The sequence below is a fragment of the Allorhizobium borbori genome, assembly GCF_014196535.1.
GTDB lineage: Bacteria > Pseudomonadota > Alphaproteobacteria > Rhizobiales > Rhizobiaceae > Ectorhizobium > Ectorhizobium borbori.
The window spans coordinates 56,972-171,475 of record NZ_JACIDU010000010.1 but is presented as its reverse complement, the minus strand read 5'-3'; the positions used below and the strand labels follow the sequence as shown (position 1 = coordinate 171,475).

Here is a 114,504-nt window from a genome sequence, read left to right as displayed (position 1 = left end):
ATGCCGGCGAGTTCATCTATGCCGACGATCTCGACCTCGACAACCGCCGCGCCTTCGACCCGATCGGCATTTCCTGCCGTATCTGCGAACGCACGAGTTGCGTGCAGCGCGCCGTGCCGCCGCTGAAACGCAAGCTGGTGGTGCAGCACGACGTTCGCCGCACCGTGCCCTATCGCATCGTCGATTGAAGGTTCAGGCCGAGGGAAGCAGCCTGCCCGCCCGTTCTTACAGCCTGTGTTCCGGAAAGACCGGCGGGTGCCCCTTCGGGAAGAAGGGCGCAAGGTCATCCTCGCTCACGCCGGCCAGTGTCGCCGGGTTCCATTTCGGATTGCGGTCCTTGTCGATCACGGCGGCGCGCACGCCTTCGTAGAAATCCGGATTGGAGAGCATGCCGATACCCGCCGCATATTCCCGCTCGAGGCACTCGGCGAGGCTGCCGCTCGCTTCACCGAGCTGGAGCAGCCGCAAGGACAATTTGAGGCTGCGCGGCGACCGCTTCGCGATAAGGCCGAGTGTTTCGCGGGCGAAATCGTCATCCTCCCGCGTGAGCGCGGCAACGATCTCTTCCACGGTCTGGAGCGCAAAGATGCGGTCGATCTGATCGCGATTGGCAGCCAGCGGCCCGGTGGGAGGCGTCAATGAGAAACGTTCGATAACCGAGCCGACATCCCCGGTGCCCGCCGATGCCGGGATGGCAAAAAGTGCTTCCGTCAGCCGCGGCAGCATGGCGGAAGGCACGCAATAATCCGCAAGGCCGCTGGCCAGCGCATCCGCCGCGCCAATCTCATGGCCCGTCAGGCCCATCCAGTAGCCCACCCGGCCGGAAAGACGCGGCAGGAACCAGCTTGCGCCGACATCCGGGAAATAGCCGATGCCGGTTTCCGGCATGGCGAGACGGGTGCGCTCCGTGACGATGCGATGGCTACCATGCACGGAAATGCCGGCGCCGCCACCCATGACGATACCGTCCATGATCGCCACATAGGGCTTCGGATAGTGGGCTATGAAATGATTCATGCGGAATTCCTCCCGCCAGAAGTCCTTCGCCTCCTGCCCGTCGGCCCTGCCGCTGTCATGCATGGCGCGGATATCGCCACCCGCGCACAGGCCACGCTCCCCCTCGCCGGAGACGATCACGCTGCCGACACTGGCATCCGCCGCGTAATCATCGAGCAGGCCCTGCATCAGCCGCACCATTGGCAGGTTGAGGCTGTTCAGCGCCTTGGGACGATTGAGGCGGATGAGCCCCGCCGAACCTGCCTTTTCCCCCAGAACCGGTTCCGGGGTCGCAATCGCTGCCTGATCCGCCATGCTTTCTCCTCCTGCGCAAAACGTGTGCGGCAAATCTAGGGAAAACAGGCGAGAGTGCAAGGCAGGTTTGCAGCCTATCCGTGACGGGCCTGCGGCAGGATGAACGGGATATGCGCGGGCGGCACACGACCGACAGCGCCGGAAATGCCGTAAACCTCCGAAATCGTGCGGTCGGACAAGGTTTCGACTGACGTACCGCTGGCAACGACCCGGCCCCGATGCAGCACCACAAGCCGGTCGGCGAATTCGGCGGCAAGGTTCAGGTCGTGCAGGATGGCAAGCACCGCGCCGCCGGCGCGGGCGAAATCGCGGGCGATTTCCAGAACGGCGATCTGGTGGCCAATATCGAGGCTCGACGTCGGCTCATCGAGGAAAAGCGCCTTGGCCACCCCGTTTTCCACCGGCTGCGGCGCCTGCGCCAGCACACGGGCAAACTGCACGCGCTGCTGTTCGCCGCCCGACAACGCCTGATAGGATCGGCCTTCGAAGCCGGCGAGGCCGACACGGTGAAGCGCGGCGCGGGCATCGCGCTCCGGCGTCAATGAGCCATGCGCAATCGCCCCCATGCGAACGATTTCGAGCGCCGTAAAGGGGAAGGAAAGCGCCAGCGATTGCGGCAGCACCGCGCGGCGGGCGGCGAGTTCACGGGCCGAGAGCGTGGTGACATCCGCGCCATCCAGCAGAACCGAACCGCCATCGGGCCGGATTTCACCGGTCATGAGCTTGAGCAGTGTCGATTTGCCCGCACCGTTCGGGCCGATGACGACCGTCATGGTCGCGGGCTTCAGGTCCAGATTGACCGCATCGACAAGGCGACGGCCGCCGCGAATGAAGGTGAGTTCGTTTGCCGAAATCATCAAAGCCCCCTCAGGCCGGAACTGCCGTTGCGTCCGAGCAGCAGGAACAGGAAAACCGGCGTGCCGATGAGCGCGGTGACGATGCCGATGGGCAGTTCTGCGGGCGAAGCCACCGTGCGGGCGATGCTATCCGCCAGAATGAGGAGCGCCGCGCCTCCGAGCGCTGACCCCGGCAGCAGGAAGCGATGTGAAGGCCCCATGGCCAGGCGCAGCAGATGCGGCACGATGATGCCGACGAAGCCAATGGAGCCGGCGGCCGCAACCGTCGCGCCACAGGCCGCGGCGACGGCCAGAATGGCAAGCCGTTTCACCCGCTGCACGGGAATGCCCATGTGGAAGGCGGCGGCATCGCCCAGAATCAACGCATCGAGCCCGCGCGCCAGAAACGGAATGAGCGCCAGCACCACCGTGATGAAAGGCAGGACGGAGAGGATTTTGGCATAGGTGGCCCCGCCCAGCGAACCGAGCGACCAGAAGGTGATGTCACGCAGGGCGCGGTCATCGGCGATGAAGATGAGAAGACCCGTGGCCGCCCCCGTCAGCGCGGCGATGGCGATGCCGGCCAGCACCAGCATGGTGGTGGAGGTCTCGCCCTTTTCCGTGGCGATGGCGTAGAGCAGCAGCGTGTTGATGAGGCCGCCGGCAAAAGCGAAGGCGGGCAGGAACCAAGGCCCGAAGAAGGCCGCGACCGGCGCCAGAACCGAACCGCCGAGCACGATGGCGACGACGGCAGCAAGGGCCGCGCCCGAGGTGACGCCGACAATGCCGGGATCGGCCAGCGGGTTGCGAAACAGGCCCTGCATCATGGCACCGGAAACGGCAAGCCCCGCCCCGGCCAGCAACCCGAGCAGGGTGCGCGGCAGACGCACGGATTCAAGGATCACCCGGTCCTGCGCCGCCATGGCGTCCGCCCCGCCCGTGACATAGGCAACGAGGTCGTGGAAACCGACGGCGGTCGGCCCGGTGGTGAGGGACACGAGGATGGCGACAGCAAGCAGCACGGCCAGCGCGGCGATGACGAGGGTGGCGCGACGCGAGCGGTCGCCGGTTTCGCGGAAACCTTCCGCCGCCATGACACCGGTGCTCACGGCTTCACCTTTTCCGGATAAAGGGCAATGGCGAGATCGCGGGCGGCGGCGGGTGTGCGCGGGCCGAAACCGACGAGATAAAGCCCGTCCATGGTGAGCAGCGCCTTGTTGGCGGCGGCGGGCGTGGCGGCCAGGGCGGGAACGGCAAAGACCTGTTCCGCCGTCATCTGGTGCTGCCCCGTGTTCATGACGAGGACAAGATCGGGCTTGCCGGCGATAACCGCCTCATCCGACAGCGGCTTGTAGCCGGCGATTTCACCGGCTGCATTGATGCCGCCGGCCATTTCGATCAGTGCCCCGGCTTCCGTTTCCTTGCCCGCGGCCATGACGCGACCATTGGCAAGTGAGAGAACGAACAGCACGCGCTTCTTCCCGGCCGGTTCGATGGTGGCGATCTCGGCCTTCAGCCTGTCCAGCGCCGCCGTGACATCCTTGGCCAGTGCATCGGCCTTGTCATCGAGACCGACAGCGGCACCGGTGTCACGGATCTTCTGCGCAATGGCATCGCCGGAGGGCGGCGTATCCACCATGACGAAGGGCACCTGGCCGGCTTTGAGAACCGCAATCGCATCCGCCGGGCCGGCGCCGTCTTCGGCAAGGATCAGATCCGGCTTCTGTGCAAAAATACCTTCGGGCGAAAGCGCACGCATGTAGCCCACATCCGGCTTGGCATTGGCCTCGGCCGGGTAATAGCTGGTGCTGTCGCGCGCCACGATGCGATCGCCCGCGCCGAGCGCATAGAGGATTTCCGTGACCGTTCCCCCCACCGAGACGATGCGCTGCGCCTGCGGATAGCGCTCGGCGGCCAACGCCGGCAGGGCGGTGAAAACGAGGACGGCGGCAAGCGGCCGCAGCAGGGAACCGGTGGCGAACATACGCATTTCCTCACGTAAAAGGGCCGGGCGACAGCCCCGGCGGGCGGCCCGATTTAACTTGACTGAAATAGACATCTTTAAGTAGGAAGGCAAGCAGGAAGAGGCGGCGGATACTGCCTGGCCAATGAAGAGGAAGACGCGAATGTACATCGCCATGAACCGTTTCCGGATCGCTCCGGGGTCCGAGGAAGCCTTCGAAAACATCTGGAAAAGCCGCGAACGCCGGCTGAACGAGATGAAGGGCTATGTCGAATTTCACATGCTGAAGGGCCCGAAGGCCGAGGATCACACGCTCTACGCTTCCCACACGGTCTGGGAAAGCTATGAGGACTTCAAGGCCTGGACGCAATCCGAGCAGTTCCGCGCCGCCCATGCCAAGGCCGGCGAAAACCGCGGCAAGGTGGAATATCTCGGCCCGCCCCAGTTCGAAGGCTTCGAAGTGTTCATTCACGACGCACCGGAAGCGAAGAAGGAAGCCGCCGAGTGAGCGCGCCTGCCGCCGAAGACCGCAGAGCCCGTGCCGGGCAGGCACTGGCCGAAAAGCCGGATGGCGTGGTGGAAGCCATCGCTTCCGCCGCTGACGTGACGCCCGCCGAAATCCTCGCCCTTCTGCCGAAGGGAGCCGCAACCGTGGTGCCGGCGGAAGAGTTTGCCGCCATCTGGAGCGAAATGACCGGCTGGGGCGACGTTCTCCTGATCGTTCACACCGCCGATATCGTCGCCGAAGTGACGGGCAGCCTGCCGGAAGGCTCCGAAGGCCATGGCTGGTTCAACATCCACGGCGACAGCCCGATCGGTGGTCACATCAAAAAGGCCAACTGCCAGTCCATCGCCTTTATTGACCGACCCTTCCACGGCCGACGCTCCTGTTCCATCTGGTTCATGAACGCCGAAGGTGCGGCCATGTTCAAGATCTTCGTGCGCCGGGACGCGGCCCGCGAACTGGATACGGAACAACTGGCGAAGTTCGAGGCGCTGAAGGCGCGCTATGCGGGGTGATCCCCCTCACCCCTTCCCTCTCCCCGCCGGGAGAGGGAACCCGCCCGCCACATTGCATTAGGAAAACCGCAGGGGATGGAGTAGAATTATGACCATGAACCCGCTTTTGCGATGGACATATCTCACCTTCGGCTGGCTGATGGTCGCCATCGGCGCGGTGGGGGTGGTGTTGCCCGGTTTGCCGACCACACCGTTCCTGATCGTCGCCGCCTGGTGCTTTGCCCGTTCTTCCGAACGTTTCGAGCGCTATCTTCTGGATCACGCGCATTTCGGTCCGGTGCTGCGGGCCTGGCGGGAAAAGGGCGCCATTCCGAAACGGGCGAAAATCCTCTCCGTTTCCATGATGTCGGTGAGCTTCCCGCTGTTTCTGCTGACCGCCCACCCCTCGTTTATCCTCGCCGCTCTCGTCGCCGGCTTCATGCTGGCAGGCGCGGCCTACGTGCTGTCACGCCCGACCGCGGCCTGAAAAGGCACCGCTTGCGCTGAAATGCCGCGCGGTTTTCCTTGGCAGGCGGTCACAATCCCGCTAATGAGACAGCCGGAAATGGCGGCCCCGATGACCGGGTTTTGCACCGCCGCATGCAAACGGACGTTTTGACCATGGCTCTCCCCAAAGACGTAAAGAAAGTCGTGCTGGCCTATTCCGGCGGCCTCGACACCTCGATCATCCTGAAGTGGCTCCAGACCGAACTCGGCGCCGAAGTCGTGACCTTCACCGCCGATCTCGGCCAGGGTGAAGAACTCGAGCCGGCCCGCAAGAAGGCCGAGATGCTGGGCATCAAGGAAATCTATATCGAGGACGTGCGCGAGGAATTCGTGCGCGATTTCGTCTTCCCGATGTTCCGCGCCAATGCCGTGTATGAAGGCGTCTACCTGCTCGGCACCTCGATTGCCCGGCCGCTGATTTCCAAGCGCCTGATCGAGATCGCCCGCGAAACCGGCGCCGACGCCATTGCCCACGGCGCCACCGGCAAGGGCAACGACCAGGTTCGCTTCGAGCTTTCGGCCTATGCGCTGAACCCGGATATCAAGATCATCGCCCCCTGGCGCGAATGGTCGTTCAAGAGCCGTACCGACCTCATCGACTTCGCCGAAAAGAACCAGATTCCGGTGGCCAAGGACAAGAAGGGCGAGGCTCCCTTCTCCGTCGACGCCAACCTGCTGCACTCCTCTTCCGAGGGCAAGGTGCTGGAAGATCCGGCCCATCCGGCTCCGGAATATGTGCACATGCGCACCATTTCCCCGGAAGCCGCCCCGGACAAGGCCACGATCATCAAGATCGGCTTCGAAAAGGGTGATGCCGTTTCCATCAACGGCGTGCGCATGAGCCCGGCGACGCTTCTGGCCAAGCTCAACGATTACGGCCGCGACAACGGCATCGGCCGTCTCGACCTCGTGGAAAACCGCTTCGTCGGCATGAAGAGCCGCGGCGTCTACGAAACCCCCGGCGGCACCATCCTGCTGACGGCCCATCGCGCCATTGAATCCATCACGCTCGATCGCGGTGCAGCCCACCTCAAGGACGACCTGATGCCGCGCTATGCGGAACTCATCTATTACGGCTTCTGGTTCTCGCCGGAACGCCTGATGCTGCAGGCCGCAATCGACTATTCGCAGAAGGATGTCGAAGGCGAAGTGACGCTGAAGCTCTACAAGGGCAACGTCATCGTCGAGGGCCGTGAATCGCCGAAGTCGCTCTATTCCGACTCGCTCGTCACCTTCGAGGACGATCACGGCGCCTACGACCAGAAGGACGCCGCCGGCTTCATCAAGCTCAACGCGCTGCGCCTTCGCACGCTCGCCAAGCGCGACCAGAAGAGCTGATCGAACCACGTTCGAACGATTGCAAAAGGCCGCTCCGGAACACCGGGGCGGCTTTTTTCGTTAGTTCGCGCGGGCGGAACAGAGCTTGAGATAACCGAGATAGGAGAGGATGGCGGTGGCCTGCATGGCAGGCAGAAGCGTGCCATAGGCCAGAAGCGGCGAGGCAAACAGCGCACCGGCAAGCCCCATGGCAAAGCCCGCCCCCATCTGGATGAAACCCATCATGGCCGAAGCCGAGCCGGCAACGGTGGCGAAGGGCGCAAGCGCCACGGTGATGATGTGCGGCGTGAGCAGCGCGATGCCGAAGGTGGTGAACGAGATCGGCACCATGACGGAGAGCAGTGTCGGTTCGACGAAGCGCGAGAACGTAACCATCAGCGTCGCGCCGATGCCGCAGAAAACGAGCCCTGCAACGACTGCCCTGTGACCGCCAATGCGCGGCGACACGAGCCTGAGCGTGACCGAGCCGAGAAAATAGAAGCCGGTCTGCAAGATCATGGCAAAGCCGTATTGCGACGGTGACAGACCGACCATCTGGATAAGGATGAAGGGCAGCATGGTCGCTTGCGTGTAAAGCGCCCCCACCGCCCCGCCCGTGACCAGCGAGGGCAGCACGAAGCGCGGATCGACGATCAGCCGGCCATAGGTACTGGCAATCATGCCCGGGCGGGCGCGAGTGCGGTCCGGCACAGTGGTTTCCGGCATGGTCACCACGGCGACAATCGCCAGGAATCCAAGCGCGATCATGACGAGGAACACCGCCTGCCAGCCGAACAACTGCAGCACGATGCCGCCGACGATCGGCCCGAGCGCCGGACCGACGCCGAGAATGATGCCCATGATATTCATGATGCGGGCGGCATCCGCGCCGGCGAACTGATCGCGCACCACCGCCCGCGCCACTGTGATCCCGACCGAGGCCCCGATGCCCTGCACCAGCCGCCCGGCCAGCAGCCATTCCACCGACGGCGCGAAACAGGCCATGAGCCCGCCGAGAAGGTAGACGCCGAAAAAGGCAAGGCTTGCCGGACGGCGGCCAAACGCATCGGAGGCCGCCCCCGCCGCAAGCTGGGCCACGGCAAAACCGCCGAAATAGAAGGACAGGCTCGCCTTGATCGCCGCATCGGTGGAGGAAAACACCGTGACCAGTTCCGGCATGGCGGGCGCATAGATCGCCATGGACAGCGGACCGACCGCCGTCAGGAGCGCGCCCAGAAAGGCGGTGCGGCGCGCAGTCATCTTCGGTTCTGTCATGGGAAATCCGGTGGCTTGCCGACAGGAGGATCGGACATCGAAATCGACTTTGGTCCAGACCATAGCGCGCCTCATGGCAAAAACAAGGTTCGGACCGCGGGTAAGGTCGAGAAGCTTCTCTAGTGGAAGTCGCGCGAGCGGACCCGGATCGCCTCCTCCGATGCCGGTGCCGCCGGCCGCGCATATCTGGCAAGACCGCGCGGATCGTCGCGCGGCGGGCCGTTGCGGAATTCGTCGGCCCGGGCGAAAGGCTGGCGGAAGGGCGTATCGCGCTGGCCGACGCTGAGGAGATCGGCGGAGAGATCGAAGAGTTCGCGGGCGACGATGTGGACCACCTCGCCCTCCCGCTGGAGACGGCCAGAAACACCGAGCATGCCCGAACCCAGCACGATGCGGCGGAATTTTTCGAAAATCTTCGGCCAGACCACGAGATTGGCGATGCCTGTTTCATCCTCGATGGTGACGAAGATCACCCCTTTGGCCGAACCCGGACGCTGGCGCACCAGAACGAGGCCCGCCGTCTTGACCCAGCGGCGGTCGGGACTGGAAACGGCATCGGCGCAGGGAACAAACCGCCGCTGGCGCAGGTCTTCACGCAGGAAGGTCAGTGGATGGGCGCGCAATGTCAGCCCGACATGACCGTAATCCTCGACCACCTCACCGCCCGCCGTCATCGGACGCAGCGCAATCTCGGGCTCGTCCTGCTCGGGAAAGGCTGAAGCTTCCCGTTCGGTTGCGGCGGCAAAGAGCGGTAACGGCTCATCCCGCAGCCCCTTCAGCGCCCAGAGCGCCTCCCGCCGCGAAAGGTTGAACGCCGGCTGGAAGGCATCGGCACTGGCCAGTGCCTCCATGGCGCCGGCGGCAAGCCGCACCCGCCGCCAGAGATCGTCGATGGAACGATAGGGGCCGATCACGCGGGCATTGACGAGAGCGGCAGCGGCCTCATTCGAAAGCCCCCGCACCATGCGAAACCCCAACCGCACGGCAAAAAGCCCGCCGCCCTTCGATGACGGTTCCAGCGTGCAATCCCAGCGGCTTTTGTTGATGGAGACCGGGCGCACTTCCACCCCATGCGCTTGCGCATCGCGCACGATCTGGGCCGGGGCGTAGAAACCCATGGGCTGTGCATTGAGAAGGGCGGCGCAGAACACATCCGGGTGATGGCATTTGAGCCAGGAAGAGGCATAGGCGATCTTGGCGAAGGAGGCGGCGTGGCTTTCGGGAAAACCATAGGAACCGAAGCCTTCCAACTGCTTGAAGGTGCGTTCGGCAAAGTCCCGGTCGTAGCCGTTCTTCACCATGCCGCCGACCAGCTTTTCGTGAAAGGCCTGAATGGTGCCGACATTCTTGAACGTGGCCATGGCACGGCGAAGCTGATCGGCTTCGTTGGCGGTGAAACCGGCACAGGCAATCGCCACCTGCATGGCCTGTTCCTGGAAGATCGGCACACCAAGCGTGCGCTCTAGAACCGCTTCGAATTCCGGCCGGGGATAATCCGGTTTTTCCTTGCCGTCGCGCCGGCGCAGATAGGGATGAACCATATCGCCCTGAATGGGACCGGGACGGACGATGGCGACCTGAATGACGAGATCGTAAAATTTCCGGGGCCTGAGGCGCGGCAGCATCGACATCTGAGCCCGGCTCTCGATCTGGAATACGCCGATCGTATCGGCCTTGCGAATCATCGCATAGGTGGGCTGGTCATCCTGTTTTATGGAAGCCAGATCCACGGATATGCCCTTGTGCGCGGCCAGAAGATCGAAGCCGCGCTTCATGCACGAGAGCATGCCGAGCGCCAGCACATCCACCTTCATGAATTTCAGGATGTCGATGTCATCCTTGTCCCATTCGATAACCTGCCGGTCGGCCATGGCGGCGGGTTCGATGGGCACGAGTTCGTCCAGCCGGTCGCGGGTCAGGACGAAACCACCCGGATGCTGTGACAGATGCCGTGGCGCGCCCGCCAACTGGCCGGCAAGCTCCAGCGTCAACGCAATGCGCGGATCGGCAAGGTTGAGGCCGCTTTCCTGCGCTTCCGCCGCACCGAGTTTCGAGGACCAGCCCCACATCTGTGACGACAATTGCCGGATCACGTCTTCCGGAAGGCCGAGCGCCTTGCCGACATCACGCAGCGCGCCCTTGGCCCGGTAGCGGGTAACGGTGGCGCACAGCGCCGCCCGCTCGCGCCCGTAGGTTTCGTAAACCCACTGGATCACTTCTTCCCGGCGCTGATGTTCGAAATCCACATCGATATCGGGCGGCTCTCGTCGGTCTTCCGAAATGAAGCGTTCGAACAGAAGGCTGCTTTCGGCGGGATCGATGGCGGTGATGCCGAGCACGTAGCAGATGGCGGAATTGGCCGCCGAGCCACGCCCCTGACAGAGAATGTCCTTCGACTTCGCATAGCGCACGATGGAATTCACGGTCAGGAAATAGGGCGCGTATTCGAGTTTGCGGACGAGGGCCAGTTCATGGGCAAGGGCGGCCTGGACCTTTGCCGGAGCGCCATTCGGATAACGCCACACGACACCTGCGGCGACGAGCTTTTCCAGCGCTTCCTGCGGGGAAAGATCGGGAAAGAGCTTCTCCTCCGGATACTGATAGGCCAGTTCATCCATCGAGAAGCGGCAGCGCTGCAGGATCTCCACCGAACGGGCGAGCGCTTGCGGGTAGCGGAGAAAGAGCCGCTGCATTTCTTCCGGCGGTTTCAGGTAACGATCGGCATGGCGCTCGCGGCGAAAGCCGGCGGCATCGATGGTGGTGGTGTGGCGAATGCAGGTGACGACATCCTGCAGCATGCGCTGCGCGGGATCGGCATAGAGCACATCATTGGTAACGACCGGCGCGACGCCGGCTTCCGCCGCCATGGCGGCGAGTTCGTGCAGGCGAAGCTGATCGTTCGGGCGACGCCTGAGGGTGAGAGCCATGGAGGCGCGCGGGCCGAAGGTGGCGGCCATGCGGGCGAGATAGAACCTCGTCGTCTCATCCGCCCGGTCCGGCACGAGAATGGCCATGAAACCTTCGCCATAGGCGGCGAGATCCTCGAAATGCAGCAGGCATTTTCCCTTGCCCGCCCGCCCCTTGCCGAGCGACAGCAGCCGGCACAGCCGGGCATAGGCCGGCCGGTCCATGGGATAGACCAGCACCGACATGCCGTCAGCGAGATCGAGACGGCAGCCGACAACAAGGCGCACGCCCGTTTCCTTCGCGGCCTGATGGGCCCGAACGATGCCGGCGAGCGTGTTGCGGTCGGCAATGCCAAGCGCCGGCAGCCCGAGGTCACGCGCCCGCTCGAACAGGGCCTCGCAGGAGGATGCCCCGCGCAGGAAGGAAAAATGCGAGGTGACCTGCAGTTCTGCGTAAGGGGCGTCGCTCATCCGAATATCCCGTGCAGGAACCAGTCGTGACTGCCGGTCTCCGGGTCTTCGCCATTGCCGGAACGGAAGATCCAGAAGCGCTCGCCGGCCTCGTCCTCGATGCGGAAATAATCGCGCACCGCCGCGCGCTCCGCCGCCCGTTTCCACCATTCCCCAAAGATACGCTCCGGCCCGTCGGCCGCGCGGATGCGGCGGCGCACGCCGCGCCAGGAAAACCACACCGGCGGATGATCCGGCAGAAGCGCCATGGTTTCGATGCGTTCGGGACGGGGCAGGAGCCGGGCCGGTCGCGGCCATTCACCTGACCAGGCAGGGGCAGCACCATGAATGCCTCCCTCCACACCCGGCGCAAGCGGCGGCACCCGCATGAAGGCGCGTTCCGGCACATCGCTTTCGACCGGAGCGAAGCGATAAAGCCGTCCGGCACCGAGCCGGTTGGCGAGCACGTCGACAAGGCCGGAAAGATCGGCTTCCACCGCACCCGACAGCGACGAACGCGCCTGCCTTTCCACGAAGGGCTCGGCCAGCGTGGCGGTGAGGATCATTTCCTCGATGCCGAAGCCGGGATCGACGGTTTCGATCTTCTCGCACAGGAGACGTGTCAGGCGCTTCTCATCACGCACAGGAGTGGCCGTGCCGACGCGGATGGCCTGGAAGCCGCTATCCACCCGGCGAAACAACAGATCGAGCCGGCGCGCGCCGAGGCCACGCCTTTCCAGCGCCGGACAGAGGGCGGCAACGAGTCTGGCAATATAGCGGGCGATGGTTTCGGCCGCGCCGATGGGTTCGCCGAAGAGACGGCGTGCCTCGACCGGATCGGGCGGGCGAACGGGATCGAAGGGGTCACCGATGCGCCCGAGCGCCTGATCGAGCCGGCGACCGGGCTCCGGCCCGAAACGGAGCGCAAGCGGCGCGCGCGGCTCATGGAAAATGTCGCAGACCCGCTCGAAGCCGAGCGCCCGCATGTCCCGCACCAGCGCCGGCGCCAGCCTGAGCGCCTTGAGCGGCAAAGGTTTCAGCAGCGCCTCCACCGCGCCCGGCGCAATGACCGCCTTGTCGCTTTCGAGAAAGCGGGCAGCGGCATGGGCAGCCCCCCGGCTTTCCGCCACCGCGGCGCGCGCCGTAACACCGGCCCCGGCAAAACGACCGACGAGAAAGGCAAGCATAGCCGCTTCGCCGCCATGCAGATGGTCGGCGCCGCTGGTTTCGATCAACAGCCCATCCGGCGGATCGAGCGCCACAACGGGCGAAAGGTGACGCAGCGCCCAGAGCGCCAGCCTGTACAGACCTTCAAGGTCGGCAGCGGGATCGGCGGGAAGAAGGGTGAGGCCCGGCACCAGCGCCTGCGCCTTGGCCGCCGCCATGCCCCGCACGAGGCCGAGACGGCGGGCGGCGGGATCGACGGCGTAAAGCACGCGCCGCCCGCCTTCACGATGGACGAGCGCCAGCGGCACCTCAGGAGGCGGCGCGGCGCTCTGCGGGCTGCGCCGCAGCCGGTCCACCGGCCAGAAGGGCAGGAACAGAGAGACGACCCTTTGCATCGCAAGCCTCCACTTCGAAAACGGCACCTTCCCCCGCCCGGCAGCGGGTGAGTTCGACCCGCCAGCGCGCCCGGCCAACGCCCGGCACCGGCAGCGGCGCGGATGGCAGCGCCGACACCCGCCAGCGGGTAACGGCAGCGGTCGGCTGACCGAACGCCGCCGCTTCCGCCACACGCCGGAACCGACGGATGGCGAGCGCGATGACACCGGACGATTCGGCGGCCAGTTGCAGCCGGCGCGACGCCACCATGGAGAGCTTCGCCACCTCGGCGATGACGGCACCGAGACCGCCATGGCGAAGCCCCTCCTCGAAACAGGCGAGCAACTGCTTGTCGTCGCCCGCTTCCACGCAGATCAGCCGGTCAGGTGAAAGCCCCGCCTGCATCAGCGCCGGAGCAAAGAGATCGCGCCGGGTAAGGCACCAGAGCACCGGCCCCGCCGTGCGCGCCGCGATACCGGCGGCAAAAAGCGCTGCGATTGCGCCATCCACCGCACCGTTGCCGCCACCCGTCACTTCATGCAGACTGCCGCGCGCAAGCCCGCCTTCAGGGAGAACCCGGTCGATTTCAGCGACACCGAAGGGCAGGACGCCACGCGCCGCACCCTGCCCGCCTTCGAGGCGGCCAATGCGTTCTCGCAGTTCGGAAATGACGGTACGATGCACAGGTTCCGGCATGGATGAACACATGGGTGAACACTTGAGGCTTGCTGTTGGTTTCCGGGTAGGCGGCCGTTCAATCGGCTGTCTGTTCTTTATTTGTTCTCATTCCGCAAAAGAGTCAACCGGAGTCTTTGCCGGGAAGTGACGAGCGGAAAAACCGCAGGATTTCAGCAATCTTCCGGTGGTATGAGAAGGGAGCGATTCACGTGAAATGAAGGGAGAGAGCCGTGTCCAACGTTGTGGAGTTCAAGCGTCCGCCAAAGCCGAAGGAACCGAAGAAGCCCAATCCCGCCCTGCGCAAGGGGTTGATCTGGCTGGGGGTCATTGCCGCGCTCATCGCAGTCTGGGCCTTCTTCCACCTGACCGGCGGCTGATTCATGAAGAAGCCCGCCTCCGTTCAGACGCTCACCGAACTGGGCCGGGTGCGGCTTTCGAAAAACTTCTTCCTGCGCGAGTTCCTGCATTCGGAAATCGCGGTGATTCACGGCATCGCCAATATTCCGGACGATCCCGACCTTGCGATTGCCGCGGGAACACGGCTTTGCGAAGACCTGCTGGAACCGCTGCAGGATACCTTCGGGCGCATCGCCCTCCGCTCCGCCTACCGCTCGGCCACGGTCAACAATCTCGGCAACGCCCTTATGCGGGCGGGCAAGGGCGCTTATAATTGCGCCCGCGACGATTTTGCCGGCCATATCTGGGACCGGCGCGATGCGGAAGGCTGCATGGGAGCGACGGCCTGCATTGTCGTGCCATCCGTCTGGGACCGGTTTCAGGCGCCGGGCGACTGGCAGAAGATGGCCTGGTGGATCCATGATCACCTGCCCTATTCCCACCTGCAATTCTTTCCGCGCTATTTCGCCTTCAACATCTCCTGGCACGAGCGTCCGAAACGGCGCATCGACAGCTTCATTCCCCCGAAGGGCTGCCTGACAAAGCCCGGCATGGCAAACCATACCGGAAGCCATGCGGACCTCTGGGCCGGCATTCTGTAAACTCGGCGAATGGCGAACACGAAAATGCCCGGTCGAAACCGGGCACCAGGAAGATCATGAGCCGGCTCAGAATTCCGACCAGCTTTCCTGTTTCAGCGCGGCATTGCCTTGTGTTGCGGGGACTGCGGCGCGGCGGACCGGACGAGCCGCAGGCTGGGTCTTTGCCGGCGCCTGTCGCGTGACGGGGCGCTGCGGTGCATCATTGCCGAGCTGGAAATGCTCGATCAGCCGGCGCAACTGCTCGGCCTGCCCGGCCAGCGTGGCGCTTGCAGCACTCGTCTCTTCGACCATGGCGGCATTCTGCTGCGTGACCTGATCCATCTGGTTGACGGCGGCATTGACCTCATCAAGCCCGATGGCCTGCTCCTTGGCAGCGGTGGCAATGGCCTGGATCTGCGTATTGACGACGAGAATGCTGTCTTCGATGCTGCGCAGGGCTTCGCCGGTCTCGCTGACCAGCTTCACGCCGCTTTTCACCTCGCCAGAGGAATGCGCGATCAGTTCCTTGATTTCGCGGGCGGCACTGGCTGCACGCTGCGCAAGTTCGCGCACTTCCTGCGCCACCACGGCAAAGCCCTTGCCGGCTTCACCGGCACGGGCGGCCTCGACGCCGGCATTGAGCGCCAGAAGATTGGTCTGGAAGGAAATCTCGTCGATAACGCCGATGATCGAGGAAATCTTGTTGGAGGAATCCTCAATGCGCGCCATGGCATCGATAGCTTCACCCATCACCATGGCCGAGTGGCTGGCGCTGCTCTTGGCCTGCTCGGCAGCCTTGCGCGCCTCGTCCGAACGGGCGGCGGCATTCTGCACATTGACTGTAATCTCGTCGAGCGCGGCGGCCGTTTCTTCCAGCGAGGCAGCCTGACGTTCGGTGCGCTGGGACAGATCACTGGCGCCGCTGCTGACCTCGCTCGAATGAAGATCGATTTCCACCGAGGCATTGGCGACGGCGCCGAGTGTGTGGGAAAGCGACGTGATCGCCGTGTTGAAGTTCTGACGCAACGGCTCGAAATCCGGCGCAAAGGGTACATCGAGACGGCAGTCCAGTTCGCCGGCGGCCAAACGCGTCAGGCCTTCGCCCAGACGGTGCACCGCGTTGAAGCGCTCGGTCACGTCGGTGGCGAACTTGACGATCCGCACGATACGGCCGCGCTCGTCGGCAATCGGATTGTAGGAGGCATTGAGAAGCACCCGGCGGCCATCGCGGCCGATGCGGGCGAACTCGCCCACCTGCGCTTCACCCCGGTTCAAAGCGGCCCAGAAAGCCGTATAATCGGCGCTGGCGGCATGATCCCGGTCAACCAGCATGGAATGGTGGCGACCGACAAGCTCGTCCAGCCCGTATCCCGTCGCCTTGAGGAAGTTGGCATTGGCAGTCAGGATCGTGCCATCCGGCGAGAATTCGATCATCGCCTGAACCTTGTCGACCGCGCTCAACCGATTGGCGAAATCCAGATTTTTAAGGCGTTCGCTGGCATTCGCCCATTCCACGACATAACCGGTCAGCTTGTCGCGCTCGAACAGCGGCGATACCATCAGATCGAAGACATGATGACCAACACGAATGGTGGCGCTGTAGGGCTCCTTGAGGCTGGCCAGCATCTTGCGCTGATGCGCGGGGTTCTTGTGGAACACATCGATGTTCGAGCCGACCAGCGTCGCCATGCTGAAGCGCGGCAGTTCCGCCCTCAGGTCACTCTCGGCCTCGCTGAGAAGCTCGCGCACCGCCCCGTTAAGATAGGTGATGTTGAGCTTCGCATCCGCAATCATGACCCGCGCCTTGATAGCCTCAAGCGCGTCCAGCCTTGCACGGTTATGACCGGTGAATTTTGAGAACATGGAACTGCTTTCGCTTCAAACGGGGCCAGACAAAAATAACGGAACGCTGAACCGACCCTCCATCAGGACCACACGCACAGCGACTACTGTCCTAAATTGCTCCATTAGTAGTTTATAAAACACTAATAAGCCTCCCCTCAGAAATCATAGTAGGAAATACCAAATCGTTTTGAAAACAGCACTTTGACATGACTATTTCGATCGACTTTAGTCTCACGTAAAAAAAGCACTTGCAGCTATAGTGACTAGAGGTTCTAGAACGGCATCCGTAGACTTTCGGGAGTGACGGATGAACATATCACCGCAAATACGATTCCGGGTGGAGGGCATGGATTGCGCCTCCTGCGCCGCCAAGATCGACACCGCCGTCAGCCGCATGGCCGGTGTGAGCGACGTTGCCGTTTCCGTAACCGCCGGAACCATGACCGTGACCCATGACGGCAACCTCGATGCCGCCGATGTCGGCCGCAAGGTGAAGGCGCTGGGCTACAAGGCAACGCCGCTTTCCGGAGCGACAGACGCCGGCCCGGCAACACGCCACGCAGTCCATGACCACGATCACGACCATGGCGCCTGCTGCGGCGGGCACGATCACGACCATGGTCACAACCATGACGATCACACCCATGCGGGGCACGATCACGACAAGGATACGGGCAAGGCTGCGGTGGAAGGGCTGCATGGCCACGATCACGGTCCCTCGCAAGGCCCGTGGTGGAAGAGCCGGAAGGGCCGGTTGACGATCGTTTCCGGCCTGGCGCTGGCGGCTGCCTATGGAGCCGGCCTCGCCTTTCCCGCCATCGCGCCGTATGCCTTCACCCTTGCCATGGCGGTGGGTCTGGTGCCGATTGCCCGGCGTGCGATCATGGCCGCTCTCAACGGCACGCCCTTTTCCATCGAAATGCTGATGACCATTGCCGCCATCGGAGCGGTCATCATCGATGCTTCGGAGGAAGCCGCCGCTGTGGTCTTCCTCTTTCTCGTCGGTGAACTGCTCGAAGGCGTGGCCGCCGGAAAGGCGCGTGACAGCATCCGCTCCCTTTCCGCGCTCGTGCCGCGCACGGCCTTGCTGGTCGAGGCCGGCGGCCAGACCCGTGAGGTGCCTGCCGGCGAACTGGCGCTGGGCGCCAGCGTTCTCGTGCGCCCCGGCGAACGCATTTCCGCCGATGGCGAGATCATCGCCGGTGAAAGCGCCATCGACGAATCCCCCGTCTCCGGCGAAAGCATTCCGGTGCGCAAGGGCATGGGCGACAGCGTGTTTGCCGGCACGGTGAACGGTGAGGCCGCCCTGACCATCCGCGTGACGGCAACGGCGGAGGACAACACCATTGCCCGCGTGGTGAAGCTGGTGGAGGAAGCGCAGGAAAAGAAGGCCCCGACGGAGCGCTTCATCGACCGTTTCTCGCGCTATTACACGCCGGGTGTCGTGGTGGTGGCTGCGCTCATCGCCATTCTGCCGCCGCTTGTGGCCGGCGGCGACTGGAGCGAATGGGTCTACAAGGGCCTTGCCGTTCTGCTCATCGGTTGCCCCTGCGCGTTGGTGATTTCGACGCCCGCCGCCATTGCCGCCTCGCTTTCCGCCGGTGCCCGGCGCGGCCTGCTGCTGAAAGGCGGCGCCGTTCTGGAAAGTTTCGGCGGATTGACGGCCATTGCTTTCGACAAGACCGGCACGCTGACCGAAGGCAAGCCGAAAGTGACGGATGTGCTGACCTTCGGACGGTCGGAGGCAGAGGTTCTCTCGCTGGCCGCCGCGCTGGAAACGGGCTCCAGCCACCCGCTAGCGCTCGCCATTCTCGACAGGGCCAAAGCCGACGGGATTGCGGTTCCCGAAGCTTTCGACGCCAGGGCTCTGGGCGGCAAGGGCGTGAGCGCCACGGTTGGAGGGACGGAGGTCTTCCTCGGTTCGCCGAAGGCGGCGGCCGAACGCACGATCCTGCCCGACGCCGTGCGCGCCGCCATCGACACGCTGAACGGCGAGGGCAAGACCGTGTCCCTGCTGGTGGAAAACGGTATCCTCGCCGGCGCAATCGCCATGCGAGACGAACCGCGCGACGATGCCGCCGCCGGTTTGAAGCGGCTGCGCGACAAGGGTATCCGCACCGTGATGCTGACTGGCGACAATGCCCGCACCGCACAGGCCATCGGCGATGCGCTCGGCATCGAGGTGCGGGCCGAACTGATGCCGGAAGACAAGCGGCGCATCGTCGGCGAATGGCAGGCCGAGGGCCTCAAGGTCGGCAAGGTGGGCGACGGAATCAACGACGCCCCGGCGCTGGCGGCCGCCAATATCGGCATCGCCATGGGCGGCGGTACGGATGTGGCGCTGGAAACGGCAGACGCTGCCATCCTGCATGGCCGCGTTGGTGACGTGGCCCGCATGGTGGAACTTTCGAAACGCACCATGCGCAACATCGCCGAGAACATCACCATCGCGCTCGGGCTGAAGGCGGTGTTTCTCGTGACGACCGTGCTGGGTGTGACCGGGCTGTGGCCGGCCATTCTGGCCGATACCGGCGCAACGGTTCTGGTGACGGCGAACGCCCTTCGCCTGCTGCGCGGGGAAAAGGCGTAAGCTCGGATCATATCAGGCGGGCGCATACCAGCGCCCGTCCTTGCCCTTTTCGAGCAACGGCGTGGCGAAGGCCCCGCGCACCCGCCCCGGCCATTGCGGCCCGAAGGCCTGGAGCGCCGGACGCCAGCGCTCCGATTGCAGCATGGCCGCCCCGACCACGACCGGCTCCACGCCTAGAAGGTCCATCAGCGACAGACCGGCGACGATGGACGTTCCCGACGAAATCACGTCATCGATGAGCGCGACCCGACGTCCCTCGATGAGCGGCAGCATGCGCGGATCGACATAAAGCCGCTTGGCCTGTTCAGGCGTGGTGATCGAGGACATCGGGATCGACAGCCGGTCCTCGTACCAGAACTTGCGCGAGGTGCCGAGCGGCACATAGCGTTCATGGCCAAGCTTGCGGGCAACCTCCGCCGCCAGCGTCAGGCCAAGCGTCGGCAGACCGACGACCACCTCGGGCGAAAACGGGCGAAGCCGTGCCGCCAGATCCTCAGCCAGCGCATCCACCACGGCGAAGCTCGCCTGATTGACAATCAGCGAGGCGAGCGCGTGGACGCCATCCGACAGCGGGCGGATGGGCAGGAGCAATTGCCGCCCGTCCGACAGCGTGGCCGGAAAAGCTCGCTCGAAGCCGTTTGTAACGGCTATGTCCCCGGCCGGATGAACCTTCTGCCAGAAATCGTGCGGCTGCATGCCTGTCCTCATCCTTCGCACCCATGCGCCGATCAGACGCGGCGCCCCTTTGCGTCTCGTTAACCAAAAGGCGATAAAATTCCGCGAGAACCCGAAAACCGTCGGAGACACCATGAACGATGTTGCGGCACTTCCCGAGCAGTCTTCCGTGAAACCGGCCGGCCGGAAACCGATGCCCGGCGGCGTCATCATGCAGGTCAGGAACGCGCCGAGGGCCGAACCATCCCGCTATGGCGAATGGTTCTACGGTGAAAAGAGTGCAGCCCGCAAGAAGCTCAAGCCAATCACCAACGAGATGAACGACGAGGAAGTGGCGGCCGCGACCAAGGAAAACCTGGCACTGATCGGCACGGAAACCGCCCAGCGGATCATCGCCAAGCTGCCCAAGGGCCACAATCTCTACCAGGCCGTCCGCACCTCGACGCTCAAGGCCGCGCCGCATCTGGGCGCTTGCAAGTTCGGCGAGATCATTACCGACTACGACCACGAGAAATACGACCTGATGCAGGTCTTTCTCGCCAACTTCTCCGGTCATCTCGACACCTCGAAGACCGCCCGCTTCCTGACGCCGATGAACCGCAATTACGACCAGATGTTCTTCGGCCTGCATGTCCAGGTCGATCGCGCCGGCAACCCGCTCGGCTTCAACCAGTCGCTTGGCAGCAACGGCATCGCCTTCCAGACGAAGAACCTGCTCAGCGCCTTCTATCATGTGGCTGTCGCCAGCACCGGCCTGCCCTCCGAAATCGTGAAGGCTGGTCACCGCGCAGGCTGATCCCCGACAAGCTCGCGCTCCACAAGCCGCGTCCAGAAGCGCACGCCGGGACCGATGGCCGCATCATTGAAGTCATAGGCAGTGTTGTGATGCAACGCGCCATCCACCGCCGGGCCATTGCCAAGCCACACATAACAACCCGGCGCTTCCATGCCGAAATAAGCGAAATCATCGCCCGCCGTCGATGGCGGAAAGGCAGTGCGCACCTTCGCTCCGAACACATCGCGCGCTGCGGCAAGCGCCCGCGCCGTCGCATCCGGGTGATTGACGACGGGGGGAATACGCCGCTCGAAGGTGTAATCCACCGCAATGCCGAACATGGTGGCAGTGCCGTCGGCCAGCCGGCCGATCTCCGTTTCGAGCTGGTCGCGGACCGCTGGCGTATAGGCCCGCGCCGTGCCGCCGATCTCCACGAAATCGGGAATGACATTGAGCGCCTGCGGATTACCCGCCTGCACCGAACAGGCGCTGACCACCGCCGGCTGCAAAGGATCGACCACCCGCCCGACAATGGTTTGCAGCGCCGCGAGAAACGTGCCCGCGGCCGTAACGGGATCGCGCCCCAGATGCGGCTTGGCGCCATGGGTGCCGACGCCCCGGAAGGTCACCCGCCAGCTATCGGAAGAGGCGAGTTGCGGCCCCTCGACCACGGCGATCTCGTCGGGATCGAGCCCCGGCATGTTATGCAGGCCATAGACGGCATCGCAGGGAAAGAGCCGGAACAGCCCCTCCTCCACCATGCGCCGTGCTCCGCCCCGGCCCTCTTCCGCCGGCTGGAAGATGAAATGCACCGTGCCGGAGAAATTGCGGCTTTTCGCCAGCGCCCGCGCCGCGCCGAGAAGCAGCGTGGTGTGCCCATCATGGCCGCAGGCGTGCATCTTGCCATCGAACTTGGATTTATAGGGCCGCTCCGCCTTTTCCGGCATGGCGAGCGCATCCATATCGGCGCGCAGGCCGATGGTGCGGGTGCCGTTACCGACCTGAAGCGTGCCGACGACCCCGGTGCCGCCGAGCCCTCGATGCACGGCGAGGCCGGCCTCTTCCAGAAGTTTGGCAACAATGCCCGAGGTGCGCTCCTCCTCGAAACCGAGTTCGGGATGGGCATGCAGATCGCGGCGAAGGTCCGTCAGGAAGGAAAGATCGTCAGCTATGAAATCAGTCATTCCTCTCACTCCAGAATGCCGAGCACGGGTGAGGGAAGCACCCGGCCGGTTTCGACATCGGCGATGCCCCGATCGGTCTGATGCGGTCCGGCATTGCAGGCGAGCGTCGCCCCGAAACAGGCCTTGAAGACCAGATAAGGTGGCTGCCAGACGACAACCCGGTCCATTGCCGCCCTGAGCGTGGCAAAACCGTCGGCAACCTCCGGCAGGCGGGCTTCCGACACGAGGCCGGACACCGGCAGCGGCAGGAGCGCGATGACCTTGCCGTGCTGAGCCACCGCCATGCCACCGCCGGCAGCGATAACGGCATTGGCAGCTGCGGCCATGTCGGCCTCATTGCCACCGAAAACGGTGAGGTTGTGGCTGTCATGGGCAACCGTGGTGGCGAAGGCGCCGTTCCACGCGCCCCATTCACGCAGAAAGCCGACGCGCGGCAAGGTTTCCGCCAGCCCGTGGCGGTGTGTGACGGCGATCAGCGTCGAGCCTTGCGGCGGCACCACGAAGCCATCGACCACACTCGTTTCCGCTTCGCCCCAGCGGGTGAAGCGCGGGCGGTCGATGGTGGCGACCCGCACGCGGGTACCGTTCGAACGCACGCGAAAATCATCCGGCGAAAGCGGTGCGACCTTGACCGAGGCGGTGAAAGAACCGGCGGACGTCTGCTGCGAGGGCTGGCGAAGAACGCCGTCTTCAGCCACGGTTTCACCGTTGACGATGACGAACCGGGCGCGAAAATCCGTCAGGTCTTCGAAGACGACGAGATCGGCGCGGCGTCCGGCGGCCATCAGGCCGAGATCATCCCGGCCGAGCCTGCGGGCGGCATTCAGCGTCGCCGCCTGTAACGCCCATTCCGGCTTCAGCCCGTAGCGCACCAGACGACGCACCACATCGTCCAGACCACCGCCATGAACCAGATCGTCGGGGAAAACATCATCGGTGCAGAGCGTGACGGTCTGCGGCAGATGGTCAAGCGCATTCAGCGCAGCGACGAAGTCCGGCAGGAGATGATCGTGGGAGCCGCGCAGTTCGATGGAAAGCCCGGCGCGAAGCTTCGCCAGAAGGTCGTCTCCGGAGACAAGCTCATGATCGGAAGAGACGCCCGCCGCCATGAAGGCCTGAAGATCAGCTCCGGCCAGACCACGCGCATGGCCGCAGACCGGCTTGCCCGCCGCCAGACCCGCCTGCACGATGCCGCTCATGCGCGGTTCGCCATCTATGACGTTGCGCATGGTCATGACTTCGGCAATGCCGCCGATCTCGGGCCGGGCGAGCAGCCCGGCAACGGTTGCCGCATCGAAATCAGCACCCGCTCCCTCCAGCCCCGGCGCGGAGGGCACGCAGGAGGGGGCCAGGACCACGAAACGCAGAGGCAGGTCACGCGTGGCGGCAATGGCCCAATCGACGCCGGCAACACCGTGGACATTGCCGAATTCATGCGGGTCCCAGACCACGGTGGTGACACCGCGCGGCACGACGGCATCGGCATAGGTGGCGGGCGTGACCATGGAGCTTTCGACATGCATGTGCGTGTCGATGAGACCGGGCACAAGGAAGCCGCCCGCAACGTCGATGGTCTCCCGGGCATCGCTGCGGGTGCCCGGCGCATGCACGGAGGCAATCAGTGCGCCCGTAAGACCGATATCGGCGGTGCGATGTTCGCCCGTGACCATGTCGACCAGAATGCCGCCGGTGATGAGCCGGTCAAAGGGTGCGTCTCCCCGCGCCGCCGCAACGGCCTGAAGCCGGAGTTCCGGGTCTGCAAGATCGAATGGTTCGCGAAGGGGCTGGGTCAAGGCTTGGCGGCCTCCGCTTCCAAAGCGCCGAGCACGATGCGGCGGACGGCAGCCGCATCGCAGCCGGATGCATAGTGTGCGTTGAATGTCGCGTGCGTCGCCCGCGTTTCGACCACGGTACGCCCGCGCGTCAGCGTGCCCGCGCATTCCACCGCGATATGGGCGGGCGTCCAGGTCACGACATCGGGCCGGACGAAAGCGGCGGCAGCGGCGGGATCGTAAAGCGCCATGGCCGGGCGACCGCGCGAAATGGCGATGTCGATGAAGCCGCCGGTCATGTCGGCGAGCAGATCGGCATTGCGCCCGCCCGCCGCCCGGATTGGCTCCGCATCAGCCGGCGTCGCGAGGATCTTGCGGCAGAAATCGAGATCGACCATTTTCAGCGGCAGGCCGTGGGCGAGAACGATCGCGAGCGCTTCGGGATCGGCCAGCGCATTGAACTCGGCGGAGGCCGTGTGATTGCCGGAGGTCAGCCCGCCGCCCATCCACACGAGTTCATCGACCTTTGCAGCGAGATCAGGCCGGGCAAGCGTCAGCGCGGCGATATTGGTGAGCGGACCGAGCGCCAGAAGGCGCTTTTCGCCGTCATCCTTCGCAAGCCAGTCGCTGAGCGCGAGAAAGGCATTGCCTTGCGGCATCACGTCCGTTGCAGGCAGGCTACGCCCAAGCGTGGGAATGCCGGTATCGCCGAGAATGGCAGTGGCGGTTTCAAGCGCGCCAAACACCGGCTTTTCGCGGCCCGTATGGAACGGGACGGTCCAGCCGAAGGCACGCGCCGCGCCGGCGGCATTGCGGCGCACCTGCGCAAGATCCGTATTGCCGAAAGCGAGCGAGATGCCGTCCACGGCAAGGCCCTGATGCATCACCACCAGAATGGCGGCGAGATCGTCAAAGCCCATGTCGGTATCGATCCACACACCCACGGTTCAGTCTCTTTCCAGAGGCGCGGCATGCGCGAGCGGCAGATCGAAGGCGATGGCTTCACCGAGGCTCCAGGCGGGAAGCGCTGCATCGGCCTCGGCCTTCACCATGCCGAACGCGGCTTCCAGCACATATTCGCGCGTGCCGCCGGCAAAGGACACACCGCGCACGATGCCCGACAGCGGCCCCGCACCGAGTTCCACATGGCGCGGACGAAAGGCAAGACCGGCAACCGGCGGCAGGGTTCCGGTGAAGGGCACCCTGCCCTTTTCGGCATGCAGCGCGCCGTCGCGCACGGCATAGACATTCTCGAAACCGACGAAATCGGCCACGAAGCGCGAAACCGGGCGGTTATAGATATCCTCCGGCGTGCCGATCTGTTCGATGCGCCCATCCCGCATGACGACGATGCGGTCGGCCAGCGCCAGTGCTTCCGCCTGATCATGGGTCACGAAGATCATGGTGACGCCGGTTTCGGCCTGAACGCGCTGCAATTCGGTGCGCATGTCGAGGCGCAGGCGCGCATCGAGATTGGACAGCGGCTCGTCGAGCAGGAGCACCTTCGGTTCCATGACCATGGAACGGGCAAGCGCCACGCGCTGCTGCTGGCCACCGGACAGTTCGGGCGGCTTGCGGGCGGCATAATTGGCAAGGCCGACCGATTTCAGTCCCGCCTCGACCTTTTCGCGGAGCGCATTGCCCGTGATGCCCTTGAGTTTCAGGCCGAAGGCGACATTGTCGAACACGGTGAGATGCGGAAAGAGCGCGTAGGACTGGAAGACGAGACCGATCTGGCGCTTGTTGGCGGCCACGCGGGTAATGTCCGCACCATCGAGCCGGATCGTGCCGCCGATTGGGCTCAAAAGCCCGGCAATGGCGCGCATCGTCGTCGTCTTGCCGCAGCCGGACGGGCCGAGCAGCGCCACGAGTTCGCCCTTGCCGATGGCAAGATCGAGACCTTCGACCGCAACCGTATCGCCATAGCTCAGGCGCAGCTTTTCGAGGGAGAGATAGGCGGGATCAGACATAGCGGGAAAATCCGAGGAAGCGTTCGGCCATCAGCACGATGCCCATGGAGAGAAAGGCGAGCAACGCCGACAGCGCAGCGATGGAAGGATCGAAGACAATTTCCATATAGCCGAGCATGTCGATAGGCAGGGTGCGGATACCGGGGCCGGAGAGGAACAGCGACACCGGCACCTGATTGAAGCTTGTGACGAAGCCGAGGATGAAGGCGGAGAGAATGCCGCCGCGAATATTGGGCAGCACAACGCGGAAGAAGGCACCGAGCCGCGAAGACCCGAGCAGCACGGCGGCTTCCTCGATATCCGAGCGCAGATTGGCGAGGCTGGCCGAAACCACCCGCACCGCATAGGGCAGGACCAGTGCGGTATGGGCGAGGAACAGCGCCAGTGTGATGGGTATTCCGACCGGCACCACGAAATAGCGCAGCAGCGCCAGACCGACGATGATGCCCGGCACGATGACCGGCGCGGAGACGACGGTACGCACCGTTTCCGAAAACGGCAGGCGATAGCGCGACATGGCATAAGCCGCAGGAATACCCAGCACCAGCGCCACCAGCGTGCCGCCGACGGCGAGGATCATCGAGGTGACGAAGCTTTCGCGGAAGCTCTCCACCGTGAAGACCTTGAAGATCCAGCGCAGCGAAAACCCCTGCGGCGGAAAGGCCAGCGTTTCACCCGCCGAAAACGAGGCGGCGACAATAATGAGGAACGGGCCGATGAGGAAGACGATGACCAGCCACAGAACCAGGGTGAGGGGAAAACGTGTGCTCATGCCTTCGCCTTCACGGTTGCAATGCGCTTCAGGAGCAGGTTGGCGGCAAAACTCATGGCGACGAGGATGAGCGCGATGACACTGGCCGACACGAAATCATTGGCGACGGTGACTCGCTGATAAAGCAGGGTTTCCAGCATAAGCACCTTGGAGCCGCCGAGAATGGCCGGTGTGATGTAGGCCGTGAGCGAGCCGGTGAAGACCAGCGTGCCACCGATCACCAACCCCTCCTTCGTCAACGGCAGCACCACCTTCCAGAAAATCTGGAACCAGTTGGCGCCGAGCACGCGGGCGGCGGGAATGACATCCTTCGGCAGGTTTTCGAGCGCCGAAATCAGCGAAATGATCATCAGCGGCAGGAAAAGCTGCAACAGGCCGATGAACACGGCGGTTTCCGTGAAGAGGATCCGCAGCGGCGCATCCGACAGGCCAACGGCCTGAAACGCCTGATTGACGATGCCGGTGCGGCCCAAAATGACGATCCACGCATAGGTGCGGGCGACCGGCGAGATCATCATCGGCAGCATGATGAGGCCGATCATGCGGCCCTTGGAATTTGCCGGCAGCGAGACGATGGCAAAGGCCGCCGCATAGCCGATCAACGCAGCGACCACCGTGACCTCGGCTCCGAGACGCAAGGTGCGCCAGAAGACGGTGCGATTCAGCGGTTCGGAAAAGAAGGTGGTATAGGCCGACAGGCTCCATTCGCCGCCGCCGTGAAATCCTTCCGACAGAAGGATGACGACCGGCATCAGAAAGACAACGGCGGCAAACAGCGCCGCCGGCAGGGCCAGCATCATGGCTTCGATGCGGTTCTGGAACATGGCTAGCCTCGGGTGGAAACGAAAGAAACGCATCGCCCGGCGCGGGCTTGCAGGAAACCGCGCCGGGCGACGTTCAGGCCATTACTGGCCGACCTTGGCATTCCATTCCTTGAGCCAGGCGTCGCGATTGTCGAGCGCCACGGCGGACGGGATGAGCGACAGGTTCCTTGCGGTTTCCTCGCCATAGGTGATGTTGTTCGCCACCTCGTCGGAGACCTTGACCTCCTTGTTGGCGGGGCTGTCGACCAGCTTTTCGGCAAGCTTGGTCTGCACTTCGGTCGAGAGCCAGAAATCCATGAACTCAAGCGCCAGATCCTGGTTCTTCGAACCCTTGGCCAGCACCATGACATTCATGCCGCCGGTCTGGCCTTCCTTCGGGGTCGCCCAGGCAAGCGGCAGGCCGAGCTTGGCGAACGGCGCCCAGGAGAAGCGGCCGATGGGTGCGGCCCAGATCTCTTCCTGCTGCATGAGCTGCACGAGCTGCGAGGACTTCACGTAGAAGGTGACGATATCTTCCTTCTTCTCGCCGACAGCGGCAATCGCATCCTTCAGGTCCGGCGTTTCCTTGCCGAGCGCCTTGCCCAGCATGAAGAGCACCGGCGGGCCCTGATTGGTGGTGACGTTGGGGAAGGCGACATGCGAGACGTTTTCGGGCTTCAGCAGATCGGCCCAGCTCTCGATCTTCATCTTGTCGGTGCGGTAGACGATCGAGGTGGCGTAGAAGGTGTAGCCGACGCTCATGCCATCGCCATTCGGGTCCTTGGCAATGTCGTAGAGCTTGTTGAAATTGGAGAGCTTCGACGCATCGATCTTGTCGATCAGACCGGAGCGGGAGGCCTGCAGCGCATCGGCCATGGAGACGACGGCCATGTCGACCACCGGGTTCGCCTTGTTGGCTTCTATCTTGGCCAGACGCTCGACGCTGTTGCCGGTCTCGACCACCAGCTTGCAACCGCATTTCTGTTCGAACGGCGTGTAGACCAGTTCCTTGAATTCGTCCTGCGCGAAGGCATAGACGGAAATTGTCAGCGTCCTGTCTTTAGCGCTGGCCTGATCGGCGACAAGCGCCAGAACCGATGCGGCGATTGCTTTCTTCAGCATGTTCCTACTCCGTTTTATCGTTATCTTCAGGGGAGGCGCGACGGACGGGTCCGCTCGTCTGCCGCGCGATGAGCTGCATGGGAACGCGGGCCGCCTCGGTGGAGACGACCAGCCCGTCCTCGTCCACGTTGTCCCGGCCCTCGATGACCCGAACGAGCGAGGAGACGGCAATCGCCGCGATGCGCTGCATGTCTGCGCGCACCGTCGTCAACGCCGGGGTGATGACACCCGACCACGAGAAATCGTCGAAGCCGGTAACGCTGACATCCTCCGGCACGCGGAAACCGGCGCGGTGGAGTTCCGTGAAGGCCCGCAGCGCATGCAGGTCGGAAACGGCGGCAATGGCGGTGAAGCCGCGGGCCGCGTAATCGGCGAGACCCAGTACACTGCCGACGCCGCGTTCGGCCTCGAGCGGCTCGATCCACAACGTCTCGGTTTCGGCATGCCCCGAAAGCGCATCGCGCATACCGGCAAGGCGGTCGTTCTGCACCGCAGAGGCCGGATTGTTGCCGAGCAACAGAACGCGCCGGTGCCCGAAGGCCGCCAGATGCGCGCCGATGAGCGCTCCGCCCTGCCAGTGATCGGCGGAAACCGTGTTGCCGGGCGTCGACGGGCTGTCGATGACGGCAACCGGGCAATCGGATTCGGAAATGCGCGTGCCACGCCGGGGCACGACCACGAGACCATCGACGCCGCGCTCCACCAGCCGGTGGATCGCCTCGGTCTGTACGGAGGAATCCCCGCGCGAATCGCCGATCAGGATGCCGTAGCCGGCTGACGAGGCTGCAAACTCGATGGCCTGGGCGATTTGCGGAAAGAGCGGATTGGCGATATCGGGCAGAACAAGGCCGAGAACGCCGGTGCGGCCGGTGCGCAGCGCGCGGCCCGCAAGCGAAGGCACATAGCCCATGCGATCGGCCATTTCCCGCACGCGCGGAATGAGGCTGGCCGAAACACGGCCCTTGCCCGACAGCGCGTTCGACACGGTTGCGACCGATACGCCGAGCGCACGCGCGATGTCACCGAGATTGGCAACCTGTTTCTGGGGCGGCATGTCCGGTTCCTGCGGCCGATTAAACGTTTAAGCAAACTCTCCTAGGCGCTCGCTACGCCCCTGTCAACGCCCGGCCGACCGCAAACCCACGCACACTTGTGTCATCAATTGGACGAAGAAGATTGGAAAATGGTTGTGTGGCTTCGCAGTCCGGACGGGGTTACACTCAAGTCGCCATGATGCAGCGCGGCAAGCTCTTGTTCCGCAAGGGCGTTATGCGGTGCGGATGAAGCCGGCACAAAGCGGAAAGAGGAGTAGGTATCTTGAGCAGAATGGCCTTTTTCGCCGATCTCATGGGAACGATCTTTTCCCGCACCACCGGAAAGGCGCCAGCGCTCGGCCGCGTGCCCGTGACCGAGCTGTGCGAGGCGCTGCTCTCGCCGCAGGGCGAAGTCTCCGGCATGGCCCGCGCACGCGAAATTCTCGCCCAGTACCGCGCGATGACCGTGGACGAGAAGAAGGCGTTCTTCACCCATCTGGCTGAGGATCTCGACGTGGACCCCGAAAAGCTGATCGAGGCGGCCACCTTGTACCGCGAGAGCCGCGATCCCGCCGCATTCGCCCGGCTTTCGCGCGAGGCCGAGCCGCGGCGGCAGGAATTGCTGCGCCGCCTGAACCAGGCGCCCGGCGCGACCGAGGAACTGGTGCGCATGCGCCTCGATCTTCTCAACCTGATGAAGGATACGCCCGAGCTTGCCCGCATTGATCAGGACTTCATCCATCTCTTCGTAAGCTGGTTCAACCGCGGCTTCCTCGTGCTGCGCCACATCGACTGGGGCACGCCGGCCAATATTCTCGAGAAGATCATCGAATACGAGGCCGTGCACGCCATCAACGACTGGAACGACCTGCAACGCCGCCTGCGCCCCACCGACCGGCGCTGTTTCGGCTTCTTCCACCCGGCCATGCCGGAAGAACCGCTGATCTTCGTGGAAGTCGCGCTGTGCAAGGGGGTGCCGGGCTCGATCCAGTGGCTTCTGGCCGACGGGCGGGAGACCGTGAAGGATACGGAATTCGACACCGCTGTCTTCTATTCCATCTCCAACTGCCAGGAGGGCCTGCGCGGCATTTCCTTCGGCAATTCGCTGATCAAGCAGGTGGTCGAGGACCTGCGCCGCGACCTGCCGCAGGTGAAGACCTTCGTGACGCTTTCGCCGGTGCCGGGCCTGACCCGCCATCTGAAGAAGATCGCCGATGAAAAGCCGGAGATCGCCGCCCTTCTGGAGGCCGCCGATGCCAAGGACCCGAGCGCACTGACACCGCACCTGCCGCTCCTCAAGAAACTGGCCGCCGACTATCTCGTCAACGCCAAGCGCCCGGACGGTCTGCCTTCCGACCCCGTGGCCCGTTTCCATCTGGGCAACGGCGCGCTGCTGCACGATATCCACGTTCTCGGCGACACCTCGGCAAACGGGTTTCGCCAGTCCTGCACCGCGATGGTCAACTATCTCTACGACCTGCCGAAGGTGGAGGAAAACAACGAGAACTACATGGCCGGCAAGGCCGTGGCCGCCTCGAAACAGGTGCGGGCCCTGCTTACGCAGCCGAAATCCTCCGAAAACGGCGAGGGCGGCGGCTGGCTGGAAAGCCCGCAGAAATTGCTGGGTTTGTCAGGGTTGCAAACGAAGTCTTAACGGACAGTCGATAATTTTAGTCATACCAGAGAAGATGAAGCGCCCACTTCACTCCTCAAGGTTCGGCCTGCGGTCTCCCCGGCTGCGCGGCGCATCGCGACATGCAGCATGACGCTGCACGCCTTCCGCCTCATGGTCTCGCCAGACGCCTGTTTTCATTGACTTCATAGATTGAGCAAGGTCGCTCCATGTTGCGCTTCGTCAGCAGATTGCCGATGTCCGTTCAGGTCATCGGGGGTGTCGCATTCATACTTCTCGGCATTGGTGCCGGCAATTTTCTCTACGACGTATCCCAGATCAGCACTTCCATCGAAGACAACGCCCGCAAGCGTGGCGAAGCCGCACTGGACATGCTGGAATCCGTCCACACCAATGCCATGCTGAACCGCGACAAGACGGCCGATGGTGACCCCGCCATCGCCACGCTGGACGGCACGATGGAGCAGTTCTCCGAACAGTCCCACGGCGTTTCCCTGTGGCTGGTGATGGGGCCGAAGGTTGTCGCCTATCAGAAGGCAAGTGGCGCGGAAGATTACGAGGGGCCGCAGGACGCCGTCGACAGCACGGCGATTTCCGCCGCCGTACCGCAACTTTCACGCGTCGACGATACGCTTCGCATGACGCGCCCGGTCATTCTGGGTCAGGGGTCCGCATCCAATGAAAGCTGTGCCGCCTGTCACACCGCGCGAATGGATGTGCAGAAGGGCGAAGTTATCGGACTTTACAGCGCCAAGGTCGATCTGAAACCGGAATATGCCGCCGCCTATGCCGATATTCGCCAGAAGGCGATTGCCACCGTCGGCGTCTTCATTCTGGCCCTTCTGCTCCTTAGTGCCATGCTGCGCGTCACGGCAATCCGTCCGCTACGCCGCCTTGCCGCCGTGACCGAAGCGCTTGCCGGCGGCGACATCACCGCCGAAAGCGGCGCCAGCGACCGCAAGGATGAGATCGGCGCCATGGCAAGGGCGCTTGAAGTATTTCGTGAAGCCTTCATCCGCAATCGCGCGCTCGAGGCCGACGCCAACCGCCAGCGGGAGGCCGCCGAGCGGACAAGGGTCGAGGCGCAGCGCATTGCCGAAGCGGAAGCGACCCGCCGGCTGGAAGAGGCGACCTCGGGTCTGGCCGGCGGTCTGCAGCGCATGGCGCGCGGTGATCTCGCCTTCGAGATTTCCGAACCTTTCGCCCAGCAATTCGAGGGCCTGCGCCACGATTTCAACCAGTCGGTCAAGCAGCTCGGCGAAACGCTGACGACCATTTTGCACAGCGCCCACATCATCGATAACGGCACGCGCGAAATCTTCGCCGGCACCGACGATCTGGCGCGGCGCACCGAACAGCAGGCGGCCTCGCTGACCGAGACCTCCAGCGCGGTGGATGAAATCTCCGCGACCGTCCTAAGCTCCGTCGGGTTGACCGACGAAGTGCGCCGGATCGCCTCCGAGGCCAATGGCGACGCAACCAAATCCGGCACCATCGTTTCCGAAGCCGAAGTGGCGATGGAACGCATCGAAACCTCTTCGGCGAGGATCGGCAACATCATCGGCGTGATCGACGAGATCGCCTTCCAGACCAACCTGCTGGCGCTCAATGCCGGCGTCGAGGCCGCCCGCGCCGGGGAAGCCGGCAAGGGTTTCGCCGTCGTCGCCCAGGAGGTGCGCGAACTCGCCCAGCGCTCGGCCAATGCGGCCAAGGAGATCAAGGGTCTGATCAGCGCTTCAACCACGGAAGTCGGCAATGGCGTGCGCCTGGTGCGCGATGCCGGCGATGCGTTGAATGCGATCGGTCGCTATATCTCGACCATCAATGAACGCATGGCGACCATTGCCACGGCAACCTCCGAGCAGGCGACCTCGCTGAAGGAGGTCAATGCGGCGGTGGTGCAGATGGACCAGATGACCCAGCAGAACGCCGCCATGGTGGAGCAGACGAACGCGGCCAGCGCAACGTTGGCCTCGGAGGCCGCAAAGCTTCGCGAACTGGTCTGCCAGTTCCGGCTCAGGGATGCCGCGCAGGCCCCGGCGCGCCCGCGGGTCTTCGCCACGCCGCCAGCCGCACCCGCACGGCCGGTGGCTGTTACGAGACCGCAGACCCGTGGCAACCTGGCACTGAAACCCGCCGTCAACGACTGGGAAGAATTCTGAGGCAACAGGCGGGGGGGCCAAGCGCTCCCCACCGCTCCATTCAGCTCCGCAGACCCGGTGCTTCCTGACCGGTACGCTCGACATATTCGGTATAGCCGCCGCCATACTGGTGAATGCCTTCCGGGGTCAGTTCCAGCACGCGGTTGGAAAGCTCCGCCAGGAAATGGCGATCGTGTGAGACGAACAGCATGGTGCCCTCATAGGCCGAAAGCGCCTTGATGAGCATTTCCTTGGTGTCGAGATCGAGGTGGTTGGTCGGCTCGTCGAGTACGAGGAAGTTCGGCGGATCGAACAGCATGGCGGCCATGACCAGCCGCGCCTTTTCGCCGCCCGACAGCACGCGGCAGCGCTTTTCCACATCGTCGCCGGTAAAGCCGAAGCAGCCGGACAGCGCCCGCAGCGGCGCCTGCCCCGCCTTCGGGAAACGCTCCTCCAACCACTGCAGGATGGTCAGATCACCATCGAGCAGGTCCATGGCATGCTGGGCGAAATAGCCGAGCTTGACCGAGGCGCCGAGCGTGACCGACCCCTGATCCGGTTCCGCAGTGCCGGTAACGAGCTTGAGCAGCGTCGATTTGCCGGCACCGTTCACGCCCATGATGCACCAGCGTTCCTTGCGGCGAACCATAAAGTCCAGGCCCTCATAGATGGTGCGGCTGCCATAGGCCTTGTGCACGCCCTTGAGGTTCACGACATCCTCGCCCGAGCGCGGCGCGGGCAAAAAATCGAAGGCTACCGTCTGGCGGCGGCGCGGCGGCTCCACCCGGTCGATCTTTTCCAGCTTCTTCACCCGGCTCTGCACCTGCGAGGCATGCGAGGCACGCGCCTTGAAGCGTTCGATGAACTTGATTTCCTTGGCAAGCATGGCCTGCTGGCGCTCGAACTGCGCCTGCTGCTGCTTCTCCGCCATCGCCCGCTGGCCCTCGTAGAAGCCATAATCGCCGGAATAGGTGGTGAGCGAACCGGCATCGATCTCGATGATCTTGTTGACGATGCGGTTCATGAACTCGCGGTCGTGCGAGGTCATCAAAAGCGCGCCGTCGTAATTCTTCAGGAAAGCTTCAAGCCAGATCAGGCTTTCGAGATCGAGATGGTTCGACGGTTCGTCGAGCAGCATCACATCGGGACGCATCAGAAGAATGCGGGCAAGCGCCACGCGCATCTTCCAGCCACCGGACAGGCGGCCCACATCGCCGTCCATCATCTCCTGGCTGAAGGAAAGACCGGCGAGAACCTCACGCGCCCGGCCTTCCAGCGCATAGCCGTCGAGTTCCTCGTAGCGCGCCTGCACCTCGCCGTAACGCTCGATGATCTGGTCCATCTCGTCCATGCGGTCAGGATCGGACATCGCGGTTTCGAGAGCGTGCAGTTCGGCGGCGACTTCGCTCACCGGCCCTGCACCTTCCATCACTTCCTCGACCACCGAACGGCCGGCCATTTCGCCGACATCCTGGTTGAAGTAGCCGATGGTCACCCCCTTCTCGACCGACACCTGCCCCTCGTCAGGCAGTTCCTCGCCGGTAATCATGCGGAAAAGCGTCGTCTTGCCCGCCCCGTTCGGCCCGACGAGGCCGATCTTCTCACCCCGGTTCAACGCCGCCGAGGCCTCGATATAGAGGATGCGATGACTGGCGGACTTGCTGACATTCTCGATGCGGATCATGGGGAGGCGGCCTTCTGGTTCAAGCGCCTCCCTATGGCATGGAACGCGGAAAACCAAAAGCGGCGAAGCCGGTAATTTGCTCCCCGCGCGGGGAATGGCACGGAAGCGGACCGGGCGGTAGTTTCACTGCATCAGGCCGGGTTGATGCGATTGAGGCAATCCGGCCCATGACAGCCCACGGAGATCCGCCATGAGACTGCCGATCCTTCTCGCCGCACTGATGCCGCTTGCCGCCCTAACCGCCTGCTCGACCACCGGACCGGTCGATTGCGAGCGCAAGGACCCGAAGAAGCCGATGATGACCGGAAGCTGCAACGAAGGCCACGCGACGCCCCTGCTGCGCCGACCGAAGCCGCCTCTGACCCATGGCAAGGTCGCTCCGCTGCTGCGTCCGGTGAAGAAGGTCCCCGTGCGCGAGCCGATCAGTAGCGAACACGAAGGCGGAGGCGGAGGCGGCCCCTCGAGCGGCGGCAACAACTCCTCGACTGGCGGCGGCGGTTACACCCACGGCAAGATCTGAGCCGACAAGACCATCGACAGGCGTCCCCGCCGGTAACGGCCAGCTACCGCCTTGCCTCTCCCTCCAGGAGGCAAGGCGGGGTTCTTTGCAGTGGCAGGAGGCCTGCCCCGGCGGCAGAAATTGTTTCAGCGCAAGTCCACGTACCCTATTCCCCCCTCGGATCCTATTTGCCATACTATTTCTGGGATAGGGGGACGCGTCATCCGGGGTGAACGGTGTGGCATATCGGGAGATCACACCCAGCGGAAATGCCGCTTCTCCATGACCTGCATTCAGGCGACCGCATGCATGAACCTGCGGTAGACGGAGGCGCCTATGGTTCGACGGGTGGCGAAACGATACTGGAACGAACTCGATCTGGTCTGTTCCACCGGGGTCGGGCTTGAAGCCTTGGCGCCGCAGGTTTGCCGGCTGTTGCGTGAAATCGTCGGGGCCGATGCAGGCGCCCTCTTCTGGGTCGATGAAACCGGCCTTCCCGCCGGCTTCTTTCACGAAGACACCAATGCTCAGGCCCGCGATCTGTTCGTCAACGCCTTCGAGGCGCTTTTCACCGGGGACATGGAACTGAATGTCGCGACGCTCGTGCGATTCAAGGGAGCGAATTGCGGTCACCTTCTGGCACCGCCCGACCACTACTGGCGCTCCAATACCTATAATCTTCTCGTGCGCGCCAGCGGCCACCGTCACACGCTTGATCTGCGCGTGGACCATGAAGGGCGACCACGCGCCATCATCATGCTCTTCAGGCGGCGCACCGACGCGTTCACGCAGGAACATCAGATACTCCTGCAAATGGCGCTTCCTTGCCTGCGCAAGGCTTTCATCAAGCCACCCGGCGCAGACCGGTGGTCTGAAACCGCCCCGCCCGCTTACATCATTACAGACCGCAACGGTGAAACACTGAAATTCGCCACCGAAGCGGCCCATCTCCTGCTGCAACAGGGCAACCAGGTTGCACAGGGCGTACCCGCGAGCGGCCCCCTCATCGTTCCTCCACTGTTCGTCAGAGCCCTTTGCCAGCGCCTTGTCGACGAGGCGAGACCATCACAGTTGCTGCCATCCGCCCACGGACGGCTGCGCGTCAGCGCCGAATATCTGAGCGGCCCGCAGACCGGCCAGGCCGCAGTCCTCGTCACGCTCGTCAGCGAAGTGCCGGACCGGCTGGCGCTGGTGACACAAGTGCTCGACCTCGACCTCTCCCCCAGGCAGAAGTCCATTCTGCTGGCGGCTGTCTCCGGCGTATCACGCGCGCAAGCGACACAGGCGACCGGCACCAGTCCGGAAGCGATGAAGAAGCATCTCATGGCGATCTTCACCGCAACCGGGGTTCATTCCTGGCAGGATTTGCAGCAACGTTTCACGGCGAAAACGGGTCATGACGGCCTATCGGCATAAAGGCGTGACCGGTATCACGCATATGGGCCATATCCTGCGATTGGTCTGCCCCTGACAAGCCAGAAACTGTGGAAGGAACCGCAGGGTCGAAGCCAAACCTATGGCCTCAAGGTCTCCCCTAAAATGCGAAAGGCTGAACAGCCCAATCCATTCTATTCCCATGCGCCTACATCGCGCCTAACAGCAGAAAGCCACTAAGCCAGGCCAACGCAAGCGGCCGAAAACCAAAAGCTTCGGGACAATCCTGCCATCCAAGGAAGATATGGCGGAGAGGGAGGGATTTGAACCCCCGATACGGTTGCCCGTATGCCGCATTTCGAGTGCGGTGCATTCAACCACTCTGCCACCTCTCCGCGTCGTGGTTGGCTCCTTGGGAGCGCGGGCTGTCTCTTAGCGATGAAAAAGAGGGTTGGCAAGGGACTTTATGCGTTCTTTCAGCGCTTTCGTCTTGACAGTTCATATGCGCTCGCGTAATCGCCCACACCGGTAGATATGGGCTCACTGTATCTTCGCGTGCCCCTGAGGGTGCGATCATCCGGAAATGGTGTGAAAACACGGTTTCCGATTTTCCGACTGACAAAAAGACGGTCGCCTGATTCGCTTGAAGAGGGCAGAGCCGGATAACGGACATGAAAGGATAAAAAATGTTCGCAGTCATCAAGACCGGCGGTAAGCAGTACCGCGTGAGCGCCGACGACGTGCTGACCATCGAAAAGCTGGAAGCCGAAGCCGGTGCAACCATCGAATTCAACGAAGTGCTCGTGGTCGGCGAAGGCGCTGACGCCAAGATCGGCGCTCCCTTCGTTGCCGGCGCCGTCGTGAAGGCCGAAGTGGTCGAACACAACCGCGGCAAGAAGGTTCTGTCGTTCAAGAAGCGTCGCCGCCAGAATTCCAAGCGAATTCGCGGTCACCGCCAGCACCACACCGTCGTCCGCATCACGGCCATCTCGGCCTGATCCGGAATCGCAACAAGATTTAAAGGAGAACTCCAATGGCACATAAAAAAGCTGGCGGTTCCTCGCGTAACGGTCGCGATTCCGAGTCCAAGCGCCTTGGCGTGAAGAAGTTCGGCGGCGAAGCCGTGATCCCGGGCAACATCATCGTGCGTCAGCGCGGCACCAAGTGGCATCCGGGCGCCAATGTCGGCCTCGGCAAGGACCACACGATTTTTGCACTCACGGATGGCAACGTGTCCTTCGCCCGCAAAGCGAATGGCCGAGTCTACGTGTCTGTGGCCCCGAAAGCCGCAGAAGCAGCGGAATAAGCCGGTAGCGCTTTAAAACAGCCGGCGTCGCATCGACCCGGCTGAAGCGCATCTGCAGGTTCAGCAAGAAAAAAGGGGAGATGGGGCGCCACCCACCTCCCCTTTTTCTTTTCACTCCAGCCAAACAGGAGAGCTGACCATGCAAGGCGAACTTTTAAGGGAGAGCCAATCCCGGCCCCCCGAGGAACGGCAAAAGCCCGATAGTAGCAGACGCTTCTGCCCCGTTTTGTTGTCGCGGAGACTGGTTCTGCGCGCACCCCACGAAGACGATATCGACGCACTTGCCCATCTCGCCAATAACGCCGCCATCGCCACGATGGTTTCCCGTATGCCGCATCCCTACACGGCAACGGATGCTGCCGACTTCGTGCGACGCACGAAGGAAGGCGGGATCGGCAAATGCGTCTACGCCATTACACGCGCGGACAACGGCGAGTTCCTCGGCTGCTGCGGACTTGAACCGCAGGACGATGACAGCAAGACACTGGAAATCGGCTACTGGCTGGGCGAACCCTACTGGAACGCCGGCTATACGACCGAGGCCGCCCATGCGCTGGTCGACATGGCCTTCCGCTCGCGTGACATCGACCAGATCGATGCGCGTTGCCGGGTCATGAACGTCGCCTCCCGGCGCGTCATCCAGAAGTGCGGCTTCCAGTTCCAGGGGTCCGGCATGGTGCCGTCGCTGGCGCTTGGCGGCATGGTTGCCGTCGAATGGTACCGGCTGGACCGCAAGACCTGGCTGTCGCTGAGAAGCTGGGGTGAGGGCAAATAAGCCGTCAGCCTTTGAAAAAGGGAAGTCGCTGCACAGGCGGCTTCCCGACAGTCCGGTCATTCAAGCTCCAGCCAGAGTGGAAAATGATCGGAGCCCTCGGCCTGCGTATCGATGAAGACGTTCTTCATGCGCGGCACGAGGTTGCAATGCAGGAAGGCATAGTCGAAGAGCGCGGTGATCGGTCCCTCATCGGTGGGCAGCAGCCAGCTATGGGTCTCCGGCGTCAGCCCACCGAGGCGAGCCAGCGCATCGACGGGGCGGTCATGGCGTAGCGGACGGCCGAAACCGGGCGTGGCGCGACCGGCCATCGCGTCATATTCGATGCTCTCCGGCAGCATGTTGAAATCGCCGAGGACCACGTAATCCTCTGGCAGTGGCGGGTCGGTCATACCATATTCATGGGCGCCGGTCAGCGCACCGCCTTCCAGCGTAAACTGCCGGATGCGGTCGTTGAGGAAGGCGATCTGGGCAAGGCGTTCGTCGGCGCTGACGTGATCGAGATGCAGACTGTAGACGCGAAGCGGGCCCGAGGGTGTTGCTATGACGGCTTCCAGCGCCGAGCGCTGCATGTTCATGCGCTCCACGGTGCGCCCGCGCGGCAGAAGCAGGGTACGGGCGGCAAGAATCGGGTGGCGCGACAGGATCATATTGCCGAACTGGAAGCGGCGTTCGACAGCACGGCCATCGGCACTGAAACCGGCCTCGAGAAGCACATCGCAACTTGCGGCAAAACGTTTGTAATAGAAGGGAAAGTGAGGCTCGAGATCGGCCACCATATCGGCATGACCGTTGCGAAAGAAACCGCGCGTCACTTCCTGAAGGGCAATGACATCCGCACCGTCAAGATTGGAAGCGATGCGGGCTGGGTCATAGCGTCCATCCAGCCCCATGCCGAACTGGACATTGTAAGTGACGAGTTTCACGATAACCTTTGACCTCCGGGGCCCGCCTCTGTATCGAGAACGGCAAGCGAAAACACTGAATACTAAAGCGCGAGCGACTTTGACATGAAATTTCTCGATGAAGCCAAGGTTTACATCCGGTCCGGGGATGGCGGCGCTGGAGCCGTGTCCTTCCGGCGTGAGAAGTTCATCGAGTTCGGCGGGCCGGATGGCGGCGATGGCGGACGCGGCGGCGACGTGTGGGTGGAGGCCGTGAACGGTCTCAACACCCTCATCGACTTCCGCTACCAGCAGCACTTCAAGGGCCAGACAGGCACGCACGGCATGGGCCGCAACCGCACCGGCAGCAATGGCGCCAGCGTGACGCTGAAAGTGCCGGTCGGTACGCAGATCTTCGAGGAAGACAATGAAACGCTGATCTGCGACCTGACGGTCGAGGGCCAGAAGTTTCGGCTGGCCAAGGGCGGCAATGGCGGCTTCGGCAATGCCTATTTCAAAAGCTCGACCAACCAGGCGCCCGACTGGGCCAATCCCGGCCTTGAAGGCGAGGAAAAGACCATCTGGCTACGGCTGAAGCTGATTGCCGATGCCGGCCTCGTCGGCCTGCCCAATGCCGGCAAGTCCACCTTCCTTGCCACCTGCACCCGCGCGCGTCCGAAGATCGCCAACTATCCGTTCACGACGCTGCATCCGAACCTCGGTGTCGCCACCGTCGATGGCCGCGAATTCGTTCTGGCCGATATTCCCGGCCTCATCGAAGGCGCGCATGAGGGTGTCGGCCTCGGTGACCGTTTCCTCGGTCATGTGGAGCGCACCCGTGTGCTGCTGCATCTTGTTTCCGCGCAGGAAGAAAAGGTCGGCAAGGCCTACAAGACCGTGAGACACGAACTGGAAGCCTATGGCGAGGTTCTGACCGAAAAGCCCGAGATCGTGGCACTGTCACAGATCGACGTGCTGGACGAGAAGGAACTCAAGAAGAAGGCCAGGGAACTGGAAAAGGCCTGCGGCAAGCCGATCTTCCTGATTTCCGCGGCGACCCATCTCGGCATGCAGGACGTGCTGCGCGCGCTGCGCGACATCATTACCGAAGCCACCCCACCGTTGAAGGAGCCACCGCCGCCAGCCGGCGCCGAGGACTTTGACGACGATGGGAATGATGGCGATGACGAAGACAAATGAAGTTCTGAAACCTTTTGAAAATGTGCGCCGCGTGGTCATCAAGATCGGCTCGGCGCTTCTGGTGGACCGCAAGAGCGGCCTGCGCACGGAATGGCTGGATTCGGTCTGCGCCGACATCGCGGCGTTGCGCGCGCGTGGCATCGACGTGCTGGTGGTGTCTTCGGGCGCCATTGCACTCGGCCGCTCGGTGCTGAAACTGCCGTCCGGCGCGCTGAAGCTGGAAGAAAGCCAGGCGTCTGCGGCTGTCGGCCAGATCGAGCTGGCGCGGGCATGGTCGGAAAGCCTGCACCGCGACGACATCGTCGCCGGCCAGATCCTGCTGACCTTCGGCGACACCGAAGAGCGCCGCCGCTATCTCAATGCGCGCGCCACGCTGACCCAGCTTCTGAAGCTGAAGGCCGTGCCGATCATCAACGAGAACGACACGGTTGCGACCAACGAAATCCGCTATGGCGACAACGACCGTCTGGCGGCGCGCGTCGCCACCATGATCGGCGCCGACCTTCTGGTGCTGCTTTCGGATATCGACGGGCTCTATACGGCCCCGCCGCATCTCGATCCGGAAGCGCTGTTCCTGCCGATCATTCCCGAAATCACACCCGAGATCGAGGCGATGGCGGGGGGCGCGGCTTCCGAGCTTTCGCGCGGCGGCATGCGCACCAAGGTGGAGGCGGGCAAGATTGCCACGGCCGCCGGCTGCGCCATGCTGATTGCCTCCGGCAAGGTGCTGAACCCGCTGAAATCCATCGAGAACGGCGCCCGCTTCTCGAAATTCGAAGCCGCGCGCAACCCCGTCAATGCCCGCAAGACCTGGATTGCCGGGCAACTTCACCCCGCCGGTGAGCTGCTGGTGGACGAAGGGGCCGAAGACGCGCTCTATTCCGGCAAGAGCCTGCTGCCCGCTGGTGTGAAGGCCATCGAGGGCCACTTCAGCCGCGGCGACACGGTCGCGATCATGAGCCCCGAAGGCCACGAGATCGGTCGCGGCCTTGCCGGTTACGACGATGCCGATGCGCGCCTGATTGCCGGGCGCAAATCCGGCGAAATCGAAAAGATCCTCGGCTATGCCGGGCGCGCCGCCATGGTGCATCGCGACGATCTGGTCATGACCCATGCGGGCGGCCAGAACCGCGAAACGAAGAAGGGAAGGAAAAAGGCCAATGGCTGACACCATGATCGACATTGGAGCCCTGATGCTGGATATCGGCCGCCGCGCCCGTGCCGCCGCCCGTCCGCTCGCCTTCGCCGACACCGCCGCCAAGAATAATGCGCTGCTCGCCATGGCCGATGCCATCGATGCCGCCAGGACCGACATTCTCGCCGCCAACACGCTCGACATGCAGCGCGCCGAGGCCAATGGCATTTCCGGCTCGTTCCTTGACCGCCTGCTGCTGAACGAGACCCGTCTCGCCGGGATTTCCGAAGGCATCCGCGCCATTGCGGCGCTGAAGGACCCGGTGGGCGAAACCATCGCCGCCTGGGAGCGCCCGAACGGGTTGAAGATCGAGCGCGTGCGCACGCCGCTCGGCGTCATCGGGGTGATCTATGAAAGCCGCCCGAACGTGACGGCGGATGCCGGCGCGCTCTGCCTGAAGGCCGGCAATGCCGTGATCCTGCGGGGCGGCTCGGACTCGCTCCATTCCTCCCGTGCCATCCATGCCTGCCTGGTTGCGGGCCTGAGGGCTGCCGGCCTGCCCGAGGATGCAATCCAGCTCGTGCCCGTGTCCGATCGTGCCGCCGTGGGCGCCATGCTGACCGGGCTCGACGGCAATATCGACGTTATCGTGCCGCGCGGCGGCAAAAGCCTTGTCGGACGCGTTCAGTCGGAAGCGCGTGTGCCGGTCTTCGCGCATCTCGAGGGTCTGTGCCATGTCTATGTCGATGCCTCCGCCGATCTGGAGATGGCGAAGAAGATCGTCGTCAACGCCAAGATGCGCCGCACCGGCGTATGCGGCTCGGCCGAAACCCTGCTGATCGACAGCGCGGCCATCGGCACGCATCTGATGCCGCTGCTGGAAGCGCTGACGGAGGCTGGCTGCGAAATCCGCGCCTCGGCCGCCGTTCTCAAGGTGCATCCCGGCTTCAAGCCGGCAACGGAAGAGGACTGGCACACGGAATATCTCGATGCGATCATTTCGGTCGCTATCGTCGACGGCATTTCCGGCGCCATCGATCACATTGCCCGCTATTCGTCGCATCATACCGAAGCGGTCATCGCCGAAGACCCGCAGGTGGTGGAGCGGTTCTTCAACGAGATCGATTCCGCCATCCTGCTGCACAATGCCTCCACCCAGTTCGCGGATGGCGGAGAATTCGGCATGGGCGCGGAAATCGGCATCGCCACCGGCAAGATGCATGCGCGCGGGCCGGTGGGTGTCGAACAGCTCACCTCCTTCAACTACCGGGTTCACGGCACCGGGCAGGTTCGCCCCTGACATGACGGCAGCCGTTGAGGAGAAGATCGAGCGCCGACACCTGATCATGCCGCAGAGCACGCGCGGCATGATAATCGGCCTGTTCGGCGGCTCCTTCAATCCCCCTCATGCCGGTCATGCACTGGTGGCGGAAATTGCCCTGCGCCGGCTGAACCTCGACCAGCTCTGGTGGATGGTGACGCCGGGCAACCCGCTTAAAAGCCGCGGTAATCTGGCGCCCTTGTGCGAACGGCTGGCGCTCTCGGAAAAGCTGGTCCACGACCCCGCCGTAAAGGTGACGGCCTTCGAAAAAAGCCTCGGCACCAGCTACACGGCACGCACGCTTGCCTTCGTGAAGGCGCGCAATCCGCATGTGCGCTTCATCTGGATCATGGGCGCGGACAATCTCAAGAGCTTCGATCGCTGGCAGAACTGGCGGAAAATCGTGGAAACCTTCCCGATTGCCGTCATCGACAGACCCGGCTCCACCCTTTCCTATCTCTCCTCGAAAATGGCGCGCACCTATGATTATGCCCGCATCGACGAGGAGGATGCCGGCGTGTTGTGGAAACACCGCGCGCCCGCCTGGAGCTTCATCCACGGCCCCCGCTCGACGCTGAGTTCCACGGCACTGAGAGCTGCCGCCAAGCAAAGCTGACGAACGTTCAGGTTCCCGTCAGGAAACAGGTCCATTCGCAACTTTCCGTTTGATTTCGCGGAAGGAAGCGACACGCAATGACGAACAGGACCCGCACCGACGGCAATCGCGGCAGCCAGCGCCCGGCGCTCGGCAGCGCGACCGTCAGCATATTGACGGCCGCCTATCTTCTGCTCATCACCAACCGGACCTTCTGGACCAAGGCGCTGACCTATTTCGATGATACGCGCACCGTCGTGCTGCTGGCCATCGGTCTGATTGCGCTGGCCTCGGCTATCCTGATCGCCCTTTCGTTCAAATACATCACCAAGCCGATCCTCATCTTCATGGTCATCGCCGCGGCCTCGGCCTCCTGGTTCATGGACGGCTTCGGCACGATCATCGACAGGGAAATGGTGCGCAATGCCGTGACCACGACACCCGCCGAAGCAGGGCACCTCATCACCTTCGGCTTCATCAAGCACATGGTTCTGTTCGGTGTTATCCCCGTCGGCCTGCTGCTGTGGGTCCGGATCGAACACAAGACGTTCGGCCGCAAGCTGAAGACCAATCTCGGTCTGATTGCCCTGATGCTGGCCGTCACCGCCGCAGCCGGGCTTACCGAAGCGCGCACGCTGTCCTCCACCAGCCGCGCCCATCGCGATCTTCTGGCAACGCTGAACCCCTTTACGCCCATCGTGCAGGTGGCACGCTATTTCATCGGCACGGCCAAGGTTGCGAATGTCGTTGTCGAAAAGCGCGGACTCGATGCACAAGTCGATGCTCCCGTTTCGGCCAGTGGCCGGCCGCGCGTGCTGGTCGTGGTGGCCGGCGAGACCGCCCGCGCCGAAAGCTTTGCACTCGGCGGCTACAGCCGCGATACCAACCCGGAACTGTCGAAGCTCGACATCACCTATTTTCCGAAAACGACAAGCTGCGGCACCGCCACCGCCGTATCCATTCCCTGCATGTTCTCGGTATTCGGCCGCAAGGACTATACGTTCGAAAAGGGCGTGAGCACGGAGAACCTTGTCGATATTCTCACCCATGCCGGCATCCGCACCGAATGGTGGGAAAATAATACCGGGTCCAAGGGTGTGGCCGACCGCATCACTTCCCGCTCCTTTTCCAACGAGAACGACCCGCGCTTCTGCGTGAACCGTGAATGCCGCGACGAGGTTATCCTCGCCAATCTCGATAGCTGGCTGGAGAGCGTGAAGGGCGATGCCGTACTGGTTGTTCACCAGCTTGGCAGCCACGGCCCCGCTTACTACCAGCGCTATGCCGAGGAACGCCGCCATTTCACGCCCGACTGCCGTACCGATGAACTCGGCAACTGCTCGCGCGAGGAGATCGTCAACGCCTATGACAATACGATCCTCGAAACCGATCATTTCCTGGCGGCGATCATCGGCAAGCTGAAGGCGCATGAAGCCAATCTGGCCGGCTCCATGATCTACATGTCCGACCACGGCGAATCGCTCGGTGAAAAGGGTCTCTATCTCCATGGCGCGCCCTACTTCGTCGCCCCCTCGCAGCAGACCCACATCCCCTTCGTTCTGTGGCTTGGTCAGGACACCAAGAAGACCGTGGATGCCGGCTGCCTGACCGCCAAGACCGCGGAGGACGTTTCCCACGACAACCTCTACAGCACGGTTCTCGGCCTGATGTACGTTCAGACCAAGGAATACAAACACGATCTCGACGTCCTTGCGGCCTGCCGCAGCGATGTGAAGTCCTGACCACGGGCGGGAGACTTTCAAAGCGGCCTCCAAACGCTGTCTCGACCGTTGATGGAAGATCCGGCCCGGCCCGACACCGGGCCGGATTTCGTTTGTGGGGCACCGGATGCAACCACCAGCGCCTGCATGGCCAAACGAAAGAGGCCGCCCTGAAGATCAGGGCGGCCTCTTTCAATGGCTGGACGGCAGATGCAGGTTCAGGCGATGTCGCCCGCTTCAGGTGCGCGTTTGTTACCGGTCACCATGGCCACGGCCAGGTTTTCCTTGTGACGACGGCTTTCCATGATCACACCGCCAACATGCAGGACAAGGCAGCCAATAACGATATCGACCAGCAAGCCGTGCAATTCCTCGACCCATTCGATGCCCCAATAGGCATCGGTGGTCTGGAGCCAGCCGGTGAAGGCGATGCCGGACACGAGGCCCAGCAGGCACACCACCATGGCGCCGCCAAGGGGATTGTGGCCGAGATAACGTCGTTCCTCGCCGCGTCTCAGGGACGAGGCATAGGAAAGCACGGTGCGCGGCCCCTTCACGAACTGGGTGAAGCGGGTATAGCGCCCGCCGACGAAGCCCATGACGAGACGGGAGGCAACGAGCGCGCCGGCGGTGTAGCCGGCGAACTCATGAACGCTCTGAATCTCATCGCCCGTCGCCCAGGCCGTCGCCATGCTGGCGACGAGGCCCCAATGGAAGACCCTGACATAGGGCTCCCAGATGCGAACGGTCGGTTCGCTCATCAATCGTTGCTCTTCTTGTCGACGGCTTCGAGCGTCTTGGGGTTGAAGTAGGCTTCAACCTTCTTGCCGGCGGCATCAATGGCATAGGCTTCGTAGCAGCCGTCTTCCGTCTTGATCGAGCGGACTTTCCAGCCCTTCTGCTCGAGCTGACCCTGAAGCTTTTCACGCGGCTGCCACTCGCCGACCGGGACCTTGCACTTGTCGGCAGCAAGAGCCGCCCCCGAGGCGACAACGGACAGAAGGACGGCGCTGAGAACGAGTTTCATTCGATTTCTCCTTTGAATGAAATAACGATGGCCGTTTTTGCACCGGCTCACTGACATACGACTGAACGCTGGAAAAATGATGCGGCGAAGACGTTCAGGTTCCTGACAGTTTTGTCAGTCATTTAAGAAGAAAAATGAGATAAGTATTCTGCGCCGGTCCCGAAAGCGGCAAGGCGACAAGGATACGCTGGGAGGTTGCTTGAGAATTCTTCTTGTGGAAGACGACGTCATTCTGGGCGAAGCCGTGCGTGACCATGTGACCCTGCAGAGCCACGCGGTGGACTGGATGACGAACATTACCGATGCGCACGCCGCACTCGACACCACGAGCTACGGCATGATTCTTCTCGATCTGCGCCTGCCCGACGGCCGCGGCATCGACCTTCTGCGCACCTACCGCAACGAGGGCGGCACGACACCCGTGATCATCCTGACAGCGCACGACCAGATTTCCGACCGCATCGAGGGCCTGAACTTCGGCGCGGACGACTATCTCGTCAAGCCCTTCAATCTCGACGAGCTTTCCGCCCGCATGCAGGCGGTTGCCCGCCGCACCAATGGCCGCGCCACCGCCAATGTCCGCGTCGGCCAACTGGACATCAACGCAGCCGACCGGTTCGTGACGCTCGACGGCGCGCCGCTGACCCTTTCCGGCCGCGAGTGGGCCGTGCTCGACATGCTGCTGGCCCGCCCCGGCGCCGTCGTTTCCAAGAGCCAGATCGAGGAAGCGCTCTACGCCTTCGGATCGGAAATCGAAAGCAACACTGTCGAGGTCTATGTCAGCCGCCTGCGCAAGAAGTTGGGCAAGGAAAACATCGTCACGGTACGTGGCGTCGGTTACCGGCTTGGCAGGGACTGAACCGTTTGCGACAATGGCGCGATGATGAGGATGAACGGGCGCCGACGCTGACATGAACAACCACTCCATGACCCGTCGTCTGCTCATCGGCCTGATGACCAGCATCACGCTCATCTGGCTCATAGCCACAGTGATGGGCCTGTCGGTGATGGAAGAGGAGTATGACGAAACCTTCGACTCTTCCCTGCAGGAAACCGCCGAGCGGCTCGTTCCTCTGGTGGTGGATGACCTCTTCCGCAAGGAGGAAATTGTCGCCCCGCAGCAGCTTCAGGCCGCACGGCCGGATGAGGAAGGCGAATACCTGACCTATCAGGTGCGCGACAAGACCGGCAAAGTCCTCATCCACTCGCACGACGCCCCCCCGACACCCTTCCCCGCGCCCTTGCAGGGCGGCTTCTGGAGCGACGACACGCATCGCTATTACACGGCGACCGGCGTCAGCAACACCATCTTCGTGCAGGTGGCGGATGCCTTCGCCAACCGACGCGAGGCGCTTTCCGAAACGGGACTGGCGCTATTCCTGCCAATATTTGCCCTGCTGCCACTCGGACTGGCGCTGAGCTGGGTCATCACGCGCCGCGCACTCGCGCCGGTTGATGATCTCGGTCTCGAGATCGAAGCCAAGGACAGCGGCAACATGGAGCTTCTGAAAACAGATGCACTGCCGCTGGAGCTGCTGCCGATCGCCGGTTCGGTCAACGTTCTGCTGCAGCGGCTGCGCAATGCGCTGGAGGCGGAGCGGGAGTTCACCGCCAACAGTGCACACGAGCTTCGCACCCCGATCGCCGGCGCGCTGGCGCAGACGCAGTTGCTGATCAACGAACTGGGACAAGGGCCGGGCAAGCGAAGGGCCGGGCAGATTGAAACCTCGCTGGTCAAGCTTAACCATCTCGCCGAAAAGCTGCTGCAGCTTTCCCGCGCCCAGGCGGGCGTCGGCGTCTCTGAAAAGCCGGTGGATCTCATCCCCGTCCTGCGCGTCCTGATCGACGAGTTCCACCATTCCGGACAAGACGAAGACCGCCTGATCTGCCGCTGCGCTCCGAACGCCAGACTCCATGGCCATTACAATGCCGATGCCTTCGCCATTGCACTGCGCAACCTCATCGAAAACGCGCTGATCCATGGCGATCCCGACGCACCGGTCGAGGTTAGCCTGAAAGCCGATGGCTCCATCAGCGTCGTGAATGGCGGCCCGGTCTATACACCGGATGAACTGGCCAAGTTGACGGGCCGCTTCCAGCGCGGCCACACCACTGCCACCGGCTCCGGGCTTGGCCTGTCCATCGCCACCCGTTTCCTTGAACAGATGCATGCGACGCTGACGCTCGCTTCACCGGCCTCCGGCCGCGATGACGGGTTTGAAGCCGTCGTCCGCTTTCCGCACCAGGATTGAGGCCCCGTTCAGTCCGGTGTCAGTTTCGGCTGGCAAGAGGGGAGCGTGGAGGACCGCGCTTGAAACATCTGAAACTGAAATCGGGGGCGATCTTCGTGGCCGCATTGGCGCTGGTCGTGCTTCTCATTCCGCTGGCGCATGGCAGGGCCAAGACCACGTTGCCGCAGGCGGTTTCCCTCTTCAAGCCAAAACCGTAGCACCCGTCAGCGCCGCTCGACGAGATCGAGCGGCTGCACGACGAGACCATCCTCCGCCGTGCCGAAGAAACCGCTGACGCCGTAGATGGAGCGGAGCGTCTCAGGCGTCAGGACTGCCTCCGGCGGACCATCGGCCACGATCTTTCCACCGTTCAGGAGCACGAGCCGTGTGCACCAGCGGGCCGAAAGGCCGAGATCATGCATGGAGGCGATAATGCCGCGCCCTTCGCCGGCAAGATCGCGGAAAACGCGCATCAGCGCGATCTGATAGGCGGGATCAAGCCCTGCGGCGGGCTCATCAGCCAGGATGAGCGGCGTATCCTGCGCCAGCGCCCTTGCAATCAGCACACGGGCCTTTTCGCCGCCGGAAAGGGCGGTCGCCGGCCGCTTGGCAAACCGTGCCACATCCATGCGCACCATGGCATCCTTCACCGTCTGGCGATCCCTCGAAGAAAGCGGCGTAAAGCTCGAGCGATGCGGCGTGCGGCCAAGCGCCACCAATGTTTCCACCGGCACCGGCCAGGCGATTTCATGCTCCTGTGGCACATAGGCAAGGCGCAAGGCGCGCTCCGTCGTTCCGAGGCGGTCCAGCCGCTCGCCGGCGACCGAAACCGTGCCGCCCACCGGTATGAGCCCGGCGATTGCGCGCAGCAGCGTGGACTTGCCCGCACCATTCGGGCCGATAAGGCCGACGAATTCACCCGTCTTCACGCTGAGCGAAAGACCGCGCACCACAGACGTGCCGCCGAGATCGACATCAAGGCCGGCAATATCGAGGAGGGGGCCGCTCACAGGAGATCCCTCCGGCTTTTCCACACCAGCCACAGGAAGAAGGGCGCCCCGACAATCGCCGTCAGCACACCGAGCTTCAGGTCGCGGCCCGGCGCGACGAAACGCACGAGAATATCCGCGGCAAGGATCATGCTGGCGCCGCCAAGCGCGCTCGCCGGCAAAAGCCGCGATTGCAGACCACCCGTCAGTGGCCGCAGGATATGGGGAATGACAAGCCCGACGAAACCGATGGCGCCGGCGACGGCCGTGGCCGCGCCAACCGAAAGCGCCGTGCCGAGAATGGCAAAGCGACGGGTGCGGTTGAGATCGACTCCCATGCTGGCCGCCGCATCGGCGCCGAGCGTCAGCGCATCGAGCGACCGCCCGAGGCTTGCCAGCATCAGCCAGCCCGCAAGAATGAAGGGTGTGGCCAGCCACACATGCGTCATCGACCGATCGGCCAGCGAACCAAGCATCCAGAACATGATTTCAAGCGCGGCAAAGGGATTTGGCGAAAGATTAAGCGCCAGCGACGTCATGGCCGAGGCAAAGCTCGATACCGCGACCCCCGCCAGAATGACCGTGAGCACGCCACCGGACCCGGCCAATGCCTGCACGACAATCACCGCAATGAGCGCGCCGGCAAGCGCCGCCAGTGGCAGACCGAGTGGAAAGGCCGCCGAAAACCCGGTATAGATGGCAAGCACCGCGCCAAGCGAAGCAGACGACGAAATGCCGACCAGCCCCGGTTCTGCCAGCGGATTGCGCAAAAAGCCCTGAAGAACCGCGCCGGAAAGACCGAGCGTCGCCCCGGTCAGAAGCCCGAGAATGGCGCGCGGCAGACGGATTTCCTGCATGATGAGGACGATGGGTCCGCCATCACCGGAAAAAAGCGCCGAAAGGCTTTCGCCGAAGGCAATACCCGCCGGACCAAGCGCCAGTGACAGCACGAACAGCACGAACGTCAGAAACGTGAGGCCGCCGATGAGCAACCAGTAGCCGCGTGAAGCCATCATCGCGCAACCAGTTCCTGGCCCGCGGCGGCGCGCAGCATGTGAACGGCCGCAAGGGTGAACGGGCCGCCGCAGACCGTGTTACGCACCGGCATGGCGACCTCGCCGCTATGTTCTATGAGTGCCCGAAAGGCCGGGTGGACAAAATTTTCCTGCGCCAGCGCTGGCGGCTTGTAATCACGATCACCGGCCACGACGACATCCGGCATGGCAAGAACCAGCGCTTCCAGCGGAATGGACGCCGTGCCTTGAATGCCGAGCCGGGCCGCAAGGTTTTCGAGCCCGGCCGCCTCGAGCGCCGCATGCGCCAGCGTTCCGGAACCGGAGGTATAGCTGTTGGCATAATAAAGCGCGGCCAGCTTGCCGGAGCGCGGCAGACGCTTCAGCCGGTCGAGTTCAGCATCGATCTGGCCGACCAGTTCCTCCGCCCGCATTTCCTGACCGAGCAGAACACCCATACGCCGCATGCTGGCCTTGACGTCATCGAACGAGGTTTCCGGCGCGAATTGCTCGACGCGGATGTTCAGTTCCTTGAGAAGACCGACGGTGGCGCGAGTGGTGTAGACGCCGGCCAGCACGAGATCGGGCTTCTGCAGGAAGATTTCCTCCGCCTGACCGTGGTTGACGGGAAAGCCCTCGGCTTCCTTCACCATGGCGGAGCTTTGCGGATCGCGTGCGATGGCGGACACCGAAAGGAGCTGGCCCTTGCCGGCAATCAGCATGGCAAGCTGATCGGTGCAAAGATTGATGGAAACGACGCGGGCAGGCTTCGTGTCCGCCCACGCCGGGATGGCTGACAACAGGGCACAGGCGAGGAATGCAGCCAGCGCCGCCCCCTTTCCCCTGTGGTTCGCCCTGTTGGTCATCGCGTTTCCTCAGAACTGCCGCGTGAAGCTCAGCGTCACCGTGCGGCCCGGCGCACGATAACCGGCCTGGGTTGAATATTCCTTGTCGAACAGATTTTCCGCCGCCAGCTTGAAGCTCGACTGCTCATCGAGTTTGTAGGCTGCCGTCACATCCAGCGTAATATAGGAATCGAGCCGCGTCGTGTTCGCCGCGTCGGAATAGGCACCGGAGCCATAAAGCGCGTTCACGCCAAAGGAGAGGGCTTCATTCGCAGCGAAGGTGAAGCCGGCATTGGCCTTGAAGCGCTCGCGATGGGCGATGTATTTACCGGTCGACTCGTCGCGCGGGTCCCGCCAGTCGATACCGCCGTTCACCGTCAGACGATCATTGAGCGCATGGCTGCCGGTAATTTCGAGGCCGGAGACGCGCGCATCGGTAATGTTGTAGGGACGCCAGGTGAAGCCGGAGGGATCGGCCGGATCGGGCGCCCAGGCGATGCCATCCTTCAACCAGGTCCGGTAGAGCGAGGCTTCGAACCGCGTATCGACGCCCGGAGCCCAGGTGAAACCCACTTCCGCCGTGCGCGAACGTTCGGGATCGAGATCGGGATTGCCGGAGAAGGGGTAGTAGAGATCGTTGAACGACGGTGCCCGGAAACCCGTACCCCAGGAGGCGCGCAGCGTCAGATCCGAGTTCACGTCATAGGCCGCACCGAGATTATAGGTCAGCGCATCGCCGAACTGTTCATTGTAGTCATAACGCACGCCGCTATCGAAGTGCCAGGCATCCCGTTCCAGCGAGTATTGCGCGAAGATGGCCGAGAGATCGCGCGAGGTTTCCGCATAGGCGCCGGCATTGGTCGTAATGCTCTCGTGGTAATATTCACTGCCGAGCAGGAAGGTGTGATCGAAGCCACCGGCTTCCAGGCTCTTTTCTGTGCGGGCCAGAACGCCGGTGCGGCGGGTGATGTAGTCCTCCGTTCCGGCTGTCCCGTCACGGAAATTCTCAGCCTTGTCGAAGCCCTGCGAAGCCTCGACGGTCGTCGTCCAGTCGTCACCGTGATCGACGCGCACGCCGGCCTTGCCGGAAAAGGCGGTTGAATCGGTCTCGTTGCCACCCCAGGAGGCATCGAACTGGCTGCGACCGCGCGAAAACAGGCCGTCCGCATAGATCTTGCCCCAATCAAATTTCTTCGCGAGCGCGAAGTTCATTGCCCCGCGCAGGAAGCCGTCATCGTCGGGCTCAAGACCATTGAGCGTGAAATCATAGCCACGCGTGCCGAGAAGGTTCGCGCCAACCGCAAAGGTCACGTCATCCTTCTGACCCCGCACATCAACCGCGGTGAATCCACCCCACGGATGGGACACGCCGGCGGTGATGCTGCCGCAGATGGCTTTGCCCTGCGGACATGCTCCGCCCTGCTTGGTGATGATGTTGATGACGCCGCCGATGGCATCCGCGCCATAGGCCGCCGAACGGGGCCCCTTGACGATTTCGATACGTTCGATGGATTCCAGCGGAATATTGGCAAGGCTCGAGGAGCCGAGCGTGGCAGAGGCCGTGCGCACGCCATTGACCAGGATCAGCGTCTGCGTGCTGGACATGCCACGAAGCTGGACGCCCGACGAGGAACCTAGACCGCCATAGGCGTTCACGGATACGCCCGCATAGGACTTCAGAAGCTGTGCGACGTCGTTCGTAGGCGCCTTATCGATCGTCTCCCGGTCGATAACCGTTACCGATGCCGTGGCACCCGCCAGCGCGCTTTCACGGCGCAGCGGCGTGACGACGACGATGGGCGCGAGCGTGGTTTCGTTCTGCAAAGCCGCATCCTGCGCAGCGGCGGGAACGGACGACGCGGCAATAGCGGCAAGGCTGGTGGTGAAAAGCAGTTTCCTCATGCGGAACCTCCGGAGGGCCAGGCGCATGGCGCATGGCCGGGTGACATCTTCGCCGCTGGAGGTTTTCGGGATGCGGGATACGGTAACCCGTTCCGGCAGATCCGCCAGCAGCAACGCTTCGATTGTCACCGCGACGGATGTCCGCGCCGGAATGCGCCCCGCATTCTGGCATGGGTGACCGGAACCGGCAGGTCTCCTGACTTCCGTGTCATCGCCTTGTCTTCCGCCTTCCCGAAGATGAAATCTTCAGTGGCATGATGGAATGAGGCTCAACGGCTACAGTTGCGGGGGCAGTTACGGATTTGGTTTCCCTCACCGTATTCCCTTTTCATCCGCCCGAAGGCGGAACCAGTTCCAATAACCTCGTTAACGCCGCGTTAAACCTGCGTCAACCATGCGAAAGTCGGCAGGGGGACGATGGTTGGCTTTTTTCGCGGCAATGCGGGAAATCGCTTCCGGGTTATATCCCGCCCAGTGCTCGCTGCCGGCGACCACCACCGGTGCGCGCATATAGCCAAGCGCCTCGACATGGGCGCGGGCTGTCACATCCTGCGAAAGATCGATCTCGCGGAAAGGGACACCGTGCTGGGCGAGATCCCGCATCGTGGCAATCGAGCGGGCGCAGAGCGGCAATGTGTAGACGATGACGGATGGGAACGATGCATCCCCGGCCCTTGGGCCGCTTGCAATCATTTGTGCTGTAGCCATGGCTTCACCCCGAAGTTCGGCGTTTCGAAAAAGCGGGATGCGGCAATGCAAGGGCGCGCTTTTCCTGAAAGCCACCCTTCACAACGCTTCGCCGGACAACCCCGCCCGTGGACGTATCTCGTCGCGGCAGGTCTCCTGACTTGCGGGTCGTCGCCGTTCTCCAGCCTTCCCGGAACATGTGTTCCAGTGGCCCTGACCCCACCGGGGGTGGAGGCGGCTCGCCGCTTACAGTTGCGGGGGCAGTTCCGGCCTTGGACTTTAAAAGTCCGCACCGGATTCCCTCTTAGCTGCGATCCCTGACGGCATCGCAGAACCTCGACGGATATGAGGTACGCCCGGCATGGACAAAAGTCAAACGACGGGGCTCAACCAATGGCGAGCTGCCGCGTCTCCACGTCGATGAAATAGGAAATGGCGGCGCTGACGGCCAGGAAGCCGGCAAACAGGGCAATGGCCAGCGACAGGTGCTGTGCGGCCACCAGCGCGAAGACGGAAGGGGCGAGCAGGCCGCCAAGCCGCGCCACTGCACCCGCCGTGCCCATGCCTGTCGCGCGTGCCGTGGTCGGATAAAGCTCGGGCGTGTAGGCATAAAGCGCACCCCAGCTTCCCAGAAGCGCGAAGCTCATGAGCAGGATCGACAGCGCAAGCAGGATGGGCGTCGCGGTCGTCAGCGTGAAAAGGAGGCAACCGAAAGCGCTCGCGGCCAGAAAGCCGGCAAGCGTTGGACGGCGACCCCATTTTTCCACGCCATAGGCGGCCAGCACATAGCCCGGCACCTGCGCCAGTGCCACGATGACGAGGAAGCCGTAACCGCGCACGAAGCCGAAACCTTCGCCCGCGGCCAGACGCGCGGGAAGCCAGGTGAATATGCCGTAATAGGAAACAGACACCAGAAACCAGACGGAAAGCATGATGAGCGTGCGGCGCAGATAGGGCGGAGCGAAGATGCTGACGGCGGGCTCAGGATGGGCGAGCACCAGCCGTTCATAGGGACGCAGGCCATCACGGCCGTTTTCGGCCAGAATCTCCTCGATGACAGTGCGCGCCTCTTCCGCCCTCCCCGTCTTCATCAGGAACATCGGCGATTCCGGCACGAAGAAACGCAGGCCGAGCCCGAAGATCGCCGGCAACGCCGTTGCCGCAAAGATGAAGCGCCAGCCATCGTTGACAACCGCAATGCTGACCATCCACGCAGCCAGCGCCACAGCCACCGTTCCGATGGACCAGAAACCTTCCAGCGCCACCAGCCAGCGCCCGCGGTTTTTCGCCGGCAGGAACTCCGCCATCATGGCGTAATCGACCGGCAGCGTGCCGCCGACCGCCATGCCAGTCAGAAAGCGCAGCGCCAGAAGCCAGCCGAAATCCGGCGCAAAAACGGAGGCAAGGCCGAAGATCGCATCGCAGGATACCGTGAGGATGAGAACCCGGCGACGCCCGAACCGATCGGCCAGCCGCCCGAAGACAAAGGCGCCGACCAGCATGCCGAGAAAGAACAGCGTGCCGGTCTGCAGCGCTTCGGGCACCGTCAGCCCGAAAGACGCTGCAATCAGCGGGGCAGTGAAGCCCACCGCCAGAACCTGCATGGCATCCGCCGCCCAGACGAAGCCGAAAATGCCGATGAGCCGGCGCTGGAATGCGCCGGTCCCGGCCCGTTCCAGGGCATTCTCAACCGTCAGAGCCATGATCAACTCCCCCTCTTTCCGACTTGAAAGTGGCCCAGGCTACCGTCAGGCCGCAAGTCCTTTCTTGGCGAGCATCGCATCCGGGCTTGGCAATTTGCCCCGGAAGGCGCGGTAGGCCTCTTCAGGATCGATGGAGCCGCCGGACGAATAGATGTTTTCACGCAGCTTTGCCGCAAGCTGCGGATTGAACGCATCGCCCGTTTCCTCGAAGGCGGCGAAGGCATCGGCATCCAGCACTTCCGACCACATGTAGGAATAGTAGCCGGATGCATAGCCGCCGTTGAAGATATGGGCGAAATGCGGTGCCGCGTGGCGCATGACGATGGATTTCGGCAGGCCGATTTCCTTCAGAACCTCTTCCTGTTTCGCAATCGGGTCCTCCACCGGACCGTTTTCGTGGAAGGCCATGTCGACCAGCGCCGAGGCGGTGAACTCGACCGTCGAGAAGCCGGAATTGAAGGTGCGGGCCGAAAGCACCTTGTCGAGCAGCGCCTGCGGAATGGGTTCGCCGGTTTCCACATGGACGGCGTAGGTCCTGAGAATCTGCGGCACCGTCAGCCAGTGTTCGTAAAGCTGCGAGGGCAGCTCCACGAAATCGCGCGAAACGCCGGTGCCCGAAACCGAGGGATAGGTGACGTTCGACAGCATGCCATGAAGCGCGTGACCGAACTCGTGGAACAGGGTGCGGGCGTCATCCAGCGAGAGCAGCGCCGGCTTGCCTGCCGCCGGCTTGGCGAAGTTGCAGACATTATAGATGATCGGCATTTCGCCGATGGCGCCATTCTTCAGCGGCAGACGATGTTGCGACTGGAACGAGCTCATCCACGCCCCGGAGCGCTTGCTGGAGCGGGCAAAGTAATCGCCGAGGAAGAGCGCGAACAGCTTGCCGTCACGGTCACGCATTTCATAGACGCGCACATCCGGGTGATAGGCGGGGGCCGTAACCTGCGTGGCGGTGATGCCGAACAGGCGCTGCGCCACGTCGAAACAGGCGGCAATGATCTTTTCGAGCTGGAGATAGGGCTTCAGCTCGGCCTCGGAGAAGTTGAACTTCTGTGCCCTGAGCTTTTCGGCATAATGGCGCCAGTCCCACGGCATGATCTCGTGGTTCTGCCCCTCTTCCGCAGCCAGAGCGGCCAGATCCGCCTCTTCCTCGCGTGCCCGCTCCACTGCCTTGCCCCAGACACGCTTCAGCAGCGCATCGACATTGCCGGGGGTCTTTGCCATGGTGTCGTCAAGCTTGAAATCGGCAAAGCTCCTGTAGCCGAGCAGACCGGCCAGTTCGGCGCGCAGCGCCAGCGTTTCGCGCATGATGGCGCGGTTGTCGGTCTTGCCGCCGCTCAAACCCCGTGCCACCCAGGCCTTGAAGGCCTGTTCGCGCAGATCGCGGCGGGTGGAGAAGGTCAGGAACGGATCGACGATGGACCGCGAGAGCGTGACGGCGTAACCGCCTTCCGCGCCCCGGTCACGGGCAGCGGCGGCCATCGCATCCTTCAGGAAATCCGGCAGGCCATCGAGTTCCTCTTCCGTGGTAAGAATGAGAGACCATTCCTTTTCATCCGCCAGCACGTTCTGGCCGAAGGTGGCCGAAAGTGTTGCCAGCCGCTCGTTGATGGCGGCCAGCCGCTCCTGCTCCGGTTTCGGAAGCTTGGCCCCGGAACGCACGAAACCTTTCCAGTGACGCTCCAGAACGCGCGTTTCCTCAAGCGTCAGGCCCAGTTCCTCGCGCTTCGACCACAGCGTATCGATACGCTTGAACAGGGCTTCGTTCTGGCTGATCTTCGAATAATGGCGCGACATGCGCGGCGCGATTTCGCGCTCCATTGCCTGGATCGCATCATTGGAATGGGCGCCGGCCCTGTTCCAGAAGAGAGCGGAGACGCGCGAAAGGTCATCGCCGGCAATTTCGAGCGCGACGATGGTGTTGGCGAAATCCGGCTCCGCCGGATTGTTGGCGATCGCCTCGATTTCGGCATCGTGATGCGCCAGCGCCACCTCGAAAGCCGGGGCGAAGTCCGTATCCTTGACGAGATCGAAGCGTGGCAGGCCGGAAAGCCCGTTCCACGCGAAGACGGCGGGATTGACGGTTGCGATGTCGGACATGGGCGGCTCCCTTGACTGATTCTGTTATTATTCCTGTCTATAACAAGTCAGGCGGGCATGAGTATCCGCAATAAGCTCAACCCTGCCTTGCCTGACTGCACTCAGGCACGCCGCCAGCCGAGAAGGCCGGGGGCGGAATGCCACAGCGCCTGCACGGCGAAGCCCATGAACAGCAGGCCTGAGCATTTGACGATGACCGCCTCGTATTTCCGGTAGAATCGCCGCACGACGCCGGCGCCGATCACGCCGATGAGGATGATATCCGCCATCAGGAAGCCGAGAAACGACACGGCCAGCAGGATCGGCAGGGCGGAGAATTCCAGTTGATCGGCGGCGCCGGCCATCAACGCGGTAAAGGTGGCAAGCGCCACCGGATAGCCCTTGGGATTGGTCAGCCCGAAGATGAGACCGCGGCGGAAGGGCCGCTCGACTTCCAGCATCGAACGCCCGTCGCCGCGCGGCTTGGCGTTGAACGCCTTCCAGCCGATCCAGGCGAGATAGAAGCCGCAGGCAAGGCCCAGCACGTCGAACAGCGTGGTGCCAAGCGACTTCGCACCGATGATTGCCACCAGCGCCAGCGCCGACCAGACGAGATCGCCGACCAGATGGCCCGACATGAAGAAGGCACCGGCCCGCCGGCCCTGCCCCGCGCCGATACCGAGCAGGGCGAGAAAGGCGGGACCGGGAATGAGCACATAGAAAAGCGCGGCGAGAAAGGCACCGGTCAAAAGGGCTTGCGGCATGGGTTGCTCCGGGTGGCAGGTTTTCGGTGACACTATCGTGATTTCCTGCCACCCCGTCGAGGGCCGACGACCTCTTTTCGGTTTACCCCTTCATCCGGGAAGACCGCCTCCCGTTATGAGCATGCCGGTTTTGCAGATTGCGAATCAGCGGCCATCCGCTCCGCACTTTGCACGCGCCCTTGGCCTGCTCTGCCTGCCGCCCGACAGCCACACCCGCAGGCAAACGACGCGGACGGACGCGATGAAGCAGGCCGAGGTGGCCACGACCCTTCTGAGGGACCATATCCTTCATGTTGAGCACGCGCGGCAGGCCATTGTCACGAAATAAGTCGCCGGACACAAATTCTTGTGCCCGCAATGCTGGACAAGCGTGTTTTCCACCGCCTATAGTGGCTTCATCGTTGATTTCAGTGAGGATTCGGACGGTCGCACAAGCGAGCGGGAGGTGTTTTTTGTTTTTCGGAAGGCATAAAGAAGCAGTCAGGCCAGCGGGCCATTCTGCACGCCTTTTTTCCTTCACCATCGCCTTCGCTTGCCTTCTGTTCTTCTTTTCCGCGCCCTGCGGGCAGACAGCCGAGCGCACATCGAGCGGACAACCCGTTTCCCCCCGCATTTTTCTTCTGAATCCTGAGGTTACCGCGGGTAACCTCCTGAAGGCCGAGTGCCGCAAGCTGCACCAGCCCACCAAGATTCACGCTGCGCGACCTTCCGCCCAGGTCGATTTTCTGCCGCCGCCGGCCATGGTCCTTCTGGCGCCTTTCACGCGGCGAGGCGCGTCGCCACCCATTGAAGGTGCGGCTTCCCAGCGTCCCAAGGTGGAAAAGCTCGACGCGCGCGGCCCTCCGGCCTGACGGGACGTGATGCAATCCGGCTGCGCCAGACGCGGTCGGGCAGGTGCCTGACCATCGCCACGAAGAGCCGGAAATCCTCCCAAGCCGGAAAACTGACGGGGCGAGACAAAAGGTGAAAGCACCGCGATGCCTCATTCCGGGCGTATTTTCCATGCCCGAATCCGATTCAGCTAGAACCGAAAGCAACCCAAGTCCCGATGACCGGCGTCTTTCTCCTCCTTCTTCTGGCCCTGCCCTTTGTCGGCAGTCTCGCCACCTCGTTTCTGCCGAGACGGGGACAGCATGTGCTGCCTGCCTGGCTGGCGGTTTCGGTGGCCGCTTCGGCCCTGCTGGTGACCGCTGGCCTCTACCCCTTCGTTCGCAATGGCGGCGTCGTGCGCCTCACGCTCGAATGGCTTCCGGAACTCGGGCTTAATTTCGCGCTGCGTATGGATGGCTTTGCCTGGCTGTTCTCGATGATCATCACACTGATCGGCGTGCTGGTCGTGGTCTATGCACGCTACTACATCTCGTCTGAAGACCCGATCGCGCGCTTCTTCTCGCTGCTGCTCGCCTTCATGGGCGCCATGCTCGGCATCGTTCTGTCCGGAAACCTCATTCTGCTTTCAATCTTCTGGGAGTTGACGAGCCTCTTCTCCTTCCTGCTGATCGGTTACTGGCACCACAACGCCAATGCCCGCGACGGCGCCCGCATGGCGCTGACCGTAACCGGCATCGGCGGCTTCTGCCTGCTGGCCGGTGTACTCGTCATCGGCCATATCGTCGGCTCCTACGATCTGGACACGGTTCTCGCCTCCGGCGACCTCATTCGCGGCCACAATCTCTATCTGACGGCGCTTGTCCTCATCCTGATCGGCGCGCTGACGAAGAGCGCCCAGTTTCCCTTCCATTTCTGGCTGCCGAATGCCATGGCCGCGCCCACGCCGGTTTCGGCCTATCTGCATTCGGCCACCATGGTGAAGGCCGGCGTCTTTCTGCTGGCAAGGCTCTGGCCCGCCCTTTCTGGCACTTATGAGTGGTTCTGGCTGCTCGGCTTCTGCGGCATCGCCACGCTTTTGCTCGGCGCTTATTTCGCGATGTTCCAGCAGGATCTGAAGGGGCTTCTCGCCTATTCGACCATCAGCCATCTTGGCCTTATCGCCACGCTGCTCAGCCTTGGCAGTCCGCTCGCCGCCGTTGCCGCCGTGTTCCACATGCTGAACCATGCGACCTTCAAATGCTCGCTGTTCATGGCAGCCGGCATCATCGACCACGAGACCGGAACGCGCGACATGCGGCAGCTTTCAGGGCTCTTCCGCTTCCTGCCGATCACCGCGACGCTGGCCATGGTGGCGAGTGCCGCTATGGCCGGTGTTCCGCTGATGAACGGTTTCATTTCCAAGGAAATGTTCTTCGCCGAAGCGGTTGAAACCCACGCCGATTCGATCCTCGACCGGGCGCTGCCCTATATTGCGACGCTGGCCGGCGCCTTCGCGGTGACCTATTCGCTGCGCTTCATCCACACCGTCTTCTTCGGTCCGCCGCCGGCCAACCTGCCGAAGCCCAAGCCGCATGAACCGCCGCACTGGATGCGCTTTCCGATCGAGTTTCTGGTCTTTGCCTGCCTTGTCGTCGGCATTGCACCGAACCTCTCCATCGGCCCGCTGCTGCACACCGGCGTGACCGGCATGCTGGGCGATCGCACGCCGGACTATTCGCTCGCGGTGTGGCACGGGGTCAACACGCCGCTGATCATGAGCATCATCGCGCTCGCCGGCGGCATCATCCTCTATATCGGACTGCAGAAATACCTCGCCCGCTGCGACGATGGGCCACCTGCCTTCCGGCACCTGCGCGGACAGCGCATTTTCGAGCGCATCCTCGTCACCGTGTCATGGAAATGGGCCCGCTGGATGGAAAACCGGTTCGGCACGCGCCAGCTTCAGCCACAGCTTCGCATCCTGACGGCGATCGGCTTTTCCGCCGGCTTCCTGCCGCTCTATTTCTCGGATTATGCGCCGGGCCTGCCCTCGCTCAAGACGGTCGATCCGGTCTTCGCGGCCTTCTGGGCCATCGGCATGTTCTGCGCCCTCGGTGCGGCCTATCAGGCGAAGTATCACCGGCTGGCAGCCCTTGTGCTGCTCGGCGGTGCCGGCCTCGTCACCTGCCTGACCTTCGTGTGGCTGTCGGCACCGGATCTGGCGATCACCCAGTTGCTGGTCGAAATCGTCACAACGGTTCTGATTCTGCTCGGCCTGCGCTGGCTGCCGATCCGGCGTGAAGAAATCGACATGGCCGCGAATTTCGCCGCACGCCTGCGCCGTTTCCGCGACTTCGCGCTGGCGGTTGCCTGCGGCACGGGCATGGCGCTCGTCGCCTATTCGGTGATGACCATGCCGGTGCCCGACGCCATCGCCAACTACTTCCTCGAAAAGGCCTATTCGGAAGGCGGCGGTCGCAATGTCGTCAACGTCATTCTGGTCGATTTCCGCGGCTTCGATACGCTCGGCGAAATCACCGTTCTCGGCATCGTGGCGCTCACCGTCTTCGCGCTGCTGCGCCGATTCCGACCTGCGGCGGATTCGATCAACAAACCGGAACAGCAGCGCATCCAGAACGCCTTCGATGACGCAAGACCCAACCGCGACATCGGCGATACCGTGCGCGATTACCTGCTGGTGCCCTCGGTCATCATGCAATGGCTGTTTCCGGTCGTCATCGTGCTTGCCGTCTATCTCTTCATGCGCGGCCACGACATGCCCGGCGGCGGCTTCTCGGCCGGCATCACCATGGCGATCGCCTTCCTGCTGCAATATCTGGCCGGTGGCACGCGCTGGGCGGAAGATCGCATCCGCATCCTGCCGCTGCGCTGGATGGGTGCCGGCCTTCTGACGGCATTCGCCACCGGTTTCGGCGCGCTGATCCTCGGCTACCCGTTCCTGACCACGCATTCGCGCTATCTCGAACTGCCGTTCATCGGCAAGGTTCCGGCGGCAACCGCACTGATCTTCGATCTCGGCGTGTTCATGCTGGTCGTCGGCGCCACCGTGCTTATCCTCATCGCCATCGCCCACCAGTCGATCCGCACCTACCGGGTCCGCAAGGTGGAAAGCCCCAATCCCGCGGAGGAAAGCTGATGGAACTCGTCCTTTCAATCGGCATCGGCGTCATGACCGGCTCGGGCGTATGGCTGATCCTGCGTCCGCGTACCTACCAGGTCATCGTCGGGCTTTCGCTCCTGTCCTATGCCGTGAATCTGTTCATCTTCGGCGTCGGCGGTCTGAAGGTAAACGCGCCACCATTGCTCGGCACCGGCGCGGACGTCTCGACGCTTGCCGATCCCGTGCCGCAATCGCTTGTGCTGACGGCCATCGTCATCGGCTTCGCCACCACCGCCCTCTTTCTCGTGGTGCTTCTGGCATCGCGCGGCCTGACCGGCACAGACCACGTTGACGGCAAGGAGAGGCCGAAATGACCGGGCTTTCCCACCACCTCATCGTCGCCCCCATCCTTGTGCCCTTCGTGGCAGCGGCCATCCTTCTGTTCATCGATGAGCGCAGCCGCGTCACCAAGGCCATGATCAGCCTCGGCGCAACCGTCATCATGCTCACCGTGGCGTTGCTTCTGCTGCATATGGCCAACGGCATGGAAAACGCAGCCGGAAATGCGGGCGGCGTCTACCTGCTCGGCAACTGGCCAGCCCCCTTCGGTATCGTACTGGTGCTCGACCGGCTGTCGGCCATGATGCTGATGCTGACGGCGACGCTCGCCATCCCCGCGCTCGCCTTCTCGCTGGCGCGCTGGCACAATTCCGGCGCCCATTTTCATACACTGTTCCAGCTTCTGCTGATGGGCCTGAACGGCGCTTTCCTGACCGGTGACCTGTTCAACCTCTTCGTTTTCTTCGAAGTGATGCTGGCCGCCTCCTACGGTCTGCTACTGCATGGCTCCGGCCAGCTTCGCGTCAAGGCGGGACTGCATTACCTCGTCATCAACCTCGCATCCGCCCTGCTGTTCCTCGTCGGCGTCAGCCTCGTCTATGGCACGGCGGGCACGCTGAACATGGCGGATCTGGCACTGCGCCTGCCCGAACTCGCACCCGACCGTCGGGTCTTCCTGGAAGCCGGGCTTGCGGTGCTGGGCGTCGTCTTCCTAATTAAAGCCGGCGTCTGGCCGCTGAATTTCTGGCTGCCGACGGCCTACAGTGCCGCCGCCGCGCCCGTGGCCGGCATCTTCGCCATTCTTTCAAAGCTCGGTATCTACATCCTCCTGCGCCTCGTCATGCTCACCTCCGGCGACGGAACAGCCTTGACGGAGGTGGCGCGAACGGTACTTCTCTTCGGCGGGCTGGCGACGATCACCTTCGGCGCAATCGGCGTTCTTGCCTCGCAGGCGCTCGGGCGACTTGCCGGTTACTCCGTGCTGGTTTCCACAGGCACGCTGCTCACCATTATCGGCTTCGGCGGCCAGGCTTCGGCCTCCGGCGCGCTATTCTACATGGTCAGCTCAACGCTCACCATTGCAGCCTTCTTCCTGCTGATCGAACTGATCGAACGCGGACAGGATGCCGGCGCTTCGGTTCTCGCCGTGAGTATGGAAGTCTATGGCGATGCCGACGAGGACGATGCGGATGACGAGATTGGCGTGACCATGCCGGGCACGATGGCAGTTCTCGCCGTCTGCTTCTCGGCCTGCGCCATCCTGCTTTCCGGTCTGCCACCGCTTTCCGGCTTCGTGGCGAAGTTTGCGATCCTTTCGGGCATGATTGGTTCGGGTGCCGAAAGCGACGCAGCCATCGGCCCCGCCGGCTGGGTTTCAGCGACGCTTCTCATCCTCTCCGGTCTCTGCGCGCTCATCGCCATGACACGCTCCGGCATCCGCACCTTCTGGGCCTCCATCGAAGGCACGGTGCCGCGCGTTCTCGTCATCGAAGTCGCGCCCGTGCTCATGCTCCTGACCCTGACTCTGGTGCTGACCATCGGCGCCGGCCCGGTGATGCGCTACATGCAGGAAACGACGGCGACGCTTTCCGAACCGCGCAACTATATCAATGCGGTCTTCGAAGCACGCCGCATCGGACAGGAGGCTGCCCGCCCATGACCCTGCTCCCCTACCCGCTGCTCTGGTTCGCACTGACCATCATGTGGCTGTTATTGAACAGCGTGACGCCCGGCCATGTGCTTTTGGGCGCCACCGTCTCGCTGGTCGCCTGCTGGTCCATGGCCGCGTTGCGCCCCGCCAAGCCCCGGCTGAAGCGCTGGTATCTTCTGCCGCGCTTCTTCGTCACCGTGCTTTACGACATCGTGCGCTCCAACATCGCCGTCGTCAGGATCATCCTGTCGGGTCGCCAGAAGGGGCACCGCTCGGCCTTCATGCATGTGAAGCTCGATCTGAAGGACCCCACCGCCCTTTCCCTGTTGGCCGTCGTGCTGACGGCAACGCCGGGTTCGGCCTGGGTGGAATACGAAGCGCGAGAGAGCACCCTCCTGCTCCACGTTCTCGACCTGATCGACGAGGATGAGTGGCGTGACCTGATCAAGAACCGCTACGAGAAGCTGCTTGTGGAGATTTTCGAATGAGCGCCGCCATCCTTTACTGGTCCGTGATTGCAGCCCAGAGCATGCTCGCCGTCGCCATGGCGCTCGCCGTCTACCGCATGACGCGTGGTCCGCGCGCTCAGGACCGCGTACTCGGCCTCGACACGCTTTATGTGAACGCGATGCTGCTGCTGCTGACCTTCGGCATCGAAACCGGGCGCACCGTCTATTTCGAAGCCGCGTTGATCGTCAGCCTGCTCGGCTTTGTCGCTACGGTTTCACTGGCCAAATTCCTCATGCGTGGCGAGGTGATCGAATGATGAGCAACGCCGATGTTCCGCTGTGGGCGGCGATTGCCGTCGCCTTCTTCCTGATTCTCGGATCGGCGCTGGCGCTGATTGGCAGCTACGGTTTCGTGCGCCTGCAGAATTTCTATGAGCGCCTGCACGCGCCGACGCTGGGCACGAGCTGGGGCACGGGCGGCATCGTCATAGCCTCGATCATCTACTTTACCGTCACCGGTCAGCGGCTTGCCATCCACGAGCTTCTGGTCGGCCTGTTCATAACGCTGACGACGCCGATAACGCTGATGCTTCTGGCCCGCGCCGCCCTTCACCGCGACCGTGCCGAGCGCAATCCGGATGTGCCGGTTGCCCCCATTCCCTTTCCGCTTGTGGAGGGCGAAAGCGAAAAGAATGAGGGGTAAAAGCCTTACCCTTGAAATGCGGAGGGTTTGATGCCACCTTTTTCCTATCCGGTGCTTTGAAGCAGCGGATAACGTGCAGCCCTGTTACGAGAGAAAGGCATACATCTGACAACAGTGCACACCAAGGGAGAGGTCAAGGCCTCCATTCCCGCCCGCAAGGAACGCGGTCAAGATGCCGCCGCCCGTGCGTTCAAGCTGGTCCTCGCAAGCCTCGAGGACTCCAAGGCAGAAGATACCGTCTCCATCGACATCGCTGGAAAGTCTGCGCTTGGCGACTACATGGTCGTCACGTCCGGGCGTTCGAGCCGGCATGTCACGGCGATCTGCGAACACCTCATCTCCGATCTCAAGGATGAAGGCTTCGGCACGGCGCGTGTCGAGGGCCTTGAAGCCGGCGACTGGGTGCTGATCGACACCGGCGATATCATCGTTCATGTGTTCCGCCCCGAAATCCGCGAGTTCTACAACCTCGAACGGATGTGGTCGGCGCCCGAACTGGACGGCGAGACGGTTCACTGACCGGCTGCCCGAAACGGCAGCCATTGACAGGATGCGGCTCCGGATGCTTCAGGCCGGACGGATAGTTTTGTGATCCTGAAGGACGGAATGACATGCGCATCAGCCTTTTTGCCGTGGGACGGCTGAAAACCGGACCGGAGAAGGAGCTTGTCGCGCGTTATCTCGACCGGCTGGCCAAGACAGGCCCGGCGACCGGGCTGGAATTTATGCGCGTCGTTGAAGTCGCGGAAAGCCGAGCCGGCAATGCCGAAACCCGCAAGCGCGAGGAAGCCGCGCTGCTGGAAAAGGCGTTGCCGGAAAATGCGGTCCTCGTGCTGCTCGACGAACGCGGCAAGGCGATGGACAGCGAAACATTCTCGAACCAGATCGGAACCTGGCGCGATCAGGGCAAGCGCGACCTGATGGTGGCCATCGGCGGCGCCGACGGGCTGGACCCCGCCCTTCATGCCCGCGCCGATGCGGTGCTGAATCTTGGCCGCATGACCTGGCCGCACCAGATCGTCCGCATTCTCATTGCCGAGCAGCTTTACCGCGCCGTGACCATCCTTTCCGGCCACCCGTATCATCGCGTCTAAGCGCCGGTTCGTACCGGGAAAAATCTTGGCGAGGCCGGGCAAATCAGCTTAGGGTCAGCCTTCCGTTTTAAAGCAGCGCAATGATCCACGGCCCGAAGCACAGCATCTTTTCCCGGCTCCGCTCCCGCGCGGCGATGATGACGCTTGCGCTGGTTCTGGCCGGCAGCACGGCAATGCCGCTTGCCGCCTTCGAGCCCGGCGGTTCCGACCCGGCCATCGACGCGCCGGAAAGCCCCTCCGCCGAACTGGAGCGCAAGCGCAACGAAACCCGCGCCGAACTGGAAAACCTTTCGAAAACCATCCAGCTTTCCGGTGAACGCAGCCAGACGCTTCAGGACGAAATCAAGGCGCTTGAGAAAAGCTCCGCCTCGGTGCGCACCGCCCTGATCGAATCGGCCGCCCGGCGAAAGAAGCTCGAAGCGCAGATGCTGGTCAGCGAAAAGCGGCTTTCAGACCTCAAGGTGAAGGAAGACCGCGTGCGCGTGTCTTTGCGCGAGCGGCGCGGCCTTCTGGCCGAGGTCCTGGCTGCACTGGAGCGCATGGGTCGCAACCCGCCGCCGGCCCTGCTGGTGACGCCGGATGACGCGCTGGCTTCTGTACGCAGCGCCATTCTGCTTGGTGCCGTGGTGCCCGGCATGCGCAAGGAAACCGAAAAACTGGTGGCAGACCTTGCCGCGCTCGCCAATCTCCAGGCCTCGATCGCCAAGGAGCGATCCGACCTGTCACTCACCATGAGCGCCAGTCTGGAAGAAGAGCAGCGCATGGATCTGTTGCTCACGGAAAATGCCCGGCTGGAGCGGCAAAACAGCGAACAGCTTGCCGAGGAGCGCCGTCGCTCCAAGGAACTGGCCGGACGCGCCACCAATCTGGAAGGCCTGATCGCCTCACTGGAAAGTGAAATCGAATCCGTTGCCAAGGCCGCCGAGGCCGCGCGACTGGAAGAAGAGCGCCGCAAGAACCTTTCCGAAGCCGAACGGCAGAAGGAAAGGGAGGCGGCCAGCCAGAGCGTGCCCGATAAAAACCGCATTGCACCCGCATATGCATTTTCCGATTTGAAAGGAAAGCTCGACTATCCTGTCGCAGGTGATGTTCTGAGACGATACGGCGATGCCGACGGCACCGGACATGCTTCGCAGGGTATGCTGATCGCTTCCGGACCGGAGGCGCTGGTAACGGCACCGGCCGATGCGTCGGTGGTATTTGCCGGCACCTTTCGAAGCTTCGGCGAGATGATTATTCTGAATCTGGGCGACGGCTACCATATGGTGCTATCGGGCATGGATCAGGTGAAGGTCCGTCCGGGGCGATTCGTCTTCGCTGGCGAGCCGATCGCCGCGATGGGCGTGAAAAGAGTGGCGAGCGCAACGGCATTGGCGCTGGAAACGGACCGGCCGACGCTTTACATTGAATTGAGCAAGGACAAGACTCCGGTCGATTCCCGGCCATGGTGGTCAGCAACAGACGCTGGAAAGGCACGTAATGATTCGTAGGGCTTCTCTTGTACTCGCCGGTGCATTGATGGGTACCGCGGCCACGGTCGTCGTTTATTCGGCCGTCGTGCCCGCTGTTGCTGCCGGCGCATCCACCTACAAGGAACTGTCGATCTTCGGTGATGTCTTCGAGCGCGTGCGCGCCCAGTATGTGACACCGCCGGACGAACAGAAACTTGTCGAAAACGCCATCAACGGCATGCTGACGTCGCTCGATCCCCATTCGAGCTACATGAATGCCCGTGATGCCGAGGACATGCGCACCCAGACCAAGGGTGAATTCGGCGGTCTCGGCATCGAAGTGACGATGGAAGACGAACTGGTCAAGGTCATCACCCCCATCGATGACACGCCCGCCGCCAAGGCCGGTATCCTGGCCGGTGACTTCATCTCCGAGATCGACGGCCAGTCCGTGCGCGGCCTGAAGCTTGAGGATGCCGTGGAGAAGATGCGCGGCGCCGTGAACACGCCGATCAAGCTAACCGTCATCCGCAAGGGTGCCGACAAGCCGCTCGACATTACCGTGACCCGCGACATCATTGCCGTGCGCGCCGTCAAGTCGCGCGTCGAAGGTGGCGATGTCGGTTATCTGCGCATCATCTCCTTCACCGAGAAGACCTATGACGATCTCGAAAAGGCGATCAAGAAGATCAAGGCGGAAGTGCCGGCCGACAAGCTGAAGGGCTATGTTCTCGACCTGCGCCTCAACCCCGGCGGTCTTCTCGACCAGGCCATCAACGTGTCTGACGCCTTCCTCGAAAAGGGCGAGGTTGTTTCCACCCGTGGGCGCAATCAGGACGAAACCCGCCGCTTCAATGCCGGCCCGGGCGATCTGACTGACGGCAAGCCGGTGATCGTGCTCGTCAACGGCGGCTCGGCTTCCGCATCGGAAATCGTGGCTGGCGCCCTGCAGGACCTGAAGCGCGCCACCGTTCTCGGCACGCGGTCCTTCGGCAAGGGTTCGGTGCAGACGATCATTCCGCTCGGCGGCAATGGCGCGCTGCGCCTGACCACGGCGCTTTATTACACGCCGTCGGGCAAATCGATCCAGGGCACCGGCATTCAGCCGGACATCAAGGTTGAACAACCGCTGCCGCCGGAACTTCAGGGCAAGGTACGCACCGAAGGCGAATCCAGCCTGCGGGGCCATATTCAGGGCCAGAGCGAGACCGAAGAGGGCTCGGGTTCGGGTGCCTACGTGCCGCCGGAAGCCAAGGACGACCTCCAGCTCGGCTACGCGCTGGACCTGCTCCATGGCACCAAGACCGATCCGTCCTTCCCGGCGAACCCGGAAAAAACGGTCGTCAATAAGTAAGGCGCTTCGCGCCAACCCGCGAACGGACAGGCCGTGGAAACCGATCTGCACGCACCGCTGGGACAAAAAAGGCCGGAACCGCGCAAGCGGTCCGGCCTCTTTTCTCCCGTTCGGCTTTTTGGCCTTCTCGCCGTCTGTGGCGTGATCGGTTTTTCCATCTATGCCTCCCGCATGCCGGCAACGCTGAAGGCAGACGACCCCGTCTCTGTTGAACCGGCAGCGACGACAAATATCGGACAACAGGCCGATGCTGGCGCAGCGACAGCCGCGCCCGATGTCGGCCTCGACCGGCAAGCCCCCCGTTCCGGCGCCAATGTGCGCGAGACCGTGACCGCCGACGGCAATGTCGTCACCACCTTCTCGCCACGCTCCCGCGACGGTGATGGTCCCGCGCTGATCTCCGGTGGGTCCCGCACCCAGGATGCACGCCTCGCCGGTTTCCCCAATGCCGATCTTGAAGAAGACAGCCCGTTCGGCAAGCTGCCGATCATCGGCACCGACGGCCTGCGACCTTCGGAATATTTTGCCCGCCCCTGGTCCGGTGCGCGCGGAACGCGGGTCGCCATCGTCATCGCCGGGCTGGGCCTCAGCCAGACGGGCACCCAGCACGCCGTGAAGACGCTGCCGCCGGAAGTGACTCTGGCCTTTGCCGCCTCCGGCAACAGCCTTGCCCGCTGGGTGCAGGAAGGCCGCCGTACCGGCCACGAAGTCCTGTTGCAGGTCCCGTTCGAACCCTTTGATTATCCGACGAACAATCCCGGCCCCGATACGCTTCTCGTTTCGCGCAACAGTGCTGCAAACCTTGAGAACCTTCACAAATCCATGGCGCGAATGTCGAACTATACCGGCATCATGAACTACATGGGCGCCCGCTTCCTCTCCGACGCCAAGGCGCTGGAACCGGTGATGCGCGATGTCGGCAAGCGCGGCCTTCTCTTCCTCGATGACGGCTCTTCCGCCCGCTCCCAGACAGGGACACTGGCCAAAACGCTGGGCGTCGACCACGCCTTTGGCGATCTGCAGATCGATGGCACAGTCAGCACCGACGCCATTCTCAAGAAGCTGGACGAGCTGGAGCGCATTGCCCGGCGCAACGGCACCGCCATCGGCGTGGGCTTTGCCTTCGACGAGACCATCGATGCCGTCACCAAGTGGAGTGAAGAAGCGACCGGTCGCGGTGTCGAGATCGTCGGCGTCGCCTCGCTGACATCGCCCTGATATAAAGTTTCCGAACGATTCCCCTATCGAAGGTTTGCCATGAGCAAGGAAGTGAAGAACAAGGTTCGGGCGGAAGACCTGCCCTATCGCCCCTGCGTGGGCATCATGGTGCTGAACGCCGAGGGCCTCGTCTGGGCCGGGCGTCGCCTCAAGGAGGGCAATACCGAATATGACGGTTCGCCGCAGCTCTGGCAGATGCCGCAGGGTGGCATTGACGAGGGCGAAGACCCGGAACTCGCCTCGCTGCGCGAACTTTACGAGGAAACCGGTATGAAGAGCGTTTCATTGCTCGCCGAGGCTCCCCGCTGGATCAACTACGATCTGCCGGACCATCTGATTGGCATTGGCCTGCGCGGCAAATATCGAGGCCAGACGCAGCGCTGGTTCGCCTACCGGTTCGAAGGCGACGAAAGCGAAATCGCCATCAACCCGCCGCCCGGCGGCCATACGGCGGAATTCGATGCCTGGGAATGGAAACCGATGGCCGATCTGCCGGAGCTGATCGTTCCTTTCAAGCGCCAGGTTTACGAAGCCGTCGTTGCCGAATTCAGCCATCTTGCCGGACGTTGACCTATCGACACGAAAAGACCGCCCGCAACGGATCGTCGCGGGCGGTCTTTGAATTCCAAACTGCGTTACGAACTTAGTGTTCGTCGCCTTCGGCTTCGTCCGCCGAACCGGCGTTGAGCTGGCCATACTTGGCCTCGCCGATCTTGCCCAGAAGCTCGAGCTGCGTCTCGAGGAAGTCGATATGACCTTCCTCATCGATCAGAAGCTGTTCGAACAGCTTCATCGAGACGTAGTCGCCAGCCTGATAACAGATGTCGCGCGATTCCTTGTAGGAAGCACGGGCGTCGTACTCACCAGCCAGATCGGCTTCCAGAACTTCCTTGACGTTCTGGCCGATGCGCAGCGGCGCAACCGTCTGCAGGTTGGGGTGACCTTCAAGGAAGATGATGCGCGAAACGAGCTTGTCCGCATGCTGCATCTCTTCGATCGACTCGGCCCGTTCCTTCTTGGCGAGCTTGGTGTAACCCCAGTCCTCAAGAAGACGATAATGCAGCCAATACTGGTTGACCGCGCCGAGTTCGAGGAAAAGAGCCTCGTTAAGCCGCTCGATGACCTTTTTGTCGCCTTTCAATGTCCGCTCTCCTGCGTTCTTCATGGAATTGTTTCAGGCGGGACATGAAATCACAAACATCGGCTTCCGTCGACTGACGGCGACGATGATATTCCTCGGTGGTCGAGATAATCAGATCGACCACGGTCGGGAAACAGCCGCAGCAGCGACCGCGTTTCGCCATGGCGTGATAGACCTTGGCCGGGACGATGAGCTGCCAACAGTCCTCATCGAGGAGGTCATTGATGACGCCCTTGATGTCCGTGTCGGTGATATAGTTGCAGCTACAAACCAGCATGTCCACTCAGTCCATCAAACTTGAACCTTACTATCCGCTTTCTGCAAAAGAAGATGCTCCTTGTCAAGAAAATTCGATTCGGCAGCGCAACAGCCGCCACGACATGGACCGGAAGAAAGCCAGTGCGTTAGCCTCGTTTTCCGATTCCTCTCGAAATTTGAGACGGGAGACCCTATATGCACGTCTGAGAAAGCCGCCGACATGCGAAGCGGCCAAACTGAAAAAGAGCAACCCGGACAGGGACCGCTCGACCGGAGTGAAGATGGCCCGCATTGACCAGACCGACGATTGGCGGGATCGCCACGCGCCGACGCTCAGCGTGTTCGAATCGTTGGCCATTGATGCCTATGGCAACCTGCCGCATGAATTTCGCGCACTGACGACGGATCTGACGATCGAAATCTCGGATTTTCCGACCGACGACGTGTTCGAGGACATGGCGCTGGAAACGCCCTTCGATCTGCTGGGTCTCTTCGAAGGCCGCGGCATTTCAGAGCGTTTCACCATGGAAACGGGCGAACTTCCGAACCGCATCACGCTCTATCGCCGCCCGATCCTCGACTACTGGGCCGAAAACGAGGAAACGCTGGGCGATATCATCACCCACGTCCTGATCCACGAGATCGGTCACCATTTCGGCCTCTCCGACGATGACATGGAACGCATCGAGGAAAGCGCCGAGGCCTCGGCGCAGCGCTGATGGTAGCGCTTACTGTTCGCCGAGCTTGATGTCCGGTGAATAGTCCTTGCCTTCCACCTCTTTCGTCACCGCCTGGCCGCATTGCATCGTGCCGGTGGCGGCATTGAAGGCATAGGTGGGCGACCCCGAAAGTTCCCACCCCTTGTTCAGCGCCGCCGTAATCTTGTGGCAGAAGCTGGCATCGTCGGGACCGGTGAGGAAACGGTAAAGCTTCATTTCAATTCTCCCGCTGGGCCGCAAGCCGTGCCCTGGTGGCCAGCCGTTCGGCCTCCGCCACATGCAGACGCTCGATCATGCGACCGTTGACGTTCAGTACGTTTAAACCCGCCGCCGCCGGATCGGCAAAAGCGGCGATGATGGCTTCCGCTTCCGCGGCTTCCGCCGGATCAGGGGCAAAGAAGCGGTTGGCCGCCTCGATCTGCGCCGGGTGGATCAGCATCTTGCCGTCATAGCCCATGGAACGCCCCTGCCGGCATTCCGCCGCAAAGACTTCCAGATCGCGGAAATCGTTGCAGACGCTGTCGATCACCTCGACGCCATAGGCGCGCGCGGCCAACACCACCTGCATCAGCCAGGGCACGAGATAGGTGCGCCCCGGTTCCATCGGTATGCCGGTATCCTTGCGCAGATCGTTGAGACCGACGACGAAGGCACCGAGACGGGCGCCATCCGTGCGGCCGCTGCGGGCGATCGCCGCCGCGTTCAGCACACCACGCGGCGTTTCCATCATCGCCCAGACCTCGACCGAGGGCGTCACGCCGGCCTCGTCCAGTAGATCGGCCACCGTCGCCACGTCCTCCGGCTCATCGACCTTCGGAATCAGCACCGCATCGGGCGCGAGCCGGATGACGGTTTCCATGTCGAGCGCACCGAATTCACTCGAAAGCGCATTGATGCGGATGATATTCTCCCGCCCCTCAAGCCTGCCTTCATCGAAGAAACGGACGAGGTTCTCGCGGGCCTCCTGCTTCTTTTCCGGCGCCACGGAATCCTCAAGGTCGAAGATCACGCCATCGGCGGCCAGCGAGCGTGCCTTTTCGAGCGCACGCGGGTTGATGGCGGGCACGCTGAGAAGCGAGCGGCGCAGGCGGACGGGGCGGGAAACGGTTCTATCTGTCATGCCACCCGTTCTGCCAAGGTTTCCGAACCGGCGCAAGCCATACGAAATGGCATGCAACGCGCCTAAATTTGCCGGATTCGCGCAATATCCAAGATTCGTCCTTGCAGTCGGGGGAAGGCGGGACCACATTATTCATCGTGAAAGGATCACGACTCATGAACAATATCCGTTCCCTCTTTCTGGGCCTTCTGAGTGTTGCCGTCATTGCCGGCACCGTGCTTTTGACGGCTTCGTTCCTGGCTTTGGTGGCCGGTCTCGCAGCGGTGACGTTGATCGCCCGCATGCTGATGCCCGCGCCGAAGCGCGCCCCCGTCTATGCCAAGGCTCGCAAGGCTGAGGAGATGCGGATCTGGAACGACGGTCGCGGCACGATCATCGACCAGTAAGATTGCAAAAATCACCCGCGAAACGGCGATCCTGACGCAGGATCGTACCGTTTGCGCTGACATTCGGCTTCTCAAACCCGCGATTTTGCACTATGTGCGGAGTAAATCGCGGGCCTTGTGCTGAGAAGCGATGCCGGAGTGGAACCTGCCCGGCGAACGCGCCCGCGAAAACCGGATTTAGAGACGGCGCGCATAGCGACTTGAGACCCGAGACCGCAAGCGCCCTTGGAGGATTGGATGGACAAGTTCGTCAAGCTCACCGGCGTCGCCGCCCCGATGCCTGTCGTCAACATCGACACCGATATGATCATTCCGAAGGATTACCTGAAGACGATCAAGCGCACGGGTCTCGGCAAGGGCCTCTTCGCAGAAGCCCGCTATCTGGACGACGGCTCGCCGAACCCGGATTTCATCCTGAACAAGCCGGCCTATGAAGGCGCCAAGATTCTTGTCGCCGGCGACAATTTCGGCTGCGGTTCCTCGCGTGAACATGCGCCCTGGGCGCTTCTCGACTTCGGGATCCGCTGCGTGATCTCCACCAGTTTCGCCGACATCTTTTACAACAACTGTTTCAAGAACGGCATTCTGCCGATCATCGTCAGCCCGGAAGATCTCGACAAGCTGATGGACGACGCCTCGCGCGGCTCCAACGCCATCGTGACGGTCGATTTAGAAAACCAGGAAATCACTGGCCCGGACGGCGGATCGATCAAGTTCGAGATCGATGCCTTCCGTCGCCACTGCCTGCTGAACGGCCTCGACGATATCGGCCTGACGCTGGAAAAGGCCGGATCGATCCAGAGCTTCGAAAAGGCCCGCGAAACGGCTCAGCCCTGGGCCTGATTTCCGGCAGGATACCCATCAAAAAAAGCCAGCCGCCCGAAAGGACGGCTGGCTTTTTCATGCCACGGGGATGGAGAGGGCCACCTGGCGCAGCCCCCGTCATCGATCAGGGCGCTTCGGCCTTGGCGATGTCAGCCACGAAGCGGTCCTGCGACTTCTTCGGGAACTTGATGGCCTTGACCTTGTCGAGATTGGCGGGAACGCCATCACCGGCAACGATTAGGCCGACCATGCCGAGACCGAGATGCGGGATGCACTTGACCGGATAGGCACCGGCGACGGACAGCGTCACGGTGACCTTCTCGTTGAGCTTGCCTTTGAACTCTTCGGCGCCATCTGGAAGACCTTCCTTGACGGCATCGACCTGATGGCCCTTGTCCGTCGGAACGAAGGTGACGGTGTCGCCCACGGCAACGCGCAGGAAGGACGGTTCGAAGACCATGGCTTCACCGTCGGAACCCTTGTTGAGCATCTTGATTTCATGATCAGCCGCCATTGCCGGAGCAGCAGCCATCGCAAGAAGAATCGCAGCCGCAAGCGGCTTCGCAAATACGTTCATCATCGTTGTCTCCATTTTGACACCCGGCGCGAACTTGCCCTTCTGCCGGCTGCTTCATCAACGCTTAGAGCGTAATACCACGGCCCCTAAAAGATGACATTACGCCACAGGACTGAAACCGTTCTAAAAGACACGAAAACCGGCCTTTCCCGTACCGTTCGGGCGCGAGAAGTCCTTGTATTCGCCGCGGGCGGGGACTAAAAACCGCCCAAACCCCTGAGGAGGCTTATCCATGACCACCCGTTCCCTTTTCCTGCTTCCCGGCGATGGCATCGGCACCGAGACGATGGCGGAAGTCCGCAAGATCATTGCCTGGATGAACGAAGCCCAGGGCGCCGGCTTCGTGACCGACGAAGGCCTCGTCGGCGGCAGCGCCTATGACGCCCACGGCGTCGCGATTTCCGAAGGCGACATGAAGAAGGCCCTCGCGGCTGACGCCGTTCTGTTCGGTGCCGTCGGCGGCCCGAAGTGGGACAACGTTCCCTATGACGTGCGACCGGAAGCCGGCCTGCTGCGTCTGCGCAAGGATCTGGCCCTCTTCGCCAACCTGCGCCCGGCGATCTGCTACCCGGCGCTGGCCGATGCATCCTCGCTGAAGCCGGAACTCGTTCAGGGCCTCGATATCCTGATCGTGCGCGAACTGACCGGCGGCGTCTATTTCGGTGAACCGAAGCAGATCACCGATCTCGGCAACGGCCAGAAACGCGCCGTCGATACACAGGTCTATGACACCTTCGAGATCGAGCGTATTGCCGCCGTGGCCTTCGAGCTGGCCCGCACTCGCAGGAACGCTGTCTGCTCGATGGAAAAGCGCAACGTCATGAAGTCGGGTGTGCTGTGGAACGAAGTGGTCACCGCCACCCACAAGGACCGCTACGCAGACGTGCAGCTCTCCCACATGCTGGCCGATGCCGGCGGCATGCAGCTCGTTCGCCAGCCGAAGCAGTTCGACGTCATCGTGACCGATAACCTGTTCGGCGACATGCTTTCGGATATCGCCGCCATGCTGACGGGTTCGCTCGGCATGCTGCCGTCGGCCTCGCTCGGCGCTCCGGACCCGGTTACCGGCAAGCGTAAGGCCATGTACGAGCCGGTCCACGGCTCGGCCCCGGACATTGCGGGAGAAGGCATTGCCAACCCGATCGCCATGATCGCCTCCTTCGCCATGTGCCTGCGCTATTCGTTCAACATGGTTGCCGAAGCCGACAGGCTGGAACAGGCCATCGCCAACGTGCTCGAAAAGGGCATCCGCACCGGCGACATCATGGCGCCCGGTTGCCGCAAGGTCGGCACCACGGAGATGGGCGACACCATTCTCGCCGAGTTCAAGGCCCTGTCGGCCTGACCCGAATCGCCTGACGCACGACAAGTTGAAACCCGCTGGCGGTACCGCCGGCGGGTTTTTCTCGTTACGGGGTTTGAAACGATGCCGGGACGACTATGTAGGACCGGACCTTAACCAAAAGACGATGACCCCAGAGGACCCCATGAGTGAACCGAAAAGCCGGAAACCGACGGTGCAGCCATTATTGACCTCGCCGCGCTGGAACCCGTTGCTCGGACTTGCCTTGGTGCCTCTGCCGGCCCTGGCATTCCTCTTCCTCGACGAACGGTCCGTCCGTATGGAAAATCACTGGCCGGACGTGCTGGTAACCTTTGCCGCCCTCACCAGTGATTTCGTGATGCTCATACCCGTGATGAGCACGCTGGCGCTCTTCACGGGGGTGGCGTTGACGCTTCATGCCATGGCCACGGCTGGCAAGGGCCTCTACACGATGGCATCCGTTATGATGGCAAGCGGCATTACCCACGTGCTCAAGCCGCTGATCGGGCGTGCCCGCCCTACCGTGTTCGCCGAACACGGTCTGTTCGGCCGCAAGGCTCTGGACGGCGCTTTCGATTATGTCAGCTTTCCCTCGGGGCACGCCACCCACGCCGGCGCGCTCTTCGCCGCTCTCGCCTTCTGCTTCCCGAAATACCGCCTGGTCTTTCTGGTGCTGGCGCTCTGGTTCGCCATGAGCCGCATCCTGCTCGGCGTACACTACCCGAGCGACGTCATCGCCGGCCTTCTGGTCGGGCTTGGATCAGCGTTTGTATTGGCCCGCCTCGCCGCCCGTCGTGGCCTTGTTTTTTCACGCTAACGTCTTTCCCAATAAAAAGCCCGGCGCTTTAGGAAGCGCCGGGCCGTTTTTCATTCGTCCTTTTGAAGCGACGATTACTGCGAGATGTCCTTGCCCTTGGTTTCCTTGAGGAAGATCAGACCGACAAGGAAGGTAAAGCCGGCAATGATGATCGGATACCAGAGACCGTAGTAGATATCACCCTTGGCGGCGCTCATTGCGAAGGCCGTTGCCGGGAGAAGACCACCAAACCAGCCGTTACCGATATGGTAGGGCAGAGACATGCCGGTGTAGCGGATGCGGGTCGGGAACATTTCAACCAGCAGGGCAGCGATCGGGCCGTACACCATCGTCACGTAGATGACGAGGATGAGCAGAATGCCGATCATGGGAACCCACTTGATGGCGGCGTGATCGGCAAACATGGCGAAGGCGCCTGCACCCTTGATCGTGTAGACCGACATCGAGGTCTGACCAGCAGCCTGTTCGGCCGTCAGCAGCTTGGCTTCGATGAGCTCTTCCGTCGTAACGATGGACTTTTCACCGGCGCGGATAGCGGTCGCATCAAGGTTCAGTTCCGGGTTGGCTGCAATGAAGGCATCCAGGCGGGTTTCCGGAACCTTGATTTCGCCGCGCTTCAGCGGGTAACCGTTGGTCTGCAGGGCAAGGTTGACGCCCTTTTCGAATGCTGCAGCCTTGGCCTTTGCATCTGCATCGGTTGCCGCATAGCCCGGGATCATCGATTCGCCGATCTTGATGGAGGCGACCTGACCAGCCTGGCCCGGGACGACATCATAGGGAACCGAGTTCTTGGTGAGGAACGCCGTGGCAACGTCGCACGAGGTCGTGAACTTGGCAGTACCGGTCGGGTTGAACTGGAAGTTACAATCCTTCGGGTCTGCGGTCACAGTGGCGCGGATGGTTTCCTGGGCCTGGGCGAGAGCCGGGTTTGCCGTCCAGGTCAGAGCCTTGAACAGCGGGAAGTAGGTCAGCGTGGCGAGCAGCAGGCCAGCCAGGATGACAGGCTTGCGGCCGATCTTGTCCGACAGCCAACCGAAGAACAGGAAGAAGCCGGTGCCGAGTGCGAGCGAGACGGCAACAGCAATGTTGGCGTCCTGGGCCGGGATCTTCAGAACGTTCTGAAGGAAGAACAGAACGTAGAACTGACCGGTGTACCAGACCACGGCCTGACCGGCAGCGGCGCCGAACAGGGCGAGAAGGGCGATCTTGGCATTCTTCCACTGACCGAAAGCTTCCGAAATCGGAGCCTTCGACTGCTTGCCCTCTTCCTTCATCTTCTTGAAGGCCGGCGATTCGCTCATCGTCATACGGATGAGAACGGAAACACCGAGCAGAAGAACGGAGACGAGGAACGGAATGCGCCAGCCCCAATCGGCAAAGGCAACCGGGCCCATCGCCGTCTGAATGCCGAGAATGACGAGCAGCGACAGGAACAGGCCGAGCGTTGCAGTCGTCTGGATCCAGGCAGTGTAGAAGCCGCGACGGTTGTCCGGAGCGTGCTCGGCCACGTAGGTGGCGGCACCGCCATATTCACCGCCGAGCGCCAGACCCTGAAGCATGCGCAGGATGATCAGGATGGTCGGTGCGAGAATGCCGATGGTCTGCGAACCGGGCAGAAGACCCACGAGGAAGGTCGAGGCGCCCATGATCACGATGGTGACGAGGAAGGTGTACTTGCGGCCGACGAGGTCGCCCAGACGACCGAATACCAGAGCGCCGAACGGGCGCACCAGGAAGCCTGCCGCGAAGGCGAGCAGGGTAAAGATGTTACGGGTCGCTTCCGGATACTGCGAGAAGAAGTGCGAACCGATGTAGAGAGCGAGTGAACCGTAGAGGTAGAAGTCGTACCATTCGAAGACGGTACCGAGCGAGGACGCGAAGATAACCTTGCGTTCCTCACGGGTCATGCGCGCCGGGGCTGCCCCAGCGGTGGCGACATTAGCCATGATTATTCCTCCAAAAAACCCCAGTGACACATCACAACCCAGGTTTCCTCCTCCGGGCGCCCGGTACGGGCTTAAGATGCGTTCCAACTATCAATGACAGAAAAGTCAGCGTTCGTGCATCATGTCTTTCGGATAACGACTTTAGTCTAATGCACCGAAGCAAATTGTCGCAGCTTCGTCGCACGCGCCGTCAATGGAACCGGCTTCACCAATGGTCCGTTTCATGGTTGCATGCGCCATCAATAACGCGGACAAGCGGAGTAAAATACATGATATCAATCGCCGGAATTTCGGGAAGTCTTCGCAAGGGCTCGTTGAACGCCGCCCTGCTGGAGGCCTGTGCTGCCGCCGCGCCGGAAAATCTAACCCTTTCAATTGGCACGATAAAAGGAATTCCGTTGTATGATGGCGATGTGGAGACGGCGAACGGCATTCCGCTCGCCGTTGCCACCCTGAAAACGCTGGTAGCCGGCGCAGACGGACTTCTGATCGTCACGCCCGAATACAACAATTCGATCCCCGGCGTGCTGAAGAACGCCATCGACTGGATGAGTCGCGGCGGTGACATGAAGGCCGTATTCGGCGGCAAGCCTGTGGCAATCGCCGGCGCATCTCCCGGCGGCTTCGGCACCATCCTTTCACAAAATGCATGGCTCCCCGTGATCAAGGCACTCGGCGCAACGCCGTGGAACGGCGGCCGCCTGCTGGTGTCGCGCGCCAACACCCGCTTCGATGCAGAAGGCAGGCTCACCGACGAGAAGACGCAGGCCGATATTGCCGCCTTCATGGCGGATTTCGGAGCCTTCGTCGCCGCGCAGAGCGGCAAATGAAGCGCACGGCCCCCTGAACAGCCCGGATTGCTTGACTCCGCCGCAAAATACCGTAATAGCAGCGGCGGACAAGGAAACCACGATGCTTCGTGACAGCGTGAACATGGCTGACAGTTTCAACCCGGCGCTTTGCGGCGGGATGGTTCTTCCTGTTTCGAATTTCAGCAAAACAACGGCCAAAACGACGACGAAAACCGTCTGACGTCCTTGGCCCGCCGCTCTCTCCCCGGCTCGGCTGGGGACAGGAAGACCGATGCCGTCTTAGGCTTGGCTTCCCCCCTCACCGACCCCGAGGAGAGAAGAGAAAGAGAGCTTGATCATGGGTTTCAAAGTTGCTGTAGCGGGCGCGACCGGAAATGTCGGCCGTGAAATGCTCAACATCCTCGCCGAACGCGGTTTCCCCGCATCGGAAGTCGTGGCGCTTGCCTCGGCGCGCTCGCAGGGCACGGAAGTGTCGTTCGGCGACAAGGTGCTGAAGGTCCAGAACCTCGAGAACTACGATTTCTCCGACACCGATATCTGCCTGATGTCGGCCGGTGGCGATGTCTCGAAGAAGTGGTCGCCGAAGATCGGCGCACAGGGTTGCGTCGTCATCGACAACTCTTCCGCCTGGCGTTACGACGCCGACGTTCCGCTGATCGTGCCCGAAGTGAACCCGGACGCCGTTTCCGGCTTTACCAAGCGCAACATTATCGCCAACCCGAACTGCTCGACGGCCCAGCTCGTCGTGGCGCTGAAGCCGCTGCATGACGCGGCCACCATCAAGCGTGTCGTCGTTTCCACCTACCAGTCGGTGTCCGGCGCCGGCAAGGAAGGCATGGACGAACTGTTCACCCAGACCCGCGCCGTCTTCGTTGCCGATCCGATCGAGAACAAGAAGTTCACCAAGCGCATCGCCTTCAACGTTATTCCGCATATCGACGTCTTCATGGAAGACGGCTACACGAAGGAAGAGTGGAAGGTTCTGGCCGAAACCAAGAAGATGCTCGACCCGAAGATCAAAGTGACCTGCACCGCCGTACGCGTACCGGTCTTCATCGGCCATTCCGAATCCGTGAACATCGAGTTCGAGAAGGAAATCACCGCCGATCAGGCCCGTGATATCCTGCGCGAGGCACCGGGCTGCCTCGTCATCGACAAGCACGAGAACGGCGGCTACATCACCCCGATCGAATGCGCCGGCGAAGACGCAACCTATATCTCGCGTATTCGCGAGGACGCGACCGTCGAGAACGGCCTGAACATCTGGGTCGTCTCCGACAACCTGCGCAAGGGTGCAGCGCTCAACGCGATCCAGATCGCTGAGCTTCTGGTCAACCGCGCGCTCATCAAGCCGAAGGCTGCCTGACAAGGCTTAGAAAGGCCGGGCCCTGCATACGCAAGCCCGGCCTTTCAATGACGCAGACGTTTCTTGACTTGTCGTGATGGTTTCGGAAACGTTAATCCGATTTTTAGGATTCGCGGGTACCACAACTGCGAGTAAAGGCGCTTTTGGGGCGCGAGCGTGGATTTACCTGGCCGGATCGGCAATGGAAGATCGGCGTCGGGTTCCTCGGGATCAGGGTTCAACAGACGGGGTTTCTTTCATGCGCATGGCGAAATTCGCTTTGACATTTGCAACATTCGCAGCACTTGCCGCGCCGGCGGCGGCTGCCACCTGCGGCAACACCTCCGCAGGCTTCGATGCCTGGGTTGGCGCCTTCAAGAAGGAAGCCGCAGGCCAGGGCGTACCGGCATCGGTGCTCGACAAGGCTTTCTCGAACGTGAACTACAATCAGGCGACGATCCGCGCTGACCGTGGCCAGCATTCCTTCAAACTGTCCTTCGATCAGTTCATGCAGAAGCGCGGCGGCCAGGCGATCATTTCCCGCGGCAAGGGCATGAAGAAGTCGAACGCCGCCCTGTTCTCTTCCATCGAGCGCCGCTATGGCGTTCCCGCCGGCCCGCTAATTGCCATCTGGGGCATGGAAACCGGCTTCGGAAGCTTCATGGGGAACGAACACACCATGTCGGCCGTGGCAACGCTTGCCTATGATTGCCGCCGCTCCGACTACTTCACCGACCAACTCTACGCCGCGCTCCAGCTTTTCGGTCAGGGTACGCTGAATTCAAGCTCCAAGGGTGCCGCCCATGGCGAAATCGGCCAGACGCAGTTCCTGCCGCGCAACGTCGCCCGCTTCGGTGCCGACGGCGACGGCGACGGCCGTATCGACCTCGTGCGTTCGCGCGCCGATGCGCTTGCTTCGACCGCCAACTTCTTGAAGGGCCACGGCTGGCGCGCCGGTGCCGGCTACCAGCAGGGCCAGCCGAACTTCAGCGCCATTCAGGGCTGGAACGCTGCCAGTGTCTACCAGCAGGCAATTGCCTATATCGGTGCTGCCATCGACGCCCAGTAAGAGCGTAAACAATCGAATGCAAAAGAGCCCCGGTTTTGCGACCGGGGCTCTTTTGTTTGAAGGAAAGGATTGCTGTTTCAGACCTGCGGGCGGATGAAATCGCCGGAATCGCCGTCCATGACCCACAATTCGCCACTCGAAATATCGAACCAGGCACCGTGGATATGCACTTCGCCAGCCTTCTCCCGTTCTCTCACGAAGGGGAAGCTACGCAGATTATTGACCGAATTGCGGATCGAGACGCGTTCAAGCGCTGTCTGTCGCTCACCAGCCGTCAGAAGCGAACTGGTCTGGATTTGTTCGGCTGCCGGCTTGAGCAGCCCCATCCAGTCCCCAATGAAGTCGCCATCGGAGAGCGGCGTAAAGCTCGGCGAAAGCGCGGCCTGAATACCACCGCATCGACCATGACCCATGATGACCACATTCGCGACCTTTAATACCTGAATGGCATACTCGATCGCCGCCGATGTGGCGTGATGGCTGCCGTCCGGCGCATAGGGAGGAATGAGGTTGGCGACGTTTCTCACGACGAACAGTTCGCCGGGAGAGCTGTTGAAAATGATCTCGGGCGCAGCACGGGAATCGCAACAAGCAATAAGAAGTGTATGCGGTTGCTGGCCATGATCGGCCAGTTCTACATACCTGTCACGCTCCGCCGTGTAACGTCCGGCCATGAAACTGCGGTAGCCCGCAAGCAGATACTCTGGAAACCGTTGCATGGCGTCAGCAATTACATCCAAGACTGAAGATTGGCAACTTGTTCTTTCGGCGAATATTGCAGCGCAGCATTGCACAATTTGCGTTTCAACGCGGCCTTCGACTTGCCGGATGCAGAAGACGGCGCATCTGAACCATCGCCATGGGCCGTGACAGGCTGGCGGCATCGGCGGCGAGCGTCAACTCGTCGCTGCCCCGTTTGGCGGTGCGGGCAATCAGCTCGAACACGCTGGCGGTGGCCAATTGCAGCGCCTTTTCCTCGTCCATGCCCGACAGCAGCCGGGACAGGAACAAGGCCGCGAGAAGATCGCCGAGCCCGTTTGGCGGATTGCCGATGGCGCGGTGTTCGGCGAGCAGCGCATTGCGACCGGACAGAAAGAGATTGCCGGTTCCGCCCGTCATCATGGAGAAGGCCGAGGTGACGAGCATCTTCTGCGGCCCGAGCGACAGGGCTGCATCGATGATCTGGTTGTTATCCTCCAGCGGTGCACCGGAAAGCCAGGCCAACTCGAACCGGTTCGGCGTGGCGAGGGTCGCCAGCGGCAGAAGATGGTCGCGGATCGCCAACGCCGTCTTTTCCGGCACGTAAAGGCCGCCGAGATCCCCCATGACCGGATCGCAGACATAAAGAAGGTCGGGATTTTTTTCCCTGAGAGCCGAAACCAGCCGGGCAACGGCCACCGGCTGTTCCGCAGAACCGAAATAGCCGGTCAGCACGGCCTTCACCTCGCCAAGCTTCGGTGAGGCGATGAGATCGTCGATGGCGCGCGAGAAACTCTCGTCAGGAATGAGCATGCGCGTCGAGGGGCCATGACCGGGATGCCAGGGCATGAGCACCGTCGGCATGGACCAGACCGGATGTCCCAGCGTTTCCAGCGCGAAAACGGCGGCACGATTGCCCACCGAGCCGCGCACTACATGACTGGAAATGGCGATGACCGCCCCCGGTACTGATTCCGACATGACGAGATTTTCCAATGGTAAGAGCTGACTGTTGATCGGTCCTTTTGACCCTCCCTGTCAACATCAGCGTGACAAGCGTGTGACTTTCGCGATTTTCGCGCATTTTTCGGTGAAGTACGCTGCCAAACGCAAAAGAAGGGCATCATTTCGCGCAAAGTTTGTATTTCAATGCGAAAAGCTACATGATTTGACAAGGTTTGCGGATCAATCCTGCCCGGCAGGGATGGAAACCAGGGAGAGAGAAAATGGGCGCGGCCAGCACTTCGAGGCGCGACAGGAAGATCGACACGGCACGGCTGATGGCCCGCAATGGCCGGGAGCCGCATCTCGACCCCGGTTTGCTGTTCAGCCACGCCAGCAATGACGATCTCGAGCGCTACACGCCGGAAATGCTGGCCACCAGCGCCACCCATGCGGCAAAGGAACTCGCCGCCTGGAAAGGTGGCGAACCGCGCGTTACGATCGGCCCCGTTTCAGGCATCGACTTTTCCGGCGAGCCGGCCACGGTCATCTCGATCGTGGCACGCAACATGCCGTTCCTCTACGATTCGGTCATGGGCGAGGTGGCCGCGGAAAGCCGCGACATTCACCTTGCGATCCATCCCATTCTCGTTGAATCCGCACCGAAACAGTACCGTCTGTTCACGCCCGCGACCGATCAGGCGCCCGGCCGCCAGATCAGCCATATCCAGATCCACCTGACCGCCCTCGAAAAGGCCCGCGCCGCCGCACTGGCCGAGCGGATCGGCTACGTGCTGTCCCAGGTGGAACTGGCGAGCAACGGCTGGACGCCGATGCTTTCGCTGCTCAACGAAGCCATGGCCGAACTCGAAGCCGTGGATGCCGGCGCCCGCACAGCGGACCGCGACGAGGCCATCGCCTTCCTCGACTGGCTGCGCAGCGACAATTTCACCTTCCTCGGCATGCGGGAATATGTCTATAGTGGCACCGGCGAGACGGCGAAGTTCGAGCGTGGCGAAAAGCCCGGCCTCGGCATTCTCTCCGATCCGAGCGTTCTCGTGCTGCGCCGGGGCAAGGAAGCGGTGATGACCACACCGGAAATCCTTGCCTTTCTTGAAGGACCGGATTTCCTGATCGTCACCAAGGCCAACGCCAAGTCCGTGGTGCACCGCCGCGCCTACATGGATTATGTCGGCGTCAAACGCTTCGACAAGGACGGCAAGGTCATCGGAGAGCTCCGCATTGCCGGTCTCTTCACCTCCACCGCCTATACCCGCTCCGTCAGCCAGATCCCGCTTCTGCGCCGCAAGGTCAGCCGTGTTTCGGAGCGCTTCGATTTCGATGTCCGCAGCCATTCCGGCCGCCGGCTTCAGAACACGCTGGAAGCCTATCCGCGTGACGATCTCTTCCAGATCGATGTCGACCTGCTGACCAATTTCTGCGACCAGATCAACGATCTCGCCGAACGCCCCCGCGTGCGGGTTCTGCCGCGCATCGACCGCTTCGATCGCTTCGTTTCTCTCATCGTCTACGTGCCGCGCGAGGACTATAATTCCGCCGTGCGCGAAAAGATCGGTCAGTTCATGGCTGCGGCCTACGAGGGCCATGTCTCCGCCTACTACCCCGCCTTCCCGGAAGGCGGCGTCGCCCGCGTTCACATCATCATCGGTCGACGCGGCGGCAAGACCCCGGATATCAGTCAGGCCCGTCTGGAAGAAGCCGTGCGCCGTATCGTCACCCGCTGGAGCGACCGTCTGGCCGCACTGGCCGGACCGAACGCGCCGCGTCTGGAGGTAAGCCAGGCCTATCAGGAGTCCTTCGCCCCCGAAGATGCGGTTTCCGATCTGCCGTTGATGACGGGCGCGCTTGCGACCGCGACGCCCCATATCGCCTTCCATTATCACTATGATCAGGAAGGCCGCGTTCTTGGCCTCAAGATCTTCAATCCGCATCGGCAGATTCCGCTGTCGAAGCGCGTGCCGCTGCTTGAAAATCTCGGCTTCCGGGTTATCAGCGAACAGACGTTCGAGCTTGAAATCGCCCATGGTGAAGATCGCGATCTGGTCATTCTCCATGACATGGAGCTGGAGACCGAGGGCGGGCGCGTCTTCGACCTGAAGACCCAAGGCCCGGTTCTGGAAGAAGCCTTCCTCGCCGCCTATGCCGAGCGCATCGACAACGACCCCTATAACCGGCTCATTCTGGCAGCCGGCCTCACGGGCCGCGAAACCTCGGTTCTGCGCGCCTATGCCCGCTATCTGCGCCAGACCGGCATCATCTATTCGCCCCACCACATTGCCGAAACGCTGGTGCGCTATCCCGCGATCAGCGCCGCGATCTTCCGCCTGTTCCAGGACAGCTTCGACCCGGGCATTCCCGAAAAGCTGCGACCGAAGAAGCTTGCCGAACATCGCGACGCCATCGCCGAAGGGCTGGCCGCCGTGCCGACGCTGGACGAGGACCGCATCCTGCGCCGGTACGTGAACGCTATCGACGCCACGTTGCGCACCAACTATTTCCAGAAGGATGCCGATGGCGGCATCCCGGCCATGCTGGCTTTCAAGTTCGATCCGGCACTTCTGGCCGATCTGCCGGAGCCGCGCCCCTTCCGCGAAATCTTCGTCTACGGAACGGAGGTCGAGGGTGTGCATCTGCGCTTCGGCAAGGTGGCGCGCGGCGGGTTGCGCTGGTCGGACCGCGCCCAGGATTACCGCACCGAGGTTCTCGGCCTCGTGAAGGCGCAGCAGGTGAAAAACGCCGTGATCGTACCGGTGGGTGCGAAGGGTGGCTTCTATCCGAAGAACCTGCCGGCAGGTGGTAACCGCGACGAGGTATTCAACGCCGGCAAGGAAGCTTACAAGACCTATATCCGCACGCTCCTGTCGATCACCGACAACATCAATGGCGGCAAGGTGATTGCGCCTGCCAATACCGTGCGGCTCGACGGCGATGATCCCTATTTCGTCGTGGCAGCCGACAAGGGCACCGCCACCTTCTCCGATACTGCCAACGGACTGGCGCAGGCCGCCGGTTTCTGGCTGGATGATGCCTTCGCCTCCGGCGGTTCGGCCGGCTATGATCACAAGAAGATGGGCATCACCGCCCGCGGCGCCTGGGAAACCGTGAAGCGTCACTTCCGCGAGATGGACATCGACATCCAGACAACGCCCTTCACCGTGGCCGGTGTCGGTGATATGTCCGGCGACGTCTTCGGCAACGGCATGCTGCTCTCCGAACAGATCCGCCTGATCGCCGCCTTTGATCACCGCGATATCTTCATCGATCCCGATCCGGATATCGCAAAGTCCTTTGCCGAACGCAAACGCATGTTCGACCTGCCACGTTCGAGCTGGCAGGACTATGACCGCAAGACGCTCTCCAAGGGTGCGATGATCATTTCACGCGCCGAGAAATCCGTGACTCTGACACCGGAAGCACAGGCCGCCGTTGGTCTCGACAAGGCGACGGTCACGCCCACCGAAATCATGTCGGCCATTCTCAGGGCGCAGGTTGATCTCTTGTGGTTCGGCGGTATCGGCACCTATGTGAAGGCGCCGGAGGAAACCAGCGCCGATGTGGGCGACCGCGCCAATGATGCGATCCGCGTTTCGGCAACGGAGGTCAGTGCCGCCGTGATCGGCGAGGGGGCAAACCTCGGCGTGACACAGAAAGGCCGTATCGCCTTCGGCCTCAAGGGCGGACGCATCAACTCCGACGCCATCGACAATTCCGCAGGCGTGAACTCTTCCGACGTCGAGGTCAACATCAAGATCGCACTGGCCACCGCCATGCGCGAAGGTCGTCTGACGCGCGAAGCCCGCAACCGCCTGCTGGTGACCATGACCGACGAAGTGGGTCGTCTGGTTCTGCGCAACAACTACCTGCAGGGCCTCGCCATTTCGCTGACGGAACGGCAGGGCGTTGCCAATGGCGAAACGTTGAGCCGGCTCATGAACGTGCAGGAAGCAACTGGTCACCTGAACCGCAAGGTCGAATACCTGCCCTCCGCAGCCGCCTTCACCGAGCGTTATACCGCCGGAAAGCCACTTACCCGGCCAGAAATCGGTGTATTGCTTTCCTATGCCAAGATCACGCTCTGCGATGCGATTGTCGCCAGTGCCCTGCCGGATGATCCGTGGTTTGCCCGCACGCTCGCCGGCTATTTCCCGGAACGCATGCAGAAGATCCACGCCGAGGATATTTCCAGCCATCCGCTGCGCCGGGAAATCATCGCGACCGTACTGGCCAACGAAGTCATCAACCGCGGCGGACCGGGCTTCGTTCAGGCGATGAGCGACGCCACCAGCGCCACCGCCGCCGATGTGGTGCGCGCGGCGGTTCTGGTGCGCGAGGGCTTCGATCTCGACAAGCTCTGGGCCGGCGTCGATGCGCTGGACGGCAAGATCAAGGGCGCATTGCAGCTCGAACTCTATGCCGCGATAGAAATGCTCTACACCGAAGCAACCCGCGTTCTGCTCAAGACCGGTCTCGAAAAGGGTGATATCAACGCAGCGATCCAGAAGATCCGCACGGCGCTGCGCAGCCTCAAACCCGCACTGGCCAGCGCAACGCCTGTCGCCATCGCGGACGAGATTGCCGCCCGCCGCGCCACCTTCACCGAAGCCGGTGTGCCACTGACGCTTGCCGGCGACATTGCCAGCCTGCCGCTGCTGGTGTTGACGCCGGAAGTGCTGCAGGTGGCTGAAAAGACCGGTGCTACGTTGCTCAGGGCCGTCGAAGCCTATTTCGCGGTGTCGCAGACCTTCCGCATTCCGCAGCTTATCCGCAACGGGTCGCGGATCACGACGACGGACCACTACGAGGCGCTGGCGCTTACCCACGGTCTCGACCAGATCGCCACCGCCCGTCGTCAGATCGTCTCCGCCGTTCTGACAGCCCACGGCAAGGAGCGCCAACCCGTGGAAGCCTGGCATGCGAAGGACCGTCTGCGCATCAACCGCGTCGCCGCCGAACTGGTGAACCTCAGCGATAGCGGTGAAATCGGCCTCGCCCGCATCGCCGTCGCCGCCGGGCTGCTGACCGACCTTGCCGCCCAGCACGGCGCATAACAGGACGCAAGTGTTTCACGGGAAACACAAAAAAGGCCGGGAGTGATCCCGGCCTTTTTATGTTTGAAACGACTGATGCGGTTAGTGGCGGAAGTGGCGCATGCCCGTAAAGACCATCGCAACATTGTGTTCGTCGGCAGCATCGATGACTTCCTGGTCGCGCATCGAGCCACCCGGCTGGATGACGGCAGTCGCGCCGGCGGCGATCGCGGCAAGAAGGCCATCCGCGAAGGGATAGAAGGCTTCCGAAGCAACAGACGAACCGTGTGTCAACGGCGTTGCCCAGCCATTGGCCTTGGCGGCATCCTCGGCCTTGATGGCAGCGATGCGGGCGGAATCGACACGGCTCATCTGGCCTGCGCCGATACCGGCGGTCTGGCCGTCCTTGACGTAGATGACGGCGTTCGACTTCACATGCTTGGCCACCTTGAAGGCGAACTTCATGTCGAGCCATTCCTGTTCGGTCGGCGCGCGCTTTGTGACGACCTTGAGATCGAGGTCTTCCACCATGCCATTATCGCGGGTCTGGACCAACAGGCCGCCGGAAACAGTCTTGGCGGTGAGGCCGGGAATGCGCGGATCGGGCAGGGCGCCGGTAGTGAGCAGGCGCAGGTTCTTCTTGGCGGCGATGATTGCCTGGGCTTCTTCCGTCACCTCCGGCGCGATGATGACCTCGGTAAAGAGCTTGACGATCTCTTCCGCAGTCTCCGCATCGAGGAGCGAGTTCACCGCGATAATGCCGCCGAAAGCCGAAGTGGAATCGCAGGCGAGCGCCCGGCGATAGGCTTCGACCAGCGTCGGCGCGACGGCCACGCCGCAGGGGTTGGCATGCTTGATGATCGCCACAGCCGGGCCCTTTTCCGGCGGGAACTCAGCGACGAGTTCGAAGGCGGCATCCGTGTCGTTGATGTTGTTATAGGAAAGCTGCTTGCCCTGCAGAAGCGTTGCCGTAGCCACGCCCGGACGGTTTTCGCCGGTTACGTAGAAGGCCGCCTTCTGGTGCGGGTTCTCGCCGTAGCGCATCTCTTCCTTGAGAACGCCACCGATGACACGGTGACGCGGCGTGTCGATGGCAAGCGCTTCCGCGAACCAGTTGGAAATCATCGCGTCATAGGCCGCGGTACGGGCAAAGGCCTTGGCAGCCATGCGCTGGCGGAAAGAATAGGCCGTCTGGCCGGCATCGGCCTTGAGGCTTTCCAGAAGCTCGGGATAATCGGCGGGATCGGTCAGCGTCACGACATAGGCGTGGTTCTTGGCCGAAGCACGGATCATGGCCGGGCCACCAATATCGATGTTCTCGACGGTCGTCGGATAGTCACCGCCGGCGGCGCGCACTTCCTCGAACGGATAGAGGTTGATCACGGCAAGGTCGATACCCTCGATGCCATGTGCCTTCATCGCGGCAACGTGCTCTTCATCGTCGCGAATGGCGAGGAAGCCGCCGTGAACCATGGGATGCAACGTCTTGACGCGGCCGTCCATGATTTCCGGAAAGCCCGTAACCTCGGAAACGTCGGTAACGGCGATGCCGGCGGCGGCAATCGCCTTGTGGGTGCCGCCGGTCGACAGCAGCTTGACGCCGAGATCGGCAAGCGCGCGGGCGAGTTCAACGATACCGGTCTTGTCCGAAACGGACAGAAGCGCGGTCTTGATCTGCACCTTGTCGGGGGCGGGAATTTTCTTGGAAACGACGGCCACGGTCTTGGCTCCCTGTGTTGAGTGGGGCGACCAAGCGGTGGGGCCGCCTCAAGATGGCGTCGCCCTATCACAGCTTTTGCGCGGAAGAAACCACAGGCACGGAGATTCCGGCCTTTCCGGTGGAAATGATTCGCAGCTTATGCGCGCCGCGTCAGAATCCAGCGGATTTCCGGAGTGACATTCACCGAAAACTCCACCTCGATCTGTTGCGACGGCGAAATGCCGGAAGAATCCGCAAAGAAGACATCTTCGGTAATAACCGGTCGCTGGTCCGGTACGTGCAGATACCAGCTTTCACCATCCGGCGCGGTCAGCATCACGGATTCCTCATCCACCTGCTCCAGCTCGATGGCTGGATGGATGTGAAAGCGCGCAATGGCGACAAGCCCCGGATCGACCTCGGCGTTGCCCTTCGCCGGCAACAGGCGGTCATGACCCTTGATGTGGATACCAATGGCGTCCATGCTGATCGTGCGTTCGTGAATGAAGCCGAAGCGGCCGGCATAGCCGTCATGACTGGCGATGACGCGATCATTCCCGTCATCGTCTTCCTGACGTTCGACCTTCACTGCGGAAACGCCACTGACCATCACCGGGCCGATGAAATGCGAAGGGGATAGCCGCGATGAAGATGTATCCGCCAGCGTAACGGTGGAATGGGCGGCGGTGGCGCGCGCCAGTTGCTGAAAGCTGCGACCGGCAAAGCTCGGAGAGCCGGAATTGATAATGAACCGGTTCCGGCCCGACGACATCTCGAAGGACAGACAGCCGGAATGGGCCGTGCGGGAAAGCTCCGGTGAAAGCGGTATGCCCGTATCGACGATCAGCGTGGTCTGGTGCGCCGAAAGACGCTGGTAATGAGCATGCGGCAGCGCCTTGAAGGGCAGGCCGCTCGTTTCGTCATAACGCAAAACCGACATCAATTCATTGGCAAGTGTCGAAGTCGCGCCGTTGAACAGGGCGAGATTGCCGTCCTGATGGCGGAAGAAACGCAAGGCAGGATACATGCGATCGATGGCGGCGATCAGCTTCTGCGGCACGTCATGACCGAGATTGATATAGGTCTGGCGCAGCGGCAGGAGATCGAGCAGCAAATTGAGTACGGCGCGCGGGTTGCGCGAGACATGGCTGCCATCCGGCAGGATCTGCGCCTCCAGTTCGCTGTCCAGACGCCGCGCGGCGCGTTTCACCGTCGATACCTTGACCGGCATGGCAATGGACGCCATGGCGAGCGCGATACGAACGCGAAGCCGCACCTCACCCTCTTCCAGCGCGTTGGAGATCTTGTCGAGATAGGCCACCTGATAGGCGAGGCTTTTCATGAACCGGGCGTAGAAAGCGGCCTCCGCTCCCTGCAACACGACCGGCGAATGCGACAGCCAGGCAATGATCCGCATGGCGATGACATCCGGTTCCCAGGCAACACCGGAAACGCGACGACCGTGAAGCCCGATCCAGTCGAGGACGACGTCCCGGGCAACGGCGCAGACATCATCGGTCCGCACGGCCCGCATGTGGCGCAGCCAGGTGAAACTGTGAAGCTTGATGGCGAAATTCCGCGAGGGCAGTTCCAGGGTGAAGGGGGACGCCCCTTCCGTGACCAGCGCACGACCCGCCAGAAGATAGCGTCCCACGACGATTTCGTCCGCCACGAAGGTATCGACCGCTCTCAGGTCGGTCGGCGCAACCAGAAGCCTGTCCGGCGCACGACCGGTGGGCGGCACGAATTTCAGCCGCAGACGCACGAAGCCGATCCGGGCATTTCGCCAGGCTTGACGCAGATATAGACCAACGTGTCTGCGACGATCCGACCTCATATCCGCTTGAAAACACCCCCTCGAAACCTACCGACGCCAAAGGGACGCCGGCCAGAGACTGCCGCCGCCCTTCCGATCACGCCGGAATCACTTTTTGATTAATGATTGGTTTCTATCGACTTTTGAAGGACCGCGGCAAAAAAACCGTCCGTTCCTCCCGGATATTCACCGTCGCCTGTCAGCATGGCCGGCGTAGTGCGGATCTCGCCGCGTGCGTTGATCGCGGCCTGAAGCCCCGGAAAGTAGCTGGCCGGGACCGGCAGAAGGCTGACTTCCGGCGTATCGGCCAGAACCCGCGCGATCAGTTCCTCACCCTCGGAGGGGTCGAGCGAGCAATTGCAGAACACGACCTTGCCACCCGGCTTTACCAGCGTCAGCGCGTGGCGCAGCAGCTTCTCCTGAAGGGCTGCAAGCCTGACAATATCATCCGGTCCCTTGGTCCAGAGCACATCCGGATGCCGGCGCGTCGTGCCGGTGGATGAGCAGGGCGCATCGAGCAGAACGCCGTCATAAAGTGTGTCCGGCCGATGATCGAGAAGATTGGCCTCGACGCTTTCAGCCGAAAGCTTCAGACGCGCGAGATTGCTCTCAAGCCGCTTCAGCCGGCTTTTCGATTGTTCGACCGCCGTGACCCTCGCGCCAGCCTGAGCGAGCTGCGCCGTCTTGCCGCCCGGCGCGGAGCAGAGATCGGCGATGTGCTGGCCGGAAATATCGCCGAACAGCCGGGCAGGGATCGCCGCTGCCGCATCCTGCACCCACCATTCTCCAGCTTCGAAACCCTCAAGCTCGGGAATAGAGCCGGCAAAAGCATTCAGCCTGACGCTGCCGGTGGGCAGGACATGACCGCCGAGCTTTTCAGCCCAGCCTTGCGGATCGGATTTCACGGTGAGATCGATGGCTGCGGGTACGAGCTGGGCGGCGGCGATCTGTGCCGCTTCCTCCGCGCCATAGGCCGCAGTCAGTCGCTTCATGAACCAGTCCGGCATCGGCGAAACCTGTTCGACACTCGCCAGCAGCCCCTCCTTTTCACGTGACAGGCGGCGCAGAACGGCATTCACCAGCCCGGCGAAGCGCCGGTTGCGCGGATCACGGTTCGCCTGTTCCACCGCAAGGTCGACGGCGGAGTGATCGGGAATATCGAGATAAAGGATCTGGGCTGCCGCAACGACGAGAACGTGGTGCAGGGCACGCGCACCTTCCGGCAGCGGATTGGAAACAAGCGAAGCGAGGATGGCCTCAATGCGCGGCAGGTGGCGCAGCGTCGTATTGAGAATGGCGCGCACCAGACCGCGATCGGCATCGGTGAGCTTCAGATAGGCCGGATTTCCGCCGGTGGCATCCAGCATGCCGTCAAGCGGCGTCTTGCGGTCGATGACGGCGCCGATCAGCTTGGCGGCGGTCATGCGGGCTTCGAGGCCGGGCTTCGGCGGTTCCGCCATCGCGGTCGCATTATCCTTCGATCTTTGCGCGGACGCCGGCCTTGCGGGCCGGCGCTGATTATCTTTCGTCAAGACCATGGTCCTTTGGGCGGACGGGATGTGCCGCGTCCCGAACCCGCCGACGGCACGGAACGCCCTTTGCGCACCGCTGTACCAGCCGACGCCCGGGCCGTCGAGCGCGGATCGTACCCGCCCTGACCGAATTCAGCCGCCAGAGACTGAAGCGCGGCAATGCGGTTTTCGGTATTCGGGTGCGTTGAAAACAGATTGTCCATGCGCTCGCCCGACAGCGGGTTGATGATGAACATATGCGCCGTGGCCGGATTGCGCTCGGCTTCCTCGTTCGGGATCTGGTGGGCATAGCCGGAAATCTTGGCGAGCGCCGAAGCAAGCCAGAGGGGCTGGCCGCAGATTTCCGAACCGCGCCGGTCGGCAGAGTATTCGCGCGTGCGGCTGATCGCCATCTGCACCAGCATGGCTGCAAAGGGGGCCACGATCATCGCCACGAGAACGCCGATGAAGCCGAAAGGATTGTTGTTGTTCTCGCGGTTACCGCTGAACAGGAAAGCAAAGTTGCCGAGCATGGAAATGGCGCCGGCAAGGGTCGCTGTCACCGTCATTGTCAGTGTATCGCGGTTCTGGATATGCGCCAGCTCATGCGCCATCACGCCCGCCACTTCCTCTTCCGTGAGCATGTTGAGAAGGCCGGTGGAGGCGGCAACGGCCGCGTTTTCCGGATTGCGACCGGTGGCAAACGCGTTCGGCTGCGGATTATCGTAGATATAGACTTTCGGCATCGGCAGGCCGGCATTTGCCGAAAGCTGCTGGATCATGCCGTAGAATTCAGGGGCGCTGCGCGCATCGACCTGCTGCGCGTGATAGGCGGACAGCACCATCCGATCCGAATTCCAGTAGGAAAAGAAGTTCATGCCGGCGGCCACCACAAACGCGATCATCATGCCGCCCTGACCGCCAATCAGGTATCCGACGCCCATGAACAGGGCCGTCATGAAGGCCAGAAGCATGGCCGTGCGCATCAGATTCATCGTTTTCTCTCACTCCTCGTCGGGGTTTTGGCGAAACTCTTCCTATCTTCGCCCGAACGCTTTATGATTTGGTCATTCGTTCGCCAAATACAATAGTTCCACGGAGAAGCAGCATGTCAGAACCTGTCCTTGGCCCCATTGCCGGCAATGACAATGTCGCGAGCGAGACCGGGGAAACACCGAAGAAGGTCCTTTCGCCCGCCGCACAGCGCGCGTTGGCAGAAGCAGAGGCGCGACGCAAGGCGGAAAAGCCGCTGGACCTGCCGCCCGAGATCGGTGGCCGAGGGGGTGCGGAACCGGCTCGCTTCGGTGACTGGGAAGTCAACGGCCGCGCCATCGATTTCTAAGATAAAATTCCTATTGACTGCTCCGTGTAATTGGAATTAATTCCTTTCATGCGTTCGCTTTCGACTGCCGCCCTGACAACCCTGTTTTCGCTCGGCGCCCTTGGCGGCGCGGCGGCGTCCGGACGCACGACCATCGAAGGACCGGTGAACGCCACGGTAATCAGGGTTATCGATGGCGATACGCTTCTGGTGCGGGCAACGCCCTGGCCGCAGCATTCCATCGATGTCTATGTGCGCCTGCGCGGTATCGACGCGCCGGAACTGAAGGCGCGTTGCGAAGCGGAGCGCTTTGCTGCCCGCACGGCCCGGCGCGCATTGGGAGAGAAGGTTCCCGAGGCCAGCGAGGTTCACCTGAGCCGTATTTCCGGCGACAAGTATTTTGGCCGTGTGCTGGCCGACGTGCATCTGGCGGACGGTTCCAACCCCGCCGGAGACCTTCTGGCAGAAGGTTATGTGCAGCCCTATGGCGGCGGCAAACGCGCTCGACCCGTCTGTTTTTGAGCCCGTGAAGGGCTGCTTATTTTTGGGATATGCCTCGCCAAGGAAGAATTGCATTTCTGTGACGACGCGTTTATAAGGGGCCACTTTCCGGAAATTGTGGTGATTACCCACGGCCCGCGACAACCGGCGCGGACGACAGAAGGACTTTATCCATGGCCCAACAACTGCTGATGCCGAAAGCGACCGCCGTGTGGCTCGTCGATAACACCGCGCTTTCCTTCGAACAGATTGCCCAGCTTTGCAAGCTTCATCCGCTTGAAGTGAAGGCCATTGCCGACGGGGAGTCCGCGCAGGGCATCAAGGGTCTCGATCCCATCTCCACCGGCCAGTTGACGCGCGCCGAAATCGCCAAGGGCGAAGCCGATCCGAACCACAAGATCAAGATCGCCGATCCGAAGGTTCGCGTTCCCGAATCCAAGCGCCGCGGCCCGCGTTACACACCGGTGTCCAAGCGCCAGGATCGGCCGAACGCCATCCTTTGGCTGGTGCGCAATCATCCCGAACTCAAGGATGCCCAGATTTCGCGTCTCGTCGGCACCACCAAATCGACGATCGAGCAGATCCGCGAGCGCACCCACTGGAACTCGACCAACCTGACGCCGATGGACCCGGTAACGCTTGGCCTCTGCAGCCAGATCGACCTCGATCTCGAAGTCGAAAAGGCCTCGCGCGGCCGTCCGCTGCCTTCTGCGGAAGACCTGACGCTGGTTCCGGCCCGTGAAACCGAAAACCTTGGCTTCTCCTATGATCAGGAAGAGGAAAAGGAAATCGATGCCGATGCCGTGTTCGCCAAGCTGAAGTCGCTGAAGTCGACCCACACGGAAGAAGACGAAGACGACAATTTCTGAACCTGAATGGTTCTCCAATGAAAAACCCCGGAGCGGACAGCCGCTCCGGGGTTTTCTTTTAGGCTTTGTTCGACACTCAAACGTCAGCGCGTGCCGAAGATGGCGGAGCCGACACGCACGCTGGTGGCGCCGAAACCGATGGCCGTCTCGTAATCGCCGGACATGCCCATGGAAAGCTTCTCCACACCGTTCTCCGCTGCGAGAAGAGCAAGCAGCGCAAAATGTGGCCCGGGATTTTCGTCCGCCGGTGGAATGCACATCAAGCCTTCGATGGTGAGCCCCAGTTCCTCCCGGCAAAGCTTGAGGAAAGCGGCCGTATCGTCCGGCGCAATGCCGGCCTTTTGCGGCTCGAGCCCGGTATTGACCTGAACATAGAGGCGAGGGCGCTTGCCCTGCTTTTGCATTTCATCGGCAAGCGTGCGAGCAATTTTCTCGCGATCGACACTCTCGATCACATCGAAGAGCGCCACGGCCTCCGCTGACTTGTTGGATTGCAACGGACCGATGAGATGCAGTTCGATACCCGGTGTTTCCGCCTTCAGGTCCGGCCATTTGGAATAGGCTTCCTGCACGCGGTTTTCGCCGAACACGCGCTGACCCGCTTCGATCGCAGGGCGGATCTGATCGGCATCGAAGGTTTTTGAAACGGCGACCAGCATCACCGCGCCGGCAGAGCGCCCCGCTTCCGCCTCGGCCTTGAGAATTTTCCCGCGTACTTCGTTCAACCGCGCCTTGAGGTCCATGGTTCTCGTCCTTCCGGAAATTGCCGGCAAAGCTGTAGCGCCATGAGGCGGTTCTTGCCAAGGGAGGAGGGGCTATTTTGCAGCGCGAAGAGGCCCCGCAAGGCCGTTTTACTTGACGCTTCCCGCCTTTCGTGGTGAAGGTCAGCCCGACTCTTTTTCCCGCATTTCCCGGAATGAACAGCATGGCAACCGAACGATACAATCCGCGTGACGCCGAACCCCGTTGGCAGAAGACCTGGGACGAAGCGCAGGTCTTCACCACGAAGAACGACGATCCGCGCGAGAAATATTACGTCCTCGAGATGTTCCCGTATCCGTCGGGCCGCATCCACATGGGCCATGTGCGCAACTACTCGCTCGGCGATGTCGTGGCACGCTACAAGCGCGCGCGCGGTTATAACGTGCTGCACCCCATGGGCTGGGACGCCTTCGGCATGCCCGCCGAAAACGCCGCCATGCAGAACAAGACCCACCCGAAGGCGTGGACCTACGAGAACATCGCCACCATGCGCAGTCAGCTCAAGTCCATGGGCCTGTCGCTGGACTGGTCGCGCGAATTCGCCACCTGCGATGTCGATTACTATCACCGCCAGCAGCATCTTTTCATCGACATGCTGGAAAAGGGTCTCGTCTACCGCAAGCAATCCAAGGTCAACTGGGACCCGGTCGACCAGACGGTTCTGGCCAACGAACAGGTCATCGAAGGCCGCGGCTGGCGCTCCGGCGCGCTGGTTGAACAGCGTGAACTGACGCAGTGGTTCTTCAAGATCACCGACTTTGCCGAAGACCTGCTGGAAGCGCTCGACACGCTCGACCAGTGGCCGGAAAAAGTGCGCCTGATGCAGAAGAACTGGATCGGCCGCTCCGAAGGCATGCTCGTGCGCTGGGAAGTCGTTGCCGGCACGGCCAATGCGTCCGATGTAACGGTCTACACCACGCGCCCGGATACGCTGTTTGGCGCGTCCTTCCTCGCTATCGCGGCCGACCACCCGCTGGCAAAGGAAGCCGCTGAAAAGAGCGTCGAAATCGCCGAATTCTGCGATGAATGCCGCCGCGCCGGCACCTCGCTGGCGGCGCTGGAAACGGCGGAGAAGAAGGGTATCGATACCGGCATCCGCGTGCGTCATCCGCTCGATCCTTCATGGGAACTGCCGGTTTACGTCGCCAATTTCGTGTTGATGGACTACGGCACGGGCGCGATCTTCGGCTGCCCCTCCGGCGACCAGCGCGACCTTGATTTCGCCCGCAAGTATGACCTGCCGGTCGTGCCCGTGGTCATGCCCGCCGATGGCGACGCCGCAACCTTCACGGTGGGCGACGAGGCCTATGACGGCGACGGCGTGATGATCAATTCACGCTTCCTCGATGGACTGACCACGGAAGCCGCCTTCCAGGAAGTGGCGAACCGCCTGACGGCGCAGACACTGGGCAACGCGCCGCAGGGTGAGCGCAAGGTGAACTTCCGCCTGCGTGACTGGGGCATTTCCCGCCAGCGTTACTGGGGCTGCCCGATCCCGGTCATCCATTGCGAAGTCTGCGGTATCGTGCCCGTGCCGAAGAAGGATCTGCCGGTTAAGCTGCCCGACGACGTGACCTTCGACGTGCCCGGCAACCCGCTCGATCGTCACGCCACCTGGCGCCATGTGGCCTGCCCGCAATGCGGCAAAGATGCCCGCCGCGAAACGGACACCATGGACACCTTCGTGGATTCGAGCTGGTATTTCGCCCGCTTCACCGCCCCGTGGGAAAACAATCCGACCGATCCCAAGGCGGCCAACCACTGGCTGCCCGTCGATCAGTATATCGGCGGTATCGAACACGCGATCCTGCACCTGCTTTATTCTCGCTTTTTCACGCGTGCCATGCGCGAGACCGGCCATCTGGACCTGAAGGAGCCCTTCAAGGGCCTCTTTACCCAGGGCATGGTGGTGCACGAAACCTATTCGAAGGGCGAGGGGACAGCCCGCGAATGGATCGCACCTGCAGACCTGCGCATCGAGGAAGTCGAGGGGCAGCGCCGCGCCTTCCTTCTCGCCTCGAATGAAGAGATCAAGATCGGCTCCATCGAAAAGATGTCGAAGTCGAAGAAGAACGTGGTCGATCCCGACGACATCATCGCCTCCTACGGTGCCGATACCGCCCGCTTCTTCGTTCTTTCCGACTCTCCGCCGGATCGTGATGTGATCTGGTCGGAATCCGGTGTCGAAGGCGCACACAGGTTCGTACAGCGCACCTGGCGACTGATTTCTGAAGCCGCCGAAAGGCTGAAGGAAGTGGGGGCGACTCCGGCTAAGGAAGGCGATGCGCTCGCGGTATCGCAGGCAGCTCACCGCACGCTGAAGGCCGTTCAGGGCGATTTCGACAAACTGGCCTTCAACAAGGCCGTGGCCCGAATTTACGAACTCGTGAACACGCTGGCTGCACCCTTGCAGGCTGTCGCCGCCGGCAAGGCGGACACCGCTACAACAGCCGCCCTGCGCAATGCCGTCGAGATCCTGATCCAGATTATCGCGCCGATGACGCCGCATCTGGCCGAGGAATGCTGGTCCGTTCTCGGTAACAAGGGGCTCGTCGCCCATACCGACTGGCCGGCCTTCGATGAAGATCTTGTTGTCGAAAACGACATCGTTCTTCCGGTTCAGATCAACGGCAAGAAGCGCGCGGAATTGACAATCGCCCGCGACGCATCCCAAGATGCCGTAAGTCAGGCTGCACTCGGTCTCGACGCAGTTCAGACCGCCCTCGACGGTCGCACACCGAAGAAGATCATCGTCGTCCCGCAAAGGATTGTGAACATTGTCGTCTGATCGTCGTTCCGGAACCGGCAAGCTGCTCGCAGCCCTTGCACTCATTGCTTCGGCAGGTCTTCTTTCAGCTTGCCAGGTGAAGCCGCTTTATTCCGAAGGCAGCGCCGCACCTGCGGCGCTGAAGTCGGTCGGCTTTTCCGACGCCAAGGACCGCGTCACGCAGGAAGTGCGTAACCGTCTGATTTTCCTGGCATCCGGTGGTGCTGGCGAAGCGACGAACCCGGATTATGAGGTTCAGCTCGACGTCAAGAGCCGCGCCATTGGCGTTCTCATTGACGCGACATCGGACACGGCCCGTGCCGGCCGCATCATCGTCAATGCTTCCTACACGCTGAAGCGTGCCAAGACCGGCGAGATCGTCAAGGCAGGTCATCGTTCCGCCATCGCTCTGGTTGATTATCCCGCACAGGAATTCGCCAAGCTTCGCGCGATCCGCGATGCCGAAGACAGGGCTGCCCGGGAAGTGGCAGAATTCATCCGCATGGACCTCGCCGGCGCGCTTTCCCAGTAAGACAATGCGGCCCCTTTCTGCCGATGTGGGAAGGGCCGCCCAAAGCGGGACAAGTATCCGATGACGGAAATCAAATCCCACGAATTCGACGGCTTTCTGCAACGTTCAGCCCGCACAAGCCGGCTTTTTCTCGTCTATGGACCCGACCGTGGCCTCGTCTCCGAGCGGGCAGGCGCTCTGGCCAAGGTCAGCGGCATCGCACTCGACGATCCCTTTGCTGTCGTGAAACTCGATGCTTCCGTACTGCAGAATGATCCTGGCCGTCTGCTGGATGAAGCCAACACCATTGGCCTCTTCGGTGGTGGAAAACTGATCTGGGTCAAGGCCTCCGGTACCGAGAAGGCGCTTGTCGATGCGCTCACCGTTCTCGCCTCTGCGCCACCGGCAGACAGCACCGTTATTATTGAAGCAGGCGACATCAAGAAGGGTGCAGGCGTTCGCAAGCTGGCCGAGCAGGCATCAACCGTTGCCGCCATTCCCTGCTATGCCGATGACGCACGCGCGCTGAACGCCCTGATCGACCGAGAACTCGGCGCTGAAGGACTGCGCATAACGCCAGGCGCCCGCGAGTTTCTGCTGGAATCGATCGGCGGTGACCGCCTCGCCTCTCGCAACGAACTGCAGAAGCTCGCTCTTTACGCCAAAGGGCAGACGACAATCGATGAAGACGATGTAGCCGCTATCATCGGCGATGCCAGCGCCATATCGACCGACGAGGCCGTCGACGCAGTGCTGACTGGCGATCGCAACGGCTTCTTTCACGCCATGCGCAAGATCACGACGTCGAAAACACCTGTCTTTCTTGTTCTACAGGGCTGTCTGAGGCAATTTCAGATGCTCGATCAGATGCGGGCCGAAATGGATGACAAGAAGACGCCGATCGCGCAGGTAATGCAGACCTTCGGTCGCGGTATTCACTTCAAGCGCAAGCCGGCCGTGGAACAGGCATTGAAAACGTGGAACAGCGCAGCCATCGCCCGGGAAATGAATCGCCTGCAGGCGGCCATTTTCCAGACGAGACAAAAGCAGGCGCTGGAAGAATCCATCGCACTGCATACATTGTTATCGATCACCGTTCAGTCGTCTCAACGTCAACGGATGGGATGAAGAATCCGGCTACTGAATCCGGCTAAATCAATTCCGTGCTTCGAGAAGGCGGCAGATTTCTTCAAGTTGCTCCAGGGTTTTGTAGGAGATGCGAACCTGCCCACCGGAAGCACGGTGGTTGATTTTGACATCAAGACCCAGCGCGTCCGTAAGGGAGCGTTCAAGAGCGAGGGTATCCGAGTCCTTCTCCGGTAGAGAAACAGGGCCAACTTTGGTCTCGGACTGCGCCTTGATGTCATTCTGCGCCAAACGTTCGGCATCGCGCACAGACATGCCTTTATCGACGATCTTGCGAGCAAGTGCAGAGGGATCGGATGTCAGGACCAGCGCACGCGCGTGTCCGGCCGATAGGGAGCCCTCATACAGCATGTTTCGAACGGGGTCGGGCAATTTCAGCAGACGAAGGCTGTTTGCGACGTGGCTACGGCTCTTGCCGATGATCTCTCCAAGGTCGTTCTGCGTGTAGCCATGCTCCGCAATCAACTGCTCGTAACCAAGAGCCTCTTCCAACGGATTAAGGTCAGACCGTTGGACGTTTTCGACAATCGCAATCTCAAGCGCTGTGCGATCATCGACATCCCGAATGATAACAGGAATCTCCGTCAGCCCGGCCAATTGCGCGGCCCGCCACCGACGTTCACCGGCAATCAACTCAAACGCATCGCCAGGCATCCGCCTAACCACTACTGGTTGAACGATACCGTGCTGACGAATGGAATTAGCGAGGTCCTGAAGCTCAACCTCATTAAACTGGCGTCGTGGGTTGCGTGGGTTTCGCGAAATAAACTCGATAGGCACATTACGGTCTGCGCTAACGGGCTCGGAACGAGTATCCCCAACGGGCGCGGACTGGTCGATTTCGCCAATCAATGCCGCAAGACCGCGTCCCAAACGCCGCTTGGAAACATCGTCGCTCATTGATAACTCCTATAAAATTTCAACCGTACCGAACAAAGGTCGGCAGATATGGAATCAAATCGCAAAAGCGGAATCAGGCCGCGATCTTTCTGCGCCGTTCCCGCTGAATCACCTCGGAAGCCAACTGCAAATACGCCTGGCTGCCAGCACATTTCAAATCGTAAAGGATCGCCGGTTTTCCATAGGAGGGCGCTTCCGACACGCGGACATTCCGGGGAATGAGTGTATGGTAAACCTTCTCGCCAAGGTGCTCACGCACGTCATTGACGACCTGTTGTGCCAGATTATTCCGGGAATCATACATGGTCAGAACGATGCCCTGAATATCCAGGGACGGATTCACCGTGCGCCTGACTTCATCAACTGTTTCAAGGAGTTGACTCAACCCTTCCAACGCAAAGAACTCGCACTGGAGCGGCACGAGCACGGAATGAGCCGCAGCCATGGCATTGACAGTCAACAGATTGAAGGAAGGTGGGCAATCCAGCAGAATATAGCTATAGGCAAAAGCTTCTTCGGTTTGCAGCGCCTGCCGGAGCCGGAATGCGCGATCGCCGCGTTGCGCGATCTCCATTTCCAGGCCCAGAAGATCCATCGTGGACGGCACAATGAACAGATTCGGTACAGCCGTCTGTAAGGCGGCTTCACCAATGCTCCGCTCGCCGACCAGAACGTCGTAGGACGAACAGGCCCGGTCGCGTCGGCCGATACCCAGACCGGTGCTGGCATTGCCCTGAGGGTCGAGATCAATGATCAGGACACGCTCACCGATAGCCGCGAGGGCAGTTGCGAGGTTAATGGCAGTCGTCGTCTTGCCGACGCCGCCCTTCTGATTGGCAATGGTAATGATCCGGTTCCGCTCGTTCGCCATACCTACCACCTAAATCGGATTAAGCTTTTGCGGTGAGGGCGTTTATCTCCAGAAGAACGGAGTCGGCCTCAACCTTGCTTTCATGTATTACCAGATCGAAGTCCCACCGACCACGCGCTTTATCGAGTTCCGCGCGATAATCCCGTCCTTTGTGAAAGATGGCACTAGCCTTACGCCCATCGCACATCCAGGGCGAGGCGTAGTCGAGTAGCTTGTCCAGTTCGGCCAAGGCGCGTGCAGAAACAACATCACAGGCCGGGATTAAGCTGGATGCGTCTTCAATACGCTTGGCATGGACCGACCCACGCGCGCCGGTTTCATTCAGCGCAACTCGTAGGAAGGCTGCCTTCTTATTGTTGCTCTCGACGAGATGAACCCATCCAGCGCCGGCTTCACTCAACAAAATGGCGGTAATAATGCCCGGGAAACCGCCGCCGCTCCCAAGATCAACCCATTCCCGCGGCCCGGGAAGAATTTGGAAAACACGAGCACTGTCCGCAATATGGCGGCTCCACAACGTTTCCTTGGTGGAAGGCGCCACGAGATTGATCGACTTCGCCCATTTCTGAAAAAGCGCTGCGAAATGCTCCAGTTTCTCCTGTGTTTCACGTGAAACGCGGAGGCCGTTCAAATTCATAGGAAGACTCGCTTTACGTGTGACGCGTTGCAAATTGTTTCGGATCAGAATCTTTTCGCAGATAAGCAAGTATGAGTGACAGAGCTGCAGGTGTCATACCATCGATCCGACCCGCCTGTGCGAGATTAACTGGCTGGAATCGTTTAAGTTTCTGTTTCAACTCATTTGATAGGCCGGGTAAAGCGCCGAAGTCGAAATCGGGTGGAATCACCTTTTCCTCTTCACGCCTCGCATCGACAATATCGGCACGCTGCCGGTCCATATAAACCGCATAGGCCGCCTCGATTTCAAGAGCGCTCGCAGCACGATGAGGAAGCGACCCAATCTCAGGCCAGATTTGGCATAGCCGCTCCAACGATTGTTCCGGATAAGCCAAAAGCTCATAAGCGCTTCGCCGCTTGCCGTCCTGATTCAACCGAAGCCCGAAATTCGCCGCCTCTGAAGGCGTGATGTTCAAAGACTGGAGCAGTTCACGACCGGATTCAATCTCCTGTCGATATGCCGAGAACCGTGTCCATCGCTCTGTTCCGACCAGACCAAGGCGTTCTCCAGTCGGGGTGAGCCGCATATCCGCATTGTCGGCCCGCAGGGAGAGTCGATATTCCGCCCGTGATGTAAACATACGGTAAGGCTCGGCGACACCCTTCGACGTAAGATCGTCGATCATCACCCCGATATACGAATCAGTCCTGCTGAAATGGTAGGATTCACGACCACCAGCGAGATGGGCTGCATTCAGGCCAGCCACAAGGCCCTGTGCAGCCGCTTCCTCATATCCGGTCGTGCCATTGATTTGCCCAGCCAGGAACAGGCCAGGCAGCTTTTTGAGCGCCAAGGCAGGCGTCAATTCACGCGGATCAACAAAATCATACTCGATGGCATAGGCGTACTGAATGACGTGCGCCTTCTCCAGCCCTGGGATCGTCCTGAGGAAAGCAGCCTGAACATCCTCAGGCAGGGATGTCGAGATGCCGTTCGGATAAACCGTATCATCGTCCAGCCCTTCGGGCTCCAAAAAGATCTGGTGACCGTCACGCTCGCCGAAACGAACGATCTTGTCTTCGATTGATGGGCAGTAGCGCGGACCAATACCTTCGATCTGGCCGGAATACATCGCCGAGCGACCGATATTTTCTGAAATGATCTTGTGGGTTGCATCCGTCGTTCGGGTAACACCACAATCGATCTGGGGGTTTCTGATACTATCAGTAAGAAAGGAAAAGGGAACCAGATCGTCATCCGCCGACTGGCGTCCGACGCCGTCCCAGTCGATTGTCTTACCATCCAGGCGGGCCGGCGTACCCGTCTTGAGCCGGCCCAATGCAACACCCGTTCGCAGCAAGGTCTGCGACAGACCTAAGCTGGGCTCTTCGCCCATGCGCCCGGCCGGTATCTTCTTGTCGCCAATATGGATTAGACCGCGAAGAAAGGTTCCGGTTGTCAAGACGGTGGCAGCGCAGGAGTAGCTTCGGCCATCCGCGGTGATGACGCCCGAAACGCGGCCGTTCGTCAAAGCCAGGTCGAAAGCGTCTCCCTCGATTACATCAAGATTATCAATTTCAGCGATAGCCGCCTGCATGGCCAGTCGATAAAGCTTCCGATCGGCCTGAGTGCGTGGTCCACGAACGGCCGGCCCTTTCTTGCGATTGAGCATACGAAACTGGATGCCGCCCGCATCGGCGACACGCGCCATCAACCCGTCGAGAGCGTCAATTTCGCGCACCAAATGGCCTTTGCCCAAACCACCGATGGCCGGGTTACAGGACATGACCCCGATCGTGTCACGCTTGTGGGTAAGAAGAGCTGTCTTAGCCCCAAGGCGCGCCGAAGCCGCTGCTGCTTCGCAGCCAGCATGACCGCCGCCGATAACAATGACATCATAATGGTTCATGCGTCTCACACTCCTGCAACTCGTGCAGATGCCTTCAAGCCTGTACTGTGTCAATCCGTTTCACGTGAAACACAGACAACCAGACTCGCCATGGGTGCAAAATGTTTCACGTGAGTCACGTCATTTACCAATGCAGAATTCGGAAAAGATCACATCAAGCAATTGCTCGACATCAACGCGTCCCGTTACTTTTCCCAATTCGTGGCCGGCCATGCGCAAAAATTCGCTGCGGACATCCAACCCCAAATGGTCATTCGTCAACGCTTCGACAAGACAGGTCTGCGCAGCTCTCAAATGCCCGACTTGACGGGCCCGAACAGGAAGCACAAAGCCCGAATGTTGATTGAGAACTTCAAGGTCGCCAATGAGCATTTGTTTTAGCGTATCCAACCCCGTTCCGTCCACGGTTGAAATGCAGAGGTCGTAATCCGCGGTGGCAGGGTCATCCTGGTGTAAATCGATTTTGTTTCCGATCCGAATCGATTTCTTGGTATCATCCAAAAGCGACAGGACCGTTCCTTGACCGATCTCTTCGACATAAAGGACGATATCGGCCGATTGAGCCGCTCGCAAGGCACGCTTGATGCCTTCCTGCTCCACCCGCTCATCGGTTTCGCGCAAGCCGGCGGTATCGTAGAGACGGACGAGATAACCGCCAATGTCGAGATCGACATGAAGCACATCCCGCGTTGTCCCGGCAACATCCGTAACAATTGCCAGATCGCTTCCGGCCAGAACGTTCATAAGGCTCGACTTACCCGCGTTCGGTGGACCGGAAATCACGACTTTCAGCCCATTCCGAATAATTTCACCCTGTCCGGCCTGTCGTAAGTGGGCGTTCATCTCGTCGCTGAGATGCACAACCTTTTTCCAGACCTGATCCGACACGGAACCGGGCACGTCATCTTCGTCGGCAAAGTCCAGCTCGGCCTCGATCAGCGCCCGCATGCGGGTCAATGTGTCGGCCCAGCCAGTATAAATGGAAGATAGACCGCCAAAGCTCTGTTCCATTGCAAGGCGACGCTGCATTTCCGTTTCGGCAGCGATCAGATCGGCCAATCCCTCCATTTCAACGAGATCAGCCTTGCCATTCTCAAAGGCGCGACGTGAAAATTCACCAGCTTCAGCCTGACGAAGCCCGGTTATGGCGGCCAGTTCGTCAAGGAGCCTGTACACAACGGCCCGACCGCCGTGAAGGTGAAATTCAACGCTGTTCTCACCTGTAAACGAGTGGGGACCCGGGAAGGTCAGAACCAATCCTTTGTCTATGACCTCATTATTTCGGCTTCGAATCGTTCGTAGAACCGCCGTTCGCGCTTTGATTTCCGTGCCTGTCAACGCCGCGGCAACGCGCAATGCCTCGGGACCACTGACGCGAACTACTGCGACACCGCTTGGCAAGCTGCCCGAGGACAGGGCAAAGATTGTATCTTCGGAGTACGCCATTCAGCACCAAAGGAAGGGTCATCTACGGATGTGCCGGACCCGGTTGATTGTGGATCGCTTCGCCAGGATGCACCGAAGTGGCAAAGCGCGCGAGATGCGCGTTGAGATCAGAGCGAAGTGCTGCTGTCTTGGACGAGCTTTATGGAAAGATCAAGTCTGGAATCACCCGCTTACGATAGCGGTGGAAGGCGCCGCGGCCCATCCATACATAAAACCCGCCGCAGCGATGCGACGGGTTTTATTAGCTTTGTGCGCGAACTTAATGACGAATCCGGCTAAGGATTACGTATTCATCGAATCGAAGAAATCACCGTTCGTCTTCGTCTGCTTGAGCTTGTCCATAAGGAACTCGATTGCGTCGGTCGTGCCCATCGGCGCGAGAATACGACGCAACACAAAAATCTTCTGCAGGTCCTGACGCGGAACGAGAAGATCTTCCTTGCGAGTACCGGACTTGAGAATATCCATAGCCGGGAAGATACGCTTGTCGGCAACCTTGCGGTCAAGCACGATTTCCGAGTTGCCGGTACCCTTGAATTCTTCGAAGATGACTTCATCCATGCGGCTGCCGGTGTCGATCAGCGCCGTCGCGATAATCGTGAGCGAGCCACCCTCTTCAATATTGCGGGCCGCACCGAAGAAACGCTTCGGACGCTGCAGCGCGTTAGCATCCACACCACCCGTCAGAACCTTGCCGGATGAGGGAACGACGGTGTTGTAGGCCCGGCCAAGGCGGGTGATCGAATCAAGCAGAATGACGACATCGCGGCCATGCTCGACCAGACGCTTGGCCTTCTCGATGACCATTTCCGCCACCTGAACGTGGCGCACGGCCGGCTCATCGAAGGTGGAGGAGACGACTTCGCCGCGCACGGAGCGCTGCATATCCGTCACTTCTTCCGGACGCTCGTCGATCAGCAGGACGATGAGATAACATTCCGGATGGTTTGCGGTGATGGAATGGGCAATGTTCTGAAGCAGAACCGTCTTACCGGTGCGCGGCGGTGCAACGATCAGACCGCGCTGGCCCTTGCCGAGTGGCGCGACAAGATCAATCACGCGGGCCGACAAATCCTTGGAAGTCGGATTTTCCAACTCCATCTTGAACCGTTCGTTCGGGTAGAGCGGCGTCAGGTTGTCGAAATGCACCTTGTGGCGGATCTTTTCGGGATCATCGAAATTGATCGTATTGACCTTGAGAAGCGCGAAATAGCGCTCACCTTCCTTCGGACCACGAATCGGTCCCTCGACCGTATCGCCGGTTTTCAGCGAGAAACGGCGGATCTGGGAGGGCGAGATGTAGATATCGTCCGGGCCAGGCAGATAGTTTGCATCCGCAGAACGCAGGAAGCCAAAACCATCCTGGAGAACTTCAACGACGCCGGCGCCGATGATCTCGACATCCTGACTCGCCAGAACCTTGAGAATGGCAAACATCAGCTCCTGCTTGCGCATGGTGCTGGCGTTTTCCACCTCGAGCGTTTCCGCAAAGGTCAGAAGTTCCGTCGGAGATTTGTGCTTGAGTTCCTGAAGCTTCATTTCAGCCATGAAGGGGCACCGTCTTGTCGAAGAAGAAAAAGGGGAAAGGCGTGTTGGCAGGATTCACACCGGCGGCTCAGCGCAGGCATCGGAACAGGTCACACAGGCCAATGGAGATGAGATGCGCGGAAAATAGCGATTCACGTGAATCGCCGCAAGCGGAAAGCGCATCTGCGATGAAATATTCTCAAAACTGTGATCTCAACCGGAAAACGGCTTCACGATCACGAAGATGACGATCGCTATCATCAGCACGGTCGGAAGCTCGTTCATCGCCCGCCAGTAACGCGCCGTCTTGCGCGGACCGTCCTTGACGAACGTCCGAACGGCGCGGGCAAAGTGAACGTGAACCAATGTCAGCAGAACGACCAGCAGCAGTTTCACATGCAGCCAGGCCCCCTGAAACCGGTAAAAATCCCAGGCGATGTAAAGGCCAAGCATCCATGAAATCATCATGGCCGGGTTCATGATAACCGTGAGCAGACGCTGTTCCATGATCTTGAAGGTCTCGGACTGGACAGAACCCGGTTCGGCATCGGTGTGATAGATGAAAAGCCGCGGCATGTAGAGCATTCCCGCCATCCAGGCGATAACCGCAATCACATGCAGCGCCTTCACCCAGAGATAGAAATCATCCGGCTGGAGAACGTAAAGCACGACGAGCAGCGTCAGAAACAGACCGATGGCGATGAAGGCCTTGATCGCTGCTCGTCGACCCTGGGACGCGTCCGTCTGCTTTTCCGGCATCGTCATGCCAATTCGCCTCGAACGCGCTTTACGAGTGCCGTAACGTGGTCAGGATTGGCTTCCGGGGTGATGCCATGGCCGAGATTGAAAATCAGCGGGCCATGCCCCAGCGATTGCAGGATCGCGTCGATCCCATCGTCCAGCGCCTTGCCACCCGCAACAACCCGCATCGGATCGAGATTGCCCTGAACCGCGCCGTCCCTCTGCAGATCGACGGCAAACTTCAATGGCACCGACCAGTCAAGCCCGATCGCATCTGCACCCGTGATCTGGCGATAATCCTTGAGCAGAAGCCCCGCGCCCTTGGCAAAGGCAATGATCTTCGCCTGTGGCCGGCGTGCTTTCACCGAAGCGATGATGCGTCTGACGGGTTGCGCGGCGAAAGCCTCGAATTCCGCTTCGCCGAGAACACCGGCCCATGAATCGAAAATCTGCACGGCGTCCGCGCCGGCGTCGATCTGGGCAACGAGATAATCGGCAGAAATATCGGCGAGGACATCGAGAAGCCGGGCGAAGGCTTCTGGATAACGATAGGCGAAAAGACGGGCAGGGGCCTGATCCGGCGTTCCCTTGCCGGCGATCATGTAGGTCGCAACCGTCCAGGGTGCGCCGCAAAAGCCGAGAAGGGTCGTTTCGACCGGCAGCCCCGCGCGAATACGGCTGACCGCTTCGAAGACCGGCCTGAGATGATCGAGAACACCAACCGGCGAAAGGGCGCGAATACCGTCGGCATCGATCGGGTCCATCTCCGGGCCGTGCCCGACGTTGAACCGGACATTCCGCGAAAGTGCGTCGGGAATGACGAGGATATCGGAGAAGAGGATCGCAGCGTCGAAACCATATCGCCGGATTGGCTGAAGGGTCACTTCCGTCGCCAGTTCCGGATTGTAACAGAGATTGAGGAAACTTCCGGCCTTTGCGCGGGTTTCCCGGTATTCGGGGAGATAGCGACCTGCCTGTCTCATAAGCCAAAGCGGCGGGGGTGCCACCGTTTCTCCCGAAAGCACCCTCATGATTTTCCGTTCGCTTGCCTGCAAGACCTCTGTCTCCAATCAAATAAAATAGGAATCTTCGGATTTTCTATTTCTTAGAGTCGGTGAGTAGCAAGGATTAAAATCAATCCCGACAAAATGCCGCGACAGGGTGTTTTCCAACACGGATTGCATTGGAAAATATCCATTTTCCTGAAGACGGGGGATAATACGGATTATGCCAAGGGAATCAGTGTTATAGCGGATCGTCAAATTCAAACGGACTTGTGGATAACGAGTGTATGGCTTTTGAAGAGTGATCCTTTATGAGTCTTGTTCACAGGGCATGGTTTTCGATAGGAGATGAAATTCCGAATGTGGAAAACTGGGCGGTTTTCCCCTAGCGTCGGAACCGCTCCGGCAAATCCGGTAAACTCTCCCGGTCTATCAACAGGGTGGTCAGGATAACGTGGAAAACCGCAAAAACTTCTTCCACCTGCATCTGATCTCGGACTCGACCGGAGAAACGCTGATTTCCGCCGGCCGTGCCGCTTCCGTGCAGTTTCGCGATGCCCAGCCCGTTGAACACGTCTATCCGCTCATCAGAAGCCGCAAGCAGCTTCTGGCGGTTCTGGAACTCATCGATGCCGAGCCAGGCATTGTTCTCTATACACTGGTGGATCAGGAACTGGCCGGGCTGGTTGATGAACGTTGCCGTGAGATCGGCGTGCCGACGGCCAATGTGCTGGAGCCGGTAATGAATGTGTTCCAGCTTTATCTCGGAACGCCATCGCGTCGCCGGGTTTCCGCGCAGCATTTGATGAACGCGGATTATTTTGCGCGGATCGAAGCGTTGAACTTCGCGATGGATCATGACGATGGTCAGATGCCGGAGGATTACGATGAGGCCGATGTCATCATTCTCGGCGTCAGCCGCACGTCTAAAACGCCGACCAGCATCTATCTCGCCAATCGCGGCATCAAGACAGCCAATATTCCGATCGTTCACGGCGTTACGCTGCCGGAGGCCCTGTTTACGGCAACGAAGCCGCTGATCGTCGGATTGATCGCGACCTCCGATCGTATTTCCCAGGTTCGCGAACACCGCGAGCTTGGCACGGTCTCCGGCTATGACCACATGCATTATACGGATCGTGCGGCAATTTCGGAGGAGTTGAAATATGCCCGCGCGCTCTGTGCTCGCAACAACTGGCCGGTGATTGACGTCACCCGCCGCTCCATCGAGGAAACGGCGGCGGCCATCGTTGCCCTGCGCCCAAAGCTGCGTTAGACCGGACAACCGTTCCCAGTCTGTTTCACGCGGAAAATGCCCGATGGCCTTGCCCCTCATTCTCGCTTCGTCCAGTCCGTTCCGTCGGGCGCTTCTTGAAAACGCCGGACTGAGTTTCGAGGCCCACGCGGCCCGGATTGATGAACGCGCGATCGAAGCACCACTCGAACAATCTGGCGCGACGCCGGATGCCGTGGCGCTGCATCTTGCTCGTGCAAAGGCCGTCGAGGTGAGTGAGCGTTATCCCGGTGCTTTGGTCATCGGTTCGGATCAGACCATGTCGCTCGGTTCGCGCGTCTATCACAAGCCGCCGACAATGGAGGCCGCCGCCGCTCATCTTTTGTCATTGTCAGGCCAGACGCATCGGCTGAACAGCGCTGTTGCTTTCGCCCGCGATGGCGCCATCGTCTGGGATCATATCGCCCATGCGGACATGGCTGTGCGGACGCTGACACCGGACTTTGTCGCGCGCCATCTCGCACGTGTCGGTACCAGAGCGCTGCAAAGTGTTGGTGCCTATCAGTTGGAAGGTGAGGGCATCCAGCTTTTCGAGAAGATTGATGGCGATTACTTCACCATCATCGGATTGCCGCTTCTGGCGGTTCTTAAGGAATTGCGTCGCATGGGGGAGATCGATGGCTGATTCACGTGAAACATTAACCAAAAAGGCCTTCGTGACCGGTTATCCCGTGAAACATTCACGCTCGCCGCTCATTCATGGCCATTGGTTGAAGACACTTGGGATTGACGGAAGTTACACGGCGCAGGAGGTGGCGCCGGAAAATTTCCCGGCTTTCATCTCGGCGCTGAAGGAAGGCACGAGCGGCTTTCGCGGTGGCAATGTCACTATCCCTCACAAGGAAATGGCTTTTGCTCTGGCCGATGAGCCGGATGCGCTGGCATCCGAACTCGGTGCGGCGAATACGCTCTGGCTGGAAGAAGGGCGGTTGAAGGCGACAAATACCGATGGCATGGGCTTCACCGCCAATCTCGATGAGCGCCATCCGGGCTGGGATATGACAGACTGTGCTGTCGTGCTGGGTGCGGGCGGTGCCAGCCGGGCCATTCTTCAGGCACTGCGCAACCGCGGCATCGGCGAGATCCATGTGCTGAACCGCACGCTTGACCGGGCCCGGGAACTGGCCGATCGCTTTGGAGATCGGATTCACGCCCATTCCCTGGAGGCCTTGCCGGAGGTGATGAAAGGAGCGGGCCTCTTCGTCAACACGACTTCGCTCGGCATGGATGGATCAGACGTTCCCGATATCGATTTCTCGTC

105 protein-coding genes, 1 tRNA gene, 1 pseudogene and 2 riboswitches (2 of these 109 only partly in view) are annotated in these 114,504 nt (G+C 61.7%); of the genes and pseudogenes, 54 read left to right on the top strand and 53 right to left on the bottom strand.

Going from position 1 to position 114,504, the window contains the following annotated elements; all coding sequences use genetic code 11:
* Positions 1–188, top strand: partial view of a helix-turn-helix domain-containing protein gene (locus GGQ66_RS13745; RefSeq protein WP_183793287.1) — the final stretch only. 1,225 nt of this gene lie to the left of the window's left edge; the window shows 188 of its 1,413 coding nt (coding positions 1,226–1,413); the start codon falls outside the window, past its left edge; the stop codon is at positions 186–188.
* 37 nt (positions 189–225) lie between these two features.
* On the opposite strand, the gene GGQ66_RS13740 is transcribed toward GGQ66_RS13745, so the two are convergent.
* The 4 genes from GGQ66_RS13740 to GGQ66_RS13725 form a co-directional block, all read right to left on the bottom strand.
* Complete coding sequence (locus tag GGQ66_RS13740) at positions 226–1,311, bottom strand: enoyl-CoA hydratase/isomerase family protein (protein ID WP_183793286.1); 1,086 nt, start codon at positions 1,309–1,311, stop codon at positions 226–228.
* A gap of 74 nt (positions 1,312–1,385) precedes the next feature.
* On the bottom strand, positions 1,386–2,168 hold the full coding sequence (locus GGQ66_RS13735; RefSeq protein WP_183793285.1) for a heme ABC transporter ATP-binding protein: 783 nt from the start codon (positions 2,166–2,168) through the stop codon (positions 1,386–1,388).
* Positions 2,168–3,241: a FecCD family ABC transporter permease gene (locus GGQ66_RS13730; protein WP_183793313.1), complete on the bottom strand. Its 1,074-nt coding sequence runs from the start codon at positions 3,239–3,241 to the stop codon at positions 2,168–2,170. The genes GGQ66_RS13735 and GGQ66_RS13730 overlap by 1 nt, the downstream gene beginning before the upstream one ends.
* Positions 3,242–3,252: 11 nt before the next feature.
* Positions 3,253–4,131: a heme/hemin ABC transporter substrate-binding protein gene (locus GGQ66_RS13725; RefSeq protein WP_237358917.1), complete on the bottom strand. Its 879-nt coding sequence runs from the start codon at positions 4,129–4,131 to the stop codon at positions 3,253–3,255.
* Between the two features lie 142 nt (positions 4,132–4,273).
* On the opposite strand from GGQ66_RS13725, the gene hmuQ reads away from it, so the two are divergent.
* From hmuQ to GGQ66_RS13705, 4 genes are all read left to right on the top strand, one after another.
* Positions 4,274–4,618 carry a heme-degrading protein HmuQ gene (hmuQ, locus tag GGQ66_RS13720; protein ID WP_183793283.1) on the top strand — a complete coding sequence of 115 codons (345 nt, stop codon included), beginning with the start codon at positions 4,274–4,276 and terminating at the stop codon, positions 4,616–4,618.
* Complete coding sequence (hutX, locus tag GGQ66_RS13715) at positions 4,615–5,130, top strand: heme utilization cystosolic carrier protein HutX (RefSeq protein ID WP_183793282.1); 516 nt, start codon at positions 4,615–4,617, stop codon at positions 5,128–5,130. The genes hmuQ and hutX overlap by 4 nt, the downstream gene beginning before the upstream one ends.
* Before the next feature lie 106 nt (positions 5,131–5,236).
* Positions 5,237–5,596: a YbaN family protein gene (locus GGQ66_RS13710; protein ID WP_183793312.1), complete on the top strand. Its 360-nt coding sequence runs from the start codon at positions 5,237–5,239 to the stop codon at positions 5,594–5,596.
* Between the two features lie 134 nt (positions 5,597–5,730).
* Positions 5,731–6,954: an argininosuccinate synthase gene (locus tag GGQ66_RS13705; RefSeq protein ID WP_183793281.1), complete on the top strand. Its 1,224-nt coding sequence runs from the start codon at positions 5,731–5,733 to the stop codon at positions 6,952–6,954.
* Between the two features lie 60 nt (positions 6,955–7,014).
* Here the strand turns inward: GGQ66_RS13705 and GGQ66_RS13700 are convergent, their stop codons facing one another.
* From GGQ66_RS13700 to GGQ66_RS13685, 4 genes are all read right to left on the bottom strand, one after another.
* Positions 7,015–8,208, bottom strand: a complete 1,194-nt coding sequence (locus GGQ66_RS13700; protein ID WP_237358916.1) for a multidrug effflux MFS transporter — start codon at positions 8,206–8,208, stop codon at positions 7,015–7,017.
* A gap of 119 nt (positions 8,209–8,327) precedes the next feature.
* A complete protein-coding gene (locus GGQ66_RS13695; protein WP_183793280.1) occupies positions 8,328–11,585 on the bottom strand; it encodes an error-prone DNA polymerase in 3,258 nt (1,085 codons plus the stop codon).
* Positions 11,582–13,126, bottom strand: a complete 1,545-nt coding sequence (locus tag GGQ66_RS13690; protein WP_183793279.1) for a Y-family DNA polymerase — start codon at positions 13,124–13,126, stop codon at positions 11,582–11,584. Before GGQ66_RS13690 ends, GGQ66_RS13695 begins: the two co-directional genes overlap by 4 nt.
* Positions 13,041–13,802 (bottom strand): ImuA family protein, encoded by a 762-nt coding sequence (locus GGQ66_RS13685; RefSeq protein WP_183793278.1) that lies wholly within the window; start codon positions 13,800–13,802, stop codon positions 13,041–13,043. Before GGQ66_RS13685 ends, GGQ66_RS13690 begins: the two co-directional genes overlap by 86 nt.
* A 212-nt stretch (positions 13,803–14,014) precedes the next feature.
* Between GGQ66_RS13685 and GGQ66_RS13680 the strand changes: the two genes are divergently transcribed.
* Positions 14,015–14,161 (top strand): hypothetical protein, encoded by a 147-nt coding sequence (locus GGQ66_RS13680; RefSeq protein WP_183793277.1) that lies wholly within the window; start codon positions 14,015–14,017, stop codon positions 14,159–14,161.
* A 3-nt stretch (positions 14,162–14,164) separates the two neighbouring features.
* Complete coding sequence (locus GGQ66_RS13675) at positions 14,165–14,782, top strand: hypothetical protein (RefSeq protein WP_183793276.1); 618 nt, start codon at positions 14,165–14,167, stop codon at positions 14,780–14,782.
* Positions 14,783–14,848: 66 nt separating this feature from the next.
* Here the strand turns inward: GGQ66_RS13675 and GGQ66_RS13670 are convergent, their stop codons facing one another.
* On the bottom strand, positions 14,849–16,624 hold the full coding sequence (locus tag GGQ66_RS13670) for a methyl-accepting chemotaxis protein (RefSeq protein WP_183793275.1): 1,776 nt from the start codon (positions 16,622–16,624) through the stop codon (positions 14,849–14,851).
* Between the two features lie 289 nt (positions 16,625–16,913).
* Here GGQ66_RS13670 and GGQ66_RS13665 point away from each other — a divergent pair, with 289 nt between their 5' ends.
* Positions 16,914–19,196 (top strand): heavy metal translocating P-type ATPase, encoded by a 2,283-nt coding sequence (locus GGQ66_RS13665; protein ID WP_183793274.1) that lies wholly within the window; start codon positions 16,914–16,916, stop codon positions 19,194–19,196.
* Between the two features lie 12 nt (positions 19,197–19,208).
* On the opposite strand, the gene GGQ66_RS13660 is transcribed toward GGQ66_RS13665, so the two are convergent.
* Positions 19,209–19,892 carry a phosphoribosyltransferase gene (locus tag GGQ66_RS13660; protein WP_183793273.1) on the bottom strand — a complete coding sequence of 228 codons (684 nt, stop codon included), beginning with the start codon at positions 19,890–19,892 and terminating at the stop codon, positions 19,209–19,211.
* 112 nt (positions 19,893–20,004) lie between these two features.
* Between GGQ66_RS13660 and GGQ66_RS13655 the strand changes: the two genes are divergently transcribed.
* Complete coding sequence (locus tag GGQ66_RS13655) at positions 20,005–20,667, top strand: DUF6656 family protein (protein ID WP_183793272.1); 663 nt, start codon at positions 20,005–20,007, stop codon at positions 20,665–20,667.
* Here the strand turns inward: GGQ66_RS13655 and GGQ66_RS13650 are convergent.
* The 8 genes from GGQ66_RS13650 to GGQ66_RS13615 all read right to left on the bottom strand — a co-directional run bounded on the left by GGQ66_RS13650 (position 20,652) and on the right by GGQ66_RS13615 (position 29,323).
* Entirely contained in the window at positions 20,652–21,830 is a 1,179-nt protein-coding gene (locus GGQ66_RS13650; RefSeq protein WP_183793271.1) for an amidohydrolase, read from the bottom strand. The genes GGQ66_RS13655 and GGQ66_RS13650 overlap by 16 nt on opposite strands.
* 5 nt (positions 21,831–21,835) lie before the next feature.
* Positions 21,836–23,623 carry an adenine deaminase gene (locus GGQ66_RS13645; RefSeq protein ID WP_183793270.1) on the bottom strand — a complete coding sequence of 596 codons (1,788 nt, stop codon included), beginning with the start codon at positions 23,621–23,623 and terminating at the stop codon, positions 21,836–21,838.
* Positions 23,620–24,546, bottom strand: coding sequence for a nucleoside hydrolase (locus GGQ66_RS13640; RefSeq protein WP_183793269.1), 927 nt, complete (start codon positions 24,544–24,546; stop codon positions 23,620–23,622). The genes GGQ66_RS13645 and GGQ66_RS13640 overlap by 4 nt, the downstream gene beginning before the upstream one ends.
* A gap of 3 nt (positions 24,547–24,549) precedes the next feature.
* Positions 24,550–25,572: an ABC transporter ATP-binding protein gene (locus GGQ66_RS13635; protein ID WP_183793268.1), complete on the bottom strand. Its 1,023-nt coding sequence runs from the start codon at positions 25,570–25,572 to the stop codon at positions 24,550–24,552.
* Positions 25,565–26,344 (bottom strand): ABC transporter permease, encoded by a 780-nt coding sequence (locus tag GGQ66_RS13630; protein WP_183793267.1) that lies wholly within the window; start codon positions 26,342–26,344, stop codon positions 25,565–25,567. The genes GGQ66_RS13635 and GGQ66_RS13630 overlap by 8 nt, the downstream gene beginning before the upstream one ends.
* Positions 26,341–27,168 (bottom strand): ABC transporter permease, encoded by an 828-nt coding sequence (locus GGQ66_RS13625; RefSeq protein WP_183793266.1) that lies wholly within the window; start codon positions 27,166–27,168, stop codon positions 26,341–26,343. The genes GGQ66_RS13630 and GGQ66_RS13625 overlap by 4 nt, the downstream gene beginning before the upstream one ends.
* An 81-nt stretch (positions 27,169–27,249) precedes the next feature.
* Positions 27,250–28,266, bottom strand: a complete 1,017-nt coding sequence (locus tag GGQ66_RS13620; protein ID WP_370686352.1) for an ABC transporter substrate-binding protein — start codon at positions 28,264–28,266, stop codon at positions 27,250–27,252.
* Between the two features lie 7 nt (positions 28,267–28,273).
* Positions 28,274–29,323, bottom strand: a complete 1,050-nt coding sequence (locus tag GGQ66_RS13615; protein ID WP_183793264.1) for a LacI family DNA-binding transcriptional regulator — start codon at positions 29,321–29,323, stop codon at positions 28,274–28,276.
* Between the two features lie 272 nt (positions 29,324–29,595).
* On the opposite strand from GGQ66_RS13615, the gene GGQ66_RS13610 reads away from it, so the two are divergent.
* Positions 29,596–30,957, top strand: coding sequence for a malonyl-CoA decarboxylase (locus GGQ66_RS13610; protein ID WP_183793310.1), 1,362 nt, complete (start codon positions 29,596–29,598; stop codon positions 30,955–30,957).
* A gap of 215 nt (positions 30,958–31,172) precedes the next feature.
* Complete coding sequence (locus tag GGQ66_RS13605) at positions 31,173–33,098, top strand: methyl-accepting chemotaxis protein (protein WP_237358915.1); 1,926 nt, start codon at positions 31,173–31,175, stop codon at positions 33,096–33,098.
* Positions 33,099–33,138: 40 nt separating this feature from the next.
* On the opposite strand, the gene GGQ66_RS13600 is transcribed toward GGQ66_RS13605, so the two are convergent.
* The gene (locus GGQ66_RS13600) at positions 33,139–34,761 is read right to left on the bottom strand and encodes an ABC-F family ATP-binding cassette domain-containing protein (protein ID WP_183793263.1); all 1,623 of its coding nucleotides are present in this window, start codon (positions 34,759–34,761) and stop codon (positions 33,139–33,141) included.
* Between the two features lie 190 nt (positions 34,762–34,951).
* Between GGQ66_RS13600 and GGQ66_RS13595 the strand changes: the two genes are divergently transcribed.
* Both GGQ66_RS13595 and GGQ66_RS13590 read left to right on the top strand, forming a co-directional pair.
* A complete protein-coding gene (locus tag GGQ66_RS13595; RefSeq protein ID WP_183793262.1) occupies positions 34,952–35,281 on the top strand; it encodes a hypothetical protein in 330 nt (109 codons plus the stop codon).
* Between the two features lie 315 nt (positions 35,282–35,596).
* A complete protein-coding gene (locus GGQ66_RS13590) occupies positions 35,597–36,676 on the top strand; it encodes a helix-turn-helix domain-containing protein (RefSeq protein ID WP_183793261.1) in 1,080 nt (359 codons plus the stop codon).
* A 263-nt stretch (positions 36,677–36,939) separates the two neighbouring features.
* On the opposite strand, the gene GGQ66_RS13585 is transcribed toward GGQ66_RS13590, so the two are convergent.
* Positions 36,940–37,029 (bottom strand) — tRNA-Ser (locus GGQ66_RS13585).
* Between the two features lie 291 nt (positions 37,030–37,320).
* Here GGQ66_RS13585 and rplU point away from each other — a divergent pair.
* From rplU to GGQ66_RS13570, 3 genes are all read left to right on the top strand, one after another.
* Complete coding sequence (rplU, locus tag GGQ66_RS13580; RefSeq protein ID WP_183793260.1) at positions 37,321–37,632, top strand: 50S ribosomal protein L21; 312 nt, start codon at positions 37,321–37,323, stop codon at positions 37,630–37,632.
* Positions 37,633–37,667: 35 nt separating this feature from the next.
* Complete coding sequence (gene rpmA / locus GGQ66_RS13575; RefSeq protein WP_183793259.1) at positions 37,668–37,940, top strand: 50S ribosomal protein L27; 273 nt, start codon at positions 37,668–37,670, stop codon at positions 37,938–37,940.
* Between the two features lie 139 nt (positions 37,941–38,079).
* Positions 38,080–38,715 carry a GNAT family N-acetyltransferase gene (locus GGQ66_RS13570; RefSeq protein WP_183793258.1) on the top strand — a complete coding sequence of 212 codons (636 nt, stop codon included), beginning with the start codon at positions 38,080–38,082 and terminating at the stop codon, positions 38,713–38,715.
* A 56-nt stretch (positions 38,716–38,771) separates the two neighbouring features.
* Here the strand turns inward: GGQ66_RS13570 and GGQ66_RS13565 are convergent, their stop codons facing one another.
* A complete protein-coding gene (locus GGQ66_RS13565; protein WP_183793257.1) occupies positions 38,772–39,638 on the bottom strand; it encodes an endonuclease/exonuclease/phosphatase family protein in 867 nt (288 codons plus the stop codon).
* Positions 39,639–39,722: 84 nt separating this feature from the next.
* Between GGQ66_RS13565 and obgE the strand changes: the two genes are divergently transcribed.
* The 5 genes from obgE to GGQ66_RS13540 all read left to right on the top strand — a co-directional run bounded on the left by obgE (position 39,723) and on the right by GGQ66_RS13540 (position 45,589).
* Positions 39,723–40,796 (top strand): GTPase ObgE, encoded by a 1,074-nt coding sequence (obgE, locus tag GGQ66_RS13560; protein WP_183793256.1) that lies wholly within the window; start codon positions 39,723–39,725, stop codon positions 40,794–40,796.
* A complete protein-coding gene (gene proB, locus GGQ66_RS13555; RefSeq protein ID WP_183793255.1) occupies positions 40,771–41,964 on the top strand; it encodes a glutamate 5-kinase in 1,194 nt (397 codons plus the stop codon). Before obgE ends, proB begins: the two co-directional genes overlap by 26 nt.
* Positions 41,957–43,231 (top strand): glutamate-5-semialdehyde dehydrogenase, encoded by a 1,275-nt coding sequence (locus GGQ66_RS13550; protein WP_183793254.1) that lies wholly within the window; start codon positions 41,957–41,959, stop codon positions 43,229–43,231. Before proB ends, GGQ66_RS13550 begins: the two co-directional genes overlap by 8 nt.
* Before the next feature lies 1 nt (position 43,232).
* Positions 43,233–43,868 carry a nicotinate-nucleotide adenylyltransferase gene (locus GGQ66_RS13545; RefSeq protein WP_183793253.1) on the top strand — a complete coding sequence of 212 codons (636 nt, stop codon included), beginning with the start codon at positions 43,233–43,235 and terminating at the stop codon, positions 43,866–43,868.
* Positions 43,869–43,945: 77 nt separating this feature from the next.
* Complete coding sequence (locus GGQ66_RS13540; RefSeq protein WP_183793252.1) at positions 43,946–45,589, top strand: phosphoethanolamine transferase; 1,644 nt, start codon at positions 43,946–43,948, stop codon at positions 45,587–45,589.
* 197 nt (positions 45,590–45,786) lie between these two features.
* Here the strand turns inward: GGQ66_RS13540 and GGQ66_RS13535 are convergent, their stop codons facing one another.
* Together GGQ66_RS13535 and GGQ66_RS13530 are read right to left on the bottom strand one after the other, a co-directional pair.
* Positions 45,787–46,329, bottom strand: coding sequence for a cytochrome b/b6 domain-containing protein (locus GGQ66_RS13535; protein ID WP_183793251.1), 543 nt, complete (start codon positions 46,327–46,329; stop codon positions 45,787–45,789).
* A complete protein-coding gene (locus tag GGQ66_RS13530; RefSeq protein WP_183793250.1) occupies positions 46,329–46,595 on the bottom strand; it encodes a PepSY domain-containing protein in 267 nt (88 codons plus the stop codon). The genes GGQ66_RS13535 and GGQ66_RS13530 overlap by 1 nt, the downstream gene beginning before the upstream one ends.
* 199 nt (positions 46,596–46,794) lie before the next feature.
* On the opposite strand from GGQ66_RS13530, the gene GGQ66_RS13525 reads away from it, so the two are divergent.
* From GGQ66_RS13525 to GGQ66_RS13515, 3 genes are read left to right on the top strand one after another with little or no spacing between them, the layout of a single operon-like run.
* Positions 46,795–47,454, top strand: coding sequence for a response regulator (locus GGQ66_RS13525; RefSeq protein ID WP_183793249.1), 660 nt, complete (start codon positions 46,795–46,797; stop codon positions 47,452–47,454).
* Positions 47,455–47,506: 52 nt separating this feature from the next.
* Complete coding sequence (locus GGQ66_RS13520) at positions 47,507–48,847, top strand: sensor histidine kinase (protein ID WP_183793248.1); 1,341 nt, start codon at positions 47,507–47,509, stop codon at positions 48,845–48,847.
* Between the two features lie 59 nt (positions 48,848–48,906).
* Positions 48,907–49,044, top strand: coding sequence for a hypothetical protein (locus tag GGQ66_RS13515; RefSeq protein ID WP_183793247.1), 138 nt, complete (start codon positions 48,907–48,909; stop codon positions 49,042–49,044).
* Positions 49,045–49,050: 6 nt separating this feature from the next.
* Here GGQ66_RS13515 and GGQ66_RS13510 read toward each other — a convergent pair whose 3' ends face one another.
* From GGQ66_RS13510 to GGQ66_RS13470, 9 genes are all read right to left on the bottom strand, one after another.
* Entirely contained in the window at positions 49,051–49,836 is a 786-nt protein-coding gene (locus GGQ66_RS13510) for an ABC transporter ATP-binding protein (RefSeq protein WP_183793246.1), read from the bottom strand.
* Positions 49,833–50,831: a FecCD family ABC transporter permease gene (locus GGQ66_RS13505; protein ID WP_183793245.1), complete on the bottom strand. Its 999-nt coding sequence runs from the start codon at positions 50,829–50,831 to the stop codon at positions 49,833–49,835. Before GGQ66_RS13505 ends, GGQ66_RS13510 begins: the two co-directional genes overlap by 4 nt.
* Positions 50,828–51,694: an ABC transporter substrate-binding protein gene (locus GGQ66_RS13500; protein WP_183793244.1), complete on the bottom strand. Its 867-nt coding sequence runs from the start codon at positions 51,692–51,694 to the stop codon at positions 50,828–50,830. Before GGQ66_RS13500 ends, GGQ66_RS13505 begins: the two co-directional genes overlap by 4 nt.
* Positions 51,695–51,703: 9 nt before the next feature.
* Positions 51,704–53,575: a TonB-dependent receptor plug domain-containing protein gene (locus GGQ66_RS13495; RefSeq protein ID WP_183793243.1), complete on the bottom strand. Its 1,872-nt coding sequence runs from the start codon at positions 53,573–53,575 to the stop codon at positions 51,704–51,706.
* A gap of 169 nt (positions 53,576–53,744) precedes the next feature.
* Positions 53,745–53,943, bottom strand: a riboswitch (cobalamin riboswitch).
* Positions 53,942–54,283, bottom strand: a complete 342-nt coding sequence (locus tag GGQ66_RS13490) for a glutaredoxin family protein (RefSeq protein ID WP_237358913.1) — start codon at positions 54,281–54,283, stop codon at positions 53,942–53,944. It overlaps the preceding riboswitch by 2 nt.
* Positions 54,284–54,390: 107 nt before the next feature.
* Positions 54,391–54,616: riboswitch (cobalamin riboswitch) on the bottom strand.
* Between the two features lie 32 nt (positions 54,617–54,648).
* Positions 54,649–55,965: an MFS transporter gene (locus tag GGQ66_RS13485; protein ID WP_210287258.1), complete on the bottom strand. Its 1,317-nt coding sequence runs from the start codon at positions 55,963–55,965 to the stop codon at positions 54,649–54,651.
* Between the two features lie 45 nt (positions 55,966–56,010).
* A complete protein-coding gene (locus GGQ66_RS13480) occupies positions 56,011–58,068 on the bottom strand; it encodes a M3 family metallopeptidase (protein WP_183793242.1) in 2,058 nt (685 codons plus the stop codon).
* Positions 58,069–58,169: 101 nt separating this feature from the next.
* Positions 58,170–58,811, bottom strand: a complete 642-nt coding sequence (locus tag GGQ66_RS13475; protein WP_183793241.1) for a LysE family translocator — start codon at positions 58,809–58,811, stop codon at positions 58,170–58,172.
* 82 nt (positions 58,812–58,893) lie between these two features.
* Positions 58,894–59,424, bottom strand: coding sequence for a hypothetical protein (locus GGQ66_RS13470; RefSeq protein ID WP_183793240.1), 531 nt, complete (start codon positions 59,422–59,424; stop codon positions 58,894–58,896).
* A 435-nt stretch (positions 59,425–59,859) separates the two neighbouring features.
* On the opposite strand from GGQ66_RS13470, the gene GGQ66_RS13465 reads away from it, so the two are divergent.
* The 12 genes from GGQ66_RS13465 to GGQ66_RS13410 all read left to right on the top strand — a co-directional run bounded on the left by GGQ66_RS13465 (position 59,860) and on the right by GGQ66_RS13410 (position 71,571).
* Positions 59,860–62,778, top strand: coding sequence for a monovalent cation/H+ antiporter subunit A (locus tag GGQ66_RS13465; protein WP_183793239.1), 2,919 nt, complete (start codon positions 59,860–59,862; stop codon positions 62,776–62,778).
* Entirely contained in the window at positions 62,778–63,116 is a 339-nt protein-coding gene (locus tag GGQ66_RS13460; RefSeq protein ID WP_183793238.1) for a Na+/H+ antiporter subunit C, read from the top strand. The genes GGQ66_RS13465 and GGQ66_RS13460 overlap by 1 nt, the downstream gene beginning before the upstream one ends.
* Positions 63,113–64,741 carry a monovalent cation/H+ antiporter subunit D gene (locus tag GGQ66_RS13455; protein WP_183793237.1) on the top strand — a complete coding sequence of 543 codons (1,629 nt, stop codon included), beginning with the start codon at positions 63,113–63,115 and terminating at the stop codon, positions 64,739–64,741. The genes GGQ66_RS13460 and GGQ66_RS13455 overlap by 4 nt, the downstream gene beginning before the upstream one ends.
* On the top strand, positions 64,738–65,220 hold the full coding sequence (locus GGQ66_RS13450) for a Na+/H+ antiporter subunit E (RefSeq protein WP_183793236.1): 483 nt from the start codon (positions 64,738–64,740) through the stop codon (positions 65,218–65,220). The genes GGQ66_RS13455 and GGQ66_RS13450 overlap by 4 nt, the downstream gene beginning before the upstream one ends.
* A complete protein-coding gene (locus GGQ66_RS13445) occupies positions 65,217–65,498 on the top strand; it encodes a K+/H+ antiporter subunit F (protein WP_183793235.1) in 282 nt (93 codons plus the stop codon). Before GGQ66_RS13450 ends, GGQ66_RS13445 begins: the two co-directional genes overlap by 4 nt.
* Positions 65,498–65,884 carry a monovalent cation/H(+) antiporter subunit G gene (gene mnhG, locus GGQ66_RS13440; RefSeq protein ID WP_370686349.1) on the top strand — a complete coding sequence of 129 codons (387 nt, stop codon included), beginning with the start codon at positions 65,498–65,500 and terminating at the stop codon, positions 65,882–65,884. Before GGQ66_RS13445 ends, mnhG begins: the two co-directional genes overlap by 1 nt.
* 81 nt (positions 65,885–65,965) lie before the next feature.
* Positions 65,966–66,403 carry a ribosome silencing factor gene (gene rsfS / locus GGQ66_RS13435; protein WP_237358922.1) on the top strand — a complete coding sequence of 146 codons (438 nt, stop codon included), beginning with the start codon at positions 65,966–65,968 and terminating at the stop codon, positions 66,401–66,403.
* Positions 66,404–66,495: 92 nt separating this feature from the next.
* Complete coding sequence (rlmH, locus tag GGQ66_RS13430; RefSeq protein ID WP_183793233.1) at positions 66,496–66,978, top strand: 23S rRNA (pseudouridine(1915)-N(3))-methyltransferase RlmH; 483 nt, start codon at positions 66,496–66,498, stop codon at positions 66,976–66,978.
* A 134-nt stretch (positions 66,979–67,112) separates the two neighbouring features.
* On the top strand, positions 67,113–68,468 hold the full coding sequence (locus tag GGQ66_RS13425) for a murein hydrolase activator EnvC family protein (RefSeq protein ID WP_183793305.1): 1,356 nt from the start codon (positions 67,113–67,115) through the stop codon (positions 68,466–68,468).
* A complete protein-coding gene (locus GGQ66_RS13420; protein WP_183793232.1) occupies positions 68,458–69,783 on the top strand; it encodes a S41 family peptidase in 1,326 nt (441 codons plus the stop codon). Before GGQ66_RS13425 ends, GGQ66_RS13420 begins: the two co-directional genes overlap by 11 nt.
* A 33-nt stretch (positions 69,784–69,816) precedes the next feature.
* Positions 69,817–71,001, top strand: a complete 1,185-nt coding sequence (locus tag GGQ66_RS13415) for a divergent polysaccharide deacetylase family protein (RefSeq protein ID WP_370686348.1) — start codon at positions 69,817–69,819, stop codon at positions 70,999–71,001.
* Between the two features lie 39 nt (positions 71,002–71,040).
* Positions 71,041–71,571 (top strand): RNA pyrophosphohydrolase, encoded by a 531-nt coding sequence (locus tag GGQ66_RS13410; RefSeq protein ID WP_183793231.1) that lies wholly within the window; start codon positions 71,041–71,043, stop codon positions 71,569–71,571.
* A gap of 73 nt (positions 71,572–71,644) precedes the next feature.
* Here the strand turns inward: GGQ66_RS13410 and bfr are convergent, their stop codons facing one another.
* On the bottom strand, positions 71,645–72,142 hold the full coding sequence (gene bfr / locus GGQ66_RS13405; RefSeq protein WP_183793230.1) for a bacterioferritin: 498 nt from the start codon (positions 72,140–72,142) through the stop codon (positions 71,645–71,647).
* Positions 72,108–72,474: pseudogene (locus tag GGQ66_RS13400) on the bottom strand ((2Fe-2S)-binding protein). Before GGQ66_RS13400 ends, bfr begins: the two are co-directional and overlap by 35 nt.
* A gap of 207 nt (positions 72,475–72,681) precedes the next feature.
* Here GGQ66_RS13400 and GGQ66_RS13395 point away from each other — a divergent pair.
* On the top strand, positions 72,682–73,119 hold the full coding sequence (locus tag GGQ66_RS13395) for a metallopeptidase family protein (protein WP_183793229.1): 438 nt from the start codon (positions 72,682–72,684) through the stop codon (positions 73,117–73,119).
* Between the two features lie 9 nt (positions 73,120–73,128).
* On the opposite strand, the gene GGQ66_RS13390 is transcribed toward GGQ66_RS13395, so the two are convergent.
* Positions 73,129–73,335: a DUF1737 domain-containing protein gene (locus GGQ66_RS13390; protein WP_183793228.1), complete on the bottom strand. Its 207-nt coding sequence runs from the start codon at positions 73,333–73,335 to the stop codon at positions 73,129–73,131.
* Between the two features lies 1 nt (position 73,336).
* Entirely contained in the window at positions 73,337–74,239 is a 903-nt protein-coding gene (locus GGQ66_RS13385) for an HpcH/HpaI aldolase/citrate lyase family protein (protein ID WP_183793227.1), read from the bottom strand.
* Positions 74,240–74,394: 155 nt separating this feature from the next.
* Here GGQ66_RS13385 and GGQ66_RS13380 point away from each other — a divergent pair, with 155 nt between their 5' ends.
* Positions 74,395–74,625: a hypothetical protein gene (locus GGQ66_RS13380; protein ID WP_183793226.1), complete on the top strand. Its 231-nt coding sequence runs from the start codon at positions 74,395–74,397 to the stop codon at positions 74,623–74,625.
* Positions 74,626–74,862: 237 nt separating this feature from the next.
* Complete coding sequence (gene leuD, locus GGQ66_RS13375) at positions 74,863–75,468, top strand: 3-isopropylmalate dehydratase small subunit (protein WP_183793225.1); 606 nt, start codon at positions 74,863–74,865, stop codon at positions 75,466–75,468.
* A gap of 106 nt (positions 75,469–75,574) precedes the next feature.
* On the opposite strand, the gene GGQ66_RS13370 is transcribed toward leuD, so the two are convergent.
* Positions 75,575–76,030, bottom strand: coding sequence for a pseudoazurin (locus GGQ66_RS13370; protein WP_370686347.1), 456 nt, complete (start codon positions 76,028–76,030; stop codon positions 75,575–75,577).
* 229 nt (positions 76,031–76,259) lie between these two features.
* Here GGQ66_RS13370 and leuB point away from each other — a divergent pair, with 229 nt between their 5' ends.
* Complete coding sequence (leuB, locus tag GGQ66_RS13365; RefSeq protein ID WP_183793224.1) at positions 76,260–77,372, top strand: 3-isopropylmalate dehydrogenase; 1,113 nt, start codon at positions 76,260–76,262, stop codon at positions 77,370–77,372.
* Between the two features lie 142 nt (positions 77,373–77,514).
* Positions 77,515–78,168: a phosphatase PAP2 family protein gene (locus tag GGQ66_RS13360; protein WP_183793223.1), complete on the top strand. Its 654-nt coding sequence runs from the start codon at positions 77,515–77,517 to the stop codon at positions 78,166–78,168.
* Positions 78,169–78,242: 74 nt separating this feature from the next.
* On the opposite strand, the gene GGQ66_RS13355 is transcribed toward GGQ66_RS13360, so the two are convergent.
* Complete coding sequence (locus tag GGQ66_RS13355; RefSeq protein ID WP_183793222.1) at positions 78,243–80,114, bottom strand: MFS transporter; 1,872 nt, start codon at positions 80,112–80,114, stop codon at positions 78,243–78,245.
* A gap of 269 nt (positions 80,115–80,383) precedes the next feature.
* Here GGQ66_RS13355 and GGQ66_RS13350 point away from each other — a divergent pair, with 269 nt between their 5' ends.
* From GGQ66_RS13350 to GGQ66_RS13340, 3 genes are all read left to right on the top strand, one after another.
* The gene (locus GGQ66_RS13350; RefSeq protein WP_183793221.1) at positions 80,384–80,944 is read left to right on the top strand and encodes an NADPH-dependent FMN reductase; all 561 of its coding nucleotides are present in this window, start codon (positions 80,384–80,386) and stop codon (positions 80,942–80,944) included.
* Between the two features lie 319 nt (positions 80,945–81,263).
* Positions 81,264–82,292, top strand: a complete 1,029-nt coding sequence (locus tag GGQ66_RS13345) for an aspartate-semialdehyde dehydrogenase (protein WP_183793220.1) — start codon at positions 81,264–81,266, stop codon at positions 82,290–82,292.
* A 238-nt stretch (positions 82,293–82,530) separates the two neighbouring features.
* Entirely contained in the window at positions 82,531–83,340 is an 810-nt protein-coding gene (locus tag GGQ66_RS13340; RefSeq protein ID WP_183793219.1) for a lytic murein transglycosylase, read from the top strand.
* Positions 83,341–83,417: 77 nt separating this feature from the next.
* Here the strand turns inward: GGQ66_RS13340 and GGQ66_RS13335 are convergent, their stop codons facing one another.
* Together GGQ66_RS13335 and pdxY are read right to left on the bottom strand one after the other, a co-directional pair.
* Entirely contained in the window at positions 83,418–84,059 is a 642-nt protein-coding gene (locus tag GGQ66_RS13335; protein WP_183793218.1) for a carbonic anhydrase, read from the bottom strand.
* An 85-nt stretch (positions 84,060–84,144) separates the two neighbouring features.
* Positions 84,145–85,020, bottom strand: a complete 876-nt coding sequence (gene pdxY / locus GGQ66_RS13330) for a pyridoxal kinase PdxY (RefSeq protein WP_183793217.1) — start codon at positions 85,018–85,020, stop codon at positions 84,145–84,147.
* A 245-nt stretch (positions 85,021–85,265) separates the two neighbouring features.
* Between pdxY and GGQ66_RS13325 the strand changes: the two genes are divergently transcribed.
* The gene (locus tag GGQ66_RS13325) at positions 85,266–90,050 is read left to right on the top strand and encodes an NAD-glutamate dehydrogenase (protein ID WP_183793216.1); all 4,785 of its coding nucleotides are present in this window, start codon (positions 85,266–85,268) and stop codon (positions 90,048–90,050) included.
* Between the two features lie 81 nt (positions 90,051–90,131).
* Here GGQ66_RS13325 and purH read toward each other — a convergent pair whose 3' ends face one another.
* From purH to htpX, 4 genes are all read right to left on the bottom strand, one after another.
* Positions 90,132–91,748, bottom strand: a complete 1,617-nt coding sequence (gene purH / locus GGQ66_RS13320; protein WP_183793215.1) for a bifunctional phosphoribosylaminoimidazolecarboxamide formyltransferase/IMP cyclohydrolase — start codon at positions 91,746–91,748, stop codon at positions 90,132–90,134.
* Positions 91,749–91,885: 137 nt separating this feature from the next.
* The gene (locus GGQ66_RS13315) at positions 91,886–93,565 is read right to left on the bottom strand and encodes a heparinase II/III family protein (protein WP_183793214.1); all 1,680 of its coding nucleotides are present in this window, start codon (positions 93,563–93,565) and stop codon (positions 91,886–91,888) included.
* 98 nt (positions 93,566–93,663) lie between these two features.
* Positions 93,664–95,082 carry an RsmB/NOP family class I SAM-dependent RNA methyltransferase gene (locus GGQ66_RS13310; RefSeq protein ID WP_183793213.1) on the bottom strand — a complete coding sequence of 473 codons (1,419 nt, stop codon included), beginning with the start codon at positions 95,080–95,082 and terminating at the stop codon, positions 93,664–93,666.
* The gene (gene htpX / locus GGQ66_RS13305) at positions 95,073–96,050 is read right to left on the bottom strand and encodes a zinc metalloprotease HtpX (RefSeq protein WP_183793212.1); all 978 of its coding nucleotides are present in this window, start codon (positions 96,048–96,050) and stop codon (positions 95,073–95,075) included. The genes GGQ66_RS13310 and htpX overlap by 10 nt, the downstream gene beginning before the upstream one ends.
* Positions 96,051–96,163: 113 nt before the next feature.
* Between htpX and GGQ66_RS13300 the strand changes: the two genes are divergently transcribed.
* From GGQ66_RS13300 to GGQ66_RS13290, 3 genes are all read left to right on the top strand, one after another.
* On the top strand, positions 96,164–96,397 hold the full coding sequence (locus GGQ66_RS13300) for a DUF1674 domain-containing protein (RefSeq protein ID WP_183793211.1): 234 nt from the start codon (positions 96,164–96,166) through the stop codon (positions 96,395–96,397).
* 48 nt (positions 96,398–96,445) lie between these two features.
* Positions 96,446–96,898 (top strand): thermonuclease family protein, encoded by a 453-nt coding sequence (locus GGQ66_RS13295; RefSeq protein WP_183793210.1) that lies wholly within the window; start codon positions 96,446–96,448, stop codon positions 96,896–96,898.
* Between the two features lie 152 nt (positions 96,899–97,050).
* Entirely contained in the window at positions 97,051–97,746 is a 696-nt protein-coding gene (locus GGQ66_RS13290; RefSeq protein ID WP_183793209.1) for a DUF1013 domain-containing protein, read from the top strand.
* 83 nt (positions 97,747–97,829) lie between these two features.
* On the opposite strand, the gene GGQ66_RS13285 is transcribed toward GGQ66_RS13290, so the two are convergent.
* Positions 97,830–98,489, bottom strand: a complete 660-nt coding sequence (locus tag GGQ66_RS13285; protein WP_183793208.1) for a YggS family pyridoxal phosphate-dependent enzyme — start codon at positions 98,487–98,489, stop codon at positions 97,830–97,832.
* Positions 98,490–98,671: 182 nt separating this feature from the next.
* On the opposite strand from GGQ66_RS13285, the gene leuS reads away from it, so the two are divergent.
* From leuS to holA, 3 genes are read left to right on the top strand one after another with little or no spacing between them, the layout of a single operon-like run.
* Positions 98,672–101,296, top strand: a complete 2,625-nt coding sequence (gene leuS, locus GGQ66_RS13280) for a leucine--tRNA ligase (RefSeq protein ID WP_183793207.1) — start codon at positions 98,672–98,674, stop codon at positions 101,294–101,296.
* Positions 101,286–101,807, top strand: a complete 522-nt coding sequence (gene lptE, locus GGQ66_RS13275) for an LPS assembly lipoprotein LptE (RefSeq protein WP_183793206.1) — start codon at positions 101,286–101,288, stop codon at positions 101,805–101,807. The genes leuS and lptE overlap by 11 nt, the downstream gene beginning before the upstream one ends.
* Positions 101,808–101,867: 60 nt before the next feature.
* The gene (holA, locus tag GGQ66_RS13270) at positions 101,868–102,914 is read left to right on the top strand and encodes a DNA polymerase III subunit delta (protein WP_183793205.1); all 1,047 of its coding nucleotides are present in this window, start codon (positions 101,868–101,870) and stop codon (positions 102,912–102,914) included.
* Between the two features lie 27 nt (positions 102,915–102,941).
* Here holA and GGQ66_RS13265 read toward each other — a convergent pair whose 3' ends face one another.
* From GGQ66_RS13265 to hemE, 8 genes are all read right to left on the bottom strand, one after another.
* On the bottom strand, positions 102,942–103,832 hold the full coding sequence (locus GGQ66_RS13265) for a ParB/RepB/Spo0J family partition protein (RefSeq protein ID WP_183793204.1): 891 nt from the start codon (positions 103,830–103,832) through the stop codon (positions 102,942–102,944).
* A gap of 73 nt (positions 103,833–103,905) precedes the next feature.
* Entirely contained in the window at positions 103,906–104,703 is a 798-nt protein-coding gene (locus GGQ66_RS13260; RefSeq protein WP_183793203.1) for a ParA family protein, read from the bottom strand.
* 19 nt (positions 104,704–104,722) lie between these two features.
* Positions 104,723–105,340 (bottom strand): 16S rRNA (guanine(527)-N(7))-methyltransferase RsmG, encoded by a 618-nt coding sequence (gene rsmG, locus GGQ66_RS13255; RefSeq protein ID WP_183793202.1) that lies wholly within the window; start codon positions 105,338–105,340, stop codon positions 104,723–104,725.
* A gap of 13 nt (positions 105,341–105,353) precedes the next feature.
* Positions 105,354–107,231 (bottom strand): tRNA uridine-5-carboxymethylaminomethyl(34) synthesis enzyme MnmG, encoded by a 1,878-nt coding sequence (mnmG, locus tag GGQ66_RS13250; RefSeq protein ID WP_183793201.1) that lies wholly within the window; start codon positions 107,229–107,231, stop codon positions 105,354–105,356.
* 120 nt (positions 107,232–107,351) lie between these two features.
* A complete protein-coding gene (mnmE, locus tag GGQ66_RS13245) occupies positions 107,352–108,677 on the bottom strand; it encodes a tRNA uridine-5-carboxymethylaminomethyl(34) synthesis GTPase MnmE (RefSeq protein ID WP_183793200.1) in 1,326 nt (441 codons plus the stop codon).
* Between the two features lie 282 nt (positions 108,678–108,959).
* Positions 108,960–110,225 carry a transcription termination factor Rho gene (gene rho / locus GGQ66_RS13240; RefSeq protein ID WP_183793199.1) on the bottom strand — a complete coding sequence of 422 codons (1,266 nt, stop codon included), beginning with the start codon at positions 110,223–110,225 and terminating at the stop codon, positions 108,960–108,962.
* A 192-nt stretch (positions 110,226–110,417) separates the two neighbouring features.
* Complete coding sequence (gene hemJ, locus GGQ66_RS13235) at positions 110,418–110,963, bottom strand: protoporphyrinogen oxidase HemJ (protein WP_370686351.1); 546 nt, start codon at positions 110,961–110,963, stop codon at positions 110,418–110,420.
* A 2-nt stretch (positions 110,964–110,965) separates the two neighbouring features.
* The gene (hemE, locus tag GGQ66_RS13230; RefSeq protein WP_370686346.1) at positions 110,966–111,976 is read right to left on the bottom strand and encodes a uroporphyrinogen decarboxylase; all 1,011 of its coding nucleotides are present in this window, start codon (positions 111,974–111,976) and stop codon (positions 110,966–110,968) included.
* 427 nt (positions 111,977–112,403) lie between these two features.
* On the opposite strand from hemE, the gene GGQ66_RS13225 reads away from it, so the two are divergent.
* The 3 genes in view from GGQ66_RS13225 to GGQ66_RS13215 are tightly spaced (at most 43 nt apart) and all read left to right on the top strand, a layout consistent with a single transcriptional unit that may run on beyond the window.
* Positions 112,404–113,225: a pyruvate, water dikinase regulatory protein gene (locus GGQ66_RS13225; RefSeq protein WP_183793196.1), complete on the top strand. Its 822-nt coding sequence runs from the start codon at positions 112,404–112,406 to the stop codon at positions 113,223–113,225.
* Between the two features lie 43 nt (positions 113,226–113,268).
* Positions 113,269–113,868 carry a Maf-like protein gene (locus GGQ66_RS13220; RefSeq protein WP_183793195.1) on the top strand — a complete coding sequence of 200 codons (600 nt, stop codon included), beginning with the start codon at positions 113,269–113,271 and terminating at the stop codon, positions 113,866–113,868.
* Positions 113,861–114,504 carry the 5' portion of a shikimate dehydrogenase gene (locus GGQ66_RS13215; RefSeq protein ID WP_183793194.1) on the top strand. It continues 217 nt past the right edge of the window, so the window shows 644 of its 861 coding nt (coding positions 1–644); its start codon is at positions 113,861–113,863; its stop codon lies off the right edge, out of view. The genes GGQ66_RS13220 and GGQ66_RS13215 overlap by 8 nt, the downstream gene beginning before the upstream one ends.

Bases quoted from the DNA above. Each gene is read 5' to 3' on its own strand.
- GGQ66_RS13480 (WP_183793242.1), bottom strand. From the start codon at position 58,068: ATGTCCGACATCGCAACCGTCAATCCCGCCGTCTTCGCGTGGAACGGG.
- GGQ66_RS13520 (WP_183793248.1), top strand. From the start codon at position 47,507: ATGAACAACCACTCCATGACCCGTCGTCTGCTCATCGGCCTGATGACC.
- GGQ66_RS13425 (WP_183793305.1), top strand. From the start codon at position 67,113: ATGATGACGCTTGCGCTGGTTCTGGCCGGCAGCACGGCAATGCCGCTT.
- GGQ66_RS13495 (WP_183793243.1), bottom strand. From the start codon at position 53,575: ATGAGGAAACTGCTTTTCACCACCAGCCTTGCCGCTATTGCCGCGTCG.
- leuD (WP_183793225.1), top strand. From the start codon at position 74,863: ATGGACAAGTTCGTCAAGCTCACCGGCGTCGCCGCCCCGATGCCTGTC.
- GGQ66_RS13450 (WP_183793236.1), top strand. From the start codon at position 64,738: ATGACCCTGCTCCCCTACCCGCTGCTCTGGTTCGCACTGACCATCATG.
- GGQ66_RS13420 (WP_183793232.1), top strand. From the start codon at position 68,458: ATGATTCGTAGGGCTTCTCTTGTACTCGCCGGTGCATTGATGGGTACC.
- GGQ66_RS13530 (WP_183793250.1), bottom strand. From the start codon at position 46,595: ATGAAACTCGTTCTCAGCGCCGTCCTTCTGTCCGTTGTCGCCTCGGGG.
- GGQ66_RS13385 (WP_183793227.1), bottom strand. From the start codon at position 74,239: ATGACAGATAGAACCGTTTCCCGCCCCGTCCGCCTGCGCCGCTCGCTT.
- GGQ66_RS13535 (WP_183793251.1), bottom strand. From the start codon at position 46,329: ATGAGCGAACCGACCGTTCGCATCTGGGAGCCCTATGTCAGGGTCTTC.
- mnhG (WP_370686349.1), top strand. From the start codon at position 65,498: ATGAGCAACGCCGATGTTCCGCTGTGGGCGGCGATTGCCGTCGCCTTC.
- GGQ66_RS13550 (WP_183793254.1), top strand. From the start codon at position 41,957: ATGGCTGACACCATGATCGACATTGGAGCCCTGATGCTGGATATCGGC.
- htpX (WP_183793212.1), bottom strand. From the start codon at position 96,050: ATGAATCTGATGCGCACGGCCATGCTTCTGGCCTTCATGACGGCCCTG.
- GGQ66_RS13590 (WP_183793261.1), top strand. From the start codon at position 35,597: ATGGTTCGACGGGTGGCGAAACGATACTGGAACGAACTCGATCTGGTC.
- GGQ66_RS13370 (WP_370686347.1), bottom strand. From the start codon at position 76,030: ATGATGAACGTATTTGCGAAGCCGCTTGCGGCTGCGATTCTTCTTGCG.
- GGQ66_RS13350 (WP_183793221.1), top strand. From the start codon at position 80,384: ATGATATCAATCGCCGGAATTTCGGGAAGTCTTCGCAAGGGCTCGTTG.
- rsmG (WP_183793202.1), bottom strand. From the start codon at position 105,340: ATGAATTTGAACGGCCTCCGCGTTTCACGTGAAACACAGGAGAAACTG.
- GGQ66_RS13660 (WP_183793273.1), bottom strand. From the start codon at position 19,892: ATGCAGCCGCACGATTTCTGGCAGAAGGTTCATCCGGCCGGGGACATA.
- rlmH (WP_183793233.1), top strand. From the start codon at position 66,496: ATGCGCATCAGCCTTTTTGCCGTGGGACGGCTGAAAACCGGACCGGAG.
- GGQ66_RS13380 (WP_183793226.1), top strand. From the start codon at position 74,395: ATGAACAATATCCGTTCCCTCTTTCTGGGCCTTCTGAGTGTTGCCGTC.
- holA (WP_183793205.1), top strand. From the start codon at position 101,868: ATGACGGAAATCAAATCCCACGAATTCGACGGCTTTCTGCAACGTTCA.
- GGQ66_RS13500 (WP_183793244.1), bottom strand. From the start codon at position 51,694: ATGACCAACAGGGCGAACCACAGGGGAAAGGGGGCGGCGCTGGCTGCA.
- GGQ66_RS13600 (WP_183793263.1), bottom strand. From the start codon at position 34,761: ATGATCCGCATCGAGAATGTCAGCAAGTCCGCCAGTCATCGCATCCTC.
- GGQ66_RS13310 (WP_183793213.1), bottom strand. From the start codon at position 95,082: ATGGTCTTGACGAAAGATAATCAGCGCCGGCCCGCAAGGCCGGCGTCC.
- rpmA (WP_183793259.1), top strand. From the start codon at position 37,668: ATGGCACATAAAAAAGCTGGCGGTTCCTCGCGTAACGGTCGCGATTCC.
- pdxY (WP_183793217.1), bottom strand. From the start codon at position 85,020: ATGTCGGAATCAGTACCGGGGGCGGTCATCGCCATTTCCAGTCATGTA.
- GGQ66_RS13625 (WP_183793266.1), bottom strand. From the start codon at position 27,168: ATGTTCCAGAACCGCATCGAAGCCATGATGCTGGCCCTGCCGGCGGCG.
- GGQ66_RS13670 (WP_183793275.1), bottom strand. From the start codon at position 16,624: ATGTTCTCAAAATTCACCGGTCATAACCGTGCAAGGCTGGACGCGCTT.
- GGQ66_RS13360 (WP_183793223.1), top strand. From the start codon at position 77,515: ATGAGTGAACCGAAAAGCCGGAAACCGACGGTGCAGCCATTATTGACC.
- GGQ66_RS13650 (WP_183793271.1), bottom strand. From the start codon at position 21,830: ATGACTGATTTCATAGCTGACGATCTTTCCTTCCTGACGGACCTTCGC.
- GGQ66_RS13445 (WP_183793235.1), top strand. From the start codon at position 65,217: ATGAGCGCCGCCATCCTTTACTGGTCCGTGATTGCAGCCCAGAGCATG.
- GGQ66_RS13635 (WP_183793268.1), bottom strand. From the start codon at position 25,572: ATGTCTGATCCCGCCTATCTCTCCCTCGAAAAGCTGCGCCTGAGCTAT.
- GGQ66_RS13665 (WP_183793274.1), top strand. From the start codon at position 16,914: ATGAACATATCACCGCAAATACGATTCCGGGTGGAGGGCATGGATTGC.
- GGQ66_RS13295 (WP_183793210.1), top strand. From the start codon at position 96,446: ATGCGTTCGCTTTCGACTGCCGCCCTGACAACCCTGTTTTCGCTCGGC.
- GGQ66_RS13345 (WP_183793220.1), top strand. From the start codon at position 81,264: ATGGGTTTCAAAGTTGCTGTAGCGGGCGCGACCGGAAATGTCGGCCGT.
- GGQ66_RS13410 (WP_183793231.1), top strand. From the start codon at position 71,041: ATGAGCAAGGAAGTGAAGAACAAGGTTCGGGCGGAAGACCTGCCCTAT.
- obgE (WP_183793256.1), top strand. From the start codon at position 39,723: ATGAAATTTCTCGATGAAGCCAAGGTTTACATCCGGTCCGGGGATGGC.
- GGQ66_RS13390 (WP_183793228.1), bottom strand. From the start codon at position 73,335: ATGAAGCTTTACCGTTTCCTCACCGGTCCCGACGATGCCAGCTTCTGC.
- hmuQ (WP_183793283.1), top strand. From the start codon at position 4,274: ATGTACATCGCCATGAACCGTTTCCGGATCGCTCCGGGGTCCGAGGAA.
- GGQ66_RS13700 (WP_237358916.1), bottom strand. From the start codon at position 8,208: ATGACAGAACCGAAGATGACTGCGCGCCGCACCGCCTTTCTGGGCGCG.
- GGQ66_RS13455 (WP_183793237.1), top strand. From the start codon at position 63,113: ATGACCGGGCTTTCCCACCACCTCATCGTCGCCCCCATCCTTGTGCCC.
- GGQ66_RS13300 (WP_183793211.1), top strand. From the start codon at position 96,164: ATGTCAGAACCTGTCCTTGGCCCCATTGCCGGCAATGACAATGTCGCG.
- GGQ66_RS13610 (WP_183793310.1), top strand. From the start codon at position 29,596: ATGGCCTTTTTCGCCGATCTCATGGGAACGATCTTTTCCCGCACCACC.
- GGQ66_RS13490 (WP_237358913.1), bottom strand. From the start codon at position 54,283: ATGGCTACAGCACAAATGATTGCAAGCGGCCCAAGGGCCGGGGATGCA.
- rho (WP_183793199.1), bottom strand. From the start codon at position 110,225: ATGGCTGAAATGAAGCTTCAGGAACTCAAGCACAAATCTCCGACGGAA.
- GGQ66_RS13290 (WP_183793209.1), top strand. From the start codon at position 97,051: ATGGCCCAACAACTGCTGATGCCGAAAGCGACCGCCGTGTGGCTCGTC.
- hemE (WP_370686346.1), bottom strand. From the start codon at position 111,976: ATGAGGGTGCTTTCGGGAGAAACGGTGGCACCCCCGCCGCTTTGGCTT.
- leuS (WP_183793207.1), top strand. From the start codon at position 98,672: ATGGCAACCGAACGATACAATCCGCGTGACGCCGAACCCCGTTGGCAG.
- GGQ66_RS13335 (WP_183793218.1), bottom strand. From the start codon at position 84,059: ATGCAACGGTTTCCAGAGTATCTGCTTGCGGGCTACCGCAGTTTCATG.
- GGQ66_RS13505 (WP_183793245.1), bottom strand. From the start codon at position 50,831: ATGATGGCTTCACGCGGCTACTGGTTGCTCATCGGCGGCCTCACGTTT.
- GGQ66_RS13395 (WP_183793229.1), top strand. From the start codon at position 72,682: ATGGCCCGCATTGACCAGACCGACGATTGGCGGGATCGCCACGCGCCG.
- GGQ66_RS13615 (WP_183793264.1), bottom strand. From the start codon at position 29,323: ATGCCGCCCCAGAAACAGGTTGCCAATCTCGGTGACATCGCGCGTGCG.
- GGQ66_RS13265 (WP_183793204.1), bottom strand. From the start codon at position 103,832: ATGAGCGACGATGTTTCCAAGCGGCGTTTGGGACGCGGTCTTGCGGCA.
- GGQ66_RS13545 (WP_183793253.1), top strand. From the start codon at position 43,233: ATGACGGCAGCCGTTGAGGAGAAGATCGAGCGCCGACACCTGATCATG.
- GGQ66_RS13605 (WP_237358915.1), top strand. From the start codon at position 31,173: ATGTCCGTTCAGGTCATCGGGGGTGTCGCATTCATACTTCTCGGCATT.
- GGQ66_RS13740 (WP_183793286.1), bottom strand. From the start codon at position 1,311: ATGGCGGATCAGGCAGCGATTGCGACCCCGGAACCGGTTCTGGGGGAA.
- GGQ66_RS13705 (WP_183793281.1), top strand. From the start codon at position 5,731: ATGGCTCTCCCCAAAGACGTAAAGAAAGTCGTGCTGGCCTATTCCGGC.
- GGQ66_RS13690 (WP_183793279.1), bottom strand. From the start codon at position 13,126: ATGCAAAGGGTCGTCTCTCTGTTCCTGCCCTTCTGGCCGGTGGACCGG.
- GGQ66_RS13485 (WP_210287258.1), bottom strand. From the start codon at position 55,965: ATGGCTCTGACGGTTGAGAATGCCCTGGAACGGGCCGGGACCGGCGCA.
- GGQ66_RS13460 (WP_183793238.1), top strand. From the start codon at position 62,778: ATGGAACTCGTCCTTTCAATCGGCATCGGCGTCATGACCGGCTCGGGC.
- GGQ66_RS13355 (WP_183793222.1), bottom strand. From the start codon at position 80,114: ATGGCTAATGTCGCCACCGCTGGGGCAGCCCCGGCGCGCATGACCCGT.
- GGQ66_RS13475 (WP_183793241.1), bottom strand. From the start codon at position 58,811: ATGCCGCAAGCCCTTTTGACCGGTGCCTTTCTCGCCGCGCTTTTCTAT.
- GGQ66_RS13315 (WP_183793214.1), bottom strand. From the start codon at position 93,565: ATGAGGTCGGATCGTCGCAGACACGTTGGTCTATATCTGCGTCAAGCC.
- GGQ66_RS13470 (WP_183793240.1), bottom strand. From the start codon at position 59,424: ATGCGGGGGGAAACGGGTTGTCCGCTCGATGTGCGCTCGGCTGTCTGC.
- GGQ66_RS13220 (WP_183793195.1), top strand. From the start codon at position 113,269: ATGGCCTTGCCCCTCATTCTCGCTTCGTCCAGTCCGTTCCGTCGGGCG.
- mnmE (WP_183793200.1), bottom strand. From the start codon at position 108,677: ATGGCGTACTCCGAAGATACAATCTTTGCCCTGTCCTCGGGCAGCTTG.
- GGQ66_RS13465 (WP_183793239.1), top strand. From the start codon at position 59,860: ATGACCGGCGTCTTTCTCCTCCTTCTTCTGGCCCTGCCCTTTGTCGGC.
- GGQ66_RS13595 (WP_183793262.1), top strand. From the start codon at position 34,952: ATGAGACTGCCGATCCTTCTCGCCGCACTGATGCCGCTTGCCGCCCTA.
- GGQ66_RS13630 (WP_183793267.1), bottom strand. From the start codon at position 26,344: ATGAGCACACGTTTTCCCCTCACCCTGGTTCTGTGGCTGGTCATCGTC.
- GGQ66_RS13685 (WP_183793278.1), bottom strand. From the start codon at position 13,802: ATGCCGGAACCTGTGCATCGTACCGTCATTTCCGAACTGCGAGAACGC.
- GGQ66_RS13725 (WP_237358917.1), bottom strand. From the start codon at position 4,131: ATGTTCGCCACCGGTTCCCTGCTGCGGCCGCTTGCCGCCGTCCTCGTT.
- GGQ66_RS13735 (WP_183793285.1), bottom strand. From the start codon at position 2,168: ATGATTTCGGCAAACGAACTCACCTTCATTCGCGGCGGCCGTCGCCTT.
- GGQ66_RS13675 (WP_183793276.1), top strand. From the start codon at position 14,165: ATGAAGAAGCCCGCCTCCGTTCAGACGCTCACCGAACTGGGCCGGGTG.
- GGQ66_RS13730 (WP_183793313.1), bottom strand. From the start codon at position 3,241: ATGGCGGCGGAAGGTTTCCGCGAAACCGGCGACCGCTCGCGTCGCGCC.
- leuB (WP_183793224.1), top strand. From the start codon at position 76,260: ATGACCACCCGTTCCCTTTTCCTGCTTCCCGGCGATGGCATCGGCACC.
- hemJ (WP_370686351.1), bottom strand. From the start codon at position 110,963: ATGCCGGAAAAGCAGACGGACGCGTCCCAGGGTCGACGAGCAGCGATC.
- GGQ66_RS13340 (WP_183793219.1), top strand. From the start codon at position 82,531: ATGCGCATGGCGAAATTCGCTTTGACATTTGCAACATTCGCAGCACTT.
- rplU (WP_183793260.1), top strand. From the start codon at position 37,321: ATGTTCGCAGTCATCAAGACCGGCGGTAAGCAGTACCGCGTGAGCGCC.
- GGQ66_RS13540 (WP_183793252.1), top strand. From the start codon at position 43,946: ATGACGAACAGGACCCGCACCGACGGCAATCGCGGCAGCCAGCGCCCG.
- GGQ66_RS13260 (WP_183793203.1), bottom strand. From the start codon at position 104,703: ATGGCGAACGAGCGGAACCGGATCATTACCATTGCCAATCAGAAGGGC.
- GGQ66_RS13285 (WP_183793208.1), bottom strand. From the start codon at position 98,489: ATGGACCTCAAGGCGCGGTTGAACGAAGTACGCGGGAAAATTCTCAAG.
- GGQ66_RS13325 (WP_183793216.1), top strand. From the start codon at position 85,266: ATGGGCGCGGCCAGCACTTCGAGGCGCGACAGGAAGATCGACACGGCA.
- proB (WP_183793255.1), top strand. From the start codon at position 40,771: ATGATGGCGATGACGAAGACAAATGAAGTTCTGAAACCTTTTGAAAAT.
- mnmG (WP_183793201.1), bottom strand. From the start codon at position 107,231: ATGAACCATTATGATGTCATTGTTATCGGCGGCGGTCATGCTGGCTGC.
- GGQ66_RS13655 (WP_183793272.1), top strand. From the start codon at position 20,005: ATGAACGATGTTGCGGCACTTCCCGAGCAGTCTTCCGTGAAACCGGCC.
- GGQ66_RS13695 (WP_183793280.1), bottom strand. From the start codon at position 11,585: ATGAGCGACGCCCCTTACGCAGAACTGCAGGTCACCTCGCATTTTTCC.
- GGQ66_RS13570 (WP_183793258.1), top strand. From the start codon at position 38,080: ATGCAAGGCGAACTTTTAAGGGAGAGCCAATCCCGGCCCCCCGAGGAA.